This window comes from Kocuria sp. CPCC 204721 (genome assembly GCF_040980945.1).
GTDB lineage: Bacteria > Actinomycetota > Actinomycetes > Actinomycetales > Micrococcaceae > Kocuria > Kocuria marina.
In genome coordinates this window covers 57672-173014 of sequence record NZ_JAVKPO010000002.1, presented here as the reverse complement: position 1 = coordinate 173014, position 115343 = coordinate 57672, and the positions used below count along the sequence as shown (strand labels likewise).

92 protein-coding genes and 2 pseudogenes (2 of these 94 cut by a window edge) are annotated in these 115343 nt (G+C 68.6%); 29 read left to right on the top strand and 65 right to left on the bottom strand.

All coding sequences use genetic code 11. The features are described 5' to 3' along the window. The 7 genes from RF637_RS03430 to RF637_RS03400 form a co-directional block, all read left to right on the top strand. A protein-coding gene (locus RF637_RS03430; RefSeq protein ID WP_368844152.1) for an ABC transporter ATP-binding protein crosses the window boundary here: on the top strand, positions 1-78 show its 3' portion. It extends 885 nt beyond the left edge of the window; only the last 78 of its 963 coding nucleotides appear in the window; the start codon falls outside the window, past its left edge; the stop codon is at positions 76-78. Continuing rightward, the gene (locus RF637_RS03425; protein ID WP_368844151.1) at positions 75-2000 is read left to right on the top strand and encodes a glycosyltransferase; all 1926 of its coding nucleotides are present in this window, start codon (positions 75-77) and stop codon (positions 1998-2000) included. Before RF637_RS03430 ends, RF637_RS03425 begins: the two co-directional genes overlap by 4 nt. A gap of 88 nt (positions 2001-2088) precedes the next feature. Then, on the top strand, positions 2089-3336 hold the full coding sequence (gene wecC / locus RF637_RS03420) for a UDP-N-acetyl-D-mannosamine dehydrogenase (RefSeq protein WP_368844150.1): 1248 nt from the start codon (positions 2089-2091) through the stop codon (positions 3334-3336). 80 nt (positions 3337-3416) lie between these two features. Beyond that, on the top strand, positions 3417-5654 hold the full coding sequence (locus tag RF637_RS03415; RefSeq protein WP_368844149.1) for a glycosyltransferase: 2238 nt from the start codon (positions 3417-3419) through the stop codon (positions 5652-5654). A gap of 80 nt (positions 5655-5734) precedes the next feature. After that, positions 5735-11029, top strand: a complete 5295-nt coding sequence (locus RF637_RS03410; RefSeq protein ID WP_368844148.1) for a heparinase II/III family protein — start codon at positions 5735-5737, stop codon at positions 11027-11029. Beyond that, positions 11026-12765, top strand: a complete 1740-nt coding sequence (locus tag RF637_RS03405) for a hypothetical protein (protein ID WP_368844147.1) — start codon at positions 11026-11028, stop codon at positions 12763-12765. The genes RF637_RS03410 and RF637_RS03405 overlap by 4 nt, the downstream gene beginning before the upstream one ends. Then, positions 12765-15611, top strand: coding sequence for a hypothetical protein (locus tag RF637_RS03400; RefSeq protein ID WP_368844146.1), 2847 nt, complete (start codon positions 12765-12767; stop codon positions 15609-15611). Before RF637_RS03405 ends, RF637_RS03400 begins: the two co-directional genes overlap by 1 nt. 82 nt (positions 15612-15693) lie before the next feature. Here the strand turns inward: RF637_RS03400 and RF637_RS03395 are convergent, their stop codons facing one another. From RF637_RS03395 to wecB, 3 genes are all read right to left on the bottom strand, one after another. Continuing rightward, the gene (locus tag RF637_RS03395) at positions 15694-16557 is read right to left on the bottom strand and encodes a hypothetical protein (RefSeq protein ID WP_368844145.1); all 864 of its coding nucleotides are present in this window, start codon (positions 16555-16557) and stop codon (positions 15694-15696) included. An 82-nt stretch (positions 16558-16639) separates the two neighbouring features. Then, the gene (locus tag RF637_RS03390; RefSeq protein WP_368844144.1) at positions 16640-17989 is read right to left on the bottom strand and encodes a UDP-glucose/GDP-mannose dehydrogenase family protein; all 1350 of its coding nucleotides are present in this window, start codon (positions 17987-17989) and stop codon (positions 16640-16642) included. A gap of 42 nt (positions 17990-18031) precedes the next feature. After that, positions 18032-19180 carry a non-hydrolyzing UDP-N-acetylglucosamine 2-epimerase gene (gene wecB / locus RF637_RS03385; RefSeq protein ID WP_270451099.1) on the bottom strand — a complete coding sequence of 383 codons (1149 nt, stop codon included), beginning with the start codon at positions 19178-19180 and terminating at the stop codon, positions 18032-18034. A gap of 340 nt (positions 19181-19520) precedes the next feature. Between wecB and RF637_RS03380 the strand changes: the two genes are divergently transcribed. Beyond that, positions 19521-20246, top strand: a complete 726-nt coding sequence (locus tag RF637_RS03380) for a hypothetical protein (RefSeq protein WP_368844143.1) — start codon at positions 19521-19523, stop codon at positions 20244-20246. Positions 20247-20310: 64 nt separating this feature from the next. Here the strand turns inward: RF637_RS03380 and RF637_RS03375 are convergent, their stop codons facing one another. The 4 genes from RF637_RS03375 to glgC form a co-directional block, all read right to left on the bottom strand. Beyond that, entirely contained in the window at positions 20311-22008 is a 1698-nt protein-coding gene (locus RF637_RS03375; RefSeq protein WP_368844142.1) for an ABC1 kinase family protein, read from the bottom strand. Between the two features lie 17 nt (positions 22009-22025). Then, complete coding sequence (locus RF637_RS03370) at positions 22026-23204, bottom strand: hypothetical protein (protein WP_368844141.1); 1179 nt, start codon at positions 23202-23204, stop codon at positions 22026-22028. 115 nt (positions 23205-23319) lie between these two features. Continuing rightward, entirely contained in the window at positions 23320-26022 is a 2703-nt protein-coding gene (pepN, locus tag RF637_RS03365; protein WP_368844140.1) for an aminopeptidase N, read from the bottom strand. Between the two features lie 220 nt (positions 26023-26242). Next, positions 26243-27487 (bottom strand): glucose-1-phosphate adenylyltransferase, encoded by a 1245-nt coding sequence (gene glgC / locus RF637_RS03360; protein ID WP_035961978.1) that lies wholly within the window; start codon positions 27485-27487, stop codon positions 26243-26245. A 178-nt stretch (positions 27488-27665) separates the two neighbouring features. On the opposite strand from glgC, the gene glgA reads away from it, so the two are divergent. The 5 genes from glgA (at position 27666) to RF637_RS03335 (ending at position 31531) form a co-directional block, all read left to right on the top strand. Continuing rightward, positions 27666-28859 (top strand): glycogen synthase, encoded by a 1194-nt coding sequence (gene glgA / locus RF637_RS03355; protein WP_368844139.1) that lies wholly within the window; start codon positions 27666-27668, stop codon positions 28857-28859. 77 nt (positions 28860-28936) lie between these two features. Then, positions 28937-29395 (top strand): general stress protein, encoded by a 459-nt coding sequence (locus tag RF637_RS03350; RefSeq protein WP_064845191.1) that lies wholly within the window; start codon positions 28937-28939, stop codon positions 29393-29395. A 367-nt stretch (positions 29396-29762) separates the two neighbouring features. Continuing rightward, a complete protein-coding gene (locus RF637_RS03345; protein WP_368844138.1) occupies positions 29763-30014 on the top strand; it encodes a hypothetical protein in 252 nt (83 codons plus the stop codon). A 690-nt stretch (positions 30015-30704) separates the two neighbouring features. Further along, positions 30705-31154: a DUF3054 domain-containing protein gene (locus RF637_RS03340; RefSeq protein ID WP_368844137.1), complete on the top strand. Its 450-nt coding sequence runs from the start codon at positions 30705-30707 to the stop codon at positions 31152-31154. Between the two features lie 95 nt (positions 31155-31249). Then, positions 31250-31531, top strand: coding sequence for an Lrp/AsnC family transcriptional regulator (locus RF637_RS03335; RefSeq protein WP_155384267.1), 282 nt, complete (start codon positions 31250-31252; stop codon positions 31529-31531). Between the two features lie 112 nt (positions 31532-31643). Here RF637_RS03335 and trpD read toward each other — a convergent pair whose 3' ends face one another. Continuing rightward, complete coding sequence (trpD, locus tag RF637_RS03330; protein WP_368844136.1) at positions 31644-32699, bottom strand: anthranilate phosphoribosyltransferase; 1056 nt, start codon at positions 32697-32699, stop codon at positions 31644-31646. A gap of 175 nt (positions 32700-32874) precedes the next feature. Between trpD and RF637_RS03325 the strand changes: the two genes are divergently transcribed. From RF637_RS03325 to RF637_RS03310, 4 genes are read left to right on the top strand one after another with little or no spacing between them, the layout of a single operon-like run. Continuing rightward, entirely contained in the window at positions 32875-33513 is a 639-nt protein-coding gene (locus RF637_RS03325; RefSeq protein WP_064845194.1) for a heme-copper oxidase subunit III, read from the top strand. Positions 33514-33570: 57 nt separating this feature from the next. Then, a complete protein-coding gene (locus tag RF637_RS03320; protein WP_167318503.1) occupies positions 33571-34362 on the top strand; it encodes a c-type cytochrome in 792 nt (263 codons plus the stop codon). Between the two features lie 58 nt (positions 34363-34420). Then, on the top strand, positions 34421-35527 hold the full coding sequence (locus tag RF637_RS03315) for a ubiquinol-cytochrome c reductase iron-sulfur subunit (protein ID WP_085106049.1): 1107 nt from the start codon (positions 34421-34423) through the stop codon (positions 35525-35527). Further along, a complete protein-coding gene (locus RF637_RS03310) occupies positions 35527-37194 on the top strand; it encodes a cytochrome bc complex cytochrome b subunit (protein ID WP_368844135.1) in 1668 nt (555 codons plus the stop codon). The genes RF637_RS03315 and RF637_RS03310 overlap by 1 nt, the downstream gene beginning before the upstream one ends. Before the next feature lie 108 nt (positions 37195-37302). On the opposite strand, the gene RF637_RS03305 is transcribed toward RF637_RS03310, so the two are convergent. Both RF637_RS03305 and RF637_RS03300 read right to left on the bottom strand, forming a co-directional pair. After that, entirely contained in the window at positions 37303-37755 is a 453-nt protein-coding gene (locus RF637_RS03305; RefSeq protein ID WP_368844134.1) for a hypothetical protein, read from the bottom strand. Between the two features lie 83 nt (positions 37756-37838). Then, positions 37839-38138, bottom strand: coding sequence for a hypothetical protein (locus tag RF637_RS03300; protein ID WP_368844212.1), 300 nt, complete (start codon positions 38136-38138; stop codon positions 37839-37841). On the opposite strand from RF637_RS03300, the pseudogene RF637_RS03295 reads away from it, so the two are divergent. After that, positions 38101-38549 (top strand): annotated as a pseudogene (locus RF637_RS03295) (IS110 family transposase); the annotation flags it as partial. The gene RF637_RS03300 and the pseudogene RF637_RS03295 sit on opposite strands and share 38 nt — an antisense overlap. 6 nt (positions 38550-38555) lie before the next feature. After that, positions 38556-38714 (top strand): annotated as a pseudogene (locus RF637_RS03290) (IS481 family transposase); the annotation flags it as partial. A 406-nt stretch (positions 38715-39120) separates the two neighbouring features. Here RF637_RS03290 and RF637_RS03285 read toward each other — a convergent pair. The 5 genes from RF637_RS03285 to RF637_RS03265 form a co-directional block, all read right to left on the bottom strand. Beyond that, on the bottom strand, positions 39121-39525 hold the full coding sequence (locus RF637_RS03285) for a cytochrome c oxidase subunit 4 (RefSeq protein ID WP_064845200.1): 405 nt from the start codon (positions 39523-39525) through the stop codon (positions 39121-39123). Continuing rightward, positions 39522-41243 carry a cytochrome c oxidase subunit I gene (gene ctaD, locus RF637_RS03280; protein WP_368844133.1) on the bottom strand — a complete coding sequence of 574 codons (1722 nt, stop codon included), beginning with the start codon at positions 41241-41243 and terminating at the stop codon, positions 39522-39524. The genes RF637_RS03285 and ctaD overlap by 4 nt, the downstream gene beginning before the upstream one ends. Positions 41244-41253: 10 nt before the next feature. After that, positions 41254-42060, bottom strand: coding sequence for a cytochrome c oxidase subunit II (coxB, locus tag RF637_RS03275; protein ID WP_085106045.1), 807 nt, complete (start codon positions 42058-42060; stop codon positions 41254-41256). Positions 42061-42394: 334 nt separating this feature from the next. Further along, a complete protein-coding gene (locus tag RF637_RS03270; protein WP_035961960.1) occupies positions 42395-42763 on the bottom strand; it encodes an iron-sulfur cluster assembly accessory protein in 369 nt (122 codons plus the stop codon). An 85-nt stretch (positions 42764-42848) separates the two neighbouring features. Beyond that, positions 42849-44261: a dipeptidase gene (locus RF637_RS03265; RefSeq protein WP_368844132.1), complete on the bottom strand. Its 1413-nt coding sequence runs from the start codon at positions 44259-44261 to the stop codon at positions 42849-42851. A 105-nt stretch (positions 44262-44366) separates the two neighbouring features. Here RF637_RS03265 and RF637_RS03260 point away from each other — a divergent pair, with 105 nt between their 5' ends. Then, the gene (locus RF637_RS03260; RefSeq protein ID WP_085106043.1) at positions 44367-44999 is read left to right on the top strand and encodes a DUF3043 domain-containing protein; all 633 of its coding nucleotides are present in this window, start codon (positions 44367-44369) and stop codon (positions 44997-44999) included. 72 nt (positions 45000-45071) lie between these two features. Here RF637_RS03260 and RF637_RS03255 read toward each other — a convergent pair whose 3' ends face one another. The 8 genes from RF637_RS03255 to RF637_RS03220 all read right to left on the bottom strand — a co-directional run bounded on the left by RF637_RS03255 (position 45072) and on the right by RF637_RS03220 (position 54393). Continuing rightward, the gene (locus RF637_RS03255) at positions 45072-46166 is read right to left on the bottom strand and encodes a quinone-dependent dihydroorotate dehydrogenase (protein WP_368844131.1); all 1095 of its coding nucleotides are present in this window, start codon (positions 46164-46166) and stop codon (positions 45072-45074) included. Between the two features lie 186 nt (positions 46167-46352). Beyond that, complete coding sequence (locus tag RF637_RS03250) at positions 46353-47144, bottom strand: isoprenyl transferase (protein WP_144931864.1); 792 nt, start codon at positions 47142-47144, stop codon at positions 46353-46355. A 79-nt stretch (positions 47145-47223) separates the two neighbouring features. Further along, the gene (recO, locus tag RF637_RS03245) at positions 47224-47982 is read right to left on the bottom strand and encodes a DNA repair protein RecO (RefSeq protein WP_144931863.1); all 759 of its coding nucleotides are present in this window, start codon (positions 47980-47982) and stop codon (positions 47224-47226) included. 90 nt (positions 47983-48072) lie between these two features. After that, positions 48073-49824 carry a 2-isopropylmalate synthase gene (gene leuA, locus RF637_RS03240; RefSeq protein WP_368844130.1) on the bottom strand — a complete coding sequence of 584 codons (1752 nt, stop codon included), beginning with the start codon at positions 49822-49824 and terminating at the stop codon, positions 48073-48075. A gap of 171 nt (positions 49825-49995) precedes the next feature. Beyond that, positions 49996-51606: an LCP family protein gene (locus RF637_RS03235; RefSeq protein ID WP_368844129.1), complete on the bottom strand. Its 1611-nt coding sequence runs from the start codon at positions 51604-51606 to the stop codon at positions 49996-49998. Positions 51607-51702: 96 nt separating this feature from the next. Continuing rightward, complete coding sequence (locus RF637_RS03230; RefSeq protein WP_368844128.1) at positions 51703-52752, bottom strand: GTPase Era; 1050 nt, start codon at positions 52750-52752, stop codon at positions 51703-51705. Between the two features lie 52 nt (positions 52753-52804). Beyond that, positions 52805-53260 (bottom strand): rRNA maturation RNase YbeY, encoded by a 456-nt coding sequence (gene ybeY / locus RF637_RS03225; protein ID WP_231885507.1) that lies wholly within the window; start codon positions 53258-53260, stop codon positions 52805-52807. 47 nt (positions 53261-53307) lie between these two features. Then, a complete protein-coding gene (locus tag RF637_RS03220) occupies positions 53308-54393 on the bottom strand; it encodes a PhoH family protein (protein ID WP_144931859.1) in 1086 nt (361 codons plus the stop codon). Between the two features lie 144 nt (positions 54394-54537). Between RF637_RS03220 and RF637_RS03215 the strand changes: the two genes are divergently transcribed. Then, the gene (locus RF637_RS03215) at positions 54538-55494 is read left to right on the top strand and encodes a GerMN domain-containing protein (protein ID WP_240505550.1); all 957 of its coding nucleotides are present in this window, start codon (positions 54538-54540) and stop codon (positions 55492-55494) included. Between the two features lie 22 nt (positions 55495-55516). Here RF637_RS03215 and RF637_RS03210 read toward each other — a convergent pair whose 3' ends face one another. The 3 genes from RF637_RS03210 to hrcA all read right to left on the bottom strand — a co-directional run bounded on the left by RF637_RS03210 (position 55517) and on the right by hrcA (position 58502). Further along, entirely contained in the window at positions 55517-56278 is a 762-nt protein-coding gene (locus tag RF637_RS03210; protein WP_085106036.1) for a 16S rRNA (uracil(1498)-N(3))-methyltransferase, read from the bottom strand. Next, complete coding sequence (dnaJ, locus tag RF637_RS03205) at positions 56275-57417, bottom strand: molecular chaperone DnaJ (protein WP_144996703.1); 1143 nt, start codon at positions 57415-57417, stop codon at positions 56275-56277. The genes RF637_RS03210 and dnaJ overlap by 4 nt, the downstream gene beginning before the upstream one ends. Positions 57418-57479: 62 nt before the next feature. Continuing rightward, on the bottom strand, positions 57480-58502 hold the full coding sequence (hrcA, locus tag RF637_RS03200; RefSeq protein WP_131332955.1) for a heat-inducible transcriptional repressor HrcA: 1023 nt from the start codon (positions 58500-58502) through the stop codon (positions 57480-57482). A gap of 163 nt (positions 58503-58665) precedes the next feature. Between hrcA and RF637_RS03195 the strand changes: the two genes are divergently transcribed. Continuing rightward, entirely contained in the window at positions 58666-59544 is an 879-nt protein-coding gene (locus RF637_RS03195) for a DUF3097 family protein (RefSeq protein WP_085106033.1), read from the top strand. 213 nt (positions 59545-59757) lie between these two features. Then, positions 59758-60189, top strand: a complete 432-nt coding sequence (locus tag RF637_RS03190) for a DUF4870 domain-containing protein (protein WP_064845857.1) — start codon at positions 59758-59760, stop codon at positions 60187-60189. A gap of 5 nt (positions 60190-60194) precedes the next feature. Here the strand turns inward: RF637_RS03190 and hemW are convergent, their stop codons facing one another. Both hemW and lepA read right to left on the bottom strand, forming a co-directional pair. Beyond that, entirely contained in the window at positions 60195-61439 is a 1245-nt protein-coding gene (gene hemW, locus RF637_RS03185) for a radical SAM family heme chaperone HemW (RefSeq protein WP_085106032.1), read from the bottom strand. Beyond that, positions 61439-63295, bottom strand: coding sequence for a translation elongation factor 4 (gene lepA / locus RF637_RS03180; protein WP_167318514.1), 1857 nt, complete (start codon positions 63293-63295; stop codon positions 61439-61441). Before lepA ends, hemW begins: the two co-directional genes overlap by 1 nt. Before the next feature lie 81 nt (positions 63296-63376). Here lepA and RF637_RS03175 point away from each other — a divergent pair, with 81 nt between their 5' ends. Both RF637_RS03175 and rpsT read left to right on the top strand, forming a co-directional pair. Further along, on the top strand, positions 63377-63988 hold the full coding sequence (locus RF637_RS03175) for a type II toxin-antitoxin system PemK/MazF family toxin (protein WP_368844127.1): 612 nt from the start codon (positions 63377-63379) through the stop codon (positions 63986-63988). Between the two features lie 146 nt (positions 63989-64134). Further along, positions 64135-64395 carry a 30S ribosomal protein S20 gene (gene rpsT, locus RF637_RS03170; protein ID WP_035961892.1) on the top strand — a complete coding sequence of 87 codons (261 nt, stop codon included), beginning with the start codon at positions 64135-64137 and terminating at the stop codon, positions 64393-64395. A 118-nt stretch (positions 64396-64513) separates the two neighbouring features. On the opposite strand, the gene holA is transcribed toward rpsT, so the two are convergent. The 5 genes from holA to leuS all read right to left on the bottom strand — a co-directional run bounded on the left by holA (position 64514) and on the right by leuS (position 73319). Further along, positions 64514-65515, bottom strand: coding sequence for a DNA polymerase III subunit delta (holA, locus tag RF637_RS03165; RefSeq protein WP_167318516.1), 1002 nt, complete (start codon positions 65513-65515; stop codon positions 64514-64516). A 163-nt stretch (positions 65516-65678) separates the two neighbouring features. Continuing rightward, positions 65679-68054, bottom strand: a complete 2376-nt coding sequence (locus RF637_RS03160; RefSeq protein ID WP_368844126.1) for a ComEC/Rec2 family competence protein — start codon at positions 68052-68054, stop codon at positions 65679-65681. A gap of 338 nt (positions 68055-68392) precedes the next feature. Beyond that, positions 68393-69352: a helix-hairpin-helix domain-containing protein gene (locus tag RF637_RS03155; protein WP_368844125.1), complete on the bottom strand. Its 960-nt coding sequence runs from the start codon at positions 69350-69352 to the stop codon at positions 68393-68395. Between the two features lie 356 nt (positions 69353-69708). Then, positions 69709-70809 carry a DegV family protein gene (locus RF637_RS03150; protein ID WP_368844124.1) on the bottom strand — a complete coding sequence of 367 codons (1101 nt, stop codon included), beginning with the start codon at positions 70807-70809 and terminating at the stop codon, positions 69709-69711. After that, the gene (gene leuS, locus RF637_RS03145; protein WP_368844123.1) at positions 70809-73319 is read right to left on the bottom strand and encodes a leucine--tRNA ligase; all 2511 of its coding nucleotides are present in this window, start codon (positions 73317-73319) and stop codon (positions 70809-70811) included. Before leuS ends, RF637_RS03150 begins: the two co-directional genes overlap by 1 nt. A gap of 178 nt (positions 73320-73497) precedes the next feature. Here leuS and RF637_RS03140 point away from each other — a divergent pair, with 178 nt between their 5' ends. Continuing rightward, on the top strand, positions 73498-74553 hold the full coding sequence (locus tag RF637_RS03140) for an alpha/beta fold hydrolase (RefSeq protein WP_368844122.1): 1056 nt from the start codon (positions 73498-73500) through the stop codon (positions 74551-74553). Continuing rightward, on the top strand, positions 74550-75653 hold the full coding sequence (locus tag RF637_RS03135) for a glycosyltransferase family 4 protein (RefSeq protein WP_368844121.1): 1104 nt from the start codon (positions 74550-74552) through the stop codon (positions 75651-75653). Before RF637_RS03140 ends, RF637_RS03135 begins: the two co-directional genes overlap by 4 nt. A 90-nt stretch (positions 75654-75743) precedes the next feature. On the opposite strand, the gene RF637_RS03130 is transcribed toward RF637_RS03135, so the two are convergent. The 28 genes from RF637_RS03130 to RF637_RS02995 all read right to left on the bottom strand — a co-directional run bounded on the left by RF637_RS03130 (position 75744) and on the right by RF637_RS02995 (position 107364). Then, entirely contained in the window at positions 75744-78260 is a 2517-nt protein-coding gene (locus RF637_RS03130) for a primosomal protein N' (RefSeq protein WP_368844120.1), read from the bottom strand. Beyond that, positions 78257-79474 (bottom strand): methionine adenosyltransferase, encoded by a 1218-nt coding sequence (metK, locus tag RF637_RS03125; protein WP_035961844.1) that lies wholly within the window; start codon positions 79472-79474, stop codon positions 78257-78259. The genes RF637_RS03130 and metK overlap by 4 nt, the downstream gene beginning before the upstream one ends. Beyond that, positions 79474-80772 (bottom strand): bifunctional phosphopantothenoylcysteine decarboxylase/phosphopantothenate--cysteine ligase CoaBC, encoded by a 1299-nt coding sequence (gene coaBC, locus RF637_RS03120; RefSeq protein ID WP_144931844.1) that lies wholly within the window; start codon positions 80770-80772, stop codon positions 79474-79476. The genes metK and coaBC overlap by 1 nt, the downstream gene beginning before the upstream one ends. Then, complete coding sequence (gene rpoZ, locus RF637_RS03115; protein ID WP_085106084.1) at positions 80769-81224, bottom strand: DNA-directed RNA polymerase subunit omega; 456 nt, start codon at positions 81222-81224, stop codon at positions 80769-80771. Before rpoZ ends, coaBC begins: the two co-directional genes overlap by 4 nt. An 82-nt stretch (positions 81225-81306) precedes the next feature. Continuing rightward, positions 81307-81882, bottom strand: coding sequence for a guanylate kinase (gene gmk, locus RF637_RS03110; RefSeq protein WP_368844119.1), 576 nt, complete (start codon positions 81880-81882; stop codon positions 81307-81309). Between the two features lie 111 nt (positions 81883-81993). Continuing rightward, entirely contained in the window at positions 81994-82308 is a 315-nt protein-coding gene (gene mihF, locus RF637_RS03105) for an integration host factor, actinobacterial type (protein WP_035961833.1), read from the bottom strand. Between the two features lie 167 nt (positions 82309-82475). Then, on the bottom strand, positions 82476-83480 hold the full coding sequence (gene pyrF / locus RF637_RS03100; protein ID WP_035961828.1) for an orotidine-5'-phosphate decarboxylase: 1005 nt from the start codon (positions 83478-83480) through the stop codon (positions 82476-82478). Further along, a complete protein-coding gene (carB, locus tag RF637_RS03095) occupies positions 83473-86793 on the bottom strand; it encodes a carbamoyl-phosphate synthase large subunit (RefSeq protein WP_368844118.1) in 3321 nt (1106 codons plus the stop codon). Before carB ends, pyrF begins: the two co-directional genes overlap by 8 nt. Further along, positions 86793-87977, bottom strand: a complete 1185-nt coding sequence (gene carA / locus RF637_RS03090) for a glutamine-hydrolyzing carbamoyl-phosphate synthase small subunit (protein WP_085106014.1) — start codon at positions 87975-87977, stop codon at positions 86793-86795. Before carA ends, carB begins: the two co-directional genes overlap by 1 nt. Before the next feature lie 57 nt (positions 87978-88034). Next, entirely contained in the window at positions 88035-88529 is a 495-nt protein-coding gene (locus RF637_RS03085; protein WP_064845878.1) for a hypothetical protein, read from the bottom strand. 22 nt (positions 88530-88551) lie between these two features. Then, positions 88552-89862, bottom strand: a complete 1311-nt coding sequence (locus RF637_RS03080) for a dihydroorotase (protein ID WP_167318531.1) — start codon at positions 89860-89862, stop codon at positions 88552-88554. A gap of 10 nt (positions 89863-89872) precedes the next feature. Next, positions 89873-90856 (bottom strand): aspartate carbamoyltransferase catalytic subunit, encoded by a 984-nt coding sequence (locus tag RF637_RS03075; RefSeq protein WP_064845879.1) that lies wholly within the window; start codon positions 90854-90856, stop codon positions 89873-89875. Then, positions 90853-91515, bottom strand: coding sequence for a bifunctional pyr operon transcriptional regulator/uracil phosphoribosyltransferase PyrR (pyrR, locus tag RF637_RS03070; RefSeq protein ID WP_144931841.1), 663 nt, complete (start codon positions 91513-91515; stop codon positions 90853-90855). The genes RF637_RS03075 and pyrR overlap by 4 nt, the downstream gene beginning before the upstream one ends. 108 nt (positions 91516-91623) lie before the next feature. Further along, positions 91624-92040, bottom strand: coding sequence for a transcription antitermination factor NusB (gene nusB / locus RF637_RS03065; RefSeq protein WP_064845881.1), 417 nt, complete (start codon positions 92038-92040; stop codon positions 91624-91626). After that, positions 92037-92600, bottom strand: coding sequence for an elongation factor P (gene efp, locus RF637_RS03060; protein ID WP_368844117.1), 564 nt, complete (start codon positions 92598-92600; stop codon positions 92037-92039). Before efp ends, nusB begins: the two co-directional genes overlap by 4 nt. A 146-nt stretch (positions 92601-92746) precedes the next feature. After that, positions 92747-93832, bottom strand: a complete 1086-nt coding sequence (aroB, locus tag RF637_RS03055) for a 3-dehydroquinate synthase (protein WP_368835264.1) — start codon at positions 93830-93832, stop codon at positions 92747-92749. Next, positions 93829-94386, bottom strand: coding sequence for a shikimate kinase (locus tag RF637_RS03050; RefSeq protein WP_206398798.1), 558 nt, complete (start codon positions 94384-94386; stop codon positions 93829-93831). The genes aroB and RF637_RS03050 overlap by 4 nt, the downstream gene beginning before the upstream one ends. Beyond that, positions 94383-95633, bottom strand: a complete 1251-nt coding sequence (gene aroC / locus RF637_RS03045; RefSeq protein ID WP_144996749.1) for a chorismate synthase — start codon at positions 95631-95633, stop codon at positions 94383-94385. The genes RF637_RS03050 and aroC overlap by 4 nt, the downstream gene beginning before the upstream one ends. Positions 95634-95726: 93 nt before the next feature. After that, positions 95727-96644 (bottom strand): shikimate dehydrogenase, encoded by a 918-nt coding sequence (locus RF637_RS03040; protein WP_368835263.1) that lies wholly within the window; start codon positions 96642-96644, stop codon positions 95727-95729. Positions 96645-96654: 10 nt separating this feature from the next. Further along, on the bottom strand, positions 96655-97854 hold the full coding sequence (mltG, locus tag RF637_RS03035; RefSeq protein WP_085106011.1) for an endolytic transglycosylase MltG: 1200 nt from the start codon (positions 97852-97854) through the stop codon (positions 96655-96657). A gap of 92 nt (positions 97855-97946) precedes the next feature. Continuing rightward, the gene (gene ruvX / locus RF637_RS03030; RefSeq protein WP_131332983.1) at positions 97947-98450 is read right to left on the bottom strand and encodes a Holliday junction resolvase RuvX; all 504 of its coding nucleotides are present in this window, start codon (positions 98448-98450) and stop codon (positions 97947-97949) included. Further along, on the bottom strand, positions 98450-101137 hold the full coding sequence (gene alaS, locus RF637_RS03025) for an alanine--tRNA ligase (protein ID WP_368844116.1): 2688 nt from the start codon (positions 101135-101137) through the stop codon (positions 98450-98452). The genes ruvX and alaS overlap by 1 nt, the downstream gene beginning before the upstream one ends. Beyond that, the gene (locus RF637_RS03020; protein ID WP_064845890.1) at positions 101137-101595 is read right to left on the bottom strand and encodes a hypothetical protein; all 459 of its coding nucleotides are present in this window, start codon (positions 101593-101595) and stop codon (positions 101137-101139) included. The genes alaS and RF637_RS03020 overlap by 1 nt, the downstream gene beginning before the upstream one ends. 2 nt (positions 101596-101597) lie before the next feature. Next, the gene (locus tag RF637_RS03015; protein WP_241180694.1) at positions 101598-102077 is read right to left on the bottom strand and encodes a DUF948 domain-containing protein; all 480 of its coding nucleotides are present in this window, start codon (positions 102075-102077) and stop codon (positions 101598-101600) included. Between the two features lie 224 nt (positions 102078-102301). After that, a complete protein-coding gene (rpsD, locus tag RF637_RS03010; RefSeq protein WP_035961694.1) occupies positions 102302-102943 on the bottom strand; it encodes a 30S ribosomal protein S4 in 642 nt (213 codons plus the stop codon). A 222-nt stretch (positions 102944-103165) separates the two neighbouring features. Then, positions 103166-104665: a glycerol kinase GlpK gene (glpK, locus tag RF637_RS03005; RefSeq protein ID WP_368835307.1), complete on the bottom strand. Its 1500-nt coding sequence runs from the start codon at positions 104663-104665 to the stop codon at positions 103166-103168. Positions 104666-104791: 126 nt separating this feature from the next. Further along, a complete protein-coding gene (locus RF637_RS03000; RefSeq protein WP_368835261.1) occupies positions 104792-105577 on the bottom strand; it encodes an MIP/aquaporin family protein in 786 nt (261 codons plus the stop codon). Between the two features lie 110 nt (positions 105578-105687). Next, positions 105688-107364 (bottom strand): glycerol-3-phosphate dehydrogenase/oxidase, encoded by a 1677-nt coding sequence (locus RF637_RS02995; protein ID WP_368844208.1) that lies wholly within the window; start codon positions 107362-107364, stop codon positions 105688-105690. A 227-nt stretch (positions 107365-107591) separates the two neighbouring features. Here RF637_RS02995 and RF637_RS02990 point away from each other — a divergent pair, with 227 nt between their 5' ends. After that, positions 107592-108560: a sugar-binding transcriptional regulator gene (locus tag RF637_RS02990; protein ID WP_368844115.1), complete on the top strand. Its 969-nt coding sequence runs from the start codon at positions 107592-107594 to the stop codon at positions 108558-108560. A 23-nt stretch (positions 108561-108583) separates the two neighbouring features. On the opposite strand, the gene RF637_RS02985 is transcribed toward RF637_RS02990, so the two are convergent. The 4 genes from RF637_RS02985 to hisS form a co-directional block, all read right to left on the bottom strand. Further along, entirely contained in the window at positions 108584-110116 is a 1533-nt protein-coding gene (locus RF637_RS02985) for a replication-associated recombination protein A (protein WP_270258992.1), read from the bottom strand. A gap of 47 nt (positions 110117-110163) precedes the next feature. Beyond that, entirely contained in the window at positions 110164-110616 is a 453-nt protein-coding gene (gene dtd, locus RF637_RS02980) for a D-aminoacyl-tRNA deacylase (RefSeq protein ID WP_368844114.1), read from the bottom strand. 221 nt (positions 110617-110837) lie between these two features. After that, positions 110838-112655, bottom strand: a complete 1818-nt coding sequence (gene aspS / locus RF637_RS02975; protein WP_368844113.1) for an aspartate--tRNA ligase — start codon at positions 112653-112655, stop codon at positions 110838-110840. A 195-nt stretch (positions 112656-112850) separates the two neighbouring features. Beyond that, positions 112851-114206, bottom strand: a complete 1356-nt coding sequence (gene hisS, locus RF637_RS02970; RefSeq protein WP_144931833.1) for a histidine--tRNA ligase — start codon at positions 114204-114206, stop codon at positions 112851-112853. Between the two features lie 252 nt (positions 114207-114458). On the opposite strand from hisS, the gene RF637_RS02965 reads away from it, so the two are divergent. After that, on the top strand, positions 114459-115343 hold the 5' portion of the coding sequence (locus RF637_RS02965) for a DUF349 domain-containing protein (RefSeq protein ID WP_368844112.1). The gene runs 558 nt beyond the window's last position; 885 of the gene's 1443 nt are visible here — the first part of the coding sequence; the start codon lies at positions 114459-114461; its stop codon lies off the right edge, out of view.

Here is a 115343-nt window from a genome sequence, read left to right as displayed (position 1 = left end):
AACCTGGCCGCCCACAAACGTAAGTTCGAGCTGATGGATCGGCTCGTGCGCACCGAACTGCGGGAGGTGCACGCGTGAGTCCCCGCTCGCTGACCGGTGATCTGCGCACCCAGTTGTGGCACCTGCGCCACGGCGGGGTGTCCCAGTGGCGGACCTACCGGCGCCGGGCGGGACTGCCCGCGGGACCGTCCGCGAGCGCCGTCGTCACCGGAGCCGGCCGCGACGCCGCCTCCGCCGGGAACGACGGCGCGCAGCGCACGGTCTCGTTCACGGCGCAGGAGTGGCCCGAGCGCGAACCGGTGCGCGGGGACCTCACCGCCGCGGTGATCCTGGACGACTTCTCCTTGCGTGCCTTCCACTACGAGTGGCACCAGGTGGTGCTCACACGGCGGAACTGGCGCGCCGAACTGGCTGCGCAGCCCGTGGACCTGCTGTTCGTGGAGTCCGCGTGGCACGGCAACGCGGACGAGTGGCAGTACCAGCTCACCGGGACCTCGGGCGTGAAGGAGTCGATGCGCGAGCTCGTGGCCCACTGCCGCGAGCAGGGGATCCCCACGGTGTTCTGGAACAAGGAGGACCCGCCGCACTACGACGACTTCCTGGAGTGCGCGCGACTGTTTGACACCGTGTTCACCACGGACGTCAACAAGATTCCCGACTACCACCGGGACCTGGGCCACGACCGCGTGGGGGTACTGCCCTTCGCCGCGCAACCCGCCGTGCACAACCCCGCGCGGCCCCGGTACGGGTTCCACGAGCGGGACGTGGCCTTCGGGGGGATGTACTTCGCCCACAAGTTCCCCGAGCGGCGCGAGCAGATGGACGTGCTGCTCGGCGGCGCACATGATGCCTCGGCGAAACTTGACAGGGGGCTCGAGATCTTCTCCCGCTACCTGGGCCAGGACGAGCGCTACCAGTTCCCCGAGCCCCTGGACCAGCATGTGGTGGGCTCGCTGGGTTACGACCAGATGCTCACCGCCTACAAGGCGTACCGGGTCTTCCTCAACGTGAACTCGGTCGTGGATTCCCCGTCCATGTGCGCGCGGAGGATCTTCGAGATCACCGCGTGCGGCACCCCCGTGGTCTCCACACCGTCCGAGGCCGTGCGACGGTACTTCTCCCACGACCAACTGTCCGTTGTTGCGGACCGCGAGCACGCCGCGGACGTCATCCGTGCCCTCGTGCGCAGCCCGGAACTGGCAGATCGCATGGTCCACCGCGCGCAGCGCGAGATCTGGGCGCAGCACACCTACACGCACCGCGTGGAGACGATCGTGGAACGCGCCGTCCCGCAGCTCGCCGTCGCCCGCACCCGGCCCAGCATCACCGTGTTGCTGTGCACCAACCGCCCGCATCGACTCCCGGACGCCCTGCGCGGGATCGCGGCCCAGGTGGACGTGGAGCTGGACGTGGTGCTCGTGGCCCACGGCTTCGACCCGCGGGCGCGGGGCGTCCAGCGCGTCGTCGAGGACTGCGGGATCCAGCGCGTGACCACCGTGGCCGCGGACGCGTCCCTCACGCTGGGGGAGTGCCTCAACCTCGCGGTCGAGCACGCCACCGGGGACGTGCTGTCCAAGATGGACGACGACGACTACTACGCCCCGCGCTACCTCGCCGACCTCCTGGACGCCCTGCGCTATGCGAACGCGGACGTGGTGGGCAAGCAGGGGCACTACATGTACGTGGAGTCTCAGGACGCCACCCTGGTGCGCTTCCCACACCGCGAGCACCGATACACGGACTTCGTCATGGGGCCCACGATCACGGGCTACCGCGAGGTCTTCCGGCAGATCCCGTTCCAGCGGCGCAGCACGGGGGAGGACACGTCCTTCCTGGCCGCGGTGCGCGAAGCCGGCTACGTCATCTACTCGGCGGACCGCTTCAATTTCGTCCAGTTCCGCGGCTCGGACAGCCACACGTGGCAGGTGTCCGACGCCGCTGCGCTGGCCTCGGGACGTGTCGTCATGTTCGGGGACAGCACCCGTCATGTGACGATATGATCCTAAGGATTCTGCATGTTTACGTTGAAAATGAATGGAAGTTCCGGTCAATCGGAACGAACCAGCAAACGCGTGGTGAGGTGCGTCAATGAGTGAGCCGTTGGAAGTCGTGTTCGTGGGGCTGGGGTACATCGGGTTACCCACCGCCGTAGTCATGGCGAATCACGGGGTGCGGGTCCACGGCGTGGACGTGAACGCCTCCGCGGTGGAGCGGATCCAGCGCGGCGAGGTCACGATCGTGGAGCCGGGGCTCGAGGAGCAGCTCAAGAAGGCGATCGACAGCGGCCAGCTCACCGCGACGACCGAGATGCAGCACGGTGACGCGTTCGTGATTGCGGTGCCCACTCCGTTCAAGGAGAACTACGAGGGCGACCTGTCCTACATCCTCTCCGCCGCGGAATCCATCGCCCCGCAGCTGCGCGGGGACGAGACCGTGATCCTCGAATCCACCTCCCCGCCGCGCACCACCCAGACGCTCGCCCGTAAGATCATGGAGCTGCGGCCGGACCTGTCCCTGGACGGCGAGGACGGCAAGCCCGTGGTGTACTTCGCGTACTGCCCCGAGCGCATCCTGCCGGGCAAAGCACTCGAGGAACTGATCAGCAACGACCGCATCATCGGCGGCAGCACCCCCGAGGCCGCGCGCCGTGCCAAGGAGGTCTACGCGTCCTTCTGTCAGGGTGAACTGCTCGCCACGGACGACGTCACGGCGGAGATGTCCAAGCTCACGGAGAACTCGTTCCGGGACGTGAACATCGCGTTCGCCAACGAGCTGTCCTTGATCGCGGACAAGCTGGACATCGACGTATGGGAGCTCATCGAGCTGGCCAACCACCACCCGCGCGTGAACATCCTGCAGCCGGGCCCCGGCGTGGGCGGGCACTGCATCGCGGTGGACCCCTGGTTCATCGTGGCGGCGGACCGGGAGAACTCCAACCTGATCCGCACCGCCCGCGAGGTCAACGACGGGAAGCCGAAGTGGGTCATCTCCAAGGTGGAGGAAGCCTGCTCCCACGTGGAGTCCCCGGTGATCGCAGCCCTGGGCCTCGCGTTCAAGGCCAACATCGACGACCTGCGTGAATCCCCGGCCATGAACATCACCAAGGACCTGGCCGAGCACGTGAGCCACGCGACGGTCCTGGCCGTGGAGCCGAATGTCTCCGAGCTGCCGAAGGGTCTGCAAGGCCTGGCGAATGTGGAGTTCGCGGACTACCAGGACGCCATCGAGCGCGCGGACGTGATCCTGCTGCTCGTGGACCACGACGAGTTCAAGACCCTGCCCGCGACCGCCCTCAAGGGCAAGGCCGTGGTGGACACCAAGGGTCTGTGGCGTTGAGTTAGCTCACCCCGCTGTGCCCCCCCGGCCCGCAGCAATCCGGTCTTTCACTCTGTGCCCCCCCAGCGCAAGGATCCCCCATGCCGTACCTGTCCAGCATCACCATCCGTCGAGCCGCTTGGCGCGCCCGTGCGAGGACCGCCGCCGCGCTGGCTCCTGCGGGGCATTCCCTGGTGCGCCAGGATCGCGTCGAGGCGGCCGAACGCGCCGCGCAGGGCGTGCAGCGGCAGCACGAGCAGCGCATTCAGGACCTTTTCGAGCGTTCGGAACGGGAACGGGCGGCGGGGGACGCCCAAGCAGCGTCGGAGCACCTGCGCGTCCTACTGCTTGCAGACGCGGGCAACGCCAAAGGATGGCATCTCTACGCCCTGCGCCTGTTGGAGGCTGGCGCTTACGATGCTGCGTTCGAGGCGCTGAAGAATGCGCTGGCGGTCAATGCCGGCAACCTGGACGCCCTGGAACTGCTGGTGGATGCCGGCTCGCGGCAACCACACCGCCGGGCCGCAGTGGACCGGGCGTTGGCAGAGCTCACGGCGGTGCTGCAGGAACGGCCCGAGCTGCACCGGCGCTGGCTTGATTTCGCCATTCCCTTGAAACGGGTGGACACGTTGGGCGTCCTGGAGCATAGCCCGGATCGGGTCACGCGGGCTATCGTGGCGCTTTGGCGTGCAGACATGGCTCGCGAGCTGGGCGATTTCCCCGGCGACCAGCGCGAAGTCCGCAAACCGGAATGGCTGACGGAGGATGAATTCCTGGTCGCACAATTGCTCTACGCGCTGCAGCGGGGGCGCCGGACTCGGGCGCTGGCCCTGCTCCGCATGGTTCCAGATCGGGCGGTCTCCCGGTGGAGCCTGCGCCAGGCTATCCGCCGTGCTCTACGTGCCAACCAGTTCAAGGGCGCTCTGCGGCTGCTACGGGAATACCGCCGCTTGGAACCGGAAGATGGCTGGGCGGCCGCGCAGGAAGTTAAACTTCAAAGATCCGTGTCCCCAACGAACTACCAACTGGCACGGCAGGGATTTCCGTTCCCCCCGCGGCAGGCATCCCCGCTCTACATTCCTGTGACGGACCGCGTGTTCTACCTCTTGCACAATTCCCTGCCCTACCATTCGGCTGGCTACAGCACGCGCACCCACGGTCTGCTCACCGGTCTGCGAGGTCGGGGCTGGGACGTGCGGGGCATCACCCGCCTGGGCTACCCCTATGACATGCCCAACATGGCGGATCTGGGGGGGATCGGTGCCGTTGACGTGGTGGACGGTGTGCCGTACCACCGGCTCAGCACCACCCCGGGAATCGAGAAGAAGAGTCCCATCACTGAGTACGTGGACCGCTACGTGGGGGAATTGACCCGGGTGGCCCGAAAACAGCGCCCTGCGGTGATCCACGGCGCCTCCAACCACTGGAACGGGCTGGCTGCGGTGAGCGCGGCCAACCGGCTGGGCCTCCCGTCCGTATACGAGGTCCGCGGCCTGTGGGAGGTCACCCGTGGTTCCCGGGACCCCGAATGGGCCAAGGGCGGCATGTACCGCTTCATGGCGCGCATGGAGGCCGACGCCGCCGCGCACGCCACCCACGTGCTCGCCATCACCAACGCACTGAAGGACGAACTGGTGGCTCGAGGTGTGGACGCGGAGAAGATCACTGTGGTGCCCAATGCCGTGGACGCGGACCGGTTCACGCCGGCGGCGCGGGACACGCAGCTGGAGGAGGCTCTGGGCGTTCGAGGGAAGACCGTCATCGGGTACATCGGTTCTGTGCTGGACTACGAGGGCCTCGAATTGCTGATCGACGCGGCGGACGTGATGCATACCCGGCGTGAAGATTTCACGGTACTCATCGTGGGGGACGGGGCGGAACTAGAGAAGTTCCAGGACCTGGTCCGGGAGCGGGAACTGGAGGACTTCGTCCGGTTCACCGGCCGGGTTCCCCATGAACAGGTGGAGCGTTACTACTCGCTGGTGGACATCGCCCCCTTCCCACGTCTGCCATTGCCCGTCTGCGAAATGGTCTCCCCGCTCAAGCCTTTCGAGGCCCTAGCCATGGGCAAGGCGGTTGTGGCGTCGGACGTGGCCGCGCTGGCCGAGATTATCGAGCCCGGAGTGAATGGGCTGCTGCATCGTAAGGGGGATACGGAGGATCTCGTCCGCCACCTGGAGGTGCTGCTGGAGGATCCGTCCCTGCGGGCCAAACTCGCCCGGCAAGGTCGGGAATGGGTGCGGGAGAACCGTCAATGGTCGGACATGGCAGAAATTGTGTCGGGCATTTATCAAGAACTCGGTGCTGAGGCGTCCCAGGTCCGGGAAGCGGCGAACTAATGGAACACACGCCCTCTGAGATCATGGAAAACGCTATGGATGCCGATGGTTACGGGTCCCACACGCCGGTAGATGAGGCTGTGAGTTCCCGACAGTGCATAGGTGCGGGATTCGTCCGCACGGAGGACTACGAGGAACGGGCCCGGTCCGTGATGTCGGGAACGCTGCGATTGGCGCCACACGAACCGTGGCGAACCACACGGGTGACGGACTGGACGGCGAATCCTTTTTCCTCCCGCAACTGGCAGTTTCAGCACCACACCCTGCGCTGGCTGTCCCCGGTACGCTTCCTGGCGGCCGACGGCGATGAGGCGGCTCGCGACTTCTGGTTCCTAGTGGTCCAGGACTGGGTGGCCAACAACGCCCCGGAGAACCCCCCGTCCGCATTCTCATGGGTGGACATGGCTGACGGGCTACGCGCCCAGGAGCTGGTGTTCGGCTGGCCCTTGGCCGCTAATGACGCCGAGCGCGAGCTGCTGATCACGACCCTGTGCACCCACGGGCAGTGGCTCGCGGAGGAATCCCACCAGGCCACCGGCAACCACGCGCTGCACCAGAACATCGGCCTGTTCGTGCTGGCGAGTTTCCTGCGGGCGCACGACTGGCAGCGTCTGGCGGTGTCACGGATGGAGGCGCTCTTCCTGCGCTCCTTCGACCAGATGGGAGCCAATGACGAGGGCTCGCCCGACTACCACCGCATGAACCTCGCATGGTGGCGCTCGGCCTGGGACCGGGTGGCCCTGGAGGGAATGGAGGTTCCGGCCGCGGTAGCAAGTACCTTGTCCCGCGCCGCCACGTTCCTGGCGCACCTGACCCGTCCGGACGGTACCCTGGTTCCCCTGGGCGACACCCAGCTCAAACAGGTGACCGCAGACGGGTGGCCGGAACTGGAGTACGTTGCCTCGCTCGGTGACGCTGGCGAGCCTCCTCGGACCACTGTGGTCGCGGCTCCCAACGGATACGTCCTGGGACGCTCCGGATGGGGCGATGACGAACGGTCGTTCTCAGAACACAGTCACTACAGCATGCGGTACGGCAACCACCTCTCCTCGCATCAGCATGAAGACCGTGGTTCCCTCACCTTCTTCACCGGTGGACAGGATTGGCTGACCGATCCGGGGTCCTACATGTACGAACCCAAGGATCCGTTCCGTAAGTACCTGCGCTCGCGTGAAGCCCACAACCTGGTGACCGTGGACGACCGTCCTTATAACCCGGACGTGCGGGTGTGGCTCAAAGCGTGCAGCACGTCCGACCTTGCCCACGACTTCACGGTCCAGGACCCCGGGTACCGCGGCGTGGTGATCACGCGGCGTGTGGTGTACCTACCGCCTCTGGACCTGCTGGTGGTCCTGGACTCGGTGAGCGCGGACACATCCATCATCACGCGGCAGCGGTGGCACACCGAACCCGGTGTCAAACCCCGGTACCGAGATTCCGCGTTGGAGCTGCAGAAACGTGACGGATCCAGATTCACCGTTCAATGGCTGGGTGAGGGCATGCGTCCTCGTGTGCACTACGGGGACGACAGATCTGTCTGCGAATGGGTGTCCCGCAAGTGGGGCCGGAAGGAACCCGCTGCCGGTTTCGAGGTTTCGCGGACTGGCAGAACGGCGTTCTACGCCACAATCATGGGGGATTCCACCCGTGATGCCTGGGCTGTGGTGTCCAGCCGGGCCAAGCCGGAGGGTACCTGGCTGCGTGTCACACGCTTCGGTCTTGTGTGGGAGATCAGCATCGACGATGAAGGAGTCCGGGCCACCTTGGACCAGAATTACGAACCCGGTCCCGGCCATTCCTCGTCCGCCGGGCGAGCTGCGGATGCCGTGGCTCTGGCCGGTGTCCAGGAGCGCCTGGGGAACCTGGAGCAGCAATGGGCCACGGCGAGTTCGCGAGCTACGGAATTCACGGAATCCGTGAGCGCGCTTCAGAAGCAATTCACCGTCATGGTGGACAATGCCCTGGCGGCAGAACGCACCCGAGAACTGAAACGCACGGCAGCATTGCTGAGCCTGCTGCCCCAGGGAACGGACCCGCATCCAATTCTGGGTGGCCTTACGCTGGCGGAGGTGGCACCGCACATCGAGGACCCGCTGTACCTCCACGAATTGTGGAGCACCCACGGTGAAGAGGTACCGCTCAACTTAGGTCGCCGGCGTCATCTGGCTCGCGAGCTGTATCAGCGGGGGTTCTACTCCCGCAGCCTGGAAGTCCTTAAGGGTCTCGCCGCCCTGACGGGCAAGGACAACGATCTGCAGATCGTACGGGTCCGGGAATCGGAACTGACCATGATGCGGGGCGCGGTGGAGCTGGTGGTGCCTGCAGTTCAGGACTTCACTGCCCACACGGGACGCATCCTGCATGTAGTGGGCAAAGCGTTGCCGGAAACCCAGACCGGATACACCCTGCGTACTCACTATCTTGCCACGGCCCAGGTGGAGCGAGGCTACGACGTCCACGTGATGCGCCAGGCCGGGGCTGTGACCACACCGCACGACGCCGCCACGGTAGACCTGGACGAGGTTACCTATCACCTACCGGAGGGACCGGTCCGGGGTTCGGTGCTCTGGGACGAATGGCTGCAGGCCAACGTTGACGCACTGCACCGTCTCGTGGCGGACATCCGCCCCAGTGTGCTGCACTGCCACTCCGACTTCATCAACCAGATGGTCGCAAGACCGGTGGCTCGTGCATTCGGGATACCGCTGGTGTACGAGAGCCGGGGCTTCTGGGAGGAGTCGTGGCTCTCCCGGATCGAAACCACCGTCGGCCGTGCTCTGGATGCCGACTACCGCCGATACGGGATGCCCGAGGCATACACCCTGCGGCAGGCTCGGGAGGACCAGGCCCGAGCGGAAAGCGACCGGGTAACCACGCTTGCGGATGTCATGAAGGAGCACATCGTGGCGCGCGGGCTGGATGACGACCGCGTCTGCGTGGCACCCAACGGTGTGGCGCCCTCGGAGTTCCCCGTGGTGGAGGTGAACTGCGATCTGAAGAGTCGGCTGGAAATCCCGGCGGAGGCCCCGGTCATCGGCTACATCACGTCCGTGGTCGAATATGAAGGCATCGACACGCTGGTCAGGGCGTTCGCGCGGTTGCGCGCGACTGGCGAGGACGTCTGGCTGCTGATCGTGGGAGACGGCCCCGTCCGTGCCTCACTGGTAGAACTTGCACGGGACCTGGGTGTGGGAGATCGTGCGGTCTTCACCGGCCGGGTACCCCACGAGGATGTTCTCGAGTACTACAGCGTGATCGACCTCTTCGTGGTTCCTCGGAAGAACCGAACCGTGTGTCGGCTCGTCACGCCGCTCAAGCCGTTCGAGGCTTTTTCCACCGGGCGCACCGTGATTCTCTCGGACGTCGACGCCTTGCGGGAGATCGCCCAGGACTCCGGGGCCGCGGAACTGTTCGAGGCCGACAATGCGGACTCCCTGGCCGGTCTGCTGCACGACCTGCTCGCAGATCCGGATCGTCGAGCAGATCTTGCGACCCGGGGCGCGCAGTGGGCGCGCGAGTTCCGGTCGTGGGATGCCATTGCGGGTCGCTACGACGCCCCGTACACGGCACTGGGGGTGTGCCGCTTCAGAAGCCTGGACGAAGATCCCCACCAGCTGACCACGCCCGCGGAAGCTGCCCAGCGACGAGCCAACTCTCCGGTGTCGAACCGTGCGAGTGCCGTGAAGTTGCTGCAGCTCCACGGTGCCGACGGCATTCCGACGGGAGCTGGTGCGGCCCGCGCGACCATGACAACCGGGTGGTCGGCCTACGGATTCGATCCCGTCCCGATGAGCCTCCCCGTGGAGTGGGAGGCCATGGGTCCGGAGGACCGGTCCTGGCGAATGCACCTCCACTGCTGGGAGTTCATGCACGCCCCCCTGAGTCAGTGGGCAGAAACGGGCGACGAGAACTACCTGCAGTGGTGCGTGGACAGGGCCCTGTCATGGGCCGGGCAGTTTCCGCACATCACTGACTCGGCCACCATGGCCTGGTACGACATGGCGATCGCCTACCGGACCATGGTGCTGGTCACCCTGCTTCGCGCGGCGTCGGTGTCCACTGCAATGACGAACGAGCAGTACCGGGCGCTGCTGGAGCTGTCGCTGCGCCACCGCGATGCGCACTGGGCGGAGACGTCGTTCAACCCGCGCAACAACCACGGGTACTACGCCGCGGTAAGTCAGATCGTCCTGGGTCGAGAACTTGCGGACCTGCCCGGAATGACGGCCCTGCGCCACCAGGGTGAAGAGCGGCTGCGTGTCATGACCAGGGGTCAGTTCCTGCCCGACGGCGGGCACAGCGAGCACTCGCCCGATTACCACCGGATGCTGCTGGAGGGTTTCGATGCAGCCCTTGCGGCAGACCTGATCGAGGACCCGGCGGTCGCCCGGGTCATCACCAGCGCGGCGAATGCTCTCGGTTGGATGGTGCAACCGGATGGATGCCTGGTGCAGTTCGGTGACTCCGCGCAGAGGGCGATGGTGGGCAAGGGTCTGCGCTCGTCGTCCGACACGACACAGTGGGTGCTCTCGGCTGGGCGGCAGGGCCGTCCTGCCGAAGAGACGATGTTGGCTCTGCCGCAGACGGGTTATGTCTTCGTGCGTGAACCGGCCCCTGCCACCCCCGAACAGTTTCGGGAGAGCTCGTACCTGGCGTTCACCTCCGCCTTCCACTCCAGAGCGCACAAGCACTGCGACGACAACACCATGGTGTGGTTCGAAGCGGGTCAGCAGATCCTGGTGGATGGCGGAAGGTACCGCTACGGCGACCTGCTGCCGAGTGATTCACCCCTGCGCACGGAGGGGTTCTACTACGCGGATCCCATGCGCCAGTTCATGGAGTCGTGCCAGGCCCACTCCACCGTGAGCCTGGACTCCGCGTTGCACGACCGGCGGCGGAACCCCCACGGGTCAGGCATCATCTCCAGCCGCCGCTCTACTGACGGCTCTTACGTCATCGAGGCCACCACCCCGCACAAGACGTGGACCCACGACCGGGGGGTGCGCTTTGCACCCGGTCGGGAACTAGAGGTCGTGGATCGCGTCTCGTGCCGCGACGCCGAGGGACACGACATGTTCCTGTGGTGGCACGTGGACGGATCTCTGGAGCTGACCCGATCGGCCACGGAGCTCGTCTTCTCCAGTGCACGGTGGCCGGACCGCTTCCTGAAGATGTCGTTCGACGGCGGGGACGACATGAGCGTCGTCCGTGGCAGCCACGACCCCCTCGGAGGGTGGCGCTCTCGAAAGGATCGCACCACTGAGGAGTCCTGGAGTGTGCGGGTTCGCATTCCCATGGCAGTGGAGCAACGCGTCGTCACGTCCATGCTCATGGTTCCGCGCACTGCGGACAGCGGAAAGGAACAGGGCCAGTGAACGTCAATTTCGTGGTGGTCGCCAAGAACGCCGGTGCTGCAGAGCATCTGGAGAGACGGGTCCTCGCGGCCGTGGATTATCTCGTGGAGATCTATGGGCCAGCGAACGACCACGTGGAGCGGCGAGGCAACGCCTGGCTCTACAACGCTGACCGAACGGGGGGCACCTGGCGGGTCCCCACATGGTTCGAGAATGCAGGGGTGCGCTACGGCGTCACCCAGCCCCCCGTTCCCACGGATCAGACGGTGACGCTGGATTCCTACGCGTCAGTTGTCCACCACAAGGTGTGGCGGGAGGGAGATCTCCGTGAGCTGTTGATGAACCATTCCGGGTATGCAGTTGACGGCACGGGGCGCGTGCGCGTGTGGACCGATTTCGTGGGAATGGCCCGTTGCTACTCGGTGGAGTCCGAGGACTGGATTGCTTTCGGCAACCACATCGGCAGTCTGGCGTTCTTCCGCGATTCCCTGCTGCAGCTCCACCGCGAATCCCTGGAGCTGTTCGCCAATTTCGGCTGGTTTATGGATGACCTGTCCCCGTTCCAGGGCATCACCAGGGTGGGCCGGGCAACGATCATCGACGTCGATGAGAGCGGGCACCCCAGCCGTCACTGCTATGAACCGCTCACGGACCTCGTGGGGACCCGTGGAGTTCGGGCGGACTTCCGGCCCGTTGTGGAGTCTTCGCGCACCGCAGCGGCCAACCTGGACCTCCTCAGTATGCGGACACCCACCGTCTACCTCAGCGGTGGCCGGGACTCACGCATGTCCGCTTCCCTATGGCTCTCGGGCGGGGGCAACGCCAACGTGGTAACGCTGGGAAATCTGCCCGGCGAGGTGGAGATCGCCGAGAAGCTGATCCGGATCTTCCGCTCGCTTCCGGGAATGGACCAGCAGGAGGTCTCCCACCGGATAGCGGTCAATAAACCAGCGGAGCTGACCATGACGCTGGGCCAGCGCCTGCGGGTGGCCCACGCCATGTGGGACGGCGATGCCGCACCCACCAACATCAGACGGAACGTGGTTCCGCCGTCCTCCACCATCGCGCTGTCCATCGGCGGCTCCAATGGCGAAGTGGCCCGTTCCTTCCTGTACGCCGCCAAAGAACTGGAAGCCGTCGAATACGGGGACCAGGAGCCTCTGCGTCGGCTGCTGAACTCCTACACTCCCCGGCACGTCACACCGGAAGCCGGTAAAACTGTGAATGCCTTCCTGGAACGCCAGCAACAGGCCCTGTTCGTCCCGGGGGTGAGCGGCCTGGTGGGCATGGATGTGTTCTACTTCACGCAGAAGCTTCGTCGGTGGAGCAACCAGCAGATCCTGTCGACCTCGGCTCTTCTGCTCGGCTCTCACGCCTTCGTGCGGTCCTCCTACGACCTGACCGCGGAGGAACGCGTCAGTGGCGCCGCCCCGGTCCGGGTGACGCGCATGGCGATCCCCGAATGGACGGCCCCTCCGTACCACAAGGCCACGGCACAGGAGGCTCAGGTGGTGACGCGCAACGGATTGCGTATCTGGTTGACGGACCGCGAGGAGTTCCAGGAATACATGCAGAACCCCACGGTGTGGGCCGAGTACCTCAGTACCAGGAGCATGAAGCGCTACCTGGATCTGGTGCATACCGGGGAAGCAACCCGTGCTCACGAGTCCTGGTTCCAGCGCGCCGTGTGGCTGGACTCCCTGGAGACACACCGGCAGCGGTTGAATGCTCGCCTGGCCGGAGTGGGGATCCGGTGATGGAGCTCGAAGGCATTACACGGGAACTGACCGAAGGCCATTCTCTGCTGGGGGCTCTTCGCCGCCAGGACGCGATCCTGCGTCCGCGCTCCACCGATGCGGCCGCAGCCGCAGCCCTTCACCGAGGAGTAGTGGTGCTGAATAAGAAGGAGTGGACCCAGTTCTCGCCCGAGACGTGGGACGCGGCAGTCCCGACAGCGGATCGAGGGGCGCGTCTAGAAGTGGCCACGCTTCGCTTTCTGGACCCGTTGCGTCGCTGCGGCGCGGGGCACGACGAGAATCTGCATCTCGATCTCTGGCTACGATTCGTGCGGACGTGGATCACTCACCGTGCAGCTGAGGGGGACCTCGCCCGGGCGGTTGTTCCGGCGTCCCAGCGTGCCCTGGTCCTCGCCTCGGGTGCAGAGGCCTTCTGGCCCACCCCCCACGAGTGTCCTGCGGAGGTAGCGGCTCTTCTGGACGCCGAAGTCACCCTGCTGTTGGCAGCACTTCCGACCGTGCGACCGCAGACCGTGATTACTGCGATGGTTCGGGCTCTGGCGGCTGCTTCTCAGACCCCGCGCGCCCACGAGCACATCGCAGCGTTGCTCCACGCGTTCGACGAGGCGCACCGGCCCGGAGACCTGATGCAGAACGGGACCGTGAGGGGCACCATCGAGGCTACGAAGGAGTGGGACACTTTCAGGCGCGCAGTCGGCGCCGCATGGGGCATCGCTCTGGAGCCGGCATTCCACGTGGACTCGGTACTGTCCAAGTTCCGAGTCCACGCCACTCGCCCCGATGGCTGCCTGCACCCCGCCGGGGGAGACGGCGGGCCCATCACGTGGGGTCCGACGGAGGCGCACACACCTGAGGAACGCTACGCAGCCACCCAGAGCAACGCCGGAGAAGCAAGCGACGAGCTGCTCTACTCGCACCCCGCCGGTTGGCTGTTCGCACGCAGCGGCTGGGGCGAGACGGAGCGGTCTTTCCAGCAGGAGACCTACCTCTCCCTCCGGTTCGGGGCTCTGGAGTCCCCTGGAAGACACCATGACAACACTGCCCTGACCTTCGCCTCGCAAGGTGTCACCTGGTTGGACGACCATTTTTCGACTGCCCCTGAATGGGTCGGACGCGATCACCACAGCTGCGTCGAGATCCAGGGCAGGTACCGAACGCACTCACAGGCTGAACTCGCGCGGACGAGAGACACCGCTCAGTGCTACGACTTCTGGTTGCGCGACGAAGCCTATCGACCCGTGGCCCTCACCCGCCGCGTCGTCTACTCCAAATCCGGGGATTTCGCCGTGGTCATCGACCAGGTACGGAGCAGAGATCCCCATGAGGGGTACCAGCGCTGGATGGTTCCCCCGGGGTGCCGGGTGGAGCGGTCGGGAGAAGGAGTTGTCCTGCGCAAAGGGGAGCAAGCCTGCCACCTCGTGTGGCTGTCCCAGCCCGCACCGTCGGTGATGGTGGAGAGCATCGCCAGTGCGGAGGGAGAGCCCTGGACCCGGCTGAGCGTGGGGTTTAGCGGTCGATCGTCCCGCCTGATCACCGCGCTCGTACCCGCAGAGGCCACCGAGACCATCACCTGCACCCGGCAACCTGCACCGGACGGGGCGGTGAGTGTCATCGTTTGTCGCCCCCGTCACGAGGAGCAGCTGGTGGTCCGCGCCGAGGGGTCAGGGATCGGTGGCGTGACCGATGCGCCCGAGGAGCTGGCCGAGCGGGTGGCCAATGACGTTGCAACCGGGGGAATGACGCCTGAGGAGCAGCGCGTACTGCGGCTGCATACACGGGCAGCCATCGAGCGGGTGAAGTCCCAGCTGTGGGAAGGACCACCCACTCGTGAGCAGCGTCGGGCAGCCCTGCGCGAACTCGTCGGCACCGCGGCAGAGCTAGGCATCCGGGGAACCCGAGATCATGGGATGGGGGCCGCCATGATTGACGTTGCCGGAACGGACCTGCTGGAGGAGGTGGAGCGGCACCCCCTGACCTCCGGACGGAAGCGGATCCCCCTCATCTCCTGGGAGGTCGAGAACCCCCTCCAGCACCAGCGGTATGACGCCACGGTGAGAACGTTCCGGAACGAACCGGCCACCGTCGATGCGCGCTCGGAGCGGCAGATCCTGAGCTTCGACCTCGGTCAGATCACCCTTCCCATGCTGCTCAGCCGGGTGTCACGGGGCACCACGTTGAACGTCATGTTCCACGGCGCCACCGACCGGGGACGCAATTCGCTGCCTCGTTTCGAAAGGCTGCGTTCTATGGAGGCGATGAGCACGGGGCCGACCCTTTTCGTCTCGGACCCCTGCCTGGACATGGATGCCACGCAGATCCTCACCTGGTACATGGGCCACGAGCACTTGAACCTGCACGAGTTCATCGCGCGCCAGGCGGAACACCTTGCCGAGCAGCTCGGGTGCGACCGCATCCTGTTCGTCGGGAACTCGGGTGGCGGGTTCACGTCCCTCCAGGTGGCTTCCTACGCGCCCCGCAGCGGCGTCGTGACGTTCAATCCCCAGATCCAGATCGACCACTACATACCGCGGGTTGCACGGGTGGCCCAGGAGGTGGTGTTCGGGGAAAGCAGCGTCTCGCACGATCCTGACCTGAGACCGCGAACGGATGTAATAGCGCGCTATCAGGAAATCGATTTCTCCAGACGGGTGTACATCGTGCAGAACACGGGTGACGAGATGCACCACGATCGCCACTATTTGCCGTTTCGGGAGGCTTTCAAAGCATCACCCTTCCCGGAGAACCTGCATTCCGTCACCCCGTACCTGGGGCCCGGGCACCAGGTGCCCCCGCCGGACGAGTACATGTCCCACGTTCATGAAGGCGCCCGTTTCATCTGGCCGTGATCCGTATGGCGTTCACGGCCGCACGGAACAGCACCTGAACTCCGGACACCCCGCTTCCGACGGCACCGGGGTCACCCGCCAGTTACCGAGCCGAGAGACTTCCCGGTTCGGGGCGTGAATTCAAAATTGCCAGAGTTCGCGGTTTGGGGAGGGGGTTGTGGTTCATCTCCGGGTCGAAATAGTGGTGGAGCATGATGTCACCGCAACGGTCCGGGTTTTCGCGCATGAACTCCAGGAAGAGCGGGTACTGAATGTCCCTGTCGTATGGGGAGGCCATGTTGACGTGATATTCGATCCGCAGCCCCTGGGCGCGTCGTAGCAGGTAGTTCAGGGCATTGGTGCGCTGAGGCCACGACCTGCGAACGTCAGCGGCGAGACGGCCACCGAAGTGCTGCCCCAGGACCTCGGTCACGAACTGGGGGTACCATCGCGTCCAGTCGAACTGGGCATTATTGACGACAGCCCGCGCTCGGGGGTCCCCGCACAGTTGGAATAGCGCGGCAAACCCTCCCGCGGACGAGCCGTAGTACGTGCGGTGCTCGGGGCTCCGCACTCCCAGCAGGACACTGATGCGGCGCACGGCGCCCGCCACACTGGAGCCCATCCACAGGGGAGGAGCGGTCTGGAACCAGTTCAAGGCCAGAGCATTCGGCCCCACCGTGCCCGGGTCACAGACGTAGATCTGGTGGCTGCGAATCTCCTGCCACCAGCTCGAGCGTTGGAAGATGGGCCGGCCCTGCGACCGACGCAGGTCAACGGCGCCGTTGTTGAGGACGGTCAACCGGGAAGAATCCGCGCGCCGCACCACCAGCATCGGCACGAGAACGCCCTGAATCTCCACGTCGACGCGCACGGGGGTGTCCACGCCGAATGCTGTGCCCGGGAAATTCGACAGGTCCTCGTAGGCCACCTGGATCATTTCGCTGCCGGGTTCTAACCAGTTCATGGGTCACCTTGGGGGGAGATGGGAAAGCAGGGCGGACAGGGCTGGAACAGAGGCAGCATCACCTGCCTGGAGCAGCGCCTACTCAGCTGCCGCGCCGCCCCAGCGCCACATACCGCCACCCGGCGTCCTGCCACGCCGCAGGGTCCAGCACATTCCGCCCGTCGATGACCGTCGGCTTCGCCACCAGCGAGGCAATACGGCGCGGGTCCACGTCCCGGAACTCCCGCCACTCGGTGAGCAGCAGAGTCACCTGCGCGCCGGTCACGGCGGCGTCGAGCGAGTCCACGTAGTCCAGGCGGGGGTAGCGCTGGGCGGCGTTGGCGTTGGCTTGGGGGTCGTAGAGGCGCACGTCCGCGCCCATCGAGTGCAGCCGGGCGGCGATGTCCAGGGCGGGGGAGTCCCGGACGTCGTCGGACTCGGGCTTGAACGCCGCGCCGAGCACGGCAATCTGCGTGCCGTTCAGGGAACCACCGCATTCCTGGACGGCCAGCTGCACGGTGTATTCGCGCCGCCGCAGGTTGATGTCGTCCACCTCGGCCAGGAACCGCAGGGACTGGTCCAGACCCAGCTCGGAGGCGCGGGCGCGCAGCGCGCGGATGTCCTTGGGGAGGCACCCGCCACCGAATCCCACGCCGGCGTTGAGGAACTTGCGACCAATGCGCTCGTCCAACCCGATCGCGTCCGCGAGCGTACGGATGTCCCCGCCCACGGTCTCGGTGATCTCGGACAGCGCGTTGATGAAGCTGATCTTGGTGGCCAGGAAGCTGTTGGCCGCGACCTTCACGAGCTCCGCGGTCGCGTAGTCGGTCACGATGAACGGGATCCCCGCCTCGAGCTGGTGCGCGTACACCTCACGCAGCACGGCCTCGGCGGCCTGCGCCGCGGAGGTGGGGCGACCGGCGTCGTCGTATTCGAGACCCAGGACCATACGGTCGGGACGCAGGGTGTCCTCCACCGCGTGACCTTCGCGCAGGAACTCGGGGTTCCACACGAGGCTCACGCGCGTGCCCGAGGGCGCCGAGGTCAGGGCCAGTTCCTGTAACCGGGCCGCCGAGCCCACGGGAACCGTGGACTTGCCGGCGATCACGCAGTCGTGCGTGGCGGCGCGGGAGATCTGCTCCACGGCCGAGTCCACGTAGGTCATGTCCGCGGCGTGGCCGTTGCGCTTCTGGGGCGTTCCCACCCCGATGAAGTGCACGTCCCCGAAGGCGCCGGCCTCCTCGTAGGACGTGGTGAAGCGCACCGCGCCCGTGGCCACGTGCTTGCGCAGCAGCTCGGGCAGCCCCGGCTCGTGGAAGGGCACCTGCCCGGCGGAGAGTAGATCGATCTTGGCCTGGTCCACGTCCACGCCGAGCACCTCGTGACCGAGCTCGGCCATGGCCACCGCGTGCGTGGCACCGAGGTATCCGGTGCCGATGACTGTCATGCGCATGAAGAGACCGTGATCCTTCCGTTCGAGGCGAGAGGGCTGGGCTTACGCCTGGGAATCGAAGTCCGCCACGCGCCGGCCCACGTCAAACATCTGCTCGATCGCGGCCAGGGAGCGCTCGGCGGCCTTGCCGTCACCGTAGGGGTTCACGGCGTTGGCCATCTCGTGGTATGCGGCATCGTCGTTGAGCAACCGGTCCACCTCGGTCACGATCCGCTCCTCGTCCGTACCGATGAGCTTCACGGTCCCGGCCGTCACGGCCTCGGGACGTTCGGTGTTCTCGCGCATCACGAGCACGGGCTTGCCGAGCGACGGCGCTTCCTCCTGCACCCCGCCGGAGTCGGTCAGCACCACGTGCGCCACGGACAGCATGCGGGTGAACTCGCCGTAGGCGAGCGGCTCGGTCACGACCACATTGGGCTTGCCCTCGATGGCCGGCAGCACCGCCTCGCGCACCACCGGGTTGCGGTGGGCGGGCAGCACGATGGTCAGCTCGGGTTCCGCGTCCGCGATCCGGGCCAGGGCGCGTCCGACGCCGCGCATCGCCTCGCCCTGGTTCTCACGACGGTGCGTGGTCACCAACAGCACACGCGTGCCGGAGGACGCGATCTTCTCGAGCTGGGGGTCCGTGAAGGGCAGCTGCTGCTCCACGGTGTGCAGCAGAGCGTCGATCACGGTGTTACCCGTGACCACGATGTCCTCCTCCGTGATGGCCTCGCGCAGGAGATTCTCCTTGGACGTGGCCGTGGGGGCCAGGTGCAGGGACGTGATCTGCGAGGTGATCTTGCGGTTGGCCTCCTCCGGGAACGGGGAGAACAGGTTGAAGGAGCGCAGCCCGGCCTCGGCGTGGATCACCGGGATCCCGCGGTAGAACGCGGCGATCGCCGCAGCGGTGGAGGTGGTGGTGTCACCCTGGACCACCACGGCGTCCGGGGGAGTGTCCTCGAAGATCCGGTCCAGACCCTCGACCGTGCGGGTCAGCACACCGTTGAGGGTTTGGCGGGGCTGGATGATGTTCAGATCGTGGTCCGGGGTGATCCCAAAGATCTCGTTGACCTGGTCCAGCATCTCCCGGTGCTGGCCGGTCACGGTGACCACGCACTCGAACTGGTCGCTGTTCTGCAGGGCGGTGACGATGGGAGCCATCTTGATGGCCTCCGGACGGGTGCCGTAAATCGGCATGATCGTGAACACGCAATTCATCCTTACCTCGGCCAATGACGCGTTACGTGAGCCGCGGATCACCCAGCCCGGCCCCACACGCCCTGTACGGCCACAGTCTAAGGGAATACCAGGATTCACGCGGACGAGCTCGGATGATCGTGTCCACCATAGTGACTACAAAAGTACCGGGGAGTAGGGGCGATGGTGCTCCCCAGGGTGTCCTACACTGTGTGCATATGAATGCAGGTGTGACGTCGGCGAATACCCCCTAGGAAAACGGCGTTATTGCCGGGAAGTGTTCCCCCGAACACCCGGACCTCGGTGACCTGCGTTTCGGAAAAATGTCTCTGCGAGCTCGATGAAAGGCACCGTGGCACGCAACTATCTGGGCACCGTCCCCCCCAAGGCCCGTGTGATCGTCGCCGTCACCTACCGGGATGGCGACGGGCGACAGCTGGCCTTGCCGCAGTCACCGTTGCGCGAGAGCTTCACGGGTTTGCAATTGCTGACCCAGCAGTTGCTCGGGGACGCCAGGGGGATTATCTCTGGGTGGAACCAGGATTTCTCTATCGGCCAGCTGGGCCCATCAGCGTTCGAGATTGAGGTCCGGGCCGAGGCCCCGAAGCGCGTCAGTCTGCGCAGGCCGGCAACCATGACGAAGCACGTCATGGTCCTGAATCTGCTGGAGCACCTCACGGATGTCTTGATCAACCTCGGGGATGTTGCGTGTTTCATGGCTGGTCATCCGACGGCCCATCTGCGGTACATAGACGGGTACCACGGGCCCTATTACGAGTTCATCCAGGACGGCCAAGCGGTCAAGACGATCGATGCACGCTTGCTGGAGCTGTTGGTGGCCCCGGGGTCCGTGGACGGAATCCGCGCGGTGGTCGCGAACCTCAAGCAACCTGGGGTTGCTTATGCGACAGTAGCCAAGCGCGTTCCTGGCCTGTACTACGTGAGCCGCGTCCAAGTCCCTGCCAACGAGCACTTACGGGACTTCGCGAACGGAGGGTCGCTTCCGTTCAGTCAAGCCTGCCTGGATGCGGCGCGAGCCCAGGCCCTGTCGGAGCAAACGGCTGACTCATCCTCGTAGAGGGCTTATGACGGGCGGGAGCAGGACTGACCGCCCGGTAGAGCCTCGTGGACCACGTCCGGGCTCAACGCACGGTGCGCTTGGACTTGTTCCCGCGCAGCACCCGCACCACGTGGCGGACGCGTTCCGTGTTGGAGGACACGGCGAGATAGCCGCTGAGTGCCGCTACCGTGGACATCCCACCCACGATCAACGGCGTGTGGTACTTCTTCCACCGCTCGGGGTCCGAGGCGATGATGAGCGCGGTGCCGTTGATGGTCGCGGCGATCACGCCGCCGGCCACGACCTGGTGGCCGATCTTGGCGCCGCTCTTGACTAGGGGATCCAGCTCGTCCGTGCGCAGGTGGACGTCGAAGCCGCCGCGTTCGAGCACCACCAGGAAGCGGCGCACGTACTCGGGCACGTCCACGCCCATCTGCACGGCTTCTTCGATCGTGGAGCGCAACCGGTTGAACAGCATGTCCGGGGAGAGCCGGTTGATGATGAACCGCTCCGCGTAGGGCTGCACGGCCGAGACCAGGTCGAAGCCGGGGTCCAGGCCGGTACCCATGGACTCTGCGGTGACGAGCATGCGCAACAGCAAGGCGGACTCGCGCGGGAGCTGCAGCTTGTGGTGGCGCAGCACGGAGATCAGGTCCGCCATGAGCTCGCCCACCCGCACCTCTTCGAGCGGTTTGTTGGCGTAGCGGCGCATCATCACGGAGACGTCGCGTTCCAGGTCCCGCTTGGAGATGTCGTGCTGGCCGCTGTCGGTCAAGCCCAGCAGTCCGGTCGCGGCGCGGCGCGGGTTGTTCTGCACGACGCCGAGCAGGAGGGTGATCAGGTGGTCCCGGAACTCCTCACTGAGGTTGCCGACCATCCCGAAGTCGATGATCGCGATCCGCCCGTCCGGCTCCACGAACAAGTTGCCGGGGTGAGGATCCGCGTGGAAGAACCCGTCCTCGAACACCATTTTGCAGATCGCATCCGTGGCCTCCTTGGCCAGCAGGTGACGGTTGACGCCCTCGGCCTCGAGAGCGTCGTAGTCGTTGATCTTGACCCCGAACATCCGCTCCATGGTCAGCACACGGGAGGTCGTGGCCTCCCAATAGATCTCGGGGATGTGGATCTGCGGGTGGCCGATGAAGTTCTCGGCCATGCGCTGGGAGTTGCGGGCCTCCTGGATGAAGTCCAGTTCGTCGCGCAGGGAGGCGCTGAACTCCTCCACGAGCCCCTCGAGGTCGTAGTCCTGGGCGGCGGTCCAGTAGCGGGCCACCCACGAGGACATGTCCTGCAGAATCTCCAGGTCGCGATTGACCTCGTCGGTCACGCCGGGGCGGCGGACCTTGACGATGACTTCGTGTCCCTGGAACACGGCGGCGTGGGCCTGACCGATCGAGCCGGTGGCCACGGGCTCGGGGTCCATGTGCGTGAGGATCTCCTCCGCCTGGGAATCCGGTTCGGCCTCGATCATGGCCCGGATCTGCTCCACGGGGATCGGTGGTGTGTCGTCCTGGAGCTTGAGCAGTTCGTCCGCGTAACCGGGGGGCAGCACGTCCGGGCGGGTCGAGACGAGCTGGCCTAGCTTGATGAACGTGGGTCCCAGTTCCTCCAGGGCCATGCGCAGGTGTTCGGGCTGGGAGTGGATGGTCTGCGGATCGATGAGTTTCACGCGCGCCAGGGGGGCCCGCCACTGCGGTTTCAACCCACCGAGAGCGAAGCCGAAACCGTGCTTGGTGAGCACTTCGATGATTTGGAGGAACCGTTCGCGGCGAGAAATCATACGGGTGAAAGAACCCCTTACAGCGTTCTGTGCAGGTAGAAGGCCATGAATCCGGTGGCCACGGCCACGATCAACACGAGTGTCGTGGCCAATGGTTCCACACCTAGCAGGATGATGCTCACGAGTACCAGGATCATGGTGAGCGCGGCGAGCGCGGTGACCACGGGCTTCAGCCCGCTCGTGAGTCCGCCCACCAGCCGGGCCGCACTGGACCCGCCGGTTGCGCGGCGGGGTTCACGCGCGGGGGCGGGTGCCGCGGGTCGGGTCTGGGCGCCGGGGCGGTTGCGAGCGGCGTCGTCGTCGGTGTGGGCGGCGCTGAAACCGCGGCGCCATTTCTTGGCGTTGCGCCCGCGGTCCGATTCCACGGGCACGTAGGCCGGGGGCACCTCGAAATCCTCGGCGTCCGGCAGCAGCTCGGGGACGTCGTTGGGCAGGTCCGTGAACCACTGCTGGGGGACCTCGGAGGCGCGGGCGGCCTGCAAGGTCATGGACACCTCGAACGAGGAACCCCGAATCGTCCCCCACACGGCGGTGAGCAGATTTTGTTCGAACGCGTAGTGGATGATCGGGATGAACTGTTGGGACATCTGGGTGGAGAGCCGGCCCACCTGTTTGCGTTCGTAGAGCACGTCCACGGTGTCCACGGTGAGCCCGTGGGTGTTCTTGACCTTGTTGACCTCGAGGGTGAGGATCACGCGGCCCTCACCGGAGGCGGGCACGATCGAGTGCAGGTACTCGGCGAACTCTTGTTCGTCCAAAACCTTGATCGAGGAGCCCTGGGGCAGCACGGCCGATTGCGCGGGCGCGGTGTTGAGGGGGAACAGCAGGTCCGGGGGAGCGATGCCGATCGTCGCGCGCGCGGCGACCTCCGCCTGCCCGTCCTGGCGCTGCAACTCGGCCTCCAGGTGCAGCGGGACCACGGGGGTGTAGCCGGAGGCGATCACGCGTGAGAGGGGGTGCCAGTAACGGTGTGCGTCCCCGGAGCTGAGGTGAGCCACCTTGTTCCCGCCCACGCGCACGGACACGGTGCGCGGGTCGAAGGGGTTGTCCGGTTCCAGGACCAGCGCGGCCGTCCCGGTCCACGTCTGCGCCCGGCCCACGGAGAGGCCTCCGAACACCCGCATGATCTCGGTGTCGTAGAAGTTCTCGGTGACGACGTCCAAGGACCCTCGGTCGTTGAGCGCGTAATCCCTCATGGTCTCCCTCGCAATAGCGCCGACGGGTGCTCCGCCGCGGCATCACACCACATGCTAGCCGTTGATCCCAACGCATCGATGTTCATCCGCTCGGTGGACAGCGGACCCCCAGGGTTCACCGGGACAGGCACGCCACCTGCAGTTCCACGGCTCGTTCGGCGTCCGCCACGAGTTCCATCACGATGCGTCGCAGGGCCCCCGGGGCGTCCCGGTGGGCGTCCAACCACGCGTGGGTCTCCCGCACCACGGGGTGCTCCTTCGGGTCAGACGACGCCGCCCGCACCTCGATCGCGCGCGGGTACAGTCCGCGCACCATCCGGGTCGCGATCTCCATGGAGTGGGTGTCCCACCATTCGGCGAGGTGGGCGAAGTACTCGGACTCGTAGCGGTGCAGCACGGCGGGGGCCGCCAACTGAAAGCCGGAGATCGTGGCGCTCAGCTCGTCGTTGGACAGCTCCCCGGCCACGATCCGTTGCCACGCCTCGTCCTTGGCCCGGTCCGAGCGGATGGCGGCCACGGCCCGGGTGTAGCCCAACCGGCCGTCGCGGGTGGGATCCTGCGCGTGTTCGGTCTCCAGCTCGGAGACCGTGGCGTGACCCGTGGCGGTGAGCGCGGTGAGAAGGGACCAGCGCAGCTCGGAGGACAGGGGCAGACCGGCCACCGTGCCCTCGTCCCCGAGCCACTCCTGCACCTGACGGGCGTAGCTGCCGTCCCGCGCCGCTTCGCGGGCGAAAGCGCGCGCGAGTACCAGCTGCTCACCGGAACCCGCCTCCGCGGCCAGCAGGGCATTGCGCAGGGCCTCGAAGAATTCACGCCGCGAGGCGGTGCGGTACTGGTAGGGCACGTACTCGCCCAGGGCCTGACCCGCGTGGTCCAGCACGGTCGTGAGGATCGCCGCGTGACGCTCCGTACCGCACTCACGCGCCGCCATGGACACGTACTCCCGCGGGGACAGCCGGGCATCGCGCACCGCGGCCCACACCTGCGAGTGCGCCACCGCTCGCGCGAGCGGGTCCTCGATCGCCCCCACCAGGCGGGTGATGGCCGCAAGCGATTCCGGGTCCGGATGGGCCAGGCAGTACGTGAGGTCAGTGTCGTTGACCAGCAGGAACGACTCGCCGTCCTGGGCCTCGCTGCTCGGGGCGTCGCCTAGACCCGTGACGGGAACGGGCGTGTCCGAGGCCGGCACCCGTACCTCGATGCGCGCCGTGGTCACCACGGCATCGCCATCCCGCGTGTATCGGCCCACGGTCAGCCCGTGCGGACGCAACGACGCCGCTCGCTGGGTCAGCGTGGCGCTCGCCGCCGCGGTGCCGTCCACTGCGGCGGGGTCGGCGGGGTCACCGGACCCCGCGCCGTCGTGCGTGGCATGTGCACCCGGCGCCGCGGCGTCGTCCACCGAGCCCGGGAGGCGGACCTTCAGGACGGGGACACCCGTGGTGTGCAACCACTGCTGGGCCCACGCGCGGACGTCGTGATCGCTGGCCTCGTCCAGGACCTCCAGGAAGTCGTCCAGGCTCGTGTTCTCGAACGCGAAGCGGCGGAAGTACGCGCGGCACGCGTCCATGAACGCTTCCTCACCCACGAACGCCACGAGCTGCTTGAGCACGGAGGCGCCCTTGGCGTAGGTGATGCCGTCGAAGTTCTGCCGCGCGGCCTCCAGGTCCGGGATGTCCGCGACGATCGGGTGCGTGGTGGGCAACTGGTCCTGGCGGTATGCCCACTCCTTACGGGCGAGCGCGAACGTGACCCACGCGTCCGTGTACTCGGTCGCGTGCACGGACGCGTACGCGCCCATGAACTCCGCGAAGGACTCCTTCAACCACAGGTCGTCCCACCACCGCATGGTCACCAGGTCCCCGAACCACATGTGGGACATCTCGTGCAACAGCGTGTTCGCCCGCCCCGCCAACTGCGCCCGCGTGGCACCCGACGGGAACAGGTACGCCTCCGTGAACGTCACGAGCCCCGGGTTCTCCATGGCCCCCAGGTTGTACTCCGGCACGAACGCCTGCTCGTACTTCCCGAACGGGTACGCGAACGCGAACAACCGCGGGAAGAAATCCAGACCCTGCTTGGTGAGCATGAACAGCTCCTGGGTGTCCATGTGCTCGGCGAGCGCCCGCCGGCAGTACAGCGTGAGGGGGATGCTCACGGCCTCGCCCTGGGGGTCGGTGCCGGACCACTCGTCCGTGAACCGGGCGTAGGGCCCCGCCAGGATGGCGGTGATGTAGCTCGAGATCCGCTGGGTGGGGGCGAAGTCGTGGGCCACCGCACCGGGGACGTCGCAGTCGTCGGTGGTGTTCTGCCCCGTGGGGTCCCCGTTGGACGCCGCGAGCCACTCCGGGGGCGTGATCACGGTGAAGTGGTACACGGCCTTGAGGTCCGGCTGCTCGAACACGGGGAACACCCGGCGGCAATCGGCGGGCTCGTACTGGGTGTAGAGGTAGACGGAATCGTCCTCCGGGTCCACGTAGCGGTGCATGCCCTCCCCGGAGCGGGAGTACAGCGCGCGGCCCACCACGTGCAGTTCATTGGCCTTGCCCAGCTCCGGCAACCGGATCCGCGAGCCCTCCACGACATCGTCCACGTCCAGCGACTCGCCGTTGAGTTCCACGGCGCTCACGGTGTCGTGGATGAAGTCGATGAACGTCTCCGCCCCGGCCTCCGCGGTGAAACGCACCGTGACCTCGGTACCGAACGTCGTGGCGCCCGGCTCCCGTGCTCCCGAGAGATCCACCGTGACCCGGTAGTCCTCCACCCGGATCTGCTCCGCGCGCGTCATGGCATCTTCTCTGGTCAGTGAGCTGGCTCCCATGCCCCCAGTGTAGGCATCAGCTCGTTCGCGCCCGGTTGCGGCCCGCTGGGCGTGCCGGGCGGACGACGACGCTGCCGTCGGCAACCGCGCGACGCAGCGTCGTCGTGCCCGCCCGGGCTCCCGACCGCGTCCCCGTCCGTGCTCCCGTCGGGGCGTACGACGGCGGCCCCGCTCGCGTGAGCGGGGCCGCCGTGTGGGTGTCGCGGAACGAGTGCCGGACTCAGTTCTGGAAGCGGTAGTTCTTCGGCGCGATCGTCAACCCCGAATCGGTGACCGTGAGCCCGCGGGCGAGGTCGCGCTCGCGGTCCAGGCCCACCGTGAACCCGGGCGGGACGACCACGTTCTTGTCCAGGATGGTGCGGTGCACGGTGGCCCCGGCGCCGATCTGCACGTTCTGCATGAGCACGGATTCGGTGACGCGGGCGTCGTGCTCCACCTTGACCTTGGGGGAGAGCACCGAGGAGCCCACGTGACCGCCGGTGATCAGCACGCCGGGGGAGACGATCGAGTCGAAGGCCACGCCGGCCTGACCGTTGGGCCCGCGCACCGTCCTGGCCGGCGGGGCCATGATCTGGTGGGTGTAGATGGGCCAGTCGTAGTTGTAGAGGTTGAACACCGGCAGCGGACGGATCAGGTCCATGTGGGAGTCGTAGTAGGAGTCCAGGGTGCCCACGTCCCGCCAGTACTGGCGGTCGCGGTCGGTGGAGCCCGGGACGTCGTTGTGGGTGAAGTCGTAGACCATGGCCTCACCGCGGTCCGCGAAGTGGGGCATGATGTCCCCGCCCATGTCGTGGTTGGTGTCCGCGCGCTCGTTGTCCGTGCGCAGCGCCTCCACGAGGGCGTCCCGGTCGAAGACGTAGTTGCCCATGGACGCGAGGAACGCGTTCGGGTCGTCCGGCAGGGGAGTCGTGGAGTCCGGCTTCTCCACGAACCGGGAGATCCGGGTGGGGTCCTGCGGGTCGGTCTCGATCACGCCGAAGGACTTGACCATGTCCATGGGCTGACGCACCGCCGCCACGGACGCCTTGGCCCCGGATTCGATGTGCTTGCGCACCATGTCCGAGAAGTCCATCCGGTACACGTGGTCCGCGCCCACGACCACCACGATGTCCGGATCGGCGTCGTCGATCAGGTTCATGGACTGGAAGATCGCGTTGGCCGAACCCAGGAACCATTCCTTCCCGCGGCGCTGCTGCGCGGGCACCGAGGTCACGTAGTTGCCCAGCTGCGTGGACAACCGCCACGTCTCGGACAGGTGCCGGTCCAGGGAATGGGACTTGTACTGGGTGAGCACCACGATCTGGAGGTACCCCGAGTTCACCAGGTTGGACAGCGCGAAGTCGATCAACCGGTACCCGCCCGCGAACGGCACGGCGGGCTTGGCCCGGTCCTCCGTCAACGGCATCAGGCGCTTGCCCTCCCCACCGGCCAGAACGATGGCAAGGACCTTCTTGTGTCGTGACATTCGTACCCCTCACTTCCCGAGCCAGTCAGAGCCCTCGCGGACCACAACACGGCGTCGTCTTTGACTGGTCTTCCCCGTCATTGTGTCCCACTCGGCAAGGCGGAACACCGTGTCGCCGGAAGTTTCACGAACTTTTGCACACCTGTGTGCGAGCACCCCCGTGCAGTACGCTCGCAGTGTGCGAGTAGACATCCTGAGCAAAGAGTTCCCGCCGGCCATCTACGGGGGAGCGGGGGTGCACGTGGCCGAGCTGTCCCGCGTGCTCGCGCCGCTCGTGGACCTCAACATCCGCTGCTTCGGAGACCCCCGGCACCCGGACTTCCACGGAGCCCACGTGCAGGCGTATCCCGTGCCGGGTGAACTGGCCGATGCCAACGCCGCCGTGCAGACCCTCGGGGTGGACCTCACCATGATCGGGGACGTCCAGGGCGCGGACTTGGTGCACTCCCACACGTGGTACGCCAACATGGGCGGACACCTCTCCTCGCTCATGTACGACATCCCCCACGTGCTCTCCGCCCACTCCCTGGAACCCCTGCGCCCGTGGAAGGCCGAACAGCTCGGCGGCGGGTACCGGGTGTCCAGCTTCGCGGAGAAGACCGCCTACGAGGCCGCCGCCGCGATCATCGCCGTGTCCGACGGCATGCGCCGCGACATCCTCGCGTCCTACCCGGACGTCGACCCCCAGCGCGTGCGCACCGTGCACAACGGGATCGACGTCAGCCAGTGGGACCGAGACGAGAACACCGACGTCCTGGACGAGTACGGCATCGACCCCACCATGCCCTCCGTGGTCTTCGTGGGCCGCGTGACCCGCCAGAAGGGCGTGCCTTACCTCCTGCGCGCCGCTCTGCAGCTGCCGCCCGAGGTGCAACTGGTCTTGTGCGCCGGCGCCGCTGACACCCCCGAGCTCGGCGCCGAGGTCAACGCCCTCATCGACCAGCTCAAGACCGAGCGCGAGGGCGTGGTGCTCATCGAGAGGATGCTGCCCCGCCGCGCCGTGATCCAGATCCTCTCCCATGCCACCGCCTTCGCGTGCCCCTCCGTCTACGAACCCCTGGGCATCGTTAACCTCGAAGCCATGGCCTGCGGCGCCGCCGTGGTCGCCACTGCCACCGGGGGCATCCCCGAAGTCGTCGTCGACGGCGAGACCGGCCGCCTGGTCCCCATCGAACAGGTCACCGACGGCACCGGCACACCTTTGGACCCCCAGAAGTTCGTGGACGACTTCGCCGCAGCCCTCACCGACGTGGTCTCCGACCCCGACCGCGCTCACCGCATGGGGCAGGCGGGACGCACGCGCGCGGAGGAACACTTCTCGTGGGAGTCCATCGCGCAGCAGACCCTGGAGGTCTACCGCTCGGTGCTGTGAGCTCTAGATGCCGTGAGCCCGGTTGATATGGTGGAAGCGGGGCGTTTGCATCATACATACCAATTGTGAGGGGAATCATGGCCTACGAGATCCAGACCGCTGCCGCTAAATACGAGACGATCGCCCGCTTCCCCGATTACGCCGAGGCCCAGGCCGTCGTGGACACGCTCTCCGACCGCGAGTTCGATGTCTCCACCGTCAAGATCGTGGGCGAGGGCCTGCGCTCCGAGGAATACGTCACCGGTCGCCTGACCAAGGGCCGCGCCGCGCTCGCCGGCCTGGGTTCCGGCGCGTGGCTGGGCCTGTTCATCGGCATCCTGTTCGGCCTGTTCGCCCCGGCGTTCGGCTGGCTGTCCATCATCCTGTGGTCCGTGGTGATCGGTGCCGTGTGGGGCGTGATCTTCGGTTTCGTGGCGCACCTGGCCACCGGCGGGAAGCGAGACTTCAAGTCCGTGCGCACCACGGCCGCGGACACCTACCTGGTGCAGGTCCGAGCCGAGCGCGCCCACGAGGCCATCACGGTCCTCAACCGCTGACTCCATGCCGGTCCGCGCCCTCCGGCGCCCTCTCGACCGGTTTGAATAATTGACGACGACGGGCGGTCACCCTTCCGGGGTGGCCGCCCGTGGTCGTGCGCGTTCCGGCACGTCGACTCCGTCGCCGCGCGGGCGGGGCCGCTTCGGCTGCAGAGTATGCGGGTTCGGATCGTCGTTCGCGCAGCAGGGCCCCGGTACAACGGTCAGGCCCGGCCGTCGGAGACGGACCATGGTCCCCAGCCCGTGGTCAGCCGTCGGCCGGGGCCGCAAGCACCCCGGAGAGTAGCGACTCGACGGCGACTGCGAACGCGTCGTGTGTCTCCTGCAGGGAGCGCGAGCGCACGCGGGGGATGGGGGAGCGGGCGACGTGTGTGTCGTTCTTCTCGCTTTCGCATGGCCCACGGCCACGTCCCGGGTGGAGAACCTGCCCGGGGCGGTAGTCGGTTCGCAGGAGCAGGTCGATGCTGTTACCCAGAAGATGCCCGAGCACCTGCTCGAGCTGCACCCGATGGTCAACAGTGAGGACGCGGTCAACGGGATCACGTCGCGGGAGGTGTGCGGAGGGATCGGACTGGGACACCACACGACGGAGTCGGCGCTGCGGTCGGCCGAGGGCTGAGGGTGCCGGCGGGAGAGGCCCAGGGACCGTTCCGGCCACTCCACTTTCGGACTACTTTACATAATGTACATTATCGGTCATGGGGGTACGTCAGTAGTGACGCGATATGAGGCGAACCCGATTCAGCCTCTGGGGAGCCTCAGATGGCCGTGAGCTCAGGCGGTGACTCGGCCACTCGTCCCATGGGTCACCGCCTGAACGACGACGCCATGCATAGTTACGGGACGGCGCGTTGCGTGACGCTTTTGTTCAACGGGTCCGGATACACATCTCGGGTTTCTGCTCGTGTATGTACTCAGTCCGGCGAAGTACGCCATGATGAGGGCACGCGACCCATACCGTCGATGCCACGGGTGCAGCCGGCGATTCCCCCGCGGTGTTCCCCGGCCCGCGGGTGATTTCGGGGCCCGCTCTGGGTGGCTTCTGGATCGTGGAGGTCGCCAGTAAGGCCGGCGCTCTGAAACTTGCAGCCTAAGCATCCGCGGCATGTGGGCAGCCCCTAAAGGTTCGTGCGCTCGCGGGGTGAAGACCCCCCAGCTGCGGCGACCTCAGCTGGCCCAGTCCATGAGAGCGTCATAGCGCCTTGGGCCGGTTCTTAAAGTTATAGGTGGAACTCGAACTAAATCCTGCGATTCTCACTGTGAAATTCATCCGTTCGGAAGCTTCCAGAACCCGCCATAAACTGGAGCCATGAGCTCACAACCCCGTCCCGGATCGGACTCCCGCACGTCAGTGGCCTCTCCCCCGCAGTCGCCTCGGCCAGCTCCTCCCGCCGAGCGAACCGCGAGGGCCTGGCCCCTTTTCCTGGCCGTGGACCTCGTTCTGGTGATCGTCTTCGCCGCCATCGGGCGCTCCGCCCATGGTGAGGACGTCCTGGGCATGCTCGCCACCGCGTGGCCCTTCCTAGCGGGGGCGCTCATCGGGTGGCTCATGGTCCGGGGAGCGCGTCGTCCGGCGGCCGTGGTGCCCACTGGCGTGGTCGTGTGGCTGAGCACCGAACTCGTCGGGATGCTCCTCCGTGTTCTCACAGGCGATGGCACGGCGTGGTCGTTCGTTCTGGTCAGCCTGGTGGTGCTGGGAGTGTTCCTGGTGGGCTACCGCCTCGTCCTGGCGGGCGTGGCCCGAGTTCGTCGTCGCTGATACGGCCATGACTCCCCTACCACCGGCCGCTCCAAGACGCCTGCCGCGCCATCGACCCACCGATACAGTGGAGTGACACCGTGGAAAGGAACCCCATGTTCACTGCCATCGTTTTGATCAAGACTTCGTCGGACCGGATCCCGGAGGTCGCCCAGGAGGTCTCGGACATCCGCGGCGTGACCGAGGTCTATTCGGTGACCGGTGAGTGGGACCTGATCGCCGTGGTCCGGGTCCACCAGCACGAACGGCTCGCGGACGTGATCGCCGATCAGCTGTCCAAGGTCGAGGGTGTCGAGTCCACGAACACCAACATCGCCTTCCGCACCTACAGCACGCACGATCTCGACGCCGCGTTCTCATTAGGCATCGACGACTGATTCCCGGACCGTAGAACGAACGACGCCGGCCCCCCGGAACCCGGGCGAGCGGCGTCGTCGTCAGCTCATCGGAAGGCGAATAGGCCGCCGACGCGCGGCCGCCAAGTAGCGGTCAGCGGGCCGCGAACTCGACCCAGCGCGTGAGGACGTCGCGCGCGGCACCCGAGTCGATGGACTCGGCCGCACGCCCAACGGCGGCCTCGAAACGCTCGGCGAAGGGAGCATCGGTGCTCTCATCGATGGCCACGAGGCCGGCCGCGGCATTCAACAAGACCGCGTTGCGCACGTGTCCGGGCGAGCCGTCGAGGACGTCGCGCACCACACCCGCGTTGTAAGTGGCGTCCTGGCCGCGCAGATCCTCGATCGTGGCGCGCGGCATGTCCAGGTCGAGGGGTTCGAGCGAGTGCTCAGTGGTCCGGCCGTCCCGCACCTCCCAGATCCGCGACGGCGCAGTGACGGTGAGCTCGTCGAGCCCGTCACCGCCGCGGAAGACGAGCGCGCGATCGCCGCGGTTCTGGAACACACCGGCCATCAGCGGGGCGAGGGCCTCGTCCGCGACGCCGATCGCCGAGGCCTTGACCTTGGCCGGGTTGGTGATCGGGCCCAGGAAGTTGAAGGCCGTGGCGACCCCGAGGGCCTTGCGTGCGGCGGCCGCGAAGCGCATGGACGGGTGGAAGGTCTGCGCGAACAGGAAGGTGATCCCCACCTCGCGCGCGGCGCGCTGGACGCGCTCGACGGGCATGTCCAGCTGAACGCCCAGGGCCTCCAGGACGTCCGCCGATCCCGATTTGGACGACGACGCCCGGTTGCCGTGCTTCACGACCCGCACCCCCGCGCCCGCGCACACCAGGGCGGACATCGTGGAGATGTTGACGCTCGAGAGGCGGTCCCCGCCGGTGCCCACGATGTCCAGCGCCGGGCCGGGAACGGAGATGGGGCGGGCGTGAGCGACCATGGCGTCCGCGAGACCGTTGAGCTCGGCCACGCTCTCCCCCTTGGTGCGCAGCGCCATGAGGAAGCCCGCGACCACGGTGTCGGGGACCTCGCCCGCCATGATGTTGTCCATGGCCCAGTAGGACTGCTCCCATGACAGGTCCTCGCCGCGGGACAAGCTCGTCAACACGTCTGGCCAGTGGTTGTTCGTGCGGGAGGCGTTCGAGGTAGTCACGGCTTCGACTCTATCGCGCCGTCACTCCGCGTGACGCAGTACGGCGGCAGGCCGCGGCCCACCGCGGCCCGGCGGACGGGAGGGTCGTCCAGATCACACCTCGGGGACGCGACACGATGCGCTGCGGAGGCCGTGGTGGTTGGTTCGCCACGAGTTTTGGCGACATAATGTCTCTGTGACAACTGCGACTCATACCCCAGCCAAACCGGTGGGCGCGACCATCACTCGCCCCAACCTCACATCCGTGGGCACCATCGTGTGGTTGTCCTCCGAAGTGATGTTCTTCGCCGGACTCTTCGCCATGTACTTCACTCTGCGCGCCACCTCCCCGGAGGTCTGGCACGAGAACACACAGCTGCTCAACGTGCCCATGGCGTTGGCCAACACCATCGTCCTGGTACTGAGCTCCGTCACGTGCCAGTTCGGCGTCTTCGCCGCCGAGCGGCTCCAGCCCCGGCGCACCGGCGGCATCCTCCAATTCACCAAGTGGGGCATGACCGAGTGGTTCGCCCTGACCTTCCTCATGGGCGCCGTGTTCGTGTCCGTGCAGGTTTACGAGTACGTCGCTCTCGTTTCCGAAGGCGTCACGATCGCCGCGAACGCCTACGGCTCCGCCTTCTACATCACCACCGGTTTCCACGCCCTGCACGTGACCGGTGGCCTGATCGCATTCCTCTTCATCATGGGCCGCGCCTTCGTTGCCAAGCGCTTCGGTCACTACGAGGCCACCTCGGCCATCGTGGTGTCCTACTACTGGCACTTCGTCGACGTGGTCTGGATCGTCCTGTTCGTGCTGGTCTACTTCATCAAGTAGGCCCCCAGGACCGTTCGCCCATTCAAGTTCTAGAACCGAGTAAAAGGAACGTTTGACGTGAAGGCACTCTCACAAAAGCGCCGCCATCCCATGGCAGCCCTCGCGCTGTTGGTCATGGCTTTGCTTCTGACCGGTGGACTCTACGCAGTTGCCACAACCACCAATGAAGCCAAGGCCGACACCACCACGTACTCGGCTCAGGACGTCGAGGAGGGGCAGAAGCTCTTCCTGTCCAACTGCTCCACATGCCACGGCATGCAGGCCCAGGGCACCAACACCGGTCCCTCCCTGATCGGCGTGGGCGCTTCCTCCGTCGACTTCCAGGTGGGGACCGGCCGTATGCCCATGCAGATGCAGGGCCCCCAGGCGCAGGTCAAGCCGCAGCAGTTCAACGACGAACAGACCAAGCAGCTCTCCGCGTACGTGGCTTCCCTGGGCGCCGGCCCCGCCGTCCCCGAGGAGGAGTACCTCGACATCAGCGAGGGCAACTCCGCCAACGGCGCCAAGGTGTTCCTGGCCAACTGCGCCATGTGCCACAACGCCGCTGGCCAGGGCGGTGCCCTGACCCGCGGCAAGTTCGCCCCCTCCCTCATGGGCGTGAGCGAAAAGCACATCTACGAGGCCATGCAGACCGGCCCGCAGAACATGCCGGTGTTCAACGACGCCAACATCACCCCCGAGGAGAAGCGGGACGTCATCACGTACCTGAAGACCCTCGACAACAACACCAACGTGGGTGGCTTCAGCCTCGGCTCCCTGGGCCCCGTGTCCGAGGGCCTGTTCATCTGGACCATCGGCCTGGTGATCGTCATCGGCTTCACCGTGTGGCTGACCTCGCGCTCCGCCTGAGAGCGACCCGCCGGTACCCACCGGCACCCGAAACAGTATTCACAGCACCAAGAGAAGAATGAGGGACCACATGGGCGACCATCGTGACGGCACTCCCCACAAGAGCGGGGCGGTTGTCACCTCGGACGGAACGGGCACGGAAAACTTCCCCAACCCGGGGCTTCCACCGCACCGCCCCCGCGTGACGGACGTAGATCCCAAGGCCGCGAAGCGAGCTGAACACCAGGTGGTCCTGCTGTTCCTGCTCTCCATCATTGGATCCATCCTGTTCTTCGTGGCGTACTTCGGTATCCGCGTGGACGGTCCTCTGTACGACGCCGTCAACACCGAGCCCACCGCGCAGCTGCGGTTGCAGAACCTGCTGCTGGGCCTCGGCATCGCCCTCGGCATGTTCGGCATCGGTATCGGGGTGGTCCACTGGGCCCGTACCCTCATGCCGGACCACGAGATCGTGGAGATGCGCCACGACCTGCGCCCGGAAGAGGACCGCGCCGAGGCGCAGGGCATCCTGAACACCATCTACGACGAGTCCGGTGTGCGGCGCCGCCCGCTGCTGCGCAACACGCTGATCGGCGCCGCAGTGCTCATGCCCCTCCCCTTCGTGGGTCTGCTCAAGGACCTCGGTCCCACCGACCTCAAGGTCCTGCGCCACACCATGTGGGACGAGGGCGTGCGCCTGGTACGCGACCCCTCCGGTACCCCCATCAAGGCGTCCGACGTGACTCTCGGTTCCGCGTTCCACGTGGTCCCGGAGAACCTCAGCAGCCTGAGCCACGAAGAGGGCTACCTGGACGAGAAGGCCAAGGCCGTGGTCCTGCTCATGCGACTGGCCCCGGAGGACGTCAACGTCTCCCCCGAGCGCAGTGACTGGAACGTGGACGGCATCTTCGCCTACTCCAAGGTCTGCACGCACGTGGGTTGCCCGATCGCCCTGTACGAGCAGCACACGCACCACTTGCTGTGCCCGTGCCACCAGTCCACGTTCGACCTCACGAAAGAGTGCGAGGTCATCTTCGGCCCGGCATCCCGCCCCCTGCCGCAGCTGCCCATTACCGTTGATTCCGACGGCTACCTCGTTGCCCGTAGCGACTTCCACGAGCCCGTGGGACCGACCTACTCGCAGCGCGATCTCGCCGTCCAAGACATGCAGGATGAGGCGAACTAATGTCCACATCAACAGACTTCGAATACCGCCCCACGACCACCACGGGCCGGATCGCCAACTTTGTGGACACGCGCGTGGGCGCCTCCGCGATGGTCAAGGAGTTCGGCCGTAAGGTCTTCCCCGACCACTGGTCCTTCATGTTCGGTGAGGTCGCCCTCTACAGCTTCATCATCCTGTTGCTGTCCGGCACCTTCCTGGCGTTCTGGTTCGACCCCACCATGACGTCCCTGCCCTACACCGGCAGCTACGTCCCCATGCAGGGTGTCGAGATGTCCGGGGCGTACGCCTCCACCCTGCACATCTCGTTCGACATCCGCGGCGGCCTCTTCCTGCGTCAGCTGCACCACTGGTCCGCGCTGCTGTTCGTCATGGCGCTGTCCGTGCATATGCTGCGCGTGTTCTTCACGGGCGCGTTCCGCCGCCCGCGTGAGCTGAACTGGGTCGTGGGTTGCGTGCTCTTCATCTTGGCGATCGTGGCCGGCTTCTCCGGCTACTCGCTCCCCGACGACGTGCTCTCCGGTAACGGTCTGCGCATCGCGGACGCGATCGCCAAGGCCGTCCCGATCGTGGGTACCTACATCTCCATGTTCATGTTCGGTGGCGAGTTCCCCGGCCACGCGATCATCGGTCGCCTCTACATCGTGCACGTGCTGATCATCCCCGCGTTGATCCTCATGATGATCGTGATCCACCTGTTCATGGTCGTGGTCCACAAGCACACCCAGTTCCCCGGTCCGGGTCGCACCGAGGACAACGTGGTGGGCTTCCCCGTGGGTCCCATTTACGCCGCGAAAGCGGGTGGATTCTTCTTCATCGTGTTCGGCATCCTGGCCGCCATCGCCGCGACCACCACGATCAACGCGATCTGGAACTACGGTCCCTACGATCCCTCCCCCGTGCAGGCTGGCTCCCAGCCCGACTGGTACATGGGCTTCTCCGACGGCGGTCTGCGCCTGATGCCCGGTCACTGGCCATTCTCGTGGGAGGTCAACATCTTCGGTCTGGCGGTTCCGCTGGCCATTCTGTTGCCGCTGATCCCCATGGCCCTGATGTTCGGTGTCATGTTCGCGTGGCCGTGGATCGAGCGTTGGGTGACCCGCGACAACCGCGTGCACAACATCCTGGACCGTCCGCGTAACGCGCCGTTCCGCACCGCCGTGGGAGCCGCCGGCGTCACCTTCTACGCCATCCAGATGATCGCGGCCAGCGGTGACCTTATCGCCACCCACTTCCATGTGGCCGTGAACGACGTCATCTACTGGCTGCGAGCCCTGTACTTCCTGGGCCCCATCCTGGCGTTCATCATCACCCGCCGCTTCTGCCTGTCCCTGCAGCGCAAGGACCGGGAGATCGTGCTCCACGGCCGTGAGTCGGGCCGCATCCAGGCCCTGCCCCACGGTGAGTTCGTGGAGGTCCACGAGCCCCTGGATGAATACCGTCGCTACAAGCTCGTGAACTTCGAGGACCGCGAGGTCCAACCCGCTCGTGCCAATGCCAAGGGCAAGGTCACGGCGAGTGAGAAGATGCGCGGCGGTCTGAGCCGGATCTTCTTCGAGGACCGTGTGGCCCCCGTGACGCCCGCCGAGCTGGAAGCGGCTCACGGTCATCACCACGCCGAGCCCGCCAGCGTCGGCGCCGGCTCGCACAGCGCACAGATCGAGAAGTAGGCCCCGGGCCCAGCTGACTCGATCGCTGATCGGAAGGGCCCGTTCGGATCACATAATCCGAACGGGCCCTTTCCTATGCCTCCAGCGCCGAGCCGGCTGGTCACTGTTCTATGCGCTGGCCTCGGCCTCCGTACGCGGCGTCCCGGAGCTGACGGGCACGGCAAGGGTGACGCTCCCGTCCCCATGGATGGTCTGACGATACGGTCCCACGGCGGTGAGCCCCTTGCCTCGAAGTGCCGTGTCCACCATGAGCCATGCGTCCCCGGTATTGACCGGCCGCTCCCCGAACCGAATGACAGCTGCCGTTCCGGCCCCCGGTAAGGTCACGGGGCGAGTACCCGTCATCGGCTCTCCGACGGCCGCTGTGACCCGAATCAGCGTCCTGTCGCTCGTTCCGTCATAGCAGAGATGCACATCCCGCGATTCGATGGCGCCCTGGCCGTTCAACCGCTCGAGAAGGCGAGCCACTGCCCCCGGGATCTCGGTTTCCTCCCGTACCGCTTCCGACATGCCGTGCAACTCGAGCTCCGGCAGGCCTACCAACGCGAGCCCGTGGGCCATTGCTCCCCCTTCCCCTGCAAGTTTCCGCATGGGTTCCATGGAACCATTTAACCCATGACACGGTGTCAGCCAAAGCGTCAGCCTCATCCCCGCTCGATGGTGGCCGCCGCCACTGTGGACAAGAGAGCCCCCGTGACCTTCTTCGTGGCCCTTTCGTCCAGCAGGATGGAGGGGTGCTGACCGGTCGGTCCTCGGCATGATCGTTGGTCCCAGTCGTCGATGATCTGGGGGGAGTTGTCACCGAGGGCCGGTCCGGTGGTCGTGGATCGCTGATAGGGGCGGGATCGTTCCTGGAGGGCCTTCGTAACGTGGATGCTGAGCGTGACCATCTCCCGGTCCGCCAGCATGCTCGTGCAGCAGCGGAGGAGAAGGGACTCGGCCATGTCAGAGCAACCACAACCAGCGGTGTTCCTCGGCCTCGACGTCGGCGAGTCCGACCACCACACCGTGACCGCGGCCGGGAAGACGGTCTACGACAAGGCACTGCCCAACGACGAGGCCCGGCTGCGCGCGATCCTGGATGACTTGGCCGCCCAAATCACCGCCACCTCCAACCGGCTGCGCGGGATCCTCCCCCAGATCCACCCGGCCCTGGAACGGGTCTTGGGGCCGCGGGTCACCCACCCGGCGGTAGCCGACCTGCTCAGCCGCTACCCGACCCCGGCCAAACTGGCCGCGGGCACGCGCGGGCCAGGCTCAAGAAGCACGCCCCCAGGCTGGCCGAGCCCCTCACGGATGAGATCTTCGATGCACTGAGCCGGCAGACCGCGGTGGTGGCCGGGACCGAGGCAGCTGCCCGCTCGGCCCGGCGCATCCACCGTCACCTGCTGAATCTCGGGCACTTGATGCACCTGCGCACCGTGGGTCGGGGTCTGGCCCGCCTGGGGATTTCCCGCCTGCGCGATCTCACCCCGGACGGGGATGACCTGCGGCGGCCGCCGCGACGGATCCGTGCAGCATAGCCCGGGCACATGGTCCATCTCGATGTCGTCATGAATTCACCTCTGCTTCCGCGCGGTATTCAGCACATCGGCGTCACCGCGCGCGATCTCGACGCCACCACCCGGTTCATCGTCGACAGACTCGGTGCCGGGGTCGTGTACGACGGCCTGACCGCGGACGACGAACCACGCCGAGGGCAAAGGGCCGGTCCACGTCAAGGCACCGTGGGGAATGCTCGTCGAGCTCCAGAGCATCCCCGCCGGCCATTACTACCTTGAGGGCTCCACGACGCGCGTATCGATGCTGGACCCCCGCCCACAAAGCTCGGGGCTGATCACGAACCTTGCCCCGGTTGGGAGATATGACGAGGCCCGCACCATCCCATGATGGTGCGGGCCTCGTCCTATGGTCAGCGGATGCTGATCAGTGAGCGTGCTCCCCTCGGGAGTGCTCGAAGACCAGGCCCAGCAGACCGAGAGCGGCCACCGGGACCGCCAGGCCGATGATCCACCAGCCGACCGCCAGCGCGGTCACGAACAGCGCCGAGCCGATGCCGAGCAGCAGGGGCCACCAGCTCCACGGGGAGAAGGCCCCGTAGTCACCGGACATCTCCACGATCTCACCGTCCTCGCGGTCCTCCGGGAGCGTGCCCCCGGTTGAGCGCTGCACGAGCCAGAGGTAGACCACGAGCATAAAGCTCATTGCGGCCACGGCTAACAGTGCGGGGAACCCGGCGAGTTCCTGGAACTCAGTGACGAATCCGTACACCAGGCCCACCACGGTGCAGAACACACCGAGCAGCAGGAACGTCTTGATAGTTGCGCTCATCGTCCGTTCCTCCCGGTGCCGCCCACCAGGGGGGTCTCGGCCTCATATTGCTGGCTGGAGAACGCCGCGAGCTCCGGGTGGTGGAGATCCAGCGCGGGGCGCTCGGAACGGATCCGAGGCAACGAGGTGAAATTGTGACGCGGGGGCGGGCAGGAGGTGGCCCACTCGAGGGAACCACCGAAGCCCCACGGGTCGTCCACTTCCACCTTCTTGGCGTTGCGGTGGGTGGTGTACACGTTCCAGAAGAACGGGATCATGGACACGCCCAGCAGCATGGAGCCGATGGTCGAGAACTGGTTCATCCAGGTGAACCCGTCCTCGGGCAGGTAGTCGGCGTAACGACGCGGCATGCCGTCCACACCCAGCCAGTGCTGGATCAGGAACGTCATGTGGAAGCCCACGAACAGCAGCCAGAAGTGGATCTTGCCGATCCGCTCGTTGAGCATCTTGCCGGTGAACTTGGGCCACCAGAAGTAGAAGCCCGCGAACATGCCGAACACGATGGTTCCGAAGATCACGTAGTGGAAGTGCGCCACCACGAAGTAGGTGTCGGAGACGTGGAAGTCGAGCGGCGGCGTCGCCAGGATAATGCCCGTGAGACCACCGAACAGGAAGGTGAAGAGGAAGCCGAGCACCCACAGGATGGGCGTCTCGAACGTCAGCGACCCCTGCCACATGGTGCCGATCCAGTTGAAGAACTTCACGCCGGTGGGCACCGCGATCATCATGGTCATGAAGGAGAAAAAGCCCAGGGCCACCGCGCCGGTCACGTACATGTGGTGCGCCCACACGGTCACGGACAGCGCCGCGATTGCGATGGTCGCGAAGACGAGACCCTTGTACCCGAAGATCGGCTTGCGGGAGAACACCGGGACGATCTCCGAGACGATGCCGAAGAACGGCAGGGCCAACACGTAGACCTCGGGGTGACCGAAGAACCAGAACAGGTGCTGCCACAGGATGGCGCCACCGTTCTCGGCGTCGAACACGTGGCCGCCGAGTCGCCGGTCCATACCCAGCGCGAACAGGGCGGAGGCCAGCGGCGGGAAGATCATGATGATCAGCATGGAGGTGATCAGCGTGGTCCAGGTGAAGATGGACATGCGCCACATGGTCATACCCGGCGCACGCATGCACACGATGGTCGTGATGAAGTTCACGCCACCCATGATGGTGCCGAAGCCCTGCAGGACCAGGCCGAAGACCCATAGGTCACCACCAACGCCCGGACTGAATGTCGTGCTGTTCAGTGGCGCGTAGGCGAACCATCCGAAGGAGGCCGCGCCCTGCGGGGAGATGAACCCGGATACCGCGATGAGCGAGCCGAAGAGGAAGAACCAGAACGCGAGGGCGTTCAGACGGGGGAAGGCCACGTCCGGCGCACCGAGCTGCAGGGGCACGATCACGTTGGCGAAACCGATGAACAGCGGTGTGCCGAACATCAGCAGCATGATGGTGCCGTGCATGGTGAACAGCTGGTTGTACTGTTCCTTGGTCTCTAGGATCTGCATGCCCGGCTGGAAGAGCTCGGCCCGGATCAGCAGAGCCATCACGCCACCGGCGCAGAAGAAGATGAAGGACGAGATCAGGTACATGTACCCGATGGTCTTGTGGTCGGTCGAGGTGAGCCAGTTGACGATCACCCGGCCCTTGGACCGTGGGACAACGCGGGGTGCGGTCGTGGCCGCGTCGTCCCGCGAATATTCGAGCGTAGACATTGCCTATCCCCTAGTTGTTGGACGTTTCGTTGAGGTTCGGGTTGCGGTTGTACTCGTCCCCGAGGATGCCCGTGTTGCCTTCGTCGCGCAGGCGCTGCATCTGGGCGTCGTACTCCTGCTGGCTCACGACGGCCACGTTGAAGAGCATCTCGGAGTGGTACTCACCGCACAGCTCGGCGCACTTGCCGGCGAAGGTACCCTCGCGGCCGGTGGTGAAGCTCATGTAGTTGGTGCGATCCGGGATCATGTCGATCTTCTCGAGGAAGGCGGGCACCCAGAACGAGTGGATGACGTCGCGGGACGTGATCTCCAGCTCGACCTTGCTGTCGGCCGGCAGGTACAGGGTGGGCAGGGTCTCCTCGACGCCGGGCTCGCCCGTGAGGTGCGCCTGGATGCCCTGGTAGTGGACGTTGTCGTCCAGGTAGTTGAAGTCCCACGCCCACTGCTTGCCGTACACCTGGATCTTGACGTCCGGGTTCTCGAAGCGGTCCGTGATGGCCGTTTGCGCGCGGTACGAGAAGAAGAAGAGGGTCACGATCAGGGCGATCGGGACGATCGTGTAGAAGATCTCCAGCGGGGCGTTGTACGCGAGCTGGCGGGGGTAGCCGGTCTCGTTCTTACGACGCCGGTAGGCGACCATGCACCAGAGCATCAGACCCCACACCACGAGACCCACGCCGAGCGCCGCGATCCACGACCCGATCCACAAGTCGATGACCTGATCGGCGTTGTCGGTGGTGCCCCGTTCGGTGGGCAAGAAGCCCAGCTTCGATTGCTCCGAGCAAGCGGTGAGCGAGATCGTCGCCAGGACTGCCACTGCCGAAGCCTTGAGCGCTCGGCCGCGGCGGCTGCCGGTTCGAGTTTGCGAACTCACAGACGGCCCTTCCTCTTTGTGTGTGTGGGTTCCGCATCGGTCCTGCGCGTGGGCACAATGGACGCGTTGCCCGTGGATGGTTCTCCCTAGGAAGCTTACCCCTCCGCCCCCGGATCCGCTGACACTGTGTCAGCGCGCCGTGTCGCGAGCGGGGCCGTCCGCAGACCCCGCCGATCCCCTCCCCTACGTGCACCGATGAGCCCCTCGAGCGGGCACGAAAAAGGGGTGCGCACGGACCCCCTGAGGATCCGAACGCACCCCTGTTCGGTGCGATCGATCAGTGGAACGAGTCACCGCACGCGCATGAGCCCTGCGCGTTGGGGTTGTCGATCGAGAAGCCCTGCTTAGAGATGGAGTCCTCGAAGTCCACGGTGGACCCGCTCAGGTACGGGACGCTCATCTTGTCCACGATGACCTCCACGCCGTCGAAGCCGCGGACGTGGTCGCCGTCGAGGACGCGCTCGTCGAAATACAGCTGGTAGATCAGCCCGGAGCAGCCGCCCGGCTGCACGGCGACGCGCAACCGCAGGTCGGTGCGCCCCTCCTGCTCGAGCAGGTCGCGGACCTTCTGGGCCGCGGTGTCCGTGAGCAGGACCTCGTGGGTGGGCATGTCCTGGGTGGTCTCGTTGTCGGTGGTGACGCTCATGGTGCTCACTTTCTGTGCGACGCGGGGTTGCGACCCCGGGTTCGGTGGATCCCTTCTGCCTGGTGGAACGCGCCGGCGCGGGGAATCATTCCGCGCTGCGCTCTCCCTGTTGGGCCAGCGCCGCGAGCACGAGGGCCTCGGCGGTGACGGCGTGCAGGAAGTCCCCGATGTGCAGGGATTCGTTGGCGCTGTGGGCCCGGGTGTCCGGGTCCTCGATACCGGTGATCAGGATCTGTGCCTCAGGGTACGCCCGGGTGAGGGTCGCGGTGAAGGGGATGGATCCGCCCATCCCCGCCGTGACGGCCGGGCGCCCCCACGCCTGTTCGAAGGCCCACAGGGCGATCTGCGAGCTCACGGCACCGGTGTCCGCACGGAAGGCGGGGCCGGTCTCCTCGAGTGCGAAGCTCACGTGCGCGCCGAACGGGGCGTTGTCCTCCACGTGCTTGCGCAGCGCCTCCCCCGCTTCCCGCTCGTCCTGGCCAGGAGCAATCCGCAGGCTCAGCTTGGCGCGCGCGGTGGCCGCGATGGTGTTGGAGGCGGTCGCGACATCGGTGACGTCGATCCCCGTAACGGACAGCGCCGGCTGGGTCCACAACCGCGACGAGATCGAGCCGCGCCCGGCAAGTTGCACACTGTCCAACACGCCGGCGTCCTCGCGGAAGCGGTCCTCGTCGTAGTCCACGTCCGTGTCGTCCTCGCTCAGCAGCCCCGCGATGGCCACGGCGCCGTCGTCGTCGTGCAGGGTCGCGATCAGTCGCGACAGCAGCGTGGGTGCGTCCAGAACGGGCCCGCCGAACATGCCGGAGTGCACCGAGTGGTCCAGCACGCTGACCTCTACGATCCCTCCGACGACGCCGCGCAGGCTCGTCGTGAGTGCCGGGACGCCCACTTCCCAGTTCGCGGAGTCCGCGATCACGATGACGTCCGCGGCGAGCTTGTCCCGGTGCGCGGCCAGGAAGTCCTCGAAGCCGGGCGAACCGGCCTCCTCCTCGCCCTCGATAAACACGGTCACACCCAGGCCCGGGTGCTCGCCGATGCGCTCGAAGAACGCGCGCAGCGCGCCCACGTGCACCATAACGCCGGCCTTGTCGTCGGCCGCGCCGCGACCCCAGAGCCGACCGTCCTTCTCCACGGCCTCGAACGGCTCGGTGTTCCACAGTTCGCGCTTGCCCGGGGGTTGGACGTCGTGATGGGCGTACAACAGGATCGTGGGGTACCCGGGTGCCGCGGCCTTGCGAGCGACGACGGCGGGGTGCCCCGGAGCGTCCCCGCGGGGCTCGCGCAGGATCTCCACGCTGTCGAAAGGCAGGCCCCGGAGCAGACCGGCCACGGCCTCGGCACTGCGCTCGAGGTCGGCGGCGTCGAACGAGTCCCACGCGATGCCGGGGATCGCCACGAGGGAGCCGAGTTCTTCCAGCAGGATGTCCCGGGAACCGTCCACGCTCGCCCGGAGGGCGTCGACGGTGTCGGAGCTGGGACGTGTGAAGTCAGTAGCCATGGGCCCAGCCTACCGGCGGGAGCTCGGCGCGCACCGTGGCGAGCCCGTTCGGTTGCCTCCTGTCACGCGCGCGGTGACGTCGTGGCACTCCGGTAGGCTTGTCGGGTGTTTCGACGCAAGAAGTCAGCTGAATCCTCGGGATCCACCGCCGTGGGCGCGCGCGCCACGGCCGATCCCGCCGTCCCCACCGACCGCGGTGGGCAGCCCGGTGGCGGGAGGACGCCCGAGGGCAAGAAGGGCCGCCCCACCCCCACCCGCAAGGAGCAGGAGGCCGCGCGTCGCCGACCCCTGATCCCGGAGGACCGCAAGGCCGCCAAAGCCGAGTCCAGGATCGCGGAACGGGAACGGCGCGCCCAGGCACAGGCCGGCATGGCCGCCGGAGACGAACGCTACCTGGGCCCGCGGGACGCCGGGCCCCAGCGCCGTTTCGCCCGGGACTGGGTGGACTCACGGTTCAACATCGGCGAGTACGTGCTGATCTTCCTGCTGCTGATCCTGGTCCTGATGTTCCTGCCGGTGCAGTCCGTGGCCATCACACTGATCTGGGTCGTGTACGGCTACATCATCCTGTGCGTGATCGACGCGATCATCATGTCCAACCGGCTGCACGCGGCACTGCGCCGCACGTTCGGCACCGTCCAGCCCGGCACCCGCTGGTACGCCGCGATGCGTACCTTTACGATGCGCCGCATGCGCCTGCCCAAGCCGCAGGTGCGCCGGGGCGAGCGTCCCGAGTAACACCCGCAGAACCCGCGAGGGGCCGGCCCACCATGGTGGGCCGGCCCCTCGTTCCATCACTTCCGTGGGTCCTCAGTGCGAGGTGCGCCGTGCGGCCCGGCGCAGGCCGCGGTTGATCCGCGCCGCCCAGAACGGCCCCTCGTATAGGAACGCGGTGTAGCCCTGCACCAGGGAAGCACCGGCGTCCAGTCGCTCGATCACGTCCCGGGCGCTCGTGGCCCCTCCCACGGAGATGAGTACGAGGTCCTCCCCCACGTGACCTCGCAGCAGCTTGAGCACCTCGAGGGAACGACGCCGCAGGGGCGCCCCCGAGAGTCCGCCGGTTCCACACGCGATCACGTCCTGTGCGTCGCTGCGCAGGCCGAGCCCGTCGCGGGCGATCGTGGTGTTTGTCGCGACGATGCCGTCCAGCCCCAGGTCCCGGGCCAGGTCCGCGACCGCGAGGACGTCCTGGTCCGCGAGGTCCGGGGCGATCTTGACGAGCAGCGGCACGTGCCACGACGTGACCCGGTCCGCTTCCTCCCGCACGGCTCGCAACAGGGGTCGCAGCGCGTCGAGCTCCTGGAGTTGGCGTAGTCCGGGGGTGTTCGGGGAGGAAACGTTGACCACGAGGTAGTCCGCATACGGGGCGAGCACGCGGGTGCTGCGCACGTAGTCGTCCGTGGCGTCCTCGAGACCCACGGCCTTGGTCTTGCCGATGTTGACGCCCACCACGGGGCGCGCACGATGCGTACGGGCGGCGTCCTGGGCGAGGCTCTGCAGTGCCGAGGCCACTCGCGGGGCCACGGCCTCCGCGCCGTCGTTGTTGAAGCCCATACGATTGATCACGGCGCGATCCTCGACCAGGCGGAACAGCCTCGGACGGGGATTGCCCGGCTGACCCTGGCCCGTGACCGTGCCGATCTCTACGTGGCCGAAGCCGAGGTCCGTCAACGCGTGAGTACCGGTAGCGTCCTTGTCGAAACCCGCGGCCAGACCGAATGGGGACGGGAAGGTGAGCCCCATGACATGGACCTCGTCGCCCGGATCCGGGCGGGTGAGGCGGTGCAGCACCCGCCCCAGGCCCACACGGCGGGCCAGCTTGATCCCCGCGAACCCCACGGTGTGGGCGAGTTCCGGGTCCATCCAGGAGAAAACGAGGTTGAAAAAAGCGGGGTACACGCGCATGGGGCCAGTTTTTCACACGGGATGCCCGCTCCCGGACCACCTCGCGCGCATCACCGGCGGGTATGCCAAGTGGGCGCTAATACGACGGGAAAACGAGTTCAGGTTAGATACAGTCTCAATCTCAACTCGAATTATAAGTATCAATATTCAGTTGAAACTCTAGATACTGAGGACCCAATTCGGCGGTTACTCCCCCGTGGCCGGGGCCGTCTGATCCATCGCTCCCCCGTATCGTCGGTTGCGGTGAGCGTAATCCTCTACCGCACGCCACAGCACACGGCGGTCCATGTCCGGCCACAGGATATCCAGGAACATCATCTCCGCGTATGCGGACTGCCACAGCATGAAATTGGACAGCCGCTGTTCTCCCGAGGACCGCAGGAACAGGTCCACGTCCGGTAACTGGGGCTCATCCAGGTACCGCTGGACCATGTCCTCGGTAATCGACCCGGGCGTGAGCCGCCCCTCCTGGACGTCCCGAGCCATCGCGACCGCGGCGTCGGCGATCTCCGCGCGACCGCCGTAGTTCACGCACATGGTCAGCGTGATGACATCGTTGTCCTGGGTCTCGCGCTCCGCGGTCTCCAGTCGGTTGATCACGGACTTCCACAGGCGGGGGCGCCGCCCTGCCCACCGCACCTTGATCCCCCATTCCTTGAACGTGGGCAGCTGGCGGGACATCACGTCCCCCGTGAAGTTCATGAGGAACGCGACCTCGGCCGGGGACCGTTTCCAGTTCTCCGTGGAGAACGCGTACGCGGACACGTACGGGATCCCCAGGTCGATGGCTCCCGCGACGACCTCCATGAGGGCTCGCTCACCCTCCCGATGCCCCTCGGTACGCGGCAGTCCGCGGTCGTTGGCCCAGCGGCCGTTGCCGTCCATCACGAGGGCCAGATGTCGGGGAATGGCATCGCGATCCAGGGCGGGCACCGTGGCACCGCTGGGATGGGGCGGCGGCGGGGCGAAGCGGCTCATGCGGGGATCCTTTCGAGAAGCGACGGGGTGGTCCTCCCCCACCCTAGAACTTCCCACCGAGTAGCGGGCACTGCCCGCCTCAGCCGTCCCCTCGATCCACGAGGGCCAGGGAACGCACCGTGCGCTCCATGTGCCATTGGATGTACGCCGCCACGAACCCGGCAGCTGCGCGCGCGGTCTTGGTGTCGGCGGCGTCGATCGTGGACCAGTCCCCGCGCAGCAGCCCGTCCAGCAGCGCGAACGTGGCCGCACTGGGCGCGGCGGATCCCGGCGGACGGCACTGAGGACACACCGCACCGCCGAGGGCCGCGGAGAACGAGCGATGGGGCCCGGGAGCCCCGCACCGTGCGCAGTCCACGAAACTGGGCGTCCAACCAGCCAGGGCCACGGCGCGTAGCAGATAAGAGTCCAGGATGCGCCCCGGCTCGTGCAGACCACGCGCGAGGGCGGACAGCGCTCCCACGAGCAACTGGTAGTGCTGGACTGCGGTGTCGTAGTCGTCCGCGGTGAGTTTCTCCGCGGTCTCGACCATGGCCGCCGCGGCGGTGTATTTTTCGTAATCGGCCACGATGGTCTGCCCGTATGCCCGTTTGCCGATGGCCTGCGACACGATGTCCAGATTCCGTCCGTGCACGAGCTGCACCTGGGCCACGTGGAAGGGTTCCAGGCGCGCACCGAACCGCGACTTGGTGCGCCGCACCCCCTTGGCCACCGCCCGGACCTGGCCGTTCTCGGCCGTCAGCAGGATCACGATCCGGTCCGCTTCACCGAGGTCGTAGGTGCGCAGCACCACGGCGTCGTCCCGATAGCTGCGCGATGCGAAGGTTGAACGGGCCATCGGGTCATTGTGTCACCTACCCCGGACACGACGCCGCTGCGGGCACCCGGATGCCCGCAGCGGAGTCGGCGGAGAAGGGAAAGAGCGCGCTTAGTCCTGCTGGGCCAACTGCGCGTCACGCACGGCGCGGTTGACCGCGGAGATCACGGCCTTCAGGGACGCTCGCGTGGTGTTGTTGTCCATCCCCGCGCCCCACAGCACGCGGTCACCCACGGCGAGCTCCACGTAGCTCGCGGCCTGCGCGTTCGCGGACGCGGACAGCGTGTGCTCGGTGTAGTCCAGCAGGCGCACGTCCACGCCCTCCGCGTTGAACAGCTGAATCAGCGCGTCGATGGGCCCGGTGCCGTGCGCGGTGCGCTCGTGGTGCTCGCCGCCCACGTCCAGGCCGATCTCCAGGACCGTGTTGCCCTCGTCCTCGGCATGGGTGGAGATGGACGTGATGCGGTAGTGACCCCACAGCTCGCCGCCGTCCTTGGCGGGCAGGTACTCGTCGGTGAAGATTTTCCACAATTGCTGCGCGGTGACCTCCGAGCCCGAGGTTTCGGTGTACTTCTGCACGACCCCGGAGAACTCGATCTGGGCCCGGCGGGGCAGGTCGATGCCGTACTCGCTCTTGAGCAGATAGGCCACGCCACCCTTGCCGGACTGGGAGTTCACGCGGATCACGGCCTCGTAGCTGCGGCCCACGTCCTTGGGGTCGACCGGCAGGTACGGGACGGCCCATTCCATGTCATCGATGTCCACGCCCCGCTCCTGCGAGTCCCGCTGCATGGCCTCGAAGCCCTTCTTGATCGCGTCCTGGTGGGAACCGGAGAACGCGGTGAAGACCAGGTCACCGCCGTAGGGGCTGCGCTCGGGCACGGGCAACTGGTTGCAGTACTCCACCGTGCGGCGGATTTCCTCGATGTCCGAGAAGTCGATCTGCGGGTCCACGCCCTGGGTCAAGAGGTTCAACCCCAGGGTCACCAGGTCCACGTTGCCGGTGCGCTCGCCATTGCCGAACAGGCACCCCTCGATCCGGTCCGCCCCGGCCAGGTAGCCCAGCTCAGCGGCGGCCACACCGGTCCCGCGGTCGTTGTGGGGGTGCAGCGACAGGATGATGTCGTCGCGGTGGTACAGGTGCCGGCCCATCCACTCGATCGAGTCGGCGTAGATGTTGGGAGTGGCCATCTCCACGGTCGCGGGCAGGTTGATGATCATCTTGCGACCGTCACCCACCTCGAAGGTCTCGGCGACCTCGTTGCAGATCCGCGCGGCAAACTCGAGCTCGGTGCCCGTGTAGGACTCCGGGGAGTACTCGTACGTGACGTCGGTGTGCTTGAGCTGTTCCTCGTACTTGCGGCACAACCTGGCACCGGTCAGGGCGATGTCCACGATGCCGTCCATGTCGCGGTCGAAGACCACGCGTCGCTGCAGGGTGGACGTGGAGTTGTACAGGTGCACGATCGCGTGCGGTGCGCCCTCGATCGCCTCGTACGTGCGCTCGATCAGGTGCTCGCGGGACTGCGTGAGCACCTGGATGGAGACGTCCTCCGGGATCAGGTCGTCCTCGACCAGGGTGCGCACGAAGTCGAAATCGGTCTGCGAGGCGGACGGGAAGCCCACCTCGATCTCCTTGTAGCCCATCTTCACCAGCAACTGGAACATCTTCAGTTTGCGCTCGGAGTCCATGGGGTCGATCAACGCCTGGTTTCCGTCCCGCAGGTCCACGGCGCACCAGCGCGGGGCCGTGGTGGCCACCTTGTCCGGCCACGTGCGGTCGGACATGTCGAACGGGAAGTTGTGGTGGTACGGGGTGTACTTGTGGACGGGCATTCCGGAGGGACGCTGCAAATTCTTCATGGGAAGGGGGCCTTTCGATCAGAAGCTTGTGGGCCGGCACCACGGAACTCCGCAGCGGGTGGTCGGCCGTGAGGATCGGTTCAGGCCCCGCTGCGGCACGTAAGCAGGAGTAGCGTCATCCCTTGCCGCATGTGATCCAACGTACCACTAGGTCGCCGGCACACCGGATCGTTACCCCGCCGCGGTCTCCTGGCACGTGAACTGCTCCGCGGTCTGGCCTTGCAGGTCGTCGGGCAGGGCGGCGTTGCGGTCCATCGTGTCACCGCTACGGAAGTCCTGGCCCACCGCGACCTCGATCCCGGGCACGTCGTAGCTCGCCACGAGTTGGCTCGGTGAGACGTTCAGGACAGCGGCGACGTCGTCCGCGGCCAGCGCCCAGTTGGGGTTGTAGAACATCTGCGTGGCCGCAAGCTGCGTGCCGGAGGACGCGGTGCGCGCCTGGTCGTAGCCGGCGCGTTCGAGCACGCTCACGAGCTGGTGGTCCCGGCCCCCGGCGTCCGTGCGGTTGCTCACCGTGATCGGCACGAGCGACGGGTCCACGGCGGGGCCGGTCGCGGTGGGCGATGCCGCCGGCTCGGTGGGGTGCGTGGCACTCGGCACGGGGGTGGCGGTCTCCCCCATCGCGTGGGAGGGCCCGGGGGACGCCGCCGGCGCGTCGCGGGCCTCCGTGACGGAGACGTCCCGACGCAGGGTCTCGAAGAGCCGCTCGGCGGGCTTCTCTTCCAGCTGCAACCGGTTGGGGTCCTGCGGGTAGGGCTCGGACGGCGCGGTCACGAACGCGATCCGGCCGGGATCGATGCCGTTGAGCGCACCGGCCATGCCCACGAGGGTGGGGATGGAGGTCAACCCCTGGTCCACGTGCAGGTTTTGGGTCATCACCTCGGCGATGTGGTAGAGCTGCGGGAGGTTGGTGAGCGTCCCGTCCGCCTGGATCTTGCGCGTGAGGGACGCCAGGAACGACTGCTGCGAGCGGATGCGGGCCTCGTCCCCACCGTTGCCGAACGCCGCGCGGGAACGCAGGAACGCGAGTGCCTGTTCGCCCTCCACGGAGGAGATCCCGGCGGGCAGGCGCAGCCCGGACTTGGGGTCATCCACGGGTTCGTTGACGCACACCTGCACGCCGCCCACGGCGCTGGAGAGTTCCTTGACGGCGTTGAAGTCGGCGAGCATGAAGTGGTCGATGTTCACGCCGGTGAGTCGGTTGATCGCGGCCACGGTGCACCCAGGGCCGCCGTGTTCCACCGCACTGTTGAGCATCCCGGTCGTGGCCGGGTACACGGTGCCGCTCGTGGGGTCCGTGCACTGCGGGATCCTGACCATGAGGTCCCGGGGAAAGGAGACCACGGTGACGGCGTCGCGGTTCGCGGTCACGTGCACGAGCATCATGACGTCGGTGCGGCCCTCGGCGTCGTCCTCGCTGCCGTATTCGCTGTTGCCCTGGCCGTGGCGAGTGTCCGAGCCCATGACGAGGATGTCCAGGGGGCCGTCGTCCACGTTCTCGGCACCGTCGGAGAGGTTCAGGGGGCTCGAGGTGAGGTTGCCGGTCAGGCGCAGCGCGGCGATCCCGCCGATGCCGAGTACGGCCAGTAGCCCGAACACGGCCAGGATCACGGCGATCCTGCGTACCGAGGAGCGGTGGACATGGGCGCGGTGATGACGTCCGGTCTGGCGCAGGTCGTACGCCTCGCCGTCGCGATCCGTGCGGCGGGCGGGGTGCGTACTCCACGGCGCGCTCGTACGCGAACTCCGGCGGCTCCGGCGTGGTGCTGAGCTGGGATCCACCGGTGACGTCTCCTGGGGTCTCGGATCGGGGGGGGCGTGCGGCCCTGACTGGTGGGTCAGGCTACGGCACCGGGTTGACGTGTGGTGTGTGTCCGGTCAGAACCCGAGCTTGGACAGCTGTCGGGGGTCCCGTTGCCATTCCTTGGCGACCTTGACGTGCAGGTCCAGGTAGATCCGGGTGCCCAGTAGAGACTCGATCTGGGCTCGGGCGCGCGTTCCGATCTCGCGCAGTCGCGCACCGCGCTTGCCGATCACGATGGCCTTCTGGGAGTCCCGTTCCACGTACAGGCTCGCGTGGACGTCCAGCATGAGGTTGTCCGGTGAGCGGCCTTCACGTTCGGAGACCTCGTCCACGACCACGGCGAGCGAGTGGGGCAGTTCGTCCCGCACGCCCTCGAGCGCAGCCTCGCGGATGAGTTCGCCCATCATGGTGACCTCCGGCTCGTCGGTGAGGTCCCCTTCCGGGTACAGGGGCGGGGAGACGGGCATCAGCGACACGAGCAGCTCGGCGATCTCGTCCATCTGGAAGCCGTCCGCCGCGCTCACGGGGATCACGTGGGCCCATCCGGCCGGTGTGTCCTCGGTGCGCTGCGCGGCCGGGCGACCGCCGGTGCCCTTGGCGGACGGCGCCGCGTCGCGACGTCGTCGTCGTGCGTCGCGCTGGGCGCGCTCCTCGGTGACGACCTCGCGCCCGAGCTCGCTCACGGCCACGAGCTGTTCGGCGAGGCGCTGCTGAGGGACGAGGTCCGCCTTGGTCACGATCGCGACCACGGGGGTGCGCCCGACGGCGGCGACGACCTGCTGGGCGATGTACCGGTCCCCCGGGCCCACCTTCTGGTCCGCGGGCACGCAGAACCCGATCACGTCCACCTCACCCAGGGTCTGGGCCACGACGTCGTTGAGCCGCTGACCGAGCAGCGTGCGCGGACGGTGCAGGCCGGGGGTGTCCACGAGGATCAACTGACCGTCGGTGCGGTGCACGATCCCGCGGATGGTGTGCCGCGTGGTCTGCGGACGGTTGGACGTGATCGCGACCTTGCGCCCCACGAGCGCATTGGTCAGCGTGGACTTGCCCACGTTGGGCCGGCCCACGAACACGGCGAAACCGGCGCGGAAGTCAGCGGGCTGTTCAGTGGGCTGGGTCATCGCGGGTCCTCGGTCGTTCAGTCGGTGCGGGGGTCGGAGGCGGTGCGGCGCCTCACGTCATGGTCTCCACGGGCGCGTCCCGGCCCAGGAACTCCTCGAGCAGCGAGCGCTGGGCGGTGAACATGCGGGCGCGTTCGTCCTCGTGGGCGTGGTCGTGGCCCAGCAGGTGCAGCAGGGAGTGGGTGGTGAGCAGGCACAGTTCGTCCTGGGTGCTGTGGCCGGCGGCCGCGGCCTGGCGTTCGGCCACGGGTGGGCACAGTACGACGTCCCCGAGGACGCCCAGGCTAGGGTCGTCGGGGGTGCCCTCGCGCAGTTCGTCCATGGGGAAGGACATGACGTCGGTGGCTCCGGGCAGGTCCAGCCACTGTTCGTGCAGTTCGGCCATGCGGGTCTCGTCCACCACGGCGATGCTGACCTCGGTGTCGGGGTGCAGGTGCCAGCGGGTGAAGGCGAGGTCCACGAGGGCTTCGAGCTGGTCGGTGTCCACGGCGCGGTAGGCGGTGGGCAGCTCGGCCTGTTCGGCGGGGGTGTCCCAGGGCAGGTCGAAGGCCACGCTCACGGGGTGTCTCCCTCGGTGCGCTCGGACGACGCCGCTCGGCGTTCGTCCTTGCGGCGGGCTCGTTCCACGCGGTGGCGGTTGGTGGTGTCGAACTGGTCGTAGGCGGCCACGATCTCGCCCACGAGTTCGTGGCGCACCACGTCCGCGGAGGTTAGTTCGCAGAACGCGATGTCGTCGATGTTCCCGAGCACGTGTTGGACTTGGCGCAGGCCGGACTTGGTGGTCCCGGGCAGGTCCACCTGGGTCACGTCACCGGTGACCACGATCCGTGAGCCGAAGCCTAGACGGGTGAGGAACATCTTCATTTGTTCCGGGGTGGTGTTCTGGGCTTCGTCGAGGATCACGAAGGCGTCGTTGAGGGTGCGCCCGCGCATGTAGGCCAGCGGGGCGACCTCGATGGTCCCGGCCTCCATGAGCCGCGGAATGGACTCGGGGTCCATCATGTCGTGCAGGGCGTCGTAGAGGGGACGCAGGTAGGGGTCGATCTTGTCGTTGAGCGAACCCGGGAGGAAGCCCAGTCGCTCGCCGGCCTCCACCGCGGGACGCGTGAGAATGATCCGGTTGACCTCCTTGGCCTGCAGGGCGCGCACGGCTTTGGCCATGGCCAGGTACGTCTTGCCGGTACCGGCGGGCCCGATCCCGAAGACCACGGTGTGCTCGTCGATCGCGTCCACGTAGGTCTTCTGGTTCACGGTCTTGGGCCGGATGGTCTTGCCCCGGGTGGAGAGGATGCTCGTGGACAGCGCGCTCGACGGGCGCAGGTCCTGGGCGTCACGCATCATGCGGGCCACGCGCAGCACCGTGCGTTCGGTGATCTCGGTGCCGCGCAGCGCCATCGCGAGAAGTTCCTCAAGTAAGGAGGCGGCCAGGCGGGTGTCGATCACGGGCCCCTCGAGGGCCACGTCCAGGTCCCGCACGGTCATCCGCACGGCCGGGAACTGCTGCTCGAGCAGACGTAAGGTCGCGTCCCCGTGACCCAAGGTCCGGACGGCGGTCTCCCGATCCGGTACGTGCACGGTGACGCGGGTTCGTTCGGTGGGCGGAGTGCTCAGTGCCTCGGTCCCTTCGGTTGGTTCGCTCATCGGGTCCAGCCTACCGGTGCGCGCGGACCCGGACCCGCCGGGACCGACGGGCTCGCACGCCGCAGGTTGCAATCCAATAACGGTCCGCCCGGATCCACGTGCGACGTTAGCGCCCGTGGCTCCCGGTGGGTAAGTTGTGTAGCCGTGAAAAATCCCGCAGGAACGACCGAGCCGCAGCGTCGTCGCGCCACCGCGCCCGGCGGACTTCGGCGCGCCGCGACGGGGGCGCTCGCCGTGTCGCTCGCCGCGGTCGTGGCCTCGTGCGGGACCGCCGCCGACCGACCGGACCACAACTCCGAAGCCGCCCCCGGGATCGCCTCCGCACCCATGAACACGGACACGGCGATGGAAGGCGTGGCCACCGAACAGGCCCCCGTGTACTGGGTGGGCACCGGGGACCAATCGCGCTACCTGTTCCGCGAGTTCCGCACCCCGACCTCCCAGGACACGACCGACCCCGTGGCCCAGGCGGCACTCATGGTCACCTCGGCCACCCCCGCGGACCCGGACTACCGGTCCCTGTGGTCCGCCGTGGACACCGTGGGCACCTCCGTGTCGCCGGACGGAACCATCACCGTGGACCTGCCCGCCGCCGCGTTCGCCTCCCAACTCTCCTCGCAGGACGCGCGGGTCGCACTGCAGCAAATGGTGTACACGGTCTCCGCGGCGGCTGTGACCGCCGGGCTGTTGGACTCGTCCACGGCCAAGGAGGTGCGGGTCCTCGTGAACGGGCAGAGCGGGTACAAGGCCTTCGGAGCCGTGGAACTTAATGCCCCGCTCACGCGTGACTCTGCACTGGCCGCGCCCGTGTGGCTCGTCGACCCCCAGACCGGGGCGGAACCCAAGAGCCCCGTGACGGTCTTCGCCCGCGTGCTGCCCTCGGTGCGTGACGCCCGCTGGGAGGTGCTCGAGGACGACCGCGTCGTGCACAGTGGGAACATCGCACCCGCTTCCCCCGGCTCGGATCCGACCACGGGCACGGAACTACGCACGAGTGTCACGCTCGACCCCGGGACGTACACCGTGCGCGTGAGCGGCACGGACGATTCCGGCACCACCGTGTCCGACGATCACGCGATCACGGTGCGCGCCGGGGACTGAGCCCTCCCCGTTGGGTCCCGGGTCAGTCCCAGAGCCCGAGCACCGCGTGCAGCGCGGCCAGTGCCGCGGGTCCCGCGGTGGACGATCGCATGACAGTGGTCCCCAGGCGCATCGGCTGAGCACCGGCGGCGCACAACGCCTCAAGCTCTCCGTCACCGATCCCTCCCTCCGGGCCCACGATCACCGCGATCCGGGACCGATCACCCCACCGGGTCACGTCCGGGGTGGACCAACGTGTGCTCGCCGATTCATGCAGCACGAGCCACAGCATCTGGGGTTCCGCAGCGATCAGCCGGGCCAGACCCGCGGTATCCACCCAGTCACCGCGTTCGGGCCAGCGGGCGCGCCGCGACTGCTTGGCCGCCGCGGCCAGGGTGGAGTCCCACTTGGCCATGAGCTTGGCCGCGCGGTCCGCGTGGACGCGCACGATGCTGCGCTCCGCCTGCCACGGGATCACCCGGGAGACCCCGAGTTCCGTGGCGGCCTCCGCGGCCTGCAGGTCCCGGTCCCCCTTGGCGAGTGCCTGCACCAGCGTGAACTCCGGCTGCTGCGCGGCGTCGTGGTGGATCTCGTGGACGGTCACGCTCATCCGGTCCTTGGCCCCGGAGTCGAACGTGCACACCGCACGGGTGCCGTGCCCGTCCACGAGGTCCAGGGCCTCCCCCGCGCGCAGGCGCCGCACGGTCACCGCGTGCTTGGCCTCGGGACCCGCGACGTCCAGGACCTCCCCCGGGCGCGCCCGGGAGAGGTCCCCGGCGGGGACGTGGAAGACGGGGTTGGTCACAGGTCGTTGAACCGGTCCCGCAACCGGGAAAAGAACCCACCGGAGTGGTTGGTGTTCACGGTCGTGCCGTCCGCCGCTTCCTCACCGCGCAGCTCGGCGAGTCGCTCGAGCAGTTCGCGCTGTTCGGAGGAGAGGTCCTTGGGGGTCTCCACCTCGAAGTGCACCTTGAGGTCCCCGCGGCCCTTGCCCCGCAGGTGGGTGACACCCAAGTCGTCGAGCGTGACGGTCGCACCGGACTGGGTACCGGGATCGACGTCCACCGTGCGAGCGCCGTCGAACGTCTCGAGGCTCACGGTGGTGCCGAGCGCGGCGGCGGTCATGGGGATACGCAGGCGGGCGTGGAGATCGTCGCCCTCGCGGAGGAAGGTGGGGTCCGGATCCACCTTGAGTTCCACGAAGAGGTCGCCGTTGGGTCCGCCGGCGGTGCCGGCCTCACCCTGGCCACCCAGGCGGATGCGGTTGCCGGACTGGATGCCGGCGGGGATCTTCACGGTCAGGGGGCGGCGGTCGCGCACGCGGCCCTCGCCGTAGCACTCGTGGCAGGGGCTCTCGATGACGGTGCCGAAACCGTTGCACTGGGAGCACGGGGCCTGGGTGGTGACCATGCCCAGGATGGACTGGCGCTGGTACTGCATGTGGCCGGAGCCGCGGCACATGGTGCACGTCACGGGGCTCGTGCCGGGCTGGCAGCACGTGCCCTGGCACGTGGGGCACACGACGGCGGTGTCCACCGTGATGTCCTTCTCCATGCCGAACACGGCGTCCTTGAGGGAGATCCGCACGTTGATCAGGGCGTCCTGGCCCTGGCGGGTGCGGGACTGGGGGCCGCGCTGGCCACCGGCTCCCGCGCCCTGGAAGAACGTCTCGAAGATGTCGGAGAAGCCGAAGCCCGTACCGGGGAAGCCCCCGCCGAAGCCAGTGTCCGTGCCGTTCTCGTTGCCCGTGGCGTCGTAGACGCGGCGCTTGTCCGGGTCGGAGAGGACGTCATTGGCGTGGGAGACGCGCTTGAACTCCTCGGCGGCCTCGGGTGAGGGGTTCACGTCCGGGTGAAGTTTGCGGGCCTTCTTGCGGTAGGCGCGCTTGATCTCTTCGGCGCTGGCGTCCCGGCTCACGCCGAGGGTTTCGTAGTGATCGCTCACGATGTCGTCGTTTCTTCTTTCGTCGGTTCTACGGTTCTACGGTCGAGCGGGGCGGGCAGCGCTCACGTGCGCTCAGCCCCCAGGTTCTTGGACAGGTAGCGGGCCACCGCGCGCACGGAGGCCATGGTCGTGGGGTAGTCCATGCGTGTGGGCCCCACGACTCCCACCTTGGACGCGGCGTGCGGACCGTAACCCGTGGCCACCACGGACGCCTCCGCCAGGGGGTCGTCGCTGTGGTCGGAGCCGATGCGCACCGCGACCCCGCGTTCGTCCTGCTGCATCTCGGACAACAATCGCAGCATGGCCACTTGTTCCTCAAGCGCCTCGAGCACCGGGGAGATGCTCTGCGGGAAGTCCCCGCTGAAGCGCGCGAGGTTCGCGGTCCCGGCCATCACCAGGCGGTGTTCGTCCGACACCGCTGCGAGCACCGCGAGCGCCCCGGTCACCGCGGTCCCGGCGTCGCGCAGTTCCTCGGGCAGGGCCGGGGGCAGGGTCACGGCGGCGTCGGGGACGTCTTCCACGGGCGTGCCGAGCAGGCGTGCGAGCACGTGGGCGCGCAGCTCCAGCAGCTGGGCCTCGGTCAGGGTGACGGGCAGTTCCACGGTGCGTTGGGCCACGCGTCCGGTGGTGGGGATCAGGATCACGAGTACGCGGGCGTCCCCCACGTCCACGAGTTCCACGTGGCGCACGGTGATCCCGGTGCGCACGGGATACTGGATCACGGCCACCTGGTGGGTGAGCTGGGCGAGCAGGCGCACGGTGCGCTCCATAATGTCGTCCAGGTCCTGGGCGCCGTCCATGAACACCTGGATCGCGCGGCGCTGGGCGGAGGTGAGGGGCTCCAGGGCTGCGATCTGGTTGACGAACTCGCGGTAACCTCGGTCCGTGGGGATCCGCCCCGAGCTCGTGTGCGGGGCCACGATCAGCCCGTCCTCCTCGAGGGCGGCCATGTCGTTGCGCACCGTGGCGGAGGAGACGGGTAGGCGGTGGCGTTCCACGAGCGCCTTGGACCCCACGGGTTCACGCGAATGGACGTAGTCCTCCACGATGGCGCGCAGGATCTGCGCTCGGCGCGGATGCTCCATGTGTCTCACCTCCCGTTGCTGGCAATTCTGGCACTCAAGAGTTCACAGTGCTAATCCTGGCAGTCCAGGGCCCGTGGGTCAGGGGCCGATTTTGATACGCTCGCGGCTGATTCGCCTGCCCGGCGGCGCGCTCGCGCCGCGGCACGACGTCGAGGAGTCGCCCGTGAACGCATCCGGCTGGTCCTGGGGTCCCCAGGACCTAGGCAGTCCCGACGTCGCCCGCACCGGTGCCGTCTCCCGGGACGTCCCCGTGGCCCGGGACATGGTGCTCGAGGACGTGGAGACCGGGTGGGTGGGCGCCGTCGTGGGCGTGGAGACCATCGGCGGGATGCGCGTGGTGGGTCTGGAGGACCGGCACGGGCGCGTGAAGTCCTTCCCCCTGGGCCCGGGCTTCCTCCTGGACGGCGAACCCGTGCGGCTGGGCCCGCCCGAGACCCGCAGCGCCCCGGCCAAGCCCCGGATCACGCGGTCGGGGTCGGTCGAGGTCGAGAACCTGCGCGCGTCCGTGGCCAAGGAGTCGCGTGTGTGGGTCGAGGGGTACCACGACGCCGAGCTCGTGGCCAAGGTGTGGGGCCACGACCTCGCGGTCGAGGGCACCGTGGTGGAACCCCTGCACGGGATCGACGACCTCCCCTCAGCCATCGCCGAGTTCCACCCCGGCCCGCAGCGCCGGCTCGGGATCCTCGTGGACCACCTGGTCGCGGGCTCCAAGGAGTCCAGGATCGCCCAGGAGGCGCTCGCGGTCCCGGGTGCCCGGGACAACGTGCTCATCCTCGGACACCCCTACGTGGACATCTGGCAGGCCGTGAAGCCCAGCGCCCTGGGGATCCGGGAGTGGCCCGTGATCCCGCGCGGGGTGGATTGGAAGACCGGGATGGCACGCGCGCTGGGCCTGCCGCACCGCACACCCCAGGACGTGGGGCGGGCGTGGCAGGCGATCCTTGCACGAGTGAACACGTACGCAGACCTCGAACCGGCCCTGCTGGGCCGCGTGGAGGAGCTCATCGACTTCCTCACCGCCCCGGACGCCGCCGATTCCTGACCCGGGCTGCGCCTGACCTGCGGTGACCCACGACGTCGACGGCGCTCGCAGCCGGTGGTCTACGGATTCGGTGACCCGCGTTAGCGGTAACCCCCAGCGTGGGTGACGCCTGGTGTCGTCGTCCGGCGCGAGCCACGCGGGAACGACCGTAGGATGGGAGCACCGGCGTCCTCCGACCCGGATGGCTACCGCCCGTGAAAGGCACACCCGCTCGTGACTGACGCTGCTCCCTCCCCCTCCACTCGCTCCGCCGAGACTCCGTTCGAGTCCGTGGCCCCCGTGGCGCAACCCCTGGACGTGTCCCAGGACCGGCAGTGGGCCACCCTCGCCCACCTGGGTGGCGTGGTGGGCGTACTGCCCAGCTACATGATCCACCGGGTGTTCAAGGACCGTGGTCCCTTCACCGCTCAGGAATCCCGGGAAGCCGCCAACTACACCATGCTGCCCACCCTGGTGATCCTCGCGGGCATCGTGCTCTCACTCATCCCGTTCATCGGATGGCTCTTCTCGGTCATCGCCGCCGTGACCTGGCTGTTCCTGGCCATCACCTCCGTGCGCGCGGGCGTGACGGTCAACCGCGGCGAACCGCACCAGTACCGGTTCAACACCCACCTCTACGACAAGTTCGCGGCCCGCAACTCCTGACACGGTCACCAGTCGAGCAAGCGGCGCGTCACGGCGTCGGCCATCAGACGCCCCGCGTCCGTGAGGACCGCGGACCCGCGGAGGGCGGCGGCGCCGTCCAGCCAGCCGTCGGCGATCAATCCGGCCACCGCGTGCCGTCCCTCCGGGCGCAGCCCCTCGAGCGGGAGTCCCTCACGGATCCTGATCCCGAGCATCACGTGTTCCACGTACTGCGTCTCGCCATTCAAGGTCTCGCGGCCCACGGCCGGTGAGTCACCCCGGCGCACGGCGGCCGTGTAGGGCAACGGGTGCTTGAGGTTCCACCAGCGCACGCCGTCACTGTGTGAGTGCGCCCCCGGGCCGATCCCCCACCAGTCCTGATTGCGCCAGTACGCGAGGTTGTGCACGCTGCGGTTCTGCACCGCGCTGCGCCCGTGGGCCGCGCGGGACCAGTTGGACACCTCGTACCACTCGAACCCGGCCTCGCGCAGCAGCGCGTCCGCGAGCGTGTACTTCTCCGCCTGGTCGTCCGGATCCACGTCCGGCACCTCACCGCGGCGGATCTGGGCGGCCAGCTTGGTGCCGTCCTCGATGATCAGGGAGTACGCGGAGACGTGGTCGGGGTCCATGGCCAGCGCGGCCTCCAACGAGGTGCGCCAGTCGGCCACGCTCTCCCCCGGTGTACCGTAGATCAGGTCCACGCTCGCGCCCAGTCCGCGGTCCTTGGCCCAGCCGACGGCGCGCGGGACGTTCGCCGGCGTGTGCGTGCGTTCCAGCACGCGCAGCACGTGGGGCACCGCGGACTGCATCCCGAAGGACACCCGGGTAACCCCGGCCGCGGCGAGAACGTCGAACGTCTCCTCGCTCACCGAGTCGGGGTTGGCCTCCACGGTGACCTCGGCGTCCGGGGCCAGCCCGAAGCTCTCCCTGGCCTGCTCGAGCATGAGCGCGAGCTCCCAGGCGGGCAGAAGGGTGGGCGTACCCCCGCCGAAGAACACGCTGTGCAGCGCGCGCGGCGGTGCCCCGGCGGCGTCGAGCACGGACCGGGCGAAGCGGACCTCCGCGGCGGCGTCGGCGTGGTAGTCGCGCTGGGAGACGCCGTCCCCGAGCTGGTCCATGGTGTAGGTGTTGAAGTCGCAGTACCCGCAGCGCACCGCGCAGAACGGGACGTGGACGTACAGGCTCAGGGTGCGATCGGTGGCACGGGCGACCGATGCCGCGGGGAGCGCGCCGTCCCGGGGTGCGGGATCACCCTCCGGTTGGGCGGGCATTACTTCTTCTTGTCCTTCCCGCTGTCCTCGTCCGAGGACAGCGCGGCCACGAAGGCCTCCTGGGGGACCTCCACGCGGCCCACCATCTTCATGCGCTTCTTGCCCTCCTTCTGCTTCTCAAGCAGCTTGCGCTTACGGGAGATGTCACCGCCGTAGCACTTGGAGAGCACGTCCTTACGGATCGCGCGGATGTTCTCGCGCGCGATGATCCGGGAACCGATCGCGGCCTGGATGGGGACCTCGTACTGCTGGCGCGGGATGAGCTTCTGCAGCTTGCCCGTCATGAGCACGCCGTACGAGTACGCCTTGTCCTTGTGGGTGATCGCGCTGAACGCGTCCACCTGCTCGCCCTGCAGGAGGATGTCCACCTTCACGAGATCCGCGGCCTGCTCGCCGTCCGCCTTCCAGTCCAGGGACGCGTAGCCCCGGGTCTTGGACTTGAGCTGGTCGAAGAAGTCGAAGACGATCTCCGCGAGCGGCAACCGGTAGCGCAGCTCCACGCGGTCCTCGGAGAGGTAGTCCATCCCCTTCATCTCACCGCGCTTGGACTGGCACAGTTCCATAACCGCGCCGATGAACTCGGACGGCACCAGGATGGTGGCCGAGACCATGGGTTCGCGGATCTCCAGGATCCGCCCCTCCGGGAACTCGGACGGGTTAGTAACCTGCTCCTCCGAGTTGTCCTCGAGCGTCACGTTGTAGGACACGGACGGCGCGGTGGAGATCAGGTCCAGGTTGAATTCGCGTTCGAGCCGGTCGCGGGTGATCTCCAGGTGCAGCAGCCCCAGGAAACCGCAACGGAAGCCGAAGCCCAACGCGGCGGAGGTCTCGGGTTCGTACACCAGGGCGGCGTCGTTGAGCTGGAGCTTCTCGAGGGCGTCCCGCAGCACGGGGTAGTCCGAACCCTCCACGGGGAACAGCCCCGAGAACACCATGGGCTTGGGGTCCTCGTACCCACCCAGGGACTGCTGCGCGGGCTTGGTCTGGCTCGTGACCGTGTCACCCACGCGGGACTGGCGGACGTCCTTCACGCCCGTGATCAGATAGCCCACCTCCCCCACGCTCAGCCCCTGCGAGGGCACCGGCTCCGGGGAGATCACACCGAGTTCGAGCAACTCGTGGGTGGCCCCGGTGGACATCATCTGGATCCGCTCTCGCGGGGACAGCGTCCCGTCCACCACGCGCACATAGGTCACCACGCCGCGGTAGGTGTCGTACACCGAGTCGAAGATCATGGCACGCGACGGCGCGTCCTTGACCCCCTGAGGCGCCGGGACCTGGCGCACGATCGTGTCCAGCAGCTCCTCGACGCCCTCACCGGTCTTGCCCGAGACCTTGAGCACGTCCTCGGGTTCCACGCCGATCAGATTGGCGAGTTCAGTAGCGTACTTCTCCGGCTGCGCGGCCGGCAGGTCGATCTTGTTGAGCACCGGGATGATCGTGAGGTCGTTCTCGATCGCGAGGTACAGGTTGGCCAGCGTCTGCGCCTCGATCCCCTGGGCGGCGTCCACGAGCAGGATCGTGGCCTCGCACGCGGCCAGGGACCGGGAGACCTCGTACGTGAAGTCCACGTGCCCGGGCGTGTCGATCATGTTCAGCGCGTAGTCCGTGCCGTCCACGTTCCACGGCATCCGCACCGCCTGGGACTTGATGGTGATCCCGCGTTCGCGTTCGATGTCCATGCGGTCCAGGTACTGGGCCTTCATCTGCCGGGGTGTCACTACGCCCGTGGCCTGCAGCATCCGGTCCGCGAGGGTGGACTTGCCGTGGTCGATGTGGGCGATGATGCAGAAGTTCCTGATCACCGAGGGGTCGGTCGAGGCGGGAGCCGGTGGATTGACGGCCAACGGTGACACGGGCGGTCCTTTCGATCGGATGACTCCCCAGTTTCCCACGTTCCGCGGCAACGGACGAACCGCTGCCCCTACGATGAGCACATGGCTGACTTCATGCGCCTCGCGCGCCAGGGCCTGCGGGCCTACCGGATGTATCAGCGGGTCTCGCGGACCCTGCGCGGGCGGCGGGACGCCGGCCGCGCGCCGTTGCCCCGGGACGCTTCCGGGCACGCGCGCCGCGATCGGGCCGCCGCGCCCACCGCTCCGGGGACGACGACGTCGCCCGCCGGCACCTCCCGGCCCTACCCCGGTGACTGGACGGGGCCGGTGACCCCGCACTACGACCCCCACCCGGATGGTCGCCCCGATCCGGGCGAGGTCGTGTGGACTTGGGTCCCCTACGAGGAGGACCCCTCACGCGGCAAGGACCGTCCCGTGCTGATCGTGGACCGCGCCGGGGAGTACGTGCTGTGCGTGATGCTCACCTCCAAGGACCACGACACCGCGGCCCACGACGATCCCGACTTCGTGGACGTGGGAACCGGAGACTGGGACCGCTCGGGCCGCCCGTCCGAGGCCCGGATCGACCGGATCATCCCCGTGCGCCCCGAGGACGTGCGCCGGGAGGGCGCGGTGCTCGCCCGCTCACGCTTCGACGCGGTGGCCGCGGAGCTCGCCGCCCGCGCCCGCCACGACCGGCGCCGCGGCCGGTGATCTGCTAAAGTGGATCGCTGTGTGTCCGCGCTGGTCGTCGGGCACAGCGGATGGTTGCCACCGAGCATCCCCACTCTCACAACTCAGTCGATGATCATCCGTGAGCCCTCACTGACCTACTTCCGCAAACGTTCTAGGAGTTTTACGTGGCCAACATCAAGTCGCAGAAGAAGCGCATCCTCACCAACGAGAAGGCTCGCCTGCGCAACAACTCTTACAAGTCCGAGCTCAAAACCCTGATCCGCAAGGTGGACGCCGCGGTCGAGTCCGGCAACAAGGAAGCTGCGACCGAGACGCTGCGCAACGCGTCCCGCAAGCTCGACAAGGCCGTGTCCAAGGGTGTGCTGCACAAGAACACCGCGGCCAACAAGAAGTCCGGTCTGGCCAAGAAGGTCGCCAAGATCTGAATCGACTGACCCCGTCCGCACAGGACGCCTGCGGGCCCGGCACCGTTTCTCGGTGCCGGGCCCGCAGTCTTTCCCCGGGTCTTCCGGGCTCGCAATGGTGGCCCTCAGAGATGGCCCCTCAGTGGTGGCCGGACGTCGCGATCACGGTGATCGCCCGCTCCACCGCGAAGTACGGGGACCGGGACGCACCCTTGACCTGGGCGTCGGCCTCGGCCACGGCCTGCAGGGCGGCGGCCACGTCCCCGGCGGTGAACCGGCGGGCCTCGTTCTGCGCGCGCTCCACTTGCCACGGTGCCGCGCCCACGTCCCGCGCAAGTGCTCCCGCTCCCCCGCGGGATCCCGCGGTCAGCGCGATCAACCGCATCTTGGAGCCCAGCGCGGCGACCATGGGGACCGGGTCCACTCCCACGTCCACGGCTTGCCGCCACAGCTTCAGTGCCTGATCCGCGTTACCGGCCACCGCGGCGTCCGCGACGCGGAACGCGGTGACCTCCACGCGCCCGCCGTAGTACTTCTCCACGAGGTCGTGATCCACCGTGAGCGGGCCGTCCGCGATCAACTGCGCGCACGCGGCGGCGAGCTCCGCGGTGCTCGTGCCCACGGCCGCGGCAAGGGCGCGGGCGGCGTCCGGCTCGATGCGTTTGCCGTGCGCGCGGAACTCGGCCAGGACGAAGGCCGTCTTGTCGCGGTCCGATTTGGGCGGCGTGCAATCGAGGACGAGCGCCGACTCCTTGAGAGCGTCCAGTAGTTTCTTGCCGCGGTTACCCCCCGAGTGCTGCCACAGCACGGTCACGTCCGGGTCCGGGTTGGCCACGTACGACAGGCCGTCCGCGAGGAGGTTCTCGTGCATGCTCGCGAGGTCGTGGACGCACACGAGTTTGGGATCGTCGAACAGGGAGGGGCTCGTGACCACGGCCAAGCTCCCGCTCTCGTAGTCGGCGGCGGAGACGTCCGTGACCTCGCACGACCCGCGCTGCTCCCGGGTCTGGTCCCGCAGGGAGTCCTTGATGCGCTGCAGGATGTACTCGTCGGAACCGGAGGCCAGCACGAGCGGCTGCGGGGTGACGTCCCGCCACGAGGTCTGCGGCGGCGCGGCGGCCTTGCGACGGGCTGGGGGCATCGGAACTCCTCAGGTGCGCGCGGCATGGGAGGGCGCCGCTGTGGTCCTCATGCTAGCGCCGGGCGGGGACATGCCGTGGCCCGGTGTGGACGGGTGAGGCATCGGAACAAGAAACGTGAGCCACACGCGACGAACCCGGTGCACCCAGTGGCTTGATGCGCGGTCACCGTGTCGAGACCACGAGCTGATTCCCTTCCTTGCGGATCCACAACGAACCGCTGAGGTCCGTGCGCGCCACCGCCGCCCCGGTCTCCTGTAGGGCCGCCACTGTTGCGGGGTGGGGATGGCCGTAGCTGTTGCCCTCCCCCACCGAGATCACCGCCAGGGCGGGATCTGAGTCCCTGATGATGTCGGTCCCACCGTTGCGCGCGCCGTGGTGGGAGACCTTCAACACATCTACGTGTGGGGCGGCTGCTGTTGGCAGGAGCCTGGTGGCCGCTCGGTACCCATCGGTTTCGAGGTCCCCCGCGGTCAACCAGGTGGTGGTCCCCTGGTCAGCGGTGCGGGTGATGAGCAGGACGAGGGACGCATTGTTCTCGTCCTCCGAACTCACCCGGCTGTGCACGGGAGCGCGCGTGGTTCCGCCCGTTGCAGTAGGCGTGACCCGCGGGGCGAGTACCTCGACCGTGAGCGGTCCGGCGGTTAGTCGTGCCCCGGGCGCAGGCTGCTCGGCCTTCTCCGTGAGCGGTGCCAGTTCGCGTGGTAGCTCCGTCCCGGCCGTGGAGTACCACACCCGCTCCACATCCACCGCATCGGAGAGCCCCTCCAGGCCGGCCACGTGGTCGTCGTGGTTGTGCGTGGCGATCACCGCGTCCAGGTGCGTGATGCCCGCCTGGTCGAGACAGCGACGCAGAGCCCTGGGGTCGGGCCCGCCATCCACGAGCACCGCGCTGTGCTCCCCGGTGCGGTGCAGCACGGCATCTCCCTGCCCGACGTCGCACACCACGGACTCCCACGCGGGCGCCGGTCGGAACCACCACACCGCACCCAGGACGACCAACACGACCACCGCGAGGGACGCGATCACCGCGAGCGCGCGACGTCGTACCCGTAGCCTGCGCGCGCGAACGCGCCATACGGCATCGGGCTCGGGTGACGGTGCCGATGAGGCGTCGACCGTGCCCGCGATGGGTGATGCCTGACGCAGGCGGTGGTCCACCCCGTGCAGGACGCCGAGGAACAGCAGTGTGACCGCGGTGAGGATGACAATCCCCGGGACACCGCCCGGCCAGGGCAGCTGCGCGCCGGGCAGGGCGGCGAAACCGTCCGCGAGCCACGCAATGACCCGCGCGGGAACCGAGGCGGCGCCCACGGGCAGGGAGGCGGCGCGCTCCCAGCCGGCGAGCGCCGCGGCGTCGTGGGCGCCGGGGAGCAGCCAGCTCAGAGCGGGTGAGGCCAGGTGCCCCGCGAGCAGGACGCATACTGCAAGCAGACCGGCGACGGTGACCACGGGAACGAGAGGGGCGGCGGCCATGTTGGCGGGCAACGAGTACAGGGGCAGGGCGGGGTTGAGCACGAGCAGGGCGGGTCCGCACCACAGTTGGGCGACGAGGGGCACGGCTATGCACGCGGCGAGGGCTGTGGGGATCCGGGAGGCGAGGACGCGGGTCACGGGGCGGGCGCTCACGAGGATGCCGGCGGTGGCGAGGACGGAGAGGATGAAGCCGAAATCGATGGCGAGGGGCGGTTGCACGAGCACCAGGCCGGTGACGGCGGCGCACAGGGCGTTGAGGCTGACGCCGGCGCGGCCGCTGAGCATGGCGGCCCCGCCGAGTGCACCCATGACGCCGGCGCGCAGGACGGAGGGGTCGGGGCCCACGAGCAGCACGAACCCGGCGAGCGCGGCGAGTCCGATACCCACGCACAGTCGCCGCCCCGCGCCCAGGGTCAGGGCGGCGTACCCGGTCAGGGTCATCACCACGGTGCAATTGGACCCGGAGACGGCCGTGAGGTGGGTCAGTCCGGTGTCCTTCATGCTCTGCGCCAGCGCCTCGGGCAACTGGGAGGTGTCTCCCACGGTCATGCCGGGGACCAACCCGGCGCTCACTGCACCGAACCGTCCGGACACCCGGGTCAGGTTCGCGCGCACGGTGTCCAGCAGTCCGGGCCGGGCTCCCCGGCAGCCGTGATCGCATCCGGTGGGTGGGGAGGTGGCCCGGGCAGTGAGCCGCGCCGGGTTCGCGGTGCGCGTCACGTTCACCACAGCGTTGACGGTGTCCCCGTCGCGCAGGCCGTCCCACCCGGGGTGGGCGGCGAACACCGTGAGTTCGGCGGTTGCGGCCTTCCCGTCCGCGGCGTGGACGGCCAGGGGTACGACGACGCCGCGCGATGCCTCCTGCTCCCCTGGCGCCGGTGAGCCCGTGTATTCGCGGGGCATCCCGGTGACCGTGGCGTTGACGCGGACCGCGGAACCGGGAGGATGCTCGGTCAGGAAGTCGCGGGACGGTGCGGTGGCGGCGAGCGCCGTCGTGATGGCCGCGGCGGCACTCAGCGCCACGACCCCCGCCAGAACGGCCAGGCTGGGCAGGAGGGACCTCATCCGGGCGCGGGACTCGCTGGATGATGGCCGCGGGCATCCATGGGAGGAGGAACCCCCGTGCGCGTCCGATGCATGCGTCCAGGATCGCGCGCGGCTCGGCTGCCCGGCCGGCGGACGGCTGCGTTGTGCCGAGGCGGGCGCCTTCCCTCGTGGCCCGCGGTTCGCCCGCCGGATGCGAGACCGGTCGAGAAGAGCGGGTGCGCACCACGCGAGGCCGAAGACCAGCACGCAGCCGAGAGCCCCCACGGCCCCCACGGTCCACCCGGCAAGTAGTGTCAGCGATCCGCACACCCACGCGGTGATGGCAACCGGGACCAGGCGCAGGTCCCATCGCACGCTCACACCGTGACCAGTGGTAGCAGTGCCTCCAGCATGGCGGGACCCACCCCGCTGACGTCGTCGAGCTGTTCTGCGGAGGTGAACGGGCCGTGCTGGGTGCGGAACTCCACGATCCGTTGTGCGAGGACCGGTCCCACGCGAGGCAGGGTCTCGAGCTCCGCTTGCGAGGCCGTGTTGAGGTTGACCGGGGCGCCGCCGAGCAGGGCGGCCGCACCACCCGCCTTAGCCGCAGCGCCTGATCCGGACGATGAACCTCCCGTGGCCGCGCCACCCTCGGAAGCACTACCGCTCACTCCAGTCTTAATGCTGGCGCTGTTCGCTGCTCCCTCGGCCGGGGCACCGGTCCCGGCGCCATTCACGGAACCGCCCTGCGCGGCAACCTCGGCCACCCGATCGACGTTCTCCTCATTGGGAATCGTGATCTGGGCGCCGTCGCTCACGGGCTGCGCCAGATTGATCCGATCCTTCACCGCACCCTTCGTGAATCCACCGGCTGCCGCCACCGCATCCATGACGCGCGCACCCGGGGACAGCGTCACCACGGATGGGTCCTTGACCTCCCCGATCACGTGGACCGTGAGCACCCCGGCTGCTTCGGCGGAGGCGGTACCGCCGCCCGCTGAACCGGCTCCGGCTCCCCCGACGAGCCCTGAGGACGTCGCGGATCCGGACACCCCGTGAGGTACTGTGTCGTCCCGGCCGGTGGCTTCAGTGCCCTCACGGGCGGCGTCAGCGCGGTCGGAACCCTCATCTGCCCCCGCGCCATCCGTACCGGCGACGGCGCCCTCCGATTTCACGGAAGTGGACGTGACGACGTCGTCCCCCCGTCCATCGGGGAGCAGGTTCCAGCCCCCGATCCCGAGGGCCACCAACAGCACGGCGCACAGTGCTACTAGCGCGGGGCGAGCAATGTGCCGACGGACCACGACGTCCTCGCGATGCCGGGAGTGCTCGGACACCGGGTCTGCACTGAGCGACGGACCGGTAGCACCATCGGCGGCGTCGTCGGCCGGTTCCGCACCACCGTCCGGAGCCAGGTCGGCGCCCTCTTCATCTTGGCCAGCAGCACGGCGACCCGTCGCACCACGGCCGGCCACATCACCATTCCGATCAGGCCCTGGCTCCGCCCATGGCAGCCCCGCACCCGACTGCCGGTCTTCCCGCAAGAGCGCCGTCAACCGCTCCGTGGCCTCACTGTCCCGGAACCGGCGCCGTCCCCTGAAATCGATTCCACTCATGCGCCCACCCCACCGCACTGGCGACAGGGCTCGTGGGTGCGCGACGCCACCGGTGGATTACTCGGGCAACACGCGGATCAGGGGTGCGGTTGTGCAGCCCGCCCGCCGTGCCACACGGGCCGGGACGTGGGGCCCTCGATCACCGCGGCCTTCGTCCCGAGCCCCACGTGCGCGCTGAGCACCGGGGGCAGGTCACTGATCACGAGCTCCGCGTCCGGGCGGTAGCGATCCATGAGCACCTCACCGATCTCGCGCGCCCCGTGCGGGTCCGCGACGTGGTGAATACATAACACCGGCCGGTCGGTCTCTGCGTGGGCCAGAGCCTCCCCCGCCAGCAGCATGAACCGCGCCTTAGCCCGCGGCAAGGACACCGGCCGCTCCACGGTCACGATCTTGCCTTCGGCCATGCTCAGCAGCGGTTTGAGCTGGAACATGGAACCGACCATCGCCGTGGTCGGATTCACCCGTCCACCCCGGCGCAGGGTTTCCAGCGAGCGCACCTGAATCAGTACCTGTGCCTGGGCGGCGGTCTCACAGGCGGCCGCAGCGACGTCGTCGATCCCCGCCCCCGACGCCACTGCCCGGAGTGCCGCGCGCACCCCCAGACCCTGCCCCAGACCGGCGCTCGCGGTGTCGACGATCCGCACGGGGATCCCGATGTCCTGGCGAGCAATCCGGGCGGCGCCCACCGTCCCGGACAGCTCCCCCGACAGGTGCACCGAGACGATGGCGTCGTACCCCTCCTCCTCGAACCGCCGGTACGCGGCACGCAGCTGCCCCGGGGCCGGCCGGGACGTGGTCACGGGTGTGCCCTCCGCGAGCGCGACGACGAGCGAGGACAGCGTGTCGGACTCGTCGGCGGTGTAGAGCTGACCGGAGATCAGCACGGGCATGTCCACGAGCGCGAAGCCCGGTGCGTCCTCGAACGCGCGGAGCCACGCATCGGGCAGGGCGGCGGCACTGTCGGTGACGACGGCGACGCGGGGCGGCGCGGCGGCGTCGACCGAGGACGCGGAGGCGGACGGAGGCTCTGACGGCGCGCCGACCGAGGACGCGGAGGCGGACGGAGGCTCTGACGGCGCGCCGACAGGAATAGAGGCCGCATCTCCGAACGGGCGGAGCCCGCCCTCCCGCTCGGTGGAACGGGGGGACGGGCTCCGGGGCTCGCGGGGGAACATCAGACCACGATGTTCACGAGCTTGGGGGCGCGCACGATGACCTTGCGCACCGTGGCCTCGGACAGCAGGCGCTGGACGGCCTCCGATCCCATGGCCGCGGCCTCGAGGTCCTCGTCGGTGATGTCCGCGGGGACCTGCAACCGGTCACGGACCTTGCCCTTGATCTGCACGATCGCGGTGACGGTGTCCTCCACGAGCAGCGCGGGGTCCACGGTGGGCCACGGGGCGCGCACCACGGAGTCCTCGTGCCCGAGCAGGTGCCACATGTCCTCGGAGGTGTACGGCGCCACGAGGCTTAGCAGGATCGCCACGGCCTCGGTGGCCTCGCGCACGGCGGGATCGGCCGGACCGCAGCCCGCGTCGATGGCCTTGCGCACGGTGTTCACGAGCTCCATGGTCCGGGCGATCACCACGTTGAACTTGTGCGCGTCGAGCAGCTGTTCGGCGTCCGCGACCGTCTTGTGGGTCGCACGGCGCAGCGCCTGGTCCCCGGTGGTCACGTCCGCGTCCCGGGCGGCCGTGCAGTCCTTCGCGAGGCGCCACGCGCGGGCCAGGAACTTCTGGGCGCCCTGCGGGGACACGTCCGCCCAGTCCACGTCGTCCTCGGGCGGTGACGCGAAGACCATGGTCAGGCGCACGGCGTCCACGCCGAACTCGTCCAGCTGCTCACCCAGGTCCACGCCGTTGCCCAAGGACTTGGACATGGCCTTGCCCCCGTTGAGGACCTGACCCTGGTTCAGCAGCGCCTTGAACGGCTCCTGGAATCCGATCAACCCGAAGTTGTAGAGCGCCTTGGTGAAGAACCGCGAGTACAGCAGGTGCAGGATCGCGTGCTCCACACCGCCCACGTACTGGTCCACGGGCAGCCACCGGTCCACCTCGGCGCGGTCGAACGGCGCAGCGTCGTCGTGCGGGGACGCGTAGCGCAGGTAGTACCACGAGGAGTCCACGAACGTGTCCATGGTGTCGGTGTCGCGCGTGGCCTGCCCGCCGCACGCGGGGCACGCCACGGTGACCCAGTCCGACGCCGCTGCGAGCGGGCTCCTGCCCTTGGGCGCGAGTTGCTCACCGCGCAGGTCCTCGGGCAGCCGCACGGGCAGCTGGTCCTCGGGTACGGGCACCTCGCCGCACGAGGGGCAGTGCACGATGGGAATCGGTGCACCCCAGAACCGCTGCCGGGACAGCAACCAGTCCCGCAGTCGGAAGTTCACGTGTTGCTCGCCGGTCCCGGCCTCAGTGACGATCTCGATGGCCTTGGCCACCGCCTCCGCCTTGGACAGCCCATTCAGCGGTCCGGAGTTGATCAGGGTGCCGTCACCGGTGGTGGCGACCCCCGTGCTCGCGGGGTCCTCCTCGCCGGTGTCCAGGACCGCGCGCACGGGCAGGTCGAAGGCCCGGGCGAAGTCCAGGTCCCGTTGGTCGTGGGCGGGCACCGCCATGATCACGCCGGTGCCGTAATCAGCCAGGACGTAGTCCGAGGCCCACACCGGCAGCTTCTCGCCCGTGAGGGGGTTGACCGCGTAGCGGCCCAGGAACACACCGGTCTTCTCCCGGTCGGAGGCCTGGCGTTCGATGTCCGACAGTGCCTTGACGTCCTCCCGGTACGCGGCGAGCGCGTCGGCGTGTTCGGGGGCCACGATCTCCTGGGCGATCGCGGCGTCCGCGGCGACCACGCAGAACGTGGCGCCGTGGAGGGTGTCCGGGCGGGTCGTGAACACGGTGACGGTACGCCCGGAGGTGTCCTCGGGGTCCGCACCCTCGGCGGGGGCGCCCTCGATCACGAACTTCACGTGCGCGCCCTCGGAACGCCCGATCCAGTTGCGCTGCATGGCCAGCACACGCTCGGGCCAGTGGCCCTCCAGCTCACCCATGTCGTCCAGCAAGCGCTGGGCGTAGTCGGTGATCTTGAAATACCACTGGTTCAGGGACTTCTTGGTCACAGGGGTGTGGCAGCGCTCGCACGCACCGTTGACCACTTGCTCGTTGGCGAGCACCGTCTGGTCCTTGGGGCACCAGTTAACCGGGGAGTCCTTCCGGTACGCCAACCCGTGCTTGTAGAACTGCAGGAACAGCCACTGCGTCCAGCGGTAGTACTCGGGGTCGGACGTGTGGATCTCCCGGTCCCAGTCCACGCTGATCGCGTAGCGCTTGAACGAGGCGCGCTGGGTGTCGATGTTGCGGTAGGTCCACTCCGCGGGATGGGCGTCACGCTTGATGGCGGCGTTCTCCGCCGGCAGGCCGAAGGAGTCCCAGCCGATCGGGTGCATCACATCGTACCCGCGGTGCAGCCAGTAGCGGGAGACGACGTCCCCCATGGCGAACGCCTCCGCGTGGCCCATATGCAGGTCCCCCGAGGGGTAGGGGAACATGTCCAGGACGTAACGCCGCGGAGCGGAACCGTCGTCCCGGGGCGCGAAGACCCGGTTGTCCTCCCAGTAGCCGGACCAGGTGGCCTCAATGCGCTGGACGTCGTAGTCCGTGCCCGCATCCGGGGTGCTGTGCTCGCTCACGTGCCTCGCCTTCAAAGTTCACGGGGATGGGCCGGGGATGCTCGCTCGCCCCGATACCGGCGCGGTGACAGCCTGGTCCCCCGTTCTCGTGTGGGGATTTCTCCCAGTTTAGACCAGCCCGCCACCGCGCCTCTCCCGGCTAGCATGGATGCGCCGACGCCGCACGACTGGAGGACCCGTGGAGAACACCTACGCCGAACGCCGCAGCGTGCAATTGGACGGGTACCGCGTGCGCTACTGGTTCTACGACGCTGACAAGAAGCACAAACCGTTGCTCGTGATGCTCCACGGGTTCCGTGGGGACCACCACGGTCTGCAGCTGATCGCGACTGCCCTACGCGAGAAATACCACGTGGTGCTACCGGACCTGCCCGGTTTCGGACGCTCGGAGCCCTTCCCTGACCGAGAACACTCGGTGCCCAGCTACGTGGAGTTCGTGCGCGAGTTCCTCGAGGCACTGACCGATAACGCCGTCCATCCGGGCTGCGAGACGGGCATCGTGCTCGCGGGGCACTCCTTCGGGTCCACCCTGGCGGCGCACTTCGCCGTGGAGTACCCCGCCATGGTGGAACGGTTGATCCTGCTCAACCCCATCTCAGAACCCGCCCTGGCCGGACAGCAGAAGCGGCTGACCAAGCTCACGGAGCTCTACTACTCCGCGGGCGCGTCCCTCCCCCGGCGGCTGGGCACCAAATTGCTGGCCTCGAACGCCGTCGTGAAACTCATGACGGACGTGATGGTCAAGTCAGAGGACCCGGGGATCCGCAACTACGCGCTGCGCCAGCACCAGGCCTACTTCAACACCTTCGCCAACCGGGACGTGCTCACCGAGGCCTATCAGGCGTCGATCTCCCACACCGTCGCGGAGGTCGCGATGAACCTGACCATGCCCACCCTGCTCATCGTGGGCGACCAGGACGAATTGGGCTCCGTGCGCTCGCAGCGCACCATGGCCTCGTGGATCCGCAGCCACAGCCTCAAGATCATCCCCGGGGTGGGTCACCTGATCCACTACGAGACCCCACAGCTCGCGGCGGATTACATCGAAGACTTCCTGGCGTCCCCCGCGCCGGAACCCCTCGAGGGCTACGACCAGTTACCCCACGCGGACACGACCGCCTCCACCCCGGACCAACTCACCGGGATGATCCCCGCGGTGGACCCGGGCTCCGGTGAGCACCAGCTCACCAAGGAGGCCACCGCGCGCGGACTCTACGGGACCGACGAGCGGTGAAGCTGCTCTTCGACGCCCGCTACATCCGCACCGATCACCACGATGGGATCAGCCGCTACAGCGCCGAATTGCTCGCCGCCACGGCCCGGGCAGTTGCCTCCGATCCGCGCGTCCGCCTCGCCGCACTGATCAGCGATCCCGCCCAGGCTGCCCTGATCTCCGACGGTCTGCCCACGCTGCTGGGCCCGTCCGTTACGTCCCCGGCCGAGGTGCTCACGGGCGCCCTGCTGAGCCGGTACGCACCCGACGTCGTGTTCTCCCCCATGCAGACCATGGGCTCGCTGGGGCGCCGCCACAAGCTGATCCTCACGCTGCACGACCTGATCTACTACGAGCACCCGCAGCCCCCGGGCGATCTCCCCTTGCCGGTGCAGTGGGGTTGGCGCGCGTACCACAAGGCCTGGTGGCCCCAGAGGCTCACGCTCAACCGCGCGGACGCCGTCGCGACCGTCTCCCAGACGTCGAAGCGGGAGATCCTCGCGCACCGGCTCACGAAACGGGACGTGCGCGTGATCGCCAACGCGGCGCCGTCGTCCGGGATCCCCGAGGAGACCGCCGTGCGGCGGCTCGGCGAGCGCGGGCGGGACCTGGTCTACATGGGCTCGTTCCTGCCGTACAAGAACGTGGAGACGCTGCTGCGCGCGATGGCCCACCTGCCCGGGTACACGCTGCACCTGCTGTCCCGGATCTCGCCGGCGCGCGAGGCGCAATTGCGCGCGCAGGTCCCGACGGACGCCCGCGTGGTCTTCCACCGCGGGGTCAGCGAGGACGAGTACCGCGAGCTCCTCACCACGTGCGCCACGCTCGTGACCGCGTCCCGCGCCGAGGGGTACGGCTTGCCACTCGTGGAGGCCTTCGCGCAGGGCGCGCCGGTCGTGTGCTCGGACCTGCCCATCTTCCACGAGGTCGCCGGGGACGCCGCCGGCTACGCCCCCTCCGACGACGACGCCGCGTTCGCCGCCCGCGTGCGCGAGCTCACCGATCCCGTCCTCGCTCGCGAGCGCGTCACCGCGGGACTGCACCGGATCCGCGCGCACACGTGGGACGACTCCGCGCGGGAACTACTCGACCTGGCATGGGATCTGCACCAGCGCGGCTGAACCGCGCGCGTCCTCGGGACAGCGACACGGGGTCGCAGCACGGTGTACCGGGCCGGGTTGCCGGGCCACGGGGAACCGCCTGACACCGGCCTACAGCAGGTCCGCGACGTCGCACCGCACCGCCACGGGGGCGTGCTCCCGCAGTGCCGACGCGCGGGCCTTCTCCGCCCGAAGCGCCGAGGTCACGCGTGGGGCGATGCCGAACCCGAAGAACAGCAACGCCCGGTAGGGGCGCTCCGACGCGCGTTCCACCCGAGCGGTCGAGGTGCCGGAGGGCACGTCCAGCGTGGCGGGACGGGGCTCGGCGTGCGGGACGTCGGCGCCGTTGCCCACGGCCTGCTCCACCGGTGCGGGCCCCACGACCCGGACCTTCTCGGGTAGACGCAGATCCCGGAGGGTGGCCTCCACGGCGTCGCGCGGACCGGTCAGCGCCGCGGTACGCACCGCCGGCGGCAGTCCGAGTTCGTGGCGCTCCCGAAGCTCCCGCTCGGCGTGCCCCGCAGGGTCCCAGCGCACGAGCGCGCCGACCGCGCGGTCCTGATCCGCGGTCACCACCACGGTCCCGCCGTGAGAGCCCGCCCGCACGAGTGCTGCGGCATTGAACCAGCGGCGCAACGTCTGCTCCTCCGCGCGCAGCCACGGCCGGGCGAGCATCTGGTTCCCGTCCAGCAGCAGCGCGGCGGCGTAGCCGCCGTCCGCGACGGGCTCCGCTCCCGGCGTCGCCACCACGAGCGCCGGGGCGGACCCCACCCGGGGCCGCACGGTGCGGTCGCTCGACGAGATCACGGGCACCTGCGGGAACGAACGGCCCAGCTCCTCCGCGGTCCGGGACGCCCCCACGGTACTCAATCGCACCCGGGTGAACCCACACTCCACGCACCGCCAGTCATGGGCGTGACGCCCGCACCACGTGCACACCGGCACGGCGTGGGCGGAATCCAGCGCGAGGGACCCGTCGCATGCCTGGCAGCGCGCGGGCGTACGGCACCGCTGGCAGGCGAGCACGGGAGCATAGCCCTTGCGCGCCACCTGCACGAGCACGGGCCCGGATTTCAGGGCCTCGCGTGCCACCCGGAACGCCTCGTGCGGCAACCGGGCGCGCGCCGCGAGCGGGTCGAGGGCGGTGTTGTAGGAATCGGAGGTCGCTTCGATGCGCGGGGAGAACCGGCGCAGGTCCGCGCGATCTGGTGCCACGCGCGCCGCCCACCCTGTGGCCACGAGCCGCAGCGCCTCGGGACTCACCGCGTACCCCGTGAACAGCGCGGCCAGACCCTGCTGCTGGGTGCGCAGCAACAACACGTCCCGCGTGTGCTGGTAGGGGGCGCGCTGCTCCACGAAGTTCACGTCCCCGTCGTCGTGACAGCACACGAGCGCGAGATCCTGCACGGGCGCGTACGCGGTGGAGCGCGTGCCCACGGCCAGGCGCTTCTTCCCGAGCGCGAGTTCGAGGAACCCCCGGTAGCGGGGCGTGGGCCCGTCGTCGGCGTGCAGGCGCACGACGGCATCCTCCCCCACCAGCTCGCACAGCGCCCTTTCGAGCCGCTCGAGTGCCTTGTGATCCGCGACCACGCCCACCGCGCCGCGACCGGCGGCGTACGCGGTGGCCATGGCGCTCGCGGTCAGCACCGCCCAGTCGTGGTCCTCGGCCGAGGGCAGCACTTCCACGACCGCGCGCGCCGGCTCACCGCGCGCCACGGACGCCGCGAACTCCGGGCCGCCCGCGTAGTGCTGCCAGCCGGTCGTCGGGGGTTCCCCGGGGGACGACGACGCGTGTTCGGGTGCGGGCGCGGCGGTCGGGTTCGCTTCCGTGGCGTCGTCGGCGGCCGTGCCGTCGAGCGCGGCCTCGTCCCGGGACGGTTCTTGACCCGGAAGTCCTTCGGTGGTGTTGCCTGTAGCCCGCGCGAGATGACCCGAGACGGCGCCGTCGGGAGCGGAGCCCGCTGATACGCCGGCCGGCGCCGCGGCGTCGACGTCCGGATCCGCGACGTCCGTCTCGGAGGTCCCGGCGGCTTCGGGCGTGCTGAATTCCTTGTCCACCCGCGCGACCCGCGGGGCGATCGCGACCCGCAGGACGTCCGCGACCGTGCCGGCGCAGCGTTCAGCCACGGCCTGCGCGAGCTCCACGATCTCGGGGCGGGCCACCGGCAGCGGCGTGAGCACGCGACGGATGGGCAGCAATCGGTCCTCGGGGACGTCCGTGTGGGCCACGCGGTCCACGACCCACCCGGACATCTTCCGACCCGCGAAGACCACCGAGACCTTGGACCCCACGACCGCTTGCTCGTCGAGGGCAGCGGTCACGCGGTAGTCGAAGACCCGGTCCAGGTGCGGGACGTAGGCCTCGAGCAAGACCTTGGCCACGGGGTCGTGCGCGGCGCGGCCCTCGGAGCCTAGAGGTTTTCGGGGCGAAGAACGTGGCTGGGACGGGGGTGCGGCCTCGGGCAGACCCGCGAGCGCGAGTTGCTCACCGGACGCGTCCGACGGAACGGTGCCCTGGTCCGCCGGGGCGGAACCCGCAGTCGCGGAGTCCGGGGGCGCGGTGCCCGCCGAGTCCGGCCTGGGGGACTCCGGCGTGGCGGGCTCCCTCCCGGCGGGGCCGGGGCTCACAGCCCCGCGGCGGAACGCAACTCCTGGACCCGGTCCGTGCGCTCCCACGTGAAATCGGGGTCGGTGCGGCCGAAATGACCGTGGGCGGCGGTCTTGGCGTAGATGGGGCGCTTGAGGTCCAGGTCCTCGATGATCGCCAGCGGCCGCAGGTCGAAGACCTCGGAGATCGCCTTCTCGATCCGCGCGGGGTCCACGGTCTCGGTGCCGAAGGTCTCCACGTACAGGCCCACGGGACGGGCCTGGCCGATCGCGTAGGCCACCTGGACCTCCGCCCGGCGGGCCAGTCCGGCGGCCACGACGTTCTTGGCGACCCAGCGCATCGCGTACGCGGCGGAGCGGTCCACCTTGGAGGGGTCCTTGCCGGAGAACGCACCGCCACCGTGGCGGGCCATGCCGCCGTAGGTGTCCACGATGATCTTGCGTCCGGTCAGCCCGGCGTCCCCCACGGGCCCGCCGCGCACGAAGTTGCCCGCGGGGTTGACGATGATCTTTGTTGCGGACAGGTCCAGTCCGGAGTCCTCCAGGACGGGGCTGATCACGCTGGTCGTGAGATCGCGGGTGAGCTGGTCCAGGTCGTAGTTCTCCGCGTGCTGGGAGGAGACGACCACGGTGTCCACGGAGACGGGGGTGTGCCCGTCGTAACCCAGGGTCACCTGGGTCTTGCCGTCCGGACGCAGACCGGGCAGCACCGCGGTCTTACGCACACGGGTGAGCTGCTCGGACAGCCGGTGCGCCAACAGGATGGGGGCGGGCATGAGCGTGTCCGTCTCGTCCGAGGCGTACCCGAACATGATGCCCTGGTCCCCCGCGCCCTGGGCGTCCCGGGGGTCACGCGCGGCACCGGTGCGCTCCTCGAGGGACGTGAACACACCCTCGTAGATCTCGTTGGACTGCTCGCCCACGCTGATGGACACACCGCAGAACTCGCCGTCGAAACCGTGCACGGAGGAGTTGTACCCGATGTCCAGCAGGGTCTTGCGCACGATGTGGGGGATCTCCACGTACGCGTCCGTCTTGACCTCGCCCGCCACGTGCACGAGGCCCGTGGTGACCATGGTCTCCACGGCCACCGAGGAATTGGGGTCCTCGGTCAGCAGGGCGTCCAGGATCGAGTCGGAGATCTGGTCACAGATCTTGTCCGGGTGCCCCTCGGTCACGGACTCGGACGTGAAGATTCTCAGGTGCTTGCTCGCTTCGCTCACGGGAGACCACATTACCCGTCGGTGCGAACGTCCTCGGCGATGCGCTGCACCACGAACCGCGCGACCTCGTCCTTGGTCCCGCGCGCTCCGCGGTCCTCGCTCGAGCGAGCCGAGAGCACGGTGACCTCGGTGTCATCGTGGCCGAAGACCTTGTCCGTGCCCACCTCGTTGAGCACGAGCAGGTCGCAGCCCTTGCGTGCGAGCTTGGCGCGCGCGAAATCGAGCACCGAGTGCTCGGCGTCCCCGGTCTCCGCGGCGAAGCCCACGATCAGCTGCTCGAGTGAGCGCTCGGCGCGCTGGGCCACGACGGCGCGCAGGATGTCCGGATTGCGCACCAGCCGGATCACGGGGTCCGCGCCGTCCTCGGACTTCTTCATCTTGTGCTCGCCCACGGTGTCCGGGCGGTAGTCCGCCACGGCGGCGGCCATGATCACGACGTCGGCCTCGCGCGCGGCAGCCAGGGTCGCGTCCTGCAGCTCACGCGCCGAGGACACGCGCGTGATGTCGACGCCGCTCGGCAGCTCGGTCTCCACGTGCGCGGCGATCAGGTGCACGTGTGCGCCCGCGTCGCGCGCGGCACGGGCCAGGGCCACGCCCTGCTTGCCCGAGGACCGGTTGCCCAGGAAGCGCACGGGATCCAGGGCTTCGCGCGTCCCGCCCGCGGTGACCAGGACGCGACGTCCGCGCAGAGCGTCGTCGCCGTCGGACGATGAATGGGTGGAGCTGGAGGCGGGGTCCACGAGGGCGAGCGCGGCGTCGAAGATCTCCTGCGGCTCGGGTAACCGGCCCGGGCCGCTGTCCTTGCCCGTGAGCCGACCGCTGGCCGGATCGAGGACCGTGTGGCCGTGCTCGCGCAACAGGGCGACGTTGCGCTGCGTGGCCGGGTTCTGCCACATCTCGGTGTGCATGGCCGGGGCCAGCAGCACGGGCGCGGCAGTCGCGAGCACCGTGGTGGTCAGCAGGTCGTCCGCGTGCCCGTGGGCCACCCGGGCCATGAGGTCCGCCGTGGCCGGGGCGATCACCACCAGGTCCGCGGCCTGGCCCTGGGCCACGTGGTTGACCGTGTCGATCCGGTCGAAGACCGACCCCGAGACGTGCTCGCCCGTGAGGGCCTCCCACGTGGGCGCACCCACGAACTGCAGGGCGGCCTCGGTGGGCATGGGCACCACGTGGTGGCCGGCCTCGGAGAACAACCGGGACAGCAGGGCGGCCTTGTATGCGGCGATGCCCCCGCCCACACCCAACACCACGCGCAACGGGGCGCGGGGCGCGGAGGGGACGGGGGCGTCGCGGCTGTGCGGGTCGGTCACTGCTCGGAGGACTCTGCGGAACCCTCGGCGGGGTCCTCGGTGTCCGCGGCCGGGATCTCCTCGGAGGTCTCCCCCAGCTGGACGCCGTCGGAGAAGACCGCGGTGCCGTCCTGCTCACCCTGGGCGAAGAAGTCGCCGGTGAACATGTCCGTGGCGGTGGGTTCGTCGCTGACCATCTGGCCGTTGGGGGTGAACCCGGTGTGGTCCACGTGCACGGCCTCGATCAGGCCCTCGTCGATCTCGCGGAACGCGATGGACAGGGGCTTCTCGTTGAGCTGGGTGTCCACGAGCGGACCCACGTACTCGAACAGACCCTCGTGCAACTGCGAGTAGTACGCGTTGATCTGGCGGGCGCGGCGGGCACCGAAGATCACCAGGCCGTACTTGGAATCCGTCTTGTCGAGCAACCGATCGACGGGCGGGTTGACGATGCCTTCGTTGTTCGTGCTCACGTGTTTCATGACTCCTGTGGTGGACGGGAAAGATGGTGCTACTGGCCGTGGGGGCTGCGCGGATCCGGGGCGGCTGACCGCCTCAACGGTGCGATGCCCTCGGCAACCCCATGAGGGCCACGAGTTCGGCGGCGGCGCGTTCCACCGTGTCGTTGACGACGGTGTGATCGAACTCTGATTGCGCCGCGAGTTCCAGTTTAGCCGTTTCCAGCCGACGCTGCTGTTGCTCGGGGGTCTCGGTGCCCCGGCCCACGAGCCGGTGCACCATTTCCTCCCAACTCGGCGGGGCCAGGAACACGAACTGGGCGTCCGGCATGGTCTGGCGCACGCTGCGCGCTCCCTGCAAGTCGATCTCGAGCAGGACACTGCGCCCCGCCGCGAGCGCCTCCTCGACCTTGTGGCGCGGTGTGCCGTACCGGTTGAGGTTGTGCACGACCGCCCATTCGAGCAGGTCGTGACGCTCGATCATGTCGTCGAACTCGGCGTCGCTGACGAAGAAGTAGTGCACGCCGTCCACCTCGCCGGGCCGCGGCGCACGCGTGGTGGCCGAGACGGACAACCACACCTGCGGGTAGTGGTCCCGGATGTAGGTGGACACCGTTCCTTTGCCCACGGCCGTGGGGCCGGCCAGAACGGTCACGGTGGGCTTGGGACGCACGGGTACCTCCGGAAGATGACGGTGACGGGCGAGCGGTCAGCTCGCCCGTCACTGTATCAACCGTGGGTCCCGGCGGTCGCGCCCGGGGTGGGGCGGATCGGGGACCGGGGTTCAGCGGTCCAGGTAGTCCACGAGCGCCTTGCGCTGGTGCTGACCCAGGCCACGCACCCGACGGGTGGGTGCGATCCCGATCTGCTCCATGATCGCCGCCGAGCGCACCTTCCCGATCCCGGGGGTGGCCTCGAGCAGTTCGGTGACCTTCAGGCGGCTGACGGCTTCGTCCTCCTCGCCCCTGCGCAGCACTTGCGCCACGGTGATCGACCCGTCCCGCAGTCCCTTCTTGATCTCCGCCCGCGCGGTCCGCGCCGCCGTGGCTTTCTCGCGCGCGCGTGCGCGCTCTTCGTCCGTCAGTGGCCGCAATGCCATGCCCAGCTCTCCTCCTCGTGTGACAGCGGCTCGGCCGTGCGCCTGATGGGGGGGGACGCACGCAAGCCGTCCCCCTGAAAGTACCGGACACGTTTGCCGCCGTACACACAATGAACGCCCCCTGACGTGGCCTTTCGGGCCGCCGCCAGGGGGCGTTCACGGGGGTCTCAGGACAGCTGGAGGTGCGTGCGTAATTCCTCGGTGCTGCGGTCGATGGCGTCCCGCAGCGCGGGGACGTCCGGACCGTGACGCAGTACACCTCGCGAGGAGTTCGCGAGCACTGTGGGCCTGACGTGCTCAAACACCGTGGCCACGGCCGCGGCGTCCGCGCCCTGGGCACCGTAACCGGGGGCCAGGATCGGCCCGTTCAGGGTGCTCAGATCGATGTCCAGGGACGCTAGGGCCTCTCCCACGGTCGCCCCGATCACCGCTCCGCACGAGCCCAGGGTGGCCACCGACGGTGACGTCACGATTTCATTACGATTGTTCCCGGCCCCCGTATTCGCGCCGGTGACACCGCGATCGGCCGCCGCGGCAGCACCGTCCGACGGCGCCGTCGAACCTTCCGGGGACGACGACGCCGTGCCCGGCCGGGGCTGCGCCGTCGCGTTCTCCCGGGCGATCGCGGCCAGGACGGACCCGGCCACGGACCCGGTGCCGCCCACGTGCTGGACGGACGCGCCCTCCGGGTTGGAGGTCAGCGCGAGCACGAACGTCCCGCGCCCGGTCCCACGCGCGAGGTCCAGTGCCGGACGCAGGGACTCGAAGCCGAGGTAGGGACTCAGCGTCACGGCGTCGGCCGCGAGGGGCGAGTCGTCGGAGAGCCACGCGCTCGCGTAGGCCGCCATGGTGGAACCGATGTCCCCGCGCTTGGCGTCCGCGATGCTCAGCAGCCCGGCCTCGCGGGACTCCCGCAGGACGCGCTCAAGCACCGCGAAGCCCGCGGAACCGTACGCCTCGAACAGGGCAACCTGCGGTTTCACGGCCGCGCACCGCTCCGCTGCGGCTTCGAGGACGCGCAGCGCGAAGCGCTCGAGGCCCTGCGCCGTGGCGGGCAGAGCCCACGCGTCCAGCAAGGAGGGGTGGGGGTCGATCCCCACGCACAGCGGACCCGCAACGGTCATCGCCCGTTCGAGGCGGGCCCCGAAGGGAACACGCTCGGACTCAGCCACGGGTGTCCCCCGCGGCGACCTGCTCCCGCAGCTTCTGCTCGTGCTCCTGCAGGGACGTCACGGACCACGAGTACTGCCGCTGCGCGGTGATCGCCTGCAGCGCTGCACCGAGCTCCGAGACCGTGGTCATGGTGGGCACACCCACGGACGTGGCCGCCGCACGGATCTGGTACCCGTCGCCGCGGGCCTGCTGACCGCCGGAGGGCGTGTTGAAGATCAGGTCGATCTTCCCGTCCGTGATCAGGTCCGCGACCGAGGGGGACCCGTCGTCGGCGTCGGCGATCTTGGCCACGACCGTGGACTCGATGCCGTTGCGCCGCAGCACCTGGGCCGTGCCGCCCGTGGAGACGATCTCGAAGCCCAGGTCCGCGAACATCTTCACGGGGATCACCGCGGAGCGCTTGTCCTTGTTAGCGACCGAGACGAACAACCGTCCGGACGTGGGCAGCGGCCCGCCCGCGGCGGCCTGCGCCTTGGCGAACGCGGTGTCGAAGTAGCGGTCGATGCCCATGACCTCACCCGTGGAGCGCATCTCGGGGCCCAGCAGGGAGTCCACCACGGTGCCCTCCGGGGTGCGGAAGCGCGCGAACGGCAGCACGACCTCCTTGACCGCGGTGGGGGTCTGCTCGGGCAGGGTCGTGCCGTCGTAGTCCGCGGGGAGCATCCCCTGCTCGCGCAGCTCGGCCACGGTGCGCCCGGTGCCGATCAGCGCGGCGGCCTTGGCCATCTGCACGCCCGTGGCCTTGGACACGAACGGCACCGTGCGCGAGGCCCGCGGGTTGGCCTCGATCACGTAGAGCACATCCGAGGCGAGAGCGAACTGCAGGTTGATCAGACCCCTCACGCCCACGCCGCGCGCAATGGCTTCGGTGGCCTCGCGCACGCGGGAGATCACGTCCGGGCCCAGGGTGATGGGGGGCAGCACGCACGCGGAGTCACCGGAGTGGATCCCGGCCTCCTCGATGTGCTCCATGATCCCGCCCACGTAGCAGTCCTTGCCGTCGTAGAGCGCGTCCACGTCGATCTCGATCGCGTCCTCGAGGAACTTATCGATCAGGGCCGGGCGGCTCGGGCTGACCTCGGTCGCGTTCTCGAGGTAGGACTTCAGGGACGCCTCGTCGTAGACAATCTCCATCCCGCGCCCACCGAGCACGTAGGACGGGCGCACCAGCACGGGGTAGCCGATCTCGTGGGCGATCCGGCTGGCCTGCTCGAAGGTGTGGGCCGTGCCGTTCTTGGGCTGGCGCAACCCCGCCTCAGTGAGCACGCGCGCGAACTCCCCGCGGTCCTCCGCCAGGTCGATCGCCTCGGGGGTCGTCCCGAGGATCGGCACGCCCGCGGCCTTGAGGTCCGCCGCGAGCTTGAGCGGGGTCTGCCCGCCGAGCTGCACGAAGACACCGAGCAGCCCACCCGAGCGGCGCTCGGCCTCCACGACCTCCATGACGTCCTCGAACGTGAGCGGTTCGAAGTACAGCCTCGTGGAGATGTCGTAGTCGGTCGAAACGGTCTCCGGGTTGCAGTTGAGCATCACGGTCTCGTACCCGGCCTCGCGCAACACCATGGACGCGTGCACGCACGAGTAGTCGAATTCGATCCCCTGCCCGATCCGGTTGGGCCCGGAACCCAGGATCATGACCGAAGGCTTCTCGTGCGGGGCCACCTCCGTTTCGCGGTCGTAGCTCGAGTAGTGGTACGGGGTGAACGCCTCGAACTCGGCGGCGCACGTGTCCACGGTCTTGTAGACGGGGCGGATGTCCAGCGCGTGGCGCACCCCGCGCACCACCGATTCCTCGAGGTGGACCAGCTCACCGATCTGGGCATCGGAGAAGCCGTGGCGCTTGGCCTCCCGCAGCGTGACCGGGCGCAGGTCCGGGTCCGCGCGCACCAGGTCCGCGGTCTCGTTGAGCAACTGGATCTGGTCGAGGAACCACGGGTCGATCGCCGTGGCCTCGAAGACTTGTTCCACGCTCGCACCCGCGAGAAGGGCCTGCTGCACGTTGCGCAACCGGTGGGTGGTGGTCTCGCGGCACGTCTCCACGAGCCGGGCCACCGTGTTGGGCCCGGGCTCCACGGCCGGGCGGGCGAAGCTGAAGGACGAACCCTTCTGCTCGAGCGAGCGCATGGCCTTCTGCAGCGCCTCGGTGAAGTTGCGCCCGATCGCCATGGCCTCGCCCACCGACTTCATGGTTGTAGTCAGCGTGGGGTCCGCGGCCGGGAACTTCTCGAACGCGAAGCGCGGGACCTTCACGACCACGTAGTCCAGGGTGGGCTCGAAGCTCGCGGGGGTCTTCTGCGTGATGTCGTTGGGGATCTCGTCGAGCGTGTACCCCAGGGACAGCTTGGTCGCGATCTTGGCGATCGGGAAGCCCGTGGCCTTGGACGCGAGCGCCGAGGAACGGGAGACGCGCGGGTTCATCTCGATGACCACGATCCGCCCGGTCGCGGGTTCCACCGCGAACTGGATGTTGCACCCGCCGGTGTCCACGCCCACTTCACGGATCACGGCGATCGCGATGTCACGCATGCGCTGGTACTCGCGGTCGGTCAGGGTCATGGCCGGGGCCACGGTGATCGAATCGCCCGTGTGCACGCCCACCGGGTCCACGTTCTCGATCGAGCACACGACCACCACGTTGTCGTTGGCGTCGCGCATCATCTCGAGCTCGTACTCCTTCCACCCCAGGATGGACTCCTCGAGGAGCACCTCCGAGGTGGGTGAGTACTGGATCCCGGCGCCGGCGATGCGGTGCAGATCGGTCTCGTCGTACGCGAGACCCGAGCCCAGTCCGCCCATCGTGAAGGACGGGCGCACGACCATGGGGTAACCGAGCTTCTCGGCGGCGACGAGCGCCTCGTCCATGGAATGCACGATGATCGAGCGCGCGGATTCCGCGCCGCAGCGTTCGACGACGCCCTTGAAGGCCTCGCGGTCCTCGCCCAGGTTGATCGCGTCCACGTCCGCGCCGATCAGCTCGACGTCGTACTTCTCGAGCACGCCGTTGGCGTCCAGGGCCAAGGCCGTGTTCAGCGCTGTCTGCCCGCCCAGGGTGGGCAGCACAGCGTCGGGACGTTCCTTCGCGATGATCTTCTCGACCGTCTCCGGGGTGATGGGCTCCACGTAGGTGGCGTCCGCGAACTCGGGATCGGTCATGATCGTGGCCGGGTTGGAGTTGACCAGGATCACGCGCAGCCCCTCGTCCTTCAGGACGCGCAGGGCCTGGGTCCCGGAGTAGTCGAACTCCGCGGCCTGCCCGATCACGATGGGCCCGGAGCCGATCACCAGGACGCTGTTGAGGTCTTGCCTGCGGGGCATCAGTTGTCTCCTGCTTCCGGATCGGGGCTCTGACCGGCCCGGTCCATCATGTCGATAAAGCGGTCGAAGAGATAGGCGGAGTCGTGCGGACCCGCGGCGGCCTCGGGGTGGTACTGCACCGAGAACGCGGGGATGTCCTCGCAGCGCAGTCCTTCCACGACGTCGTCGTTGAGCCCCACGTGGGACACGCTGACCCGCCCGTAGCGGGACTCGGGCGCAGTCACGGGCTCCCCCACGGGCGCGTCCACCGCGAAGCCGTGGTTCTGGGAGGTGATCTCCACCGTGCCCGTGGCGAGGTCCATGACCGGCTGGTTGATCCCGCGGTGGCCGAACGTGAGCTTGTACGTCCCGAAGCCCAGCGCGCGGCCGAGCAGCTGGTTACCGAAGCAGATCCCGAAGAACGGGATGCCCTCGTCCAGCACGCGGCGCAGCAGGGCCACCTGCTCGTCCGCGGTGGCCGGGTCCCCCGGGCCGTTCGAGAAGAACACGCCGTCCGGGTGCAGCGCCTGCACCTGCTCAAAGCTCACGTCCGCGGGCACCACGTGCACACGTACCCCGCGTTCGGCCAGGCGCTGCGGGGTCATGGACTTGATCCCCAGGTCCACCGCGACCACCTCGTGGCGCACCGGGGCGTCCCAGCCGTGCTCGCGCGGCTCCACCACGTAGGTCTCGTCCGTGCTCACGTGCTCGGCGAGCGCACGGCCCGCCATCCCCGGCTGCTCGGTGACCCGCTGCACGAGCTGGGCCACGGGCTCGCCGGCCTGATCGCCGGAGAAGATCCCGGCGCGCATCGCACCCTTGTCGCGCAGGTGGCGGGTCAGCGCGCGGGTGTCCACGCCCTGGATCCCGGTGATGCCCTGCTCGGCGAGCTCGTCGTCCAGGCTGCGCTCGCTGCGCCAGTTGGAGGGCCGGCGGGCGGGGTCACGCACCACGAAGCCGTTGACCCAGATCTTGCGGGATTCCATGTCGTCCAGGTTCACGCCCGTGTTGCCGATGTGCGGGGCGGTCTGGATCACGATCTGCCCCGCGTACGAGGGGTCGGTCAGGGTCTCCTGGTAGCCGGTCATCCCGGTCGCGAAGACCGCTTCGCCGAAGGCCGTCCCGGGGGCACCCCAGGCGCGGCCCTCGAACACCGTGCCGTCCTCGAGGACCATGACGGCCGGTTCGATGCGTGGTGAGTTCATGGCGAACTCCTTTCGTTGAGCGTGCCGGGAGCGTGAGGGCTCCCGGGAATTCGGTTCTCAGGCGTCCAGCAGGGCCGACGCCGCGTCCTCCAGTTGCCGGGATCCCTCACCGGTGCGCGCGCGGAAGCCGGTGTCCACGCGGGTGTCCCCGAGGTCCCAGGTCAGCACCACGAGTCCGTCGCGTTCCACGAACTTGCCGACCATCCCGGACGCGGTGGACACCGCGCGCAGATCCGCCCGTGGAATGAACACGTCCGGGGCGCCCTGCCGGTTGAGGAACACGCCGTCCGGGGCCACGATCGCCTCCGCGTTCGTGCGCACCCCCAGGTCATGCCCCGCGATACGTTCGAGCGGTTGGGCGGTGTAGGTGGTGACCACGTACATCCCGTCCACGCGCGCGGTGGCCCGCTGCAGCAGGTCCCGGGGCGCCTGGGCCGGCGCGGCCAAGCCCGCCTGGCGTCGCACCCGACCCCGCCAACCCCACCGAATCAGGGCGAAGAGCACCACGACGATCAGTATGGTCAACAGGGTGGGTACGAGCTTGTCCGACATGGGCGGCCTTTCGTGGGGGTGGTCAGCGGGTCAGCGGCGTGGCGGGTTCGCCGTTACGCACCACGGGGTGACCGCGGTAGAACGTGGCGCGCACACCGCCGGGCAGGGTCATCCCCCGGTACGGACTATTGCGGCCCTTGGACGCGTGGATCGTGGGATCCACGGGGGTCTGCCCGCTGGGGTCCCACAGCACGATGTTCGCGGTGGCCCCGGGGGCCAGTTCCTGGCCCTGGTCGGTCAGGCCCAGGATCCGGGCGGGGGTGCGGGACATGATCTGCGCCACGCGCTCCCACCCGATCAACCCGGTGTCCACGAGGGTCGACTGGACCACCGCGAGGGCGGTCTCCAGACCCGTCATACCGTGGGCCGCGCAGCTCCACTCGCATTCCTTGTCCTCCGCGGTGTGCGGGGCGTGGTCCGTGCCGATCACGTCGATCGTGCCCTCGGCCACGGCACGGCGCAGGGCCTGGACGTCGTCGTCCGTGCGCAGCGGCGGGTTGACCTTGTAGACGGGGTCGAAGGTGCGCACGAGTTCGTCGGTGAGCAACAGGTGGTGCGGGGTGACCTCCGCGGTCACGGCCACGCCGCGCTCCTTGGCCCAGCGCACGATGTCCACGGACCCCTTGGTGGAGAGGTGGCAGATGTGCAGGCGGGAGTCCACGTGCTGGGTCAGCAGCACGTCCCGGGCGATGATCGCCTCCTCGGCCACCGCGGGCCAGCCCGTGAGACCGAGGTCAGCGGAGACCGCGCCCTCGTTCATCTGGGCGCCCTCGGTCAGGCGCGGTTCCTGGGCGTGCTGGGCGATGATCCCCCCGAAGGACTTGACGTACTCGAGGGCCCGGCGCATCAGAACGGGGTCGTGGACGCACTTGCCGTCGTCGGAGAACATCCGTACACCCGCGCGGGACTCCGCCATCGCGCGGATCTCGGACAGCTGCGTGCCCCCGAGCCCCACCGTGACCGCGCCCACGGGGTGGACGTCGCACCACCCAGCGTCGCGGCCCAGCTGCCACACCTGCTCAACCACGCCGGCGGTGTCCGCCACGGGGTGGGAGTTGGCCATCGCGAACACCGCGGTGAACCCGCCGCGGGCCGCCGCACGCGTTCCGGTCTCCACGGTCTCCGCGTCCTCGTGACCCGGTTCGCGCAGGTGGGTGTGCATGTCCACGAGACCCGGAAGGGCCACGGCGCCGGCGGCGTCGATCACGTCCGTGCCCTCGGGCACGTCCAGGGTGCCCACGGGCCCCACGGCGGCGATCACCCCGTCCGTGAGCAACAGGTCCGCGGGCTCACCGCCCTCGGGGCGGGCGTTGCTGATCAGGTAGGAGCTCATGCGGGCCACCTCAGTTCTCGCTCGGGTACGGGGAGCTCTCGTCGCCGGAGAGCAATAGGAACAACACGGCCATCCGCACGGCCACACCGTTGGCCACCTGCTCCAACACGGTGGAGCGCGGGGAGTCGGCGGCCTCTGAGGAAATTTCCAGGCCGCGGTTCATGGGCCCGGGGTGCATGAACACCGTGGGCGCACCCATGTGCTCGAGGCGCTGCACGCGCTGGGATGTGAGCCCCCAGCCTCGCGTGTACTCGGCCTCGCTCGGGAAGAACGCGGCGTTCATGCGCTCACGCTGCAACCGCAGCATCATCACGGCGTCCGGGGCCTCGGCCAGCACGGCGTCCAGGTCGTAGCCGACCTCGCACGGCCAGTCGTCCATGGCCACGGGAACCAGGGTGGGCGGGGCCACGAGCGTGACGCGTGCGCCCAGGGTCGTGAGCAACCACACGTTGGAGCGGGCCACGCGGGAGTGCAGCACGTCCCCCACGATCACCACGTGCATTCCTTCGAGGTCCATCCCGGTGCTCGCCATGCCCGTGGCCCGCGAGCGCACGCGGCGCAGGGTCATGGCGTCGAGCAGGGCCTGGGTGGGGTGCGCGTGCTTGCCGTCCCCGGCGTTGATCACCGCGGCGTCGATCCACCCGGAGTCCGCGAGCTGCTGCGGGGCGCCGGAGGACGCGTGGCGGATCACCACGGCGTCCGCGCTCATGGCCATGAGCGTCTGTGCGGTGTCCTTGAGCGACTCGCCCTTGGACACCGAGGAGCCCTTGGCGGAGAAGTTGATCACGTCCGCGCTGAGCCGTTTGGCCGCGGTCTCGAACGAGATCCGCGTGCGCGTGGAGTCCTCGAAGAACAGGTTGACCACGGTGCGCCCACGCAGGGCGGGCAGTTTCTTGACCGAGCGCGAGGACACGGCGGCCATCTGGTCCGCGGTGTCCAGGATCCGCACTGCCTCGGGGTAGCTCAGCTCGTTGGTCGTCAGCAGGTGCTTCATACGCGCGGCCCCTTCCCGGCGGTACCGGGGGCGCGGGCGACGTCATCGTCGGAGACCACCGGCGAGTCGATGATCACGCAGTCCTCGTGACCCCTCACGCGCGGCTGGGGATCGGACTCGCGCAGCAGCACGCGGACCTTCTCGTGGGAGGACGTGGGCAGGTTCTTGCCCACGTGATCCGCGCGGATGGGCAGCTCGCGGTGGCCACGGTCCACGAGCACGGCCAGGCGCACCGCGTTGGGGCGTCCCACGTCCACGAGGGCGTCCAGGGCCGCGCGGATCGTGCGCCCCGAGAACAGGACGTCGTCCACGAGCACCAGGGTGCGCCCGTCGATCCCGGAGTCCGGGATCACCGTGGGTTGCGGGGTGCGCGCGGGATGACGCCGCAGGTCGTCGCGGTACATCGTGATGTCGAGCTGACCCGTGCTCTGTTGCGCGTGGAAGTCGGGGTCGATCTGCTCGAGCTTGGCGGCCAACCGCTGGGCCAAGGGGTAGCCGCGACGGGCGATCCCCAGCAGCACGAGGCCCCGGGAGCCCTTATTGGACTCGAGGATCTCGTGGGCGATCCGGGACAGGGCCCGGTCGATGTCGGGTGTCGAGAGAATTACGCGGGACGTCATGCTCCGCGGTGACTGCTCGGCGTGTTCGGGCACGCTCACGTGCCGCCTCCTTCCCCGCCTCACCGGACGGACTTAAAGGGTGCGATCCGTAGTCGAAGCTACCACACGAAAAACCCCGGCCCGTGGCGAGCACGGACCGGGGTGGGTTCAGTCGTCGAGCAGGGAGGGCTTGACCTTCTGCAGCCGCCCCAGCAGCCCGTTGACGAAGCGAGGCGAATCGTCCGTGGACAACTGCCGGGCCACGGCCACCGCCTCCGCGACGGCCACGCCGTCCGGGATCTCCGAGTTGTACAGCAGCTCCCATGCCCCCACCCGCAGCACGTTGCGGTCCACCGCCGGCATCCGGTCCAGCTCCCAGCCCTGGGAGTAGGTCTCCAGGAACTCGTCGATGTCCTCGCGCCGGTCGTGGACGCCCTCGAGGATGTCCACCGTGTACGGGTTGATGGGCGAGGAGGAGTTCTCCCGCCGCCGCACCAAGGCGTCCCGGACGGATTCGTTACGTTGTTCGGCCTCGAACAGGATCTCGACGGCGCGGATCCGGGCCTTGCTCCGGGCGCCGCTCACTCGTTGACGCGTCCCAGGTAGTCACCGGTGCGGGTGTCGACCTTGACCTTGGTGCCCTGCTCGAGGAACAGCGGGACCTGGATCTGGTAGCCGGTCTCGACCGTGGCGGGCTTGGTGCCGCCCGTGGAGCGGTCACCCTGCAGACCCGGCTCGGTGTAGGTGATCTCGAGCACGACCGACGGCGGCATCTCGATGTACAGGGGCGCGTCCTCGTGCATGGCCACGGTCACGTTCTGGTTCTCGAGCATGAAGTTCGCGGCGTCCCCCACGACGGCGGCCGGCACCGTGATCTGGTCGTACGTGGAGTTGTCCATGAAGACGTAGTCCTCGCCGTCCTGGTACAGGTACTGGTACTCGCTGCGATCCACCGTGGCGGTCTCGATCTTGGCACCGGCATTGAACGTCTTGTCCACCACCTTGCCGCTGGTCACGTTGCGCAGCTTGGTGCGCACGAACGCGCCACCCTTCCCGGGCTTGACGTGCTGGAACTCGATGGTCTGCCAGAGGTTGCCGTCGAGCTTGAGGATGGTGCCGTTCTTGATGTCGTTGCTGGTTGCCACGGTGTCACTTTCTCGTCGGGAACGTCGCCGCACGGCGGCGGGGCGCGTGGAGCCGGACCAGTCTACCGCGTGCGCCCGCCCGCCGTGCCAGCCGAGCAGTGCTCAGGGGCGCGGACGACGGCGCTCGCCGTGCCGTCCGCGCGGGCTCACTCCGCGATCTCCTGGTAGCACGCGAAGAGGATCGCGGGGTCCGGGACCTCCATGATCCGCGGTGCGGCGATCCGGTCCAGCACCACGAAGCGCAACAGGTTGCCGCGGGTCTTCTTGTCCCGCTTCATGACCTCGAGCAACCGGGGCCACTGGTCCGCGCGATACGTCACGGGCAGCCCCAGGGACGTGAGGATCTCGCGGTGCTCGTGCACGACGTCGTCGGACAACGACCCGGCCGCGCGCCCGAGTTCCGCCGCGAAGACCATGCCCACCGACACCGCCGCGCCGTGGCGCCACTGGTAACGCTCATTGTGCTCGATCGCGTGCCCCAGTGTGTGGCCGTAGTTGAGGTATTCGCGCCGCCCGGATTCCTTCAGGTCCGAGGAGACGACCTCGGCCTTGACCCGGATCCCGCGCTCCATCAGCTCGCGCGCCACGGGCGACGCCGCGTCCCGCACCTCCTGCGGGTTCTCCCGGATCAGCTCGAGGATGCGCGGGTCCGCGATGAACCCGCACTTGACCACCTCGGCCATGCCCGTGAGCAGCTCGTTCTGCGGCAGGGTCTGCAGTGAGTCCAGATCGCACACGACCGCGGCCGGTGGGTGGAATGCTCCCACGAGGTTCTTGCCCTCCGCGGTGTTGATCCCGGTCTTCCCGCCCACGGCGGCGTCCACCATGCCCAGCAGCGTGGTGGGCAGGTGGATCACGCGCACCCCGCGCAACCACGTGGCGGCCACGAAACCGGCGAGGTCCGTCACGGCGCCGCCGCCCACGGAGACCACGGCGTCCGTGCGCGTGAAGTCCGACTGGCCCATGATCTGCCAGCAGAACGCCGCGACCTCCACGCGCTTGCCCTCCTCAGCGTCCGGGATCTCGGCCACGAAGCTCTGGATCCCGACGGCGGAGAGGTTCTGCTGCACCACGTCACCCGTGGCGCGCAGCGCGCGGGGGTGGATGATGAGCACCTTCTTGACGCGCTCGCCCAGCAGTTCGGGCACGCGGTTCAACAGGCCGTTGCCCACGAGGACGTCGTAGCGGTTGTCGGGACCGCCGTGGACGGGGATGCTGACGGGATCACTCATGCGGTGTGTTCCTTTCCGCGCGGCTGCGCGATCGGTTCGCCCAGCGCGAGGTAGAGCTCACGGGCGATCTGCGCCACGGTGCGCGGCGCGGCGCCGTCGAGCCGGATGGTCGCGAGGCGTTCGAAGGTCTCGCGGCGCTCGGCCATGATCTGGCTCCAGCGGGCCTCGGGATCCGGTTGGAGCATGGGGCGGGTCGTGTTGCCCTTGATCCGCGGACGGACGGTGTCCAGGTCCACCTCCAGGTATGCGACCGTGTGCCCGGCCAGCAGCGGCTGCACGAGCGGGGACATGGGTGCGCCCCCGCCCAGGGAGATCACGGACCCGGCAGTGTCGGGGTCGTCGAGCAACTCGGCGACGACCTGCGCCTCGATCCGGCGGAACTCGGCCTCCCCGCGGGCGCGGAACAACCGCGGGATGGGTCCGTAGCGGGACTCGATCACGCGATCGGTGTCCACGTGGGGCAACCCGTAGTGCTCCGCGAGATGCTGTGCCACGTGGGACTTGCCCGCCGCCATCGGCCCGATCAGCACCACGGGCAGGGCGGGGCGCGTCACGCCAGGTCCCCGCGCACCTCGTCCAGGGCGGCCAGCGCGGCGGGGTCCGCGAGCTCGGGGGACGTGCGCAGGTTGGCGGGGATCCCCGCGAGGTAGGCGTCCTTGTTGCGTACCGTCTCGGTGATCGAGTCGCCGCCGAACTTCTCGAGGGCGGCCTGGGCGAGCACGAGCGCGACCATGGCCTCGGCCACCACGCCGGCCGCGGGTACCGCACACACGTCCGAGCGTTGGTGGTGGGCGCGGGCGGGTTCACCCGTGGCCACGTCCACGGTGTGCAGCGAGCGCGGGACCGTGGCAATGGGCTTCATCGCGGCACGCACGCGCAACAGGTCACCGATCGACATGCCGCCCTCGATGCCGCCGGCGCGATTGGAGACCCGGTGCACGGTCCCGTCGGCAGCCAGCGTCTCGTCGTGGGCCGCGGAGCCCGGGCGCGCGGCGGTACGGAACCCGTCCCCGACCTCCACGCCCTTGATGGCCTGGATGCCCATCAGGGCCCCAGCCAGGCGCGCGTCCAGGCGTCGGTCCCAGTGCACGTACGAGCCGAGTCCCGGGGGCAGGCCCTCGGCGAGCACCTCGACGACGCCGCCCAGGGTTTCCCCCGCCTTGTGCGCCTCGTCCACCGCGGCCACCATGGCCTCGGAGGTCCCGGCGTCGAAGCAGCGCAGCGGGTCGGCATCCAGCGCGGCGACGTCGTCCGGGCCGGGCAGCGCGGCGCCCTCGGGCACCGACACTTCCGCGATCGCGGTCGTGTGGGACACGAGCCGCACCCCGAGGGCCGCGAGGACCTGGGAGGCCACGACACCGAGCGCCACGCGCGTGGCCGTCTCTCGGGCCGACGCCCGTTCGAGCACGGGGCGGGCCTCGGCGAAGTCGTACTTCTGCATGCCGGTGAGGTCCGCGTGACCGGGGCGCGGGCGGGTCAGGGGCGCGTTGCGGGCCCGGCCCTCGAGCACCGCGGGATCCACCGGGTCGGAGCTCATGACGTCCTGCCACTTGGGCCACTCCGTGTTGGCGATCTCGATCGCGACCGGCCCGCCCTGCGTGAGCCCGTGGCGGACCCCGCCCAGGATGCGCACGCGGTCCTGTTCGAATTTCATGCGGGCGCCGCGGCCGTACCCGAGCCGGCGCCGGGCCAGCGCGTCCTGGATCATCCCGGTGGTCAGTTCCACACCGGCGGGGACACCTTCGATGATCCCCACGAGCGCCTCACCGTGTGATTCCCCGGCCGTGAGCCAACGCAACATCAAAACACTCCAGTTCTCGCCCGGGGTCCACGCCCCGCGGTCAATTCGTTTCGCTCGGTCGTGCGCCCCGGCCCGGGCGGCACGCGCGCCGGGTCACGGCGCGAGTCGTGTGGCCTGCGCGATGCGCACGCGCTGCGGGATGCCACGTTCGGGCCGTCCCACCGCGCGACACATGGCCGCGGTCACCCTGTCCTCGTGCGGTATCGCCGCGAGGGGATCGCCCTGCGTGAACCAGCGGACCTGATCCACGGCCTGGAAGATCAGCATATCGACACCGGGGGCGATCGCGCCCCCCGCGTCCTGCCATGCAGACGCCAGCCGTGAGGGCCACGGGTCGTACGCGGCGTCGAGCAGCACGCCGGACACCGACGGCGCCTGGGCGCGCCACTGCAACGCGAGCTCGTCCGCACCGCGCGGGGGCAAGGTCGCCACGACCACGTCCGCGGTGTGCAGTGCCTCGGCGGCGTACTCCCACGCCACGGTGCGCACCTCGGTGCCCACCGCCCGCGCCACGGCATCGAGGGTCCGTGCGCGCGAGGGTGTCCGCACGACGACGTCCACCGTCTCGGCCCCGAGCCCGTGCAGGGCCGCGACGGCCGCGCTGGCGGTGGCCCCTCCGCCGAGCACGACGGCGCGCGGGGTCTCCGGGATCGCGCCGGCCGCGCTCACGGCGGACATGATGCCCATGACATCTGTGTTGTCCGCGACCACGCGTCCGTCGTCCTCGAACGTGAGTGTGTTGGCCACGCCGAGCGCCCGCACGAGCGGGATGACCCGGTCGGCGTCTCGGGCGGCGAGGGGTTTCAGGGGCATGGTGACCGAGAACCCGCCCCAGTCCCCCGCAGCCCGGGCGTCCGCCCAGAAGGTGTCCCATTCGCCCACGGGCACGTCCCGGCGCGTGTAGTGCGCCGTGAGCCCCAGGGCCTCGTAGGCGGCCGCGTGCAGCACCGGGGACAGAGAGTGGCCCACGGGGTGCCCCAGCACCGCGGCCCGCACAGAGGATCGCGTCATCGCGCGCCCCTCAGGAGCACTTACCGGGGTTGTCCGAGCACCACTGCTGGTACTCCTGCACGTAGCGCTGGTGCTCCTCGTACGTCTTGGAGAACTTGGTCTCACCGGTGTCGAGGTTCACCGTTACCCAGTAGTAGTAGTCGTTCTTCTCGGGGTTCGCCGCTGCGGCGATCGCGTCGTCGCTCGGGGACCCGATGGGACCCACGGGCAGGCCCGGGTTCGCGTACGTGTTGTACGGATTGGACTTGTCCCGCTTCTCCTCGTCAGTAAGGTGCACGGTGGTCTTGCCGAGCCCGTAGGTCACGGAGGCATCCGACTGGATGAAGCCGCTGGTCTCGCCGTTCGGGTTGTTGATCCGGTTCTCGATCGCCCCGGCCACGGAACGGTAGACCTGGGGCGTGCCCTCGAACTCCACGATGGAGCCGATCGTGAGCACCTCGAACCAGCGGTCCTCGGGGACGTTGTTCTTGGACAGCGTGTCCTTGGTGCGGTCCACCATTTCCTGCAGGATCTGCTCCGCGGTGGCGTCGAGCGGGAAGTGGTACTCCCCCGGGTGCAGCCAGCCCTCCAGGTCGGGGAAGCGGTCCGGGATGCCGAACTTGGCCTTGTCCGTGGCGAGCTTCTCGAACTCGGACTTGTCGATCCCGGTGGCCTGGCTCAGGGCCGCGAACGTGTCCCCCTTGCGCTGGGTCTTGGGGATGGCCGCATAGTGGGTGGCCTCCCCCCGTTCCATGAGGGCGTCGATGGCGGCGTCGGAGCTCATGCGGGTCTTGAGCTGGTACTCCCCGGGCTGGATGAACTGCTCTGGGTAGCGCTGCTGGAACGTGGAGACGAAGTGGGAGGCGTTGGCCACGATGTCCTGCGCCTGCAGGTCCTGGGCGATCTGTCCCGTGGAACTGCCGTCCGCCACGGAGAACGTGACGTCCTGGTCCCCGGAACCGCGGTAGTCCTTGCGTTCGAACAGACCGAACGCGGACCCCAGGACGGCCACAACCACGACCAGAGCCGCGATGAACAGCGCGATCGCCGTGGCCAGGGACGCGCGCGAACGGACCTTGCGGCGCTGCCGCTGTTCCGGGGTCACGTCGTGGTGTTCGAAGGCCCCCGCCAGGCGGGATTCCCCCGCGTCGTTCGAAGAGGTCAGCACGTCACCGTCGGACCGGTGGCCCTGTCCGTCACCGGTGCCGGTCTCCCGCGGCTCTCTGCTCACGAATTCTCTCCGCTCACGAATTCTCTCCGTCCGCCGTTCATGGTGCACATGTGGGGTGCTGCGGGCCAGGATCACCGCCCGCACGGTCAACTCTAATCAGCAGCCCGGTCGGGGACGGGTTCGCCCGGTTCCGTACCGGTCCGCCGCCCCTCGTCCACCGCCGTCTGCAGGAACGTCACCGCGGCGGCCTGATCGACCCTGTCCATGTGATGACGTCGTGACACACCCGAGTCCGACAGCGACCGGTGCGCGCTCACCGTGGACAACCGCTCGTCCACCAGGCGCACCGCTGTGGTGCACCCCCGTGAGCCTAACCGACGAACCAGTGAGGCCGCGTAATCACGAGCCATCCGCGTCGAGGCATTCTCACCGCCGTCGAGGCTGCGCGGCAACCCCACGTAGACGGTCACCACGTCCCGTTCCTCGCACAACCGGGTGATGATCTTCACATCGAAGGCCTTACGGGGGTTGCTGTCCCGCCCGAGGGTGTCGTGCGGGGTCGCGAGCACGGCGTCGGGGTCGGTCAGGGCGATACCGACCCTGACCGTCCCCACGTCCACGCCCATGCGCACACCGCGTGCGAAGGGTTGCGGCATCAGCCCGCCGTGGCCAGGATCTGCTCGCGGATCCCGGCCAGCGCATCGGGGATGCGGGCCGGGTCGGAACCGCCGCCCTGGGCCACGTCCGGCTTTCCGCCCCCGCCACCACCGAGCGCGGTCGCTGCGGTGCGCACGAGCTGGCCCGCGGCCAGGCCGGCGTCGCGAGCGGCGTCGTTGACGGCGACGACGACGAGCGGGCGCCCGTTGGCGACACCGGTCACCGCGGCCACGGCGGCGTCGGATCCCAGACGGGCGCGCAGGTCGAGCGCGAGGGTGCGCAGGGCGTCCGCCGAGGCGATCTCACCGGCGTCGTGCAGGACGGCGCGCACGGAGCCCACGGTCTGCGCGTCGTGCGCGAGCTGGCCGGCCTGCGCCTGCAGCTGCTGCTGGCGCAGCCCCGCGAGCTGGCGCTCGGTCTCCTTGAGCTTCTCGAGCGTCGCGGCGAGGCGCTCGGGCAGTTCGGCGCTGGACTGGACCTTGAGCATGCCCGTGAGCTGGTTGACCAGGGTGCGCTCGGCGGCCAGGTGGTTGAACGAATTCAACCCCACGAGCGCCTCCACACGGCGGTTGCCCGAGCCCACGGACTGCTCCGAGACCAGGGACAGCGAGCCGAGCTGGGACGTGGAGCCCACGTGCGTGCCACCGCACAGTTCACGTGACCACGGGCCGTTCATCTCGACCACGCGCACCTCGTCCCCGTACTTCTCACCGAACAGGGACATCGCCCCGAGCTTTTTGGCCTCGGCGAGCGGCATCTCGCGGGTCACGACCTCGAAGTCGTCCCGGATCGCGGTGTTGGCGATCTGTTCGATCTCCTGCACCTGGGTCGGCGTGAGGGCCTCCCCGTGGGAGAAGTCGAAGCGCAGGTAACCCTCCTTGTTGAACGACCCGCGCTGGACGGCGTCGGGACCCAACACGTCGTGCAGCGCCGCGTGGATCACGTGCGTGCCCGAGTGGGCGGCCTCGCCGTCGTGACGGCGCCGCGAGTCCACGCGCGCGGTGACCTCGTCACCCGTGACGACCTGGCCCGCGGCCACGGTGACCCGGTGCACGGACAGTCCCTTGACGGGTTGCTGGACGTCCTCCACGATCAGGCGCAGCCCGTCCGCGGAGTCGATCACGCCGGTGTCGGCGGCCTGGCCACCGGACTCGGCGTAGAACGGCGTGGCCTCGAGTACGACCTCCACGCGCGCGCCCTCGCTCGCCGCGGGCACCGGGACGCCGTCGGCGAGGATCGCGCGCACGGTCGTGGGGGTCACGAGCTCGGTGTAGCCCGTGAACCGGCTGCCGTGGTCGTCCAACAGGCGGCGCAGTTCAGACAGGTCCGCCATGGCGCCCTTCTTGGCGCGCGCGTCCTGCTGGGCCCGCTCACGCTGCTCGGCCATGAGCTCACGGAAGGCCCGCTCGTCCACGGCCACGCCCGCCTCGCCGGCCATCTCCAGGGTCAGGTCGATGGGGAAACCGAACGTGTCGTGCAGCGCGAACGCGTCCGCGCCGCTCAGGGCGCGCTTCTCGCCCTTGGCGAGCTCCACGGCGTGCTCGAGGCGGGTGGTGCCCGACTCGATGGTCTTGAGGAACGCGCGTTCCTCGGCGTACGCGATCTTGGAGATCCGTTCGAAGTCATCCTCGACCACGGGGTAGACGCCCTTCATCGCGTCGCGAGAGCGTGGCAGCAGCACGGGCAGGCAAGGGTCCGTCACCCCGAGCAGGCGCATCGCGCGCACCGCGCGGCGCAACAAGCGGCGCAGGATGTACCCGCGGGCCTCGTTGCCCGGCGTGACACCGTCCGCGATCAGCATGAGCGAGGAGCGCACGTGGTCGGCGACGACGCGCATGCGGACGTCGTCCTCGTAGCCCTGCTCCCCCGGCTTCTCCGCGCCGCGATAGGCGCGACCGGACAGTTCGGCGGCGGCGTCGAGCACGGGGCGGACCTGGTCCGTCTCGTAGAAGTTCTCCACGCCCTGCAGCAGCATGGCCAGGCGCTCCACGCCGAGACCGGTATCGATGTTCTTCTGGGGCAGGTCCCCCAGGATCTCGTAGTCCTTGCCGTTGCCCTCGCCACGCTGGTACTGCATGAACACGAGGTTCCAGATCTCGATGAACCGCTCGTCGTCCACGGCCGGACCGCCGTCCTGGCCGTAGCGCGGGCCGCGGTCGTAGAAGATCTCGGAGTCGGGACCCGCGGGGCCCGGCTGGCCGGTGTCCCAGTAGTTCTCGTCCCGGCCCATGCGCTGGATCCGCTCGGCGGGCAACCCCACGGTGTCGTGCCACAGGTCGTAAGACTCCTGGTCCCCCTCGTACACGGTGACCCACAACCGCTCCGGGTCCAGCCCGAAGCCGCCGTCCTCGAGCGAGGAGGTCAGCAGCTCCCACGCCATGGGGATCGCGCCGGACTTGAAGTAGTCACCGAAGGAGAAGTTCCCGGCCATCTGGAAGAACGTGCCGTGCCGGGCGGTCTTGCCGACCTCGTCGATGTCGAGGGTGCGGATACACTTCTGCACCGAGGTGGCCCGCGAGTACGGGGGCGTCTCTTGGCCCAGGAAGTACGGGATGAACGGGACCATACCGGCAATGGTGAACATGGCTCCGGGCTGCTGCGACACCAGCGAGGCCGAGGGCACCACCTGGTGGCCCTTGCCCTCGAAGTAGCTTAGCCAGCGCTGTGTGATCTCATGGGAGAGCATTACCGGTCATTCCCTTCCGATGGGACGTGTGTGATGATCCGACCCCGGGGGTCGCCCGGTGCGGGGCCCGGTTCGTGGGCGGTGTCCGCCCGCCACGGGGCATCCGGCGGTGGTGCGGCGTGGTGCGGGGCGTCCGGGTGGTTCGCGGTGTGGTCCACGGGCGTGCGCACGCCGAACTTCTCGTGCAGCTCGGCCTCGCGTTCGTTCATCCCCGCGCGCACCCGGGCGGCGAAGTCCTGGAACCGCCGCGCGGCGGTGCGGAAGAGCTCCACGGCGCTCCCGCTCGCGCGGCGTTCGACGGCGCCCTCGGAGCCGTGGCGGGCCACCGCACCCTGGGTGCCGCTCTGCACCTGCCGCCCGATCGCCTCGCGTGCGGCGGGGTCGGAGGCCACGCGCGTGGCCGCTCCGCCCACCACGGCGCCCGCGGCGAGCAGTGCGAGTTTGGACCACAAACCCATGCTCAGCTCCTGGTGTCCGTGGGCCCGGTCGCACGGCCTGCGGCGTGCGCGTCCGTGGACCCGGTGGTCGTGCCGGTCGCCGCGCCACCGGGCGCGGCACCGGGCTCGGTATGGGGGCCGGGCCGGGTCTGGGCACCGGCCTGGGGGCTGAACGCGCGGCGCAGCCCGTGGGAGAAGGACGCGACCTTGATCAGCGGCTGCCCCACCGTGGAGGCCACGAGGGAGGACAGTGCGGAGACATTGGCGGAGGCGTCCGAGACGTTGGACGTGATCCCGTCCACCTTCTCGAGCTGGGTGTTGGTGGTGGCCACGGTACGCGTGACCTCGTCGATCAGCGGGGCGGTGCCGTCGTTGATGGAGCGGATGCTCAGGCGCAACTCATCGAAGACACGACCTAGCTTGATGATGGGCACCGCGAGCAACCCCACGAGCACCGCGAAGACCAATGCCGCGAGCAATCCGGCGATATCCCCACCGTCCATGGGCGACCACAACTCCGTTCCTACTTCGAGATCAGGGTCGGACCCGCGCGCAAGACCGACCGAAGCGCAACTCTACCCAAGAACCCGGGTGCAACGGGGAATCCGGCGCCACCGGGCCCGGTGTGCCCGTGCGCCGTCGTCCCCGGGACGCGAACAGCCCGCAGCCGAGGGCCGCGGGCTGTTCGCCCGTCACCCGTGACACGGGCGACGGAGGGCACGGAGGATCAGACCATCCGTGCGTAGTACTCCACCACGAGCTGTTCCTCGCAGGTCACGGGGACCTCGGAACGCTGCGGCTTGCGCGTGAGCTTGGCCTGCAGACGGTCGATCGTGACGTCCAGGTAGGCCGGGGTGTCCGGGAGGACATCCTGGTTGGCGCCGGTCGCGGCGATCTGGAACGGGACCATCTTCTCGGAGCGCGGGTGCACGTGGACCGTCTGGCCCGGGCGCACGCGGTACGAGGGGCGGTCCACGCGCTGACCGTCCACCATGATGTGGCGGTGCACCACGGCCTGGCGGGCAGCGGCCATCGTGCGGACGAAGCCGGCACGCAGGACAAGGGCGTCGAGACGGGTCTCGAGCAGGGCGATGAGGTTCTCACCGGTCTGGCCCTCGACACGCTTGGCCTCGACGTACGCGCGGTGCATCTGCTTCTCGCGGATGTTGTACTGCGCGCGCAGCCGCTGCTTCTCCATCAGCCGGACCTTGTAGTCGGAGTCCTGCTTGCGGCGGGCACGGCCGTGCTCACCGGGAGCGTACGGGCGGCGCTCGAAGTACTTCTCGGCCTTCGGCGTCAGCGGGATGCCGAGGGCACGGGACTTGCGCACCTGACGGCGCACACGAACACTGTTGGAGCTGTTGGACACAACTTGCCTTTCATGCGGTTCGACGGCGTACGGGATGGACCCGCGTTCCGTTCTGGGTGGTACTGGCCTCCGGCGCGGGAATCGGTTCCCACGGGAGAGGTGCGGATCAGCCGCAATCCGACGGACCTAGCGTCCGCCGGGCACGCGCGGGATCGTGAGGGTGCCACGGGTCCCGGGAATGCGCCGGCGCGACGTGCCAGCCAACCGTCCACTATAGCCGATTCAGTCCACGTCCTCGTTCACCCAGTCGAGCGACTTGGTCACGGCCTTGCCCCAGTTGCGGAACAGCTTGTCCTGCTGCTCACGGTCCCCCTGGGGGTCCCAGCGCTTGTCCTCGGCCCAGTTGCGGGAGATCTCCTCGAGGTCCGCCCAGAAGCCCACGGCGAGACCGGCCGCGTACGCGGCGCCCAGGGCCGTGGTCTCGGTGATCTTCGGCCGGATCACGGGCACACCCAGCTGATCCGCCTGGAACTGCATGAGCAGCTCATTGGCCGTCATGCCGCCGTCCACGCGCAACTCGGTGAGGTCCTGCTTGGAGTCCTTGTTCATGGCCTCGGCCACCTCACGGGACTGGTACGCGGTGGCCTCGAGCACGGCACGGGCGATGTGCTCCTTGCGCACGTACCGCGTGAGCCCCACCAGGGCGCCGCGGGCGTCCGGACGCCAGTGCGGTGCGAACAGGCCCGAGAACGCGGGGACGAAGTACGCCCCACCGTTGTCCTCGACCGCGCGCGCGAGCGGCTCGATCTCCTTGGCGTCCTGGATCAATCCCAGATTGTCCCGCACCCACTGCACGAGCGAACCCGTGACCGCGATGGAACCCTCCAGCGCGTAGACCGGCTTCTCGCCCTCGATCTGGTAGCACACCGTGGTGATCAGTCCGTGCTCGGAACGCACCGGGGTCTCCCCCACGTTCATGAGCAGGAAGCTGCCGGTGCCGTAGGTGTTCTTGCCCATGCCGGGTTCGAAACACGTCTGGCCGAACATGGCCGCCTGCTGGTCACCCAGGATGCCGGCGATCGGGACCTGCTTGAGGAACCCGCGGGCGCGGCCCTTGCCGTAGACCTCGCTGCTGCAGCGGATCTCCGGGAGCATGGACATGGGCACGCCCACGGTCTCGCACAGCTCCTCGTTCCAGTCGAGGGTGTCGATGTTCATGAGCAGGGTCCGGGACGCGTTCGTCACGTCCGTGACGTGCACCCCGTCCTTGGAGCCGCCGGTCATGTTCCACACGAGCCAGCTGTCGGTGGTACCGAAGAGCAGGTCCCCGGCCTCGGCGCGGTCACGGGCGCCCTCCACGTTGTCCAGGATCCACTTGACCTTGGGGCCGGCGAAGTAGCTGGCCAGGGGCAGACCCGTGAGCTCGCGGAAGCGTTCCTCCCCGCCGTCCTTGGCGAGTTCGTCCACGATCTCCTGCGTGCGGGTGTCCTGCCACACGATGGCGTTGTACACGGGCTCGCCCGTGTTCTTGTCCCACACCACGGTGGTCTCGCGCTGGTTGGTGATGCCCACCGCGGCGAGATCGTCCTTGGTCAGCTCCGTCTCCGCGAGGGCGTCCGCGACACATCGGCGGGTGTTGCGCCAGATCTCCTGCGCATCGTGTTCGACCCACCCGGCGCGCGGGAAGATCTGCTCGTGCTCGTACTGGCCCACACCCACGATGGTGCCGGAGTGGTCGAAGATGATGGCGCGGGTACTCGTGGTGCCCTGATCGATGGCCATCACGTACTGGGGATCACCGGAACCCGTGGTCTTGGTGCCTTCGGCGGTCTTGGTGGTGTTTCGCTTGCTCATGGTGCTCACTCCTTGGGTCGAGGGGCAGGAATCGATGGTGGTGCGTTCAGGGGATCAGAAAGCCGCACCCGGGAACAACTGGAAGACACCGCCGGCGAGCAGCGCGCCCAGGATGGGACCCACGATCGGGACCCAGGCGTAGCCCCAGTCGCTGCCACCCTTGCCCCGGATCGGGAGGACGGCGTGGGCCACGCGGGGGCCCAGGTCACGCGCGGGGTTGATCGCGTAGCCGGTGGGGCCGCCGAGGCTCGCACCGATCCCGACCACGAGCAGCGCCACGGCCAGGGGGCCCAGGCCGGAGGGGGTCCCGCCGAACATGAGGATGACGAACACCAGGACGAACGTGGCGATCACCTCGGTCAGCACGTTCCACCCCGCGGAGCGGATCTCCGGTCCGGTGGAGAACGTGCCCAGCTTGGCGGCCGGGTCCAGCGGCTCGTCGTAGTGCTGCTTGTACGCGATCCAGCAGACCACGGCACCCAGGAAGGCGCCCAGGAACTCGGCGGCCAGGTAGACCAAGGTCGACGCGGCGGTGATGGCCACCCCCGGCGCGTAGACATCGGCACCGGAGGCCCAGATGCCGACCGTCACGGCGGGGTTCAGGTGGGCGCCCGATTGCCAGGCGACGTACACGCCGGCGAACACGGCGATACCCCACCCGAAGTTGATGAGCAACCAGCCGCCGGCATTGCCCTTCGTCTTGCCCAGCAGGTGGTTGGCCACGACACCGACACCCAGAAGGGTCAGCAGTGCGGTGCCCAGGACTTCGGACCAGAACACCGTGCCCAGGGGCACCACTTCCGCCGCCTCCATGGGCAGCATCGCGCTCAAAGTGGTCATGGATTGACTCCTTGCAGTTCGTGTCGTTGTTGGGTGATTCGGACACACCGCCTCCCGATGGCGTGAGCCACCGGGAAGCGGTGTCGGCGGGAACGGGACGCCCGCCTACGTCACAGGGTGTTGAGCGAGGGGGCTGCGCTGCGCGCGGCCGCCGCGGAGGCGTCGTCCGTGGTCTGCGCGGCGGCGTCCTCGGCGGCGCACACGGCGCGGTAGGCCTCGATCTCCTGCTCCTTGCGGGCGTCGTCCCAGCCCAGTTCGGCGGCGAGCAGATCGGCGACCTCCTCGACCGCGGCCAGACCGTGATCGGGCTGGTCGTAGGACATCCGGGTCCGGGTCTCGAAGACGTCCGCGACGTGCAGGACACCCTCGTGCCGCGCCGCCTGGACCACCTCGGCCCGCAGGTAGGCGGGCACCGCCGCGAGCGGCCGGGCCAGATCCTCCTGCTCCGCCACGAGGTCCTCGATCTCCGTGATGGCCGATCCGTAGCGGTTCAACAGGTGCTCGACCATGTCGTCGCTCCAGCCGTGGCGTGCGCCGATCCGGTCCGCCTGGCGGGTCATGGGAACGTACCCGTTGGCACCGTGGAGCAGCGTCCGGTCGGTGACCGAGGGCAGGCTCTTGGCGCGCTCCTTGCCGAGGGCGAAGTCCACGGCGTCCTGGGCCATGATCCGGTAGGTGGTCAACTTGCCGCCGGCGATCGAGATCAGACCCGGGGTCGCCTCCGCGACCGTGTGCTCGCGGGAGATCTTGGTGGACGCGGTTTCCGTGCCCTCCTTGACGCCCGGCTGCAGCAACGGCCGCAGACCCGCGTAGGTGCCCATGACGTCGTCCCGGGTCAGGGGCTCGTCCAGGACCACGTTCGCGTGTTCGAGTACGTAGTCGATGTCCGCGGCCGTGGCCACGGGGGCCGAGATGTCCTGCTCGTAGGGGGTGTCGGTGGTGCCGATGATCCAGTAGTGCTCCCACGGGATCACGAACAGTACCGACTTCTCGGTCTGCAGGATCAGACCCACCTCGCCGCGGATCCTGTCCCGGGGCACCACGATGTGGATGCCCTTGGACGCGAGGACCTTGAGGCCCCCGTCCGTGTGGGCCATGTCCTGGGTCTCCTCGGTCCACACGCCGGTGGCCGCGATGACCTTGCGGGCGCGGATCTCGTGCTGCGTACCGGTCTCCAGGTCCGTGACGCGCGCGCCCACGACGGCGCCGTCGTCGTTCTTGAGGAGCTCCGTGACTCGCGTGCGGGTCGCGGCCAGGGCGCCGTAGCCCACGGCCGTGCGGATGAGCGTCAGCACCAGACGGGCATCGTCCACGCGACCGTCCCAGTACTTGACGGCGCCCACCATGACGCCCGGCTTGATGCTGGGGAACGCCTCCTTCACGCCGCGCTGCGAGAGCTGACGGTGGAAGGGCATGGACGCGACCTTGGAACCCACGTGGGCCAGGGTGTCGTAGAGACCGACGCCCGCCGTCACGTAGGGGCGCTCCCAGAACCGGTGCAGGATCGGGTAGAGGAAGGGGACGGGCTTCACCAGGTGGGGAGCCAGCGTGTACAGCAGGCGCTCCCGTTCGTGCAGCGCCTCCGTGACGAGCTTGAAGTCGAACTGTTGCAGGTAGCGCAGGCCACCGTGGACCAGCTTGGACGACCAGCGGGACGTCCCTCCCGCCCAGTCCTGGGCCTCCACGATGCCGGTGCGCAGCCCTCGCGTGGCCGCGTCCAGCGCGATGCCGGCCCCCGTGATGCCACCGCCGATCACCAGGACGTCCAACTCGGCCCCTTCGCTCATTTCACGGAGCGCGGCCTGACGGGTCTCGGAATTCAATTGGGTGGCAGTCACAGTATCTTCCTCACTCAATGTCGGTGTGGATGCGGTGTGGCCCGCAGTTCTTGCGGACCACGCTACGCACCGGGATGTGACGTACATCCCATTTCGTAGCCGTGCGCACTACCATGTCGCGCCGATGCACGTATGCTCAACCTATTTGCACAAGTGTGCACGGGAGGTGAGGGGCGATGCACGACGATTCACTGCTCTACCAAGCCGCGGAACTGTACTTCGTGCAGGACATGACCATGGGTGCCGTGGCCGAGCGGCTGGGGGTCTCACGGTCCACGGTCTCGCGCATGCTGGCGGATGCGAAAGCCAGGGGCATCGTGACGATCACCCTGCGCCCACCCGACACACCCACGGACCGGCTGTCCCGTCGCATCCACGACACGTTCCGGGTCACGGCGCACATCGCGGGGACCCAGCGGGCGTCGCATAGCGGCCAACGACTCGACGCGGTCTCGCGCTACACCGCACAACTACTCGCGTCGTGGGTCCAGGACGGGACGTCCCTGGGGGTCGCGTGGGGCACCACGACCTCCGCGATCGCCTCTCACGTGCGCCACACCAACACCCAGGACGTCTCGGTGGTGCAGCTCAACGGGGCCGCCGGGCCGCGGACGGCCGGCACGGATGCGTCCGCCCCACTGCTCTCGACGTTGGCGCAGGCCTTCAACGCCGAGCTGTACCCGTTCCCGACCCCCGCTTTCTTCGACTGGGAACAGACCCGGACGCTGCTCTGGCAGGAATCCTCGGTCCGCCGCATCCTCGCGGCCCGGGCGAGTGTTGACCTGGCGGTGTTCAGCGTGGGGGCCTTCCACGGCCCGGTGCTGTCCCAGGTCTACACGGAGGGCCACCTCAGCTCGTCCGAGCTGCGCAGTCTGAGCGGGCACCGCGTCGTCGGGGATATCTGCACCGTCTTCATCCGCGAGGACGGCAGTTACTCGGACATCGAGCTGAACCGGCGGGCCTCCGGACCCACCCCCGCCGATCTCTCCAGGATCCCCCGCCGTGTGTGCGTGGTGTCCGGGCGGCACAAGGTGCGCGGCATCGTGGGTGCGCTGCGGTCGGGCGCGGTGACGGACCTGGTGATCGACGACCTGACCGCCAAGGATGTGCTGGACCACGTGGACGGCGCGGGAGCACGGCCCTGACCACGCACCGTCGTAGCCGCGCCCTACGGCCGGGTGTCGCCGCGCACGATGTCGCGCAACCGGATCACGCGCTGCGCCAGGTCTCGTTCGTGGCCGTACCCCGTGGGCCGGTAGTAGTCCTTCCCCACGAGCTCGTCCGGCGGGTACTGCTGGGTGGCCACCGCGTTGGGCGTGTCGTGGGCGTAGACATAGCCCGCGCCGTGGCCGAGCTCGTTCGCGCCCGGGTAGTGCGAGTCCCGCAGGTGCGGGGGCACGGGCCCCGCACGTCCGGCGCGGACGTCCGCGATGGCCTCGTCGATGGCCAGGTACGCGGCGTTCGACTTGGGCGCGGTGGCCAGATGTGCGACGGCCTCGGCGAGCGGGATCCGCCCCTCGGGCATCCCGATCAACTGCACTGCCTGGGCGGCCGCGACCGCCGTCTGCAGCGCCGTGGGGTCCGCGAGACCGATGTCCTCCGACGCGCTGATGATCAGCCGGCGCGCGATGAACCGGGGGTCCTCCCCGGCCTCGATCATCCGGGCCAGGTAATGCATCGCGGCGTCCACGTCCGAGCCGCGGATCGACTTGATGAACGCGCTCACGACGTCGTAGTGCTGGTCCCCCTGCTTGTCGTAGCGCACCGCCGCGCGGTTGACGGCTTCCTGCGCGTGCTCCAGCGTCACGGTCACGACCGATGCGTCGGGGGTTTCGCCCGCTGCCCCGGGCTCGGCCGCGCCGTCGTCCGACGCGTCGGCTCCCGACCCCTCCGTACCCGAGCCCTCGGCCCCGGAACGCGCGGCGCCATGGGCGTCGTCGTCCGACGCCGCCGCGTGGGAGAGCGCGACCGCCGCCGCCGCCTCGAGGGACGTGAGCGCCTTGCGCGCGTCTCCCCCGGAGACGTCCAGCAGGTGCTCGCGCGCCTCGGGACTCAGGACGACGGCGCCGTCCAGCCCACGCGGGTCGGTCACCGCGCGGTCGAGCAACTCCCCGATGTCCGCGCGCTCGAGCGGTTGCAGGGTCAGCAGCAGCGAGCGAGAGAGCAGCGGCGCGATCACGGAGAACGAGGGGTTCTCGGTTGTAGCGGCCACGAGGACCACCCACCCGTTCTCGACCCCGGGCAACAATGCGTCCTGCTGTGCCTTGGTGAACCGGTGGATCTCGTCGAGGAACAGCACCGTGGTGCGCCCGTGCAGGTCGCGCGCGGTCAGTGCCTCGTCCATGACGCGCCGCACGTCCTTGACGCCGGCCGTGACGGCGGACAGCTCCACGAAGGTGGTGTCGTGGCCGCGCGCGATCACGTGCGCGATCGTCGTCTTGCCCGTGCCCGGCGGGCCCCACAGGATGACCGACGACGCCGCTGTGAGCCCCGAGCGCCCCGCGGCCAGTCCGCGCAGGGGCGAGCCGGTGCGCAACAGGTGTTTCTGCCCCACGACCTCGTCCACGGTGCGGGGGCGCATGCGCACGGCGAGCGGTGCGCGGGAGCGCGCGCGGGACGGGGCCCGGTCCCGCGCGTGGGCGGATGGGCCGGACCCGTCCTCGCTCAGGGGATCCGGGACGTCGAACAATGCATCGCTCACGCCTCGACCCTACTGCCCGCCCCGGACACGCACGGGCCGCCGCGGGTTCAGCCGCGACGCGGGCGCTGCAGCTCGTCGCTGTCCACCACGAGGGTCACGGGCCCGTCGTTGATGAGCGAGACCTCCATGTGCGCACCGAACTCCCCGGTCTCCACCGGCAGACCGCGCTCACGCAGCGCCGCCACGAATGCCTCGAAGAGGGGTTCGCTCACGTCCCCGGGGGCGGCGCGGGACCACGACGGTCGGCGCCCCTTCCGGACGTCCCCGTACAGCGTGAACTGGCTGACCACGAGCACCGGGGCCGAGCGGTCCTCGCACGAGGTCTCTCCCGGCAGGATGCGCAGTCCCGCGATCTTGACCGCGAGCTGCGCGGCGATCTCCGGGGTGTCCGAGTGGGTGACCCCCACGAGCGCGACGAGCCCGGGGCCGGTGATCTCGCCCGTGACCCGTTCACCCACGGTGACACTGGCCCGCGACGCCACCTGTAGCACGATTCTCATGACGCCAGTCCATCACACTCGCACCCCGGCACCGTCCCACGGATGACACGGCCCGTCCCATGGGGAAACGGGTTGCCCCGGGAGTGGAACCGGTCGTCCCGCGAGCGCGCCGGGTCACGCAACCGGACCGCGCACGAAGGCTGCGGGGCCACCGATTTCGGGGTGACATCCCGGGTCGGCGGCCCCGCAGCGCGTAGCGACGGTGTCACGTGTCGATGGCGTTACTTCGCGTCGCCGCCCTTGTCGGCGGAGGCTGCCTCGCGCGGCGCCTCGGCCTTCTTGGGCTCGGGCTTGGCGTCCACGCCGGCTTCCTTGCGCTGCTGCGCCGTGATGGGCGCAGGCGCGGCGGTCAGGGGGTCGTAGCCGTTGCCGGTCTTGGGGAACGCGATGACGTCCCGGATGGACTCGGTGCCCGCGAGCAGCGCGACCACGCGGTCCCAGCCGAAGGCGATGCCGCCGTGCGGGGGCGCGCCGAACTGGAAGGCGTCCAGCAGGAAGCCGAACTTCTCCCGGGCGTCTTCCTCGCTGAGCCCCATCACGCGGAACACGCGGTCCTGCACGTCCCGGCGGTGGATGCGGATGGAACCGCCGCCGATCTCGTTGCCGTTGCACACGATGTCGTACGCGTAGGCCAGCGCGGAGCCGGGGTCCGTGTCGAAGGTGTCCATGAACTCGGGCTTGGGGGACGTGAACGCGTGGTGCACGGCCGTCCACGCACCGGAGCCCACGGCAACGTCGCCGGACTCGACCGCCTCGGACGCGGGCTCGAACAGCGGCGCGTCCACGATCCACACGAAGGCCCAGTCATTCTCGTCGATCAGGCCCACGCGGTGGCCGATCTCCACGCGCGCGGCACCGAGCAGCGCGCGGGAGGTCTTGGCCCCGCCCGCGGCGAAGAACACGCAGTCGCCGGGCTTCGCGCCCACGGCCTCCGCGAGTCCGGCCTTCTCCTCCTCCGAGATGTTCTTGGCCACCGGCCCGGCGATCTCGCCGTCCTCCTTGAACAGCACGTAGGCGAGACCCTTGGCCCCGCGCTGCTTGGCCCATTCCTGCCACGCATCGAGCTGGCGGCGGGGCTGGGACGCGCCGCCCGGCATGACCACGGCACCCACGTACGGGGCCTGGAAGACGCGGAAGGGCGTGTCCTTGAAGTACTCGGTGAGGTCGGTGAGTTTGAGGTCGAAGCGCAGGTCCGGCTTGTCGGAACCGTAGTCCGCCATGGCCTGCGCGTAGGTCATGCGGGGGATGGGGGTCGTAACGTCCACGCCGATCAGCGCCCACAGGGACTTCACGATCTGCTCGCCCAGGGCGATGACGTCGTCCTCCTCCACGAAGGACGCCTCGATGTCCAACTGGGTGAACTCGGGCTGACGGTCCGCGCGGAAGTCCTCGTCCCGGTAGCACCGGGCGATCTGGAAGTACTTCTCGATCCCGCCCACCTGCAGCAACTGCTTGAACAGCTGCGGGGACTGGGGCAGTGCGTACCACGAACCCGGGGCCAGGCGCGCCGGGACCAGGAAGTCGCGCGCACCCTCGGGCGTGGAACGGGTCAGGGTGGGGGTCTCCACCTCGGTGAAGCCCTGCTCGTGCAGCAGGGTCCGGGCCACCCGGTTGACCTCGGAACGCAGCCGCATGATGCGGGCGGGCTCCGGGCGGCGCAGGTCCAGGTAGCGGTACTTCAGGCGGGCTTCCTCGCCCACCTCCACGTGCTCGTCGATCTGGAACGGCAACGGCGCGGCCGTGTTGAGCACGGTGAGCTCGTCCACCATGACCTCGACCTCACCCGAGGTCAGGTTGGGGTTCTCGTTGCCCTCCGGACGCCGCTCCACGGTGCCCGTCACCTGCAGGACGTACTCGTTGCGCAACTGGTGGAACTGGTCCTCGTCCCGCACCACGATCTGCGCCACACCGGAGGCGTCCCGCAGGTCCACGAACGCCACGCCGCCGTGGTCGCGGCGCCGGCCGACCCAGCCCGCCAGCGTGACGGTCTGTCCAATGTTCTCGGCGGTCAACGTGCCGAGTTCATGCGTTCGCAACAAGTGCATTCACCTTTTCAATCAATGGGATGGTCGGGATCGCGGGCCGGCGGAGCGCGTCGCACCGAGTGCCCGCGGAGCCGCACCGGATCGGGCGCCCCGGAGCAGGGCGTGCTCCCGTCCCCGCGAGTCTACAAGCCGTCGCGCGCGGGCACGGCCGTCGCGCGCGGGCACGCCTCTCGGAGGACAGAGCCGGCGTCAGTCGTTCGTGGTGGCCGCGCGCAGCACCGTGGCGTGCAGGTCCTCGGCGGGCGGCTGCCACGATGCGGGGTCCGCGGCCACCTGCTCGCCCGAGCGGATGTCCTTGACCTCGTGGGTCGGGCTCCCGTCCTCGGCCACCGAGGAGAACCACACGAACGGGATGCCGCGGCGCTCGGCGTAGCGGATCTGCTTGCCGAACTTCTGAGCCGTGGCGGCCACCTCGGTCGCGATCCCGCGAGCGCGCAACTGCCCGGCGACGTCCTGCGCGGCGGACCACGATGCGTCGTCGTTCAGGGCCACGAGGACCGCGGAGGGCACCGAACGGGAGGCCTGGGCCATGGAGCGGGACAGGATCCGGGTGACCAACCGGGTCACACCGATTGACAGGCCCACACCGGGGTAAGTCTTCTTCCCGGAGGACGCGAGGGACTCGTAGCGACCACCCGAGCACACGGAACCGAGCTGTTCGTGACCCACGAGGACCGTTTCGTACACGGTGCCTGTGTAGTAGTCCAGACCGCGGGCGATGGACAGGTCTGCCACGACCTTGCCGGGGGCGCGGCGGGAGGCCTCCCCCACGACCTCGGCGAGTTCGTTCAGGCCTTCGTCCAGCAGGTTGTTGCTCACACCGAGTTCCCGCACGCGCTCCACGAAGGACGTGTCCTCGGTGCGGATCGCCGCGAGGGACAGCGCGGCCTCCGCCTGCTCGGGCGTGGCACCCACCGTGTCCTGGAGATTCCGGGAGACCTGCTCGGCGCCGATCTTTTCGAGTTTGTCGATCTCACGCAGCACCGCGGGGGCGTCAGTGAGACCCACACCGCGGTAGAAACCCTCGGCGAGCTTGCGGTTGTTGACCCGCAGTACGAACGGCGGGATGGGCAGCTCGGACAGCGCCTCGATCATCACGAGCGCGAGCTCCACGTCGTAGCGGAACGCGAGCGTGCCGTCCCCCACCACGTCGATGTCCGCCTGGGTGAACTCGCGCGCCCGGCCCTCCTGGGGGCGCTCGCCGCGCCACACCTTCTGGATCTGGTAGCGGCGGAATGGGAACGTGAGGTAGCCACTGTTCTCCACGACGTAGCGGGCGAACGGCACGGTCAGGTCGAAGTGCAGCGCCAGCGCGTCCTCGCGGGAGGAGTCCTCGTCCTGTTGCAGCCGGGAGACCCCGTAGACCTCCTTGTCGATCTCACCCTTGCGCAGCAACTGCTCCACGGTCTCCACCGCGCGCGTCTCGATCGAGGAGAAGCCGTGGAGTTCGAAGGTCCTGCGCAGGGAGTCCAGCACGTGTTGCTCCACGATCCGTTCCTCCGGGAGCCATTCGGGGAAACCGGACAGAGACGTGGTGCGGGCCATGGGTGGGAACTCCTCGGTAGTGGGTCTCGGGCGGTCCGGGGCTCGGCCTGTGCGCCGTGGAAGCCCCGGGCGGCGAGGCGTCGTCGTACGAGCAACCCCCGGAACCGGGGCATGCGCGAGCGCGGACGGTGTCAGCTGCCAGTCTAAGCCGCGCGGCTCGATAGGATGGCCGGTGTCCACCATGGGAAACCCCACCGCGACGCCCGCAGCTGCGGGCAGCGCCGGCGGGGTCGTGCAGAAAGAGTTGTAGCGGTGACAGAACGTCCTGAATCCGACGACCGCCGTCCCGTCCCGGGACCGGCCACCCCCGCGGCGTCCGCGCCCAGGCCCGCGGCGCCGTCGACCCCCAAACCCACCCCGAACGCGGCACCCGCGCCCGCACCGGCGGCGGCTCAGCCACGTCCCGCGGAGGGCACCCACGCCGCGCTCGCCCCGGCCGATTCCGTGGAACGCGCTCGGGCCTTCGGCCGCGCGGACGAGAACGGCACCGTGTACGTGAGCGTGCAGGGCACCGAGTACGAGTGCGGGCAGTTCCCGGACGCCACGCCGGACGAGGCGCTCGCCTACTTCGCGCGCAAGTTCGACGACGCCGAGGCGCAGGTCGCGCTGCTCGAACAGCGCATCGCCGCCAAGGCACCCGCGGGTGACATGCGCAAGACCGTGGACCACGTGCGCGAGCAGGTGGACGCGCACACCATGGTGGGCGATCTCACGGATCTCTCCACGCGCCTGGACACCCTCGAGGACGCGATCAAGGTGGCCGTCAACCGCGAACGCGAGGAGGCCAAGGCCGCCAAGGCGCAGCAGCTCGCGCACCGCACCGCGATCGTGGAGGCCGCGGAGGAGGTCGCCGCGCAGGACCCCGCCAAGACGCAGTGGAAGCACTCGTCCGCGCGCATGGCGGAGCTGTTCTCGCAGTGGCAGGACCACCAGCGCTCGGGCGGACGCCTGCCCAAGTCGGACGAGGACGCCCTGTGGAAGCGCTTCCGTAAGGCCCGCACCACGTTCGACCGGCACCGCAAGGCCTTCTTCTCATCCCTGGACGAGACCAACGCCAAGGCCAAGCGCGTCAAGGAGGGCCTGATCAAGGAGGCCGAGGCGCTGTCCTCGTCCACCGAGTGGGGTGAGACCGCCGGG

Coding starts and splice junctions, on each gene's coding strand:
- RF637_RS03390 (WP_368844144.1), bottom strand. CDS start 17,989: ATGCGCATGACAGTCATCGGCACCGGATACCTCGGTGCCACGCACGCG.
- RF637_RS03230 (WP_368844128.1), bottom strand. CDS start 52,752: ATGACCCAGCCCACTGAACAGCCCGCTGACTTCCGCGCCGGTTTCGCC.
- ctaD (WP_368844133.1), bottom strand. CDS start 41,243: ATGTCTACGCTCGAATATTCGCGGGACGACGCGGCCACGACCGCACCC.
- glgC (WP_035961978.1), bottom strand. CDS start 27,487: ATGTCACGACACAAGAAGGTCCTTGCCATCGTTCTGGCCGGTGGGGAG.
- aroB (WP_368835264.1), bottom strand. CDS start 93,832: ATGAGTGATCCCGTCAGCATCCCCGTCCACGGCGGTCCCGACAACCGC.
- glpK (WP_368835307.1), bottom strand. CDS start 104,665: ATGGCCATCGATCAGGGCACCACGAGTACCCGCGCCATCATCTTCGAC.
- RF637_RS02990 (WP_368844115.1), top strand. CDS start 107,592: ATGCACGACGATTCACTGCTCTACCAAGCCGCGGAACTGTACTTCGTG.
- RF637_RS03310 (WP_368844135.1), top strand. CDS start 35,527: ATGTCCACATCAACAGACTTCGAATACCGCCCCACGACCACCACGGGC.
- RF637_RS03370 (WP_368844141.1), bottom strand. CDS start 23,204: ATGAGGGATTACGCGCTCAACGACCGAGGGTCCTTGGACGTCGTCACC.
- RF637_RS02995 (WP_368844208.1), bottom strand. CDS start 107,364: ATGAGCGAAGGGGCCGAGTTGGACGTCCTGGTGATCGGCGGTGGCATC.
- RF637_RS03015 (WP_241180694.1), bottom strand. CDS start 102,077: ATGGACGGTGGGGATATCGCCGGATTGCTCGCGGCATTGGTCTTCGCG.
- RF637_RS03415 (WP_368844149.1), top strand. CDS start 3,417: ATGCCGTACCTGTCCAGCATCACCATCCGTCGAGCCGCTTGGCGCGCC.
- RF637_RS03315 (WP_085106049.1), top strand. CDS start 34,421: ATGAGGGACCACATGGGCGACCATCGTGACGGCACTCCCCACAAGAGC.
- RF637_RS03175 (WP_368844127.1), top strand. CDS start 63,377: ATGGCTGACTTCATGCGCCTCGCGCGCCAGGGCCTGCGGGCCTACCGG.
- RF637_RS03255 (WP_368844131.1), bottom strand. CDS start 46,166: ATGCGCGTGTACCCCGCTTTTTTCAACCTCGTTTTCTCCTGGATGGAC.
- holA (WP_167318516.1), bottom strand. CDS start 65,515: ATGCCCCCAGCCCGTCGCAAGGCCGCCGCGCCGCCGCAGACCTCGTGG.
- RF637_RS03395 (WP_368844145.1), bottom strand. CDS start 16,557: ATGAACTGGTTAGAACCCGGCAGCGAAATGATCCAGGTGGCCTACGAG.
- wecC (WP_368844150.1), top strand. CDS start 2,089: ATGAGTGAGCCGTTGGAAGTCGTGTTCGTGGGGCTGGGGTACATCGGG.
- dtd (WP_368844114.1), bottom strand. CDS start 110,616: ATGAGAATCGTGCTACAGGTGGCGTCGCGGGCCAGTGTCACCGTGGGT.
- ruvX (WP_131332983.1), bottom strand. CDS start 98,450: ATGCCGCAACCCTTCGCACGCGGTGTGCGCATGGGCGTGGACGTGGGG.
- RF637_RS03400 (WP_368844146.1), top strand. CDS start 12,765: ATGGAGCTCGAAGGCATTACACGGGAACTGACCGAAGGCCATTCTCTG.
- leuA (WP_368844130.1), bottom strand. CDS start 49,824: ATGAAGAATTTGCAGCGTCCCTCCGGAATGCCCGTCCACAAGTACACC.
- RF637_RS03020 (WP_064845890.1), bottom strand. CDS start 101,595: ATGGGTTTGTGGTCCAAACTCGCACTGCTCGCCGCGGGCGCCGTGGTG.
- RF637_RS03085 (WP_064845878.1), bottom strand. CDS start 88,529: ATGTCGGACAAGCTCGTACCCACCCTGTTGACCATACTGATCGTCGTG.
- RF637_RS03335 (WP_155384267.1), top strand. CDS start 31,250: ATGTTCACTGCCATCGTTTTGATCAAGACTTCGTCGGACCGGATCCCG.
- RF637_RS03220 (WP_144931859.1), bottom strand. CDS start 54,393: ATGAGCGAACCAACCGAAGGGACCGAGGCACTGAGCACTCCGCCCACC.
- recO (WP_144931863.1), bottom strand. CDS start 47,982: ATGGCCCGTTCAACCTTCGCATCGCGCAGCTATCGGGACGACGCCGTG.
- RF637_RS03080 (WP_167318531.1), bottom strand. CDS start 89,862: ATGAGCTCCTACCTGATCAGCAACGCCCGCCCCGAGGGCGGTGAGCCC.
- alaS (WP_368844116.1), bottom strand. CDS start 101,137: ATGCTCTCCCATGAGATCACACAGCGCTGGCTAAGCTACTTCGAGGGC.
- pepN (WP_368844140.1), bottom strand. CDS start 26,022: ATGGGAGCCAGCTCACTGACCAGAGAAGATGCCATGACGCGCGCGGAG.
- RF637_RS03350 (WP_064845191.1), top strand. CDS start 28,937: ATGGCCTACGAGATCCAGACCGCTGCCGCTAAATACGAGACGATCGCC.
- RF637_RS03075 (WP_064845879.1), bottom strand. CDS start 90,856: ATGAAGCACCTGCTGACGACCAACGAGCTGAGCTACCCCGAGGCAGTG.
- RF637_RS03300 (WP_368844212.1), bottom strand. CDS start 38,138: ATGGCCGAGTCCCTTCTCCTCCGCTGCTGCACGAGCATGCTGGCGGAC.
- RF637_RS03340 (WP_368844137.1), top strand. CDS start 30,705: ATGAGCTCACAACCCCGTCCCGGATCGGACTCCCGCACGTCAGTGGCC.
- RF637_RS03160 (WP_368844126.1), bottom strand. CDS start 68,054: ATGAGGTCCCTCCTGCCCAGCCTGGCCGTTCTGGCGGGGGTCGTGGCG.
- aroC (WP_144996749.1), bottom strand. CDS start 95,633: ATGTTGCGTTGGCTCACGGCCGGGGAATCACACGGTGAGGCGCTCGTG.
- RF637_RS03150 (WP_368844124.1), bottom strand. CDS start 70,809: ATGTTCCCCCGCGAGCCCCGGAGCCCGTCCCCCCGTTCCACCGAGCGG.
- metK (WP_035961844.1), bottom strand. CDS start 79,474: ATGTGGTCTCCCGTGAGCGAAGCGAGCAAGCACCTGAGAATCTTCACG.
- RF637_RS03250 (WP_144931864.1), bottom strand. CDS start 47,144: ATGAGCCGCTTCGCCCCGCCGCCGCCCCATCCCAGCGGTGCCACGGTG.
- RF637_RS03000 (WP_368835261.1), bottom strand. CDS start 105,577: ATGACCACTTTGAGCGCGATGCTGCCCATGGAGGCGGCGGAAGTGGTG.
- RF637_RS03265 (WP_368844132.1), bottom strand. CDS start 44,261: ATGGCTACTGACTTCACACGTCCCAGCTCCGACACCGTCGACGCCCTC.
- RF637_RS03305 (WP_368844134.1), bottom strand. CDS start 37,755: ATGGCCCACGGGCTCGCGTTGGTAGGCCTGCCGGAGCTCGAGTTGCAC.
- hrcA (WP_131332955.1), bottom strand. CDS start 58,502: ATGGAGCATCCGCGCCGAGCGCAGATCCTGCGCGCCATCGTGGAGGAC.
- RF637_RS03375 (WP_368844142.1), bottom strand. CDS start 22,008: ATGATTTCTCGCCGCGAACGGTTCCTCCAAATCATCGAAGTGCTCACC.
- hisS (WP_144931833.1), bottom strand. CDS start 114,206: ATGGCCCGCACCACGTCTCTGTCCGGTTTCCCCGAATGGCTCCCGGAG.
- hemW (WP_085106032.1), bottom strand. CDS start 61,439: ATGCCCGCCCAACCGGAGGGTGATCCCGCACCCCGGGACGGCGCGCTC.
- carA (WP_085106014.1), bottom strand. CDS start 87,977: ATGAACTCACCACGCATCGAACCGGCCGTCATGGTCCTCGAGGACGGC.
- RF637_RS03270 (WP_035961960.1), bottom strand. CDS start 42,763: ATGAGCGTCACCACCGACAACGAGACCACCCAGGACATGCCCACCCAC.
- RF637_RS03285 (WP_064845200.1), bottom strand. CDS start 39,525: ATGAGCGCAACTATCAAGACGTTCCTGCTGCTCGGTGTGTTCTGCACC.
- mihF (WP_035961833.1), bottom strand. CDS start 82,308: ATGGCATTGCGGCCACTGACGGACGAAGAGCGCGCACGCGCGCGCGAG.
- RF637_RS03040 (WP_368835263.1), bottom strand. CDS start 96,644: ATGACGCGATCCTCTGTGCGGGCCGCGGTGCTGGGGCACCCCGTGGGC.
- carB (WP_368844118.1), bottom strand. CDS start 86,793: ATGCCCCGCAGGCAAGACCTCAACAGCGTCCTGGTGATCGGCTCCGGG.